General features: G+C 66.5%; 102 protein-coding genes (1 of these 102 running past the window's edge). 50 read left to right on the plus strand and 52 right to left on the minus strand.

The genetic code is table 11. From position 1 onward, the window contains the following. Together AC3WMU_RS09985 and AC3WMU_RS09990 are read left to right on the plus strand one after the other, a co-directional pair. Window positions 1-747, plus strand: partial view of a porin gene (locus AC3WMU_RS09985; protein WP_035212919.1) — the 3' portion only. 390 nt of this gene lie to the left of the window's left edge; 747 of the gene's 1137 nt are visible here — the last part of the coding sequence; the start codon falls outside the window, past its left edge; the stop codon is at window positions 745-747. Between the two features lie 513 nt (window positions 748-1260). Further along, on the plus strand, window positions 1261-1899 hold the full coding sequence (locus AC3WMU_RS09990) for a TetR/AcrR family transcriptional regulator (RefSeq protein WP_492282240.1): 639 nt from the start codon (window positions 1261-1263) through the stop codon (window positions 1897-1899). Window positions 1900-1911: 12 nt separating this feature from the next. Here the strand turns inward: AC3WMU_RS09990 and AC3WMU_RS09995 are convergent, their stop codons facing one another. Continuing rightward, a complete protein-coding gene (locus AC3WMU_RS09995) occupies window positions 1912-2970 on the minus strand; it encodes an Lnb N-terminal periplasmic domain-containing protein (RefSeq protein WP_492282241.1) in 1059 nt (352 codons plus the stop codon). Further along, complete coding sequence (locus AC3WMU_RS10000; protein WP_006224096.1) at window positions 2957-3640, minus strand: MarC family NAAT transporter; 684 nt, start codon at window positions 3638-3640, stop codon at window positions 2957-2959. The genes AC3WMU_RS09995 and AC3WMU_RS10000 overlap by 14 nt, the downstream gene beginning before the upstream one ends. Before the next feature lie 102 nt (window positions 3641-3742). On the opposite strand from AC3WMU_RS10000, the gene AC3WMU_RS10005 reads away from it, so the two are divergent. Continuing rightward, window positions 3743-5125, plus strand: coding sequence for a lysozyme inhibitor LprI family protein (locus tag AC3WMU_RS10005; protein WP_492282242.1), 1383 nt, complete (start codon window positions 3743-3745; stop codon window positions 5123-5125). Window positions 5126-5192: 67 nt separating this feature from the next. Here the strand turns inward: AC3WMU_RS10005 and ggt are convergent, their stop codons facing one another. The 3 genes from ggt to AC3WMU_RS10020 all read right to left on the minus strand — a co-directional run bounded on the left by ggt (window position 5193) and on the right by AC3WMU_RS10020 (window position 9831). Continuing rightward, entirely contained in the window at window positions 5193-6908 is a 1716-nt protein-coding gene (ggt, locus tag AC3WMU_RS10010; RefSeq protein ID WP_280029368.1) for a gamma-glutamyltransferase, read from the minus strand. A gap of 188 nt (window positions 6909-7096) precedes the next feature. Further along, complete coding sequence (locus AC3WMU_RS10015; protein ID WP_280029369.1) at window positions 7097-8485, minus strand: amidase; 1389 nt, start codon at window positions 8483-8485, stop codon at window positions 7097-7099. After that, window positions 8482-9831 carry an MFS transporter gene (locus AC3WMU_RS10020; protein ID WP_280029370.1) on the minus strand — a complete coding sequence of 450 codons (1350 nt, stop codon included), beginning with the start codon at window positions 9829-9831 and terminating at the stop codon, window positions 8482-8484. The genes AC3WMU_RS10015 and AC3WMU_RS10020 overlap by 4 nt, the downstream gene beginning before the upstream one ends. Window positions 9832-9972: 141 nt before the next feature. On the opposite strand from AC3WMU_RS10020, the gene AC3WMU_RS10025 reads away from it, so the two are divergent. Continuing rightward, a complete protein-coding gene (locus AC3WMU_RS10025) occupies window positions 9973-11016 on the plus strand; it encodes a LacI family DNA-binding transcriptional regulator (RefSeq protein WP_492282243.1) in 1044 nt (347 codons plus the stop codon). A gap of 15 nt (window positions 11017-11031) precedes the next feature. Here AC3WMU_RS10025 and AC3WMU_RS10030 read toward each other — a convergent pair whose 3' ends face one another. Beyond that, a complete protein-coding gene (locus AC3WMU_RS10030; RefSeq protein ID WP_492282244.1) occupies window positions 11032-11829 on the minus strand; it encodes a class I SAM-dependent methyltransferase in 798 nt (265 codons plus the stop codon). A gap of 186 nt (window positions 11830-12015) precedes the next feature. Then, the gene (locus AC3WMU_RS10035) at window positions 12016-13155 is read right to left on the minus strand and encodes an MFS transporter (protein WP_492282245.1); all 1140 of its coding nucleotides are present in this window, start codon (window positions 13153-13155) and stop codon (window positions 12016-12018) included. A gap of 201 nt (window positions 13156-13356) precedes the next feature. Here AC3WMU_RS10035 and AC3WMU_RS10040 point away from each other — a divergent pair, with 201 nt between their 5' ends. From AC3WMU_RS10040 to AC3WMU_RS10050, 3 genes are all read left to right on the plus strand, one after another. Further along, on the plus strand, window positions 13357-14310 hold the full coding sequence (locus AC3WMU_RS10040; protein ID WP_492282246.1) for a LysR family transcriptional regulator: 954 nt from the start codon (window positions 13357-13359) through the stop codon (window positions 14308-14310). A 142-nt stretch (window positions 14311-14452) separates the two neighbouring features. After that, window positions 14453-15256: an N-formylglutamate deformylase gene (gene hutG, locus AC3WMU_RS10045; protein ID WP_006224105.1), complete on the plus strand. Its 804-nt coding sequence runs from the start codon at window positions 14453-14455 to the stop codon at window positions 15254-15256. Between the two features lie 33 nt (window positions 15257-15289). After that, window positions 15290-16303: a LysR family transcriptional regulator gene (locus AC3WMU_RS10050; RefSeq protein WP_006224107.1), complete on the plus strand. Its 1014-nt coding sequence runs from the start codon at window positions 15290-15292 to the stop codon at window positions 16301-16303. A gap of 7 nt (window positions 16304-16310) precedes the next feature. On the opposite strand, the gene AC3WMU_RS10055 is transcribed toward AC3WMU_RS10050, so the two are convergent. The 4 genes from AC3WMU_RS10055 to AC3WMU_RS10070 form a co-directional block, all read right to left on the minus strand. Next, the gene (locus tag AC3WMU_RS10055) at window positions 16311-17240 is read right to left on the minus strand and encodes an electron transfer flavoprotein subunit alpha/FixB family protein (RefSeq protein ID WP_492282247.1); all 930 of its coding nucleotides are present in this window, start codon (window positions 17238-17240) and stop codon (window positions 16311-16313) included. After that, on the minus strand, window positions 17240-17989 hold the full coding sequence (locus tag AC3WMU_RS10060; protein ID WP_315135037.1) for an electron transfer flavoprotein subunit beta/FixA family protein: 750 nt from the start codon (window positions 17987-17989) through the stop codon (window positions 17240-17242). Before AC3WMU_RS10060 ends, AC3WMU_RS10055 begins: the two co-directional genes overlap by 1 nt. Window positions 17990-18051: 62 nt before the next feature. After that, window positions 18052-18564: a HutD/Ves family protein gene (locus AC3WMU_RS10065; protein WP_492282248.1), complete on the minus strand. Its 513-nt coding sequence runs from the start codon at window positions 18562-18564 to the stop codon at window positions 18052-18054. A gap of 4 nt (window positions 18565-18568) precedes the next feature. Then, window positions 18569-19756: an NAD(P)/FAD-dependent oxidoreductase gene (locus AC3WMU_RS10070; protein ID WP_492282249.1), complete on the minus strand. Its 1188-nt coding sequence runs from the start codon at window positions 19754-19756 to the stop codon at window positions 18569-18571. Window positions 19757-20022: 266 nt separating this feature from the next. Between AC3WMU_RS10070 and AC3WMU_RS10075 the strand changes: the two genes are divergently transcribed. From AC3WMU_RS10075 to AC3WMU_RS10125, 11 genes are all read left to right on the plus strand, one after another. Then, window positions 20023-21036, plus strand: a complete 1014-nt coding sequence (locus AC3WMU_RS10075) for an aliphatic sulfonate ABC transporter substrate-binding protein (protein WP_492282250.1) — start codon at window positions 20023-20025, stop codon at window positions 21034-21036. Between the two features lie 18 nt (window positions 21037-21054). Then, on the plus strand, window positions 21055-21825 hold the full coding sequence (locus AC3WMU_RS10080) for an ABC transporter permease (protein WP_035212924.1): 771 nt from the start codon (window positions 21055-21057) through the stop codon (window positions 21823-21825). After that, entirely contained in the window at window positions 21813-22601 is a 789-nt protein-coding gene (locus AC3WMU_RS10085) for an ABC transporter ATP-binding protein (protein ID WP_315845427.1), read from the plus strand. The genes AC3WMU_RS10080 and AC3WMU_RS10085 overlap by 13 nt, the downstream gene beginning before the upstream one ends. Before the next feature lie 200 nt (window positions 22602-22801). After that, complete coding sequence (locus AC3WMU_RS10090) at window positions 22802-23983, plus strand: ABC transporter substrate-binding protein (protein ID WP_280029385.1); 1182 nt, start codon at window positions 22802-22804, stop codon at window positions 23981-23983. 12 nt (window positions 23984-23995) lie between these two features. Beyond that, window positions 23996-24853: a branched-chain amino acid ABC transporter permease gene (locus AC3WMU_RS10095; RefSeq protein WP_088588452.1), complete on the plus strand. Its 858-nt coding sequence runs from the start codon at window positions 23996-23998 to the stop codon at window positions 24851-24853. After that, window positions 24850-25872 (plus strand): branched-chain amino acid ABC transporter permease, encoded by a 1023-nt coding sequence (locus AC3WMU_RS10100; protein WP_088588453.1) that lies wholly within the window; start codon window positions 24850-24852, stop codon window positions 25870-25872. Before AC3WMU_RS10095 ends, AC3WMU_RS10100 begins: the two co-directional genes overlap by 4 nt. Further along, entirely contained in the window at window positions 25869-26624 is a 756-nt protein-coding gene (locus AC3WMU_RS10105; RefSeq protein WP_492282251.1) for an ABC transporter ATP-binding protein, read from the plus strand. The genes AC3WMU_RS10100 and AC3WMU_RS10105 overlap by 4 nt, the downstream gene beginning before the upstream one ends. Next, window positions 26621-27328, plus strand: a complete 708-nt coding sequence (locus tag AC3WMU_RS10110) for an ABC transporter ATP-binding protein (RefSeq protein WP_492282252.1) — start codon at window positions 26621-26623, stop codon at window positions 27326-27328. The genes AC3WMU_RS10105 and AC3WMU_RS10110 overlap by 4 nt, the downstream gene beginning before the upstream one ends. After that, on the plus strand, window positions 27325-28563 hold the full coding sequence (locus AC3WMU_RS10115; protein WP_424625255.1) for a thiolase family protein: 1239 nt from the start codon (window positions 27325-27327) through the stop codon (window positions 28561-28563). The genes AC3WMU_RS10110 and AC3WMU_RS10115 overlap by 4 nt, the downstream gene beginning before the upstream one ends. 28 nt (window positions 28564-28591) lie before the next feature. Then, window positions 28592-30121 (plus strand): AMP-binding protein, encoded by a 1530-nt coding sequence (locus AC3WMU_RS10120; protein WP_492282253.1) that lies wholly within the window; start codon window positions 28592-28594, stop codon window positions 30119-30121. Continuing rightward, entirely contained in the window at window positions 30118-30846 is a 729-nt protein-coding gene (locus tag AC3WMU_RS10125) for a GntR family transcriptional regulator (RefSeq protein ID WP_088588458.1), read from the plus strand. The genes AC3WMU_RS10120 and AC3WMU_RS10125 overlap by 4 nt, the downstream gene beginning before the upstream one ends. Before the next feature lie 16 nt (window positions 30847-30862). Here AC3WMU_RS10125 and AC3WMU_RS10130 read toward each other — a convergent pair whose 3' ends face one another. Both AC3WMU_RS10130 and AC3WMU_RS10135 read right to left on the minus strand, forming a co-directional pair. Next, complete coding sequence (locus AC3WMU_RS10130) at window positions 30863-31378, minus strand: DUF4952 domain-containing protein (protein WP_424625256.1); 516 nt, start codon at window positions 31376-31378, stop codon at window positions 30863-30865. Next, window positions 31375-32364 carry a LysR substrate-binding domain-containing protein gene (locus AC3WMU_RS10135; RefSeq protein WP_492282254.1) on the minus strand — a complete coding sequence of 330 codons (990 nt, stop codon included), beginning with the start codon at window positions 32362-32364 and terminating at the stop codon, window positions 31375-31377. Before AC3WMU_RS10135 ends, AC3WMU_RS10130 begins: the two co-directional genes overlap by 4 nt. Window positions 32365-32457: 93 nt before the next feature. Here AC3WMU_RS10135 and cydC point away from each other — a divergent pair, with 93 nt between their 5' ends. Then, window positions 32458-36072, plus strand: coding sequence for a thiol reductant ABC exporter subunit CydC (cydC, locus tag AC3WMU_RS10140; RefSeq protein WP_492282255.1), 3615 nt, complete (start codon window positions 32458-32460; stop codon window positions 36070-36072). On the opposite strand, the gene AC3WMU_RS10145 is transcribed toward cydC, so the two are convergent. Continuing rightward, entirely contained in the window at window positions 36044-38623 is a 2580-nt protein-coding gene (locus tag AC3WMU_RS10145; RefSeq protein WP_492282256.1) for a penicillin G acylase, read from the minus strand. The two genes, cydC and AC3WMU_RS10145, sit on opposite strands and share 29 nt — an antisense overlap. Window positions 38624-38776: 153 nt before the next feature. Between AC3WMU_RS10145 and AC3WMU_RS10150 the strand changes: the two genes are divergently transcribed. Continuing rightward, complete coding sequence (locus AC3WMU_RS10150; protein WP_006224119.1) at window positions 38777-39754, plus strand: LysR family transcriptional regulator; 978 nt, start codon at window positions 38777-38779, stop codon at window positions 39752-39754. Here the strand turns inward: AC3WMU_RS10150 and AC3WMU_RS10155 are convergent. The 9 genes from AC3WMU_RS10155 to AC3WMU_RS10195 are packed head-to-tail and all read right to left on the minus strand — an operon-like array spanning window position 39684 to window position 48195. Continuing rightward, window positions 39684-40454: an SDR family NAD(P)-dependent oxidoreductase gene (locus tag AC3WMU_RS10155; protein ID WP_492282257.1), complete on the minus strand. Its 771-nt coding sequence runs from the start codon at window positions 40452-40454 to the stop codon at window positions 39684-39686. The two genes, AC3WMU_RS10150 and AC3WMU_RS10155, sit on opposite strands and share 71 nt — an antisense overlap. Before the next feature lies 1 nt (window position 40455). Then, complete coding sequence (locus AC3WMU_RS10160) at window positions 40456-41154, minus strand: ABC transporter ATP-binding protein (protein ID WP_492282258.1); 699 nt, start codon at window positions 41152-41154, stop codon at window positions 40456-40458. A gap of 10 nt (window positions 41155-41164) precedes the next feature. Then, window positions 41165-41938: an ABC transporter ATP-binding protein gene (locus tag AC3WMU_RS10165; RefSeq protein ID WP_006224123.1), complete on the minus strand. Its 774-nt coding sequence runs from the start codon at window positions 41936-41938 to the stop codon at window positions 41165-41167. Beyond that, window positions 41935-42936, minus strand: a complete 1002-nt coding sequence (locus AC3WMU_RS10170; protein WP_492282259.1) for a branched-chain amino acid ABC transporter permease — start codon at window positions 42934-42936, stop codon at window positions 41935-41937. Before AC3WMU_RS10170 ends, AC3WMU_RS10165 begins: the two co-directional genes overlap by 4 nt. A 31-nt stretch (window positions 42937-42967) precedes the next feature. Continuing rightward, the gene (locus tag AC3WMU_RS10175; RefSeq protein WP_427959376.1) at window positions 42968-43888 is read right to left on the minus strand and encodes a branched-chain amino acid ABC transporter permease; all 921 of its coding nucleotides are present in this window, start codon (window positions 43886-43888) and stop codon (window positions 42968-42970) included. A 28-nt stretch (window positions 43889-43916) separates the two neighbouring features. After that, on the minus strand, window positions 43917-45098 hold the full coding sequence (locus AC3WMU_RS10180) for an ABC transporter substrate-binding protein (RefSeq protein WP_427959378.1): 1182 nt from the start codon (window positions 45096-45098) through the stop codon (window positions 43917-43919). 60 nt (window positions 45099-45158) lie between these two features. Then, complete coding sequence (locus tag AC3WMU_RS10185) at window positions 45159-46613, minus strand: 2-hydroxymuconic semialdehyde dehydrogenase (RefSeq protein WP_088588470.1); 1455 nt, start codon at window positions 46611-46613, stop codon at window positions 45159-45161. Next, complete coding sequence (locus AC3WMU_RS10190) at window positions 46610-47335, minus strand: class II aldolase/adducin family protein (protein WP_315135053.1); 726 nt, start codon at window positions 47333-47335, stop codon at window positions 46610-46612. Before AC3WMU_RS10190 ends, AC3WMU_RS10185 begins: the two co-directional genes overlap by 4 nt. Beyond that, window positions 47332-48195: a VOC family protein gene (locus tag AC3WMU_RS10195; protein WP_492282260.1), complete on the minus strand. Its 864-nt coding sequence runs from the start codon at window positions 48193-48195 to the stop codon at window positions 47332-47334. Before AC3WMU_RS10195 ends, AC3WMU_RS10190 begins: the two co-directional genes overlap by 4 nt. Before the next feature lie 150 nt (window positions 48196-48345). Here AC3WMU_RS10195 and AC3WMU_RS10200 point away from each other — a divergent pair, with 150 nt between their 5' ends. Together AC3WMU_RS10200 and AC3WMU_RS10205 are read left to right on the plus strand one after the other, a co-directional pair. Further along, window positions 48346-49059 carry a GntR family transcriptional regulator gene (locus AC3WMU_RS10200; RefSeq protein ID WP_492282261.1) on the plus strand — a complete coding sequence of 238 codons (714 nt, stop codon included), beginning with the start codon at window positions 48346-48348 and terminating at the stop codon, window positions 49057-49059. 395 nt (window positions 49060-49454) lie between these two features. Next, window positions 49455-51341 carry an ABC transporter ATP-binding protein gene (locus AC3WMU_RS10205; RefSeq protein ID WP_280029408.1) on the plus strand — a complete coding sequence of 629 codons (1887 nt, stop codon included), beginning with the start codon at window positions 49455-49457 and terminating at the stop codon, window positions 51339-51341. Window positions 51342-51427: 86 nt separating this feature from the next. Here the strand turns inward: AC3WMU_RS10205 and AC3WMU_RS10210 are convergent, their stop codons facing one another. After that, entirely contained in the window at window positions 51428-52096 is a 669-nt protein-coding gene (locus tag AC3WMU_RS10210; protein WP_492282262.1) for a LysE family translocator, read from the minus strand. Between the two features lie 97 nt (window positions 52097-52193). Here AC3WMU_RS10210 and AC3WMU_RS10215 point away from each other — a divergent pair, with 97 nt between their 5' ends. After that, on the plus strand, window positions 52194-52676 hold the full coding sequence (locus AC3WMU_RS10215) for an Lrp/AsnC family transcriptional regulator (RefSeq protein WP_006224133.1): 483 nt from the start codon (window positions 52194-52196) through the stop codon (window positions 52674-52676). A 6-nt stretch (window positions 52677-52682) separates the two neighbouring features. Here AC3WMU_RS10215 and AC3WMU_RS10220 read toward each other — a convergent pair whose 3' ends face one another. Then, window positions 52683-53357, minus strand: a complete 675-nt coding sequence (locus AC3WMU_RS10220) for a DJ-1/PfpI family protein (protein ID WP_088588473.1) — start codon at window positions 53355-53357, stop codon at window positions 52683-52685. Between the two features lie 66 nt (window positions 53358-53423). Here AC3WMU_RS10220 and AC3WMU_RS10225 point away from each other — a divergent pair, with 66 nt between their 5' ends. Beyond that, window positions 53424-54341, plus strand: coding sequence for a GlxA family transcriptional regulator (locus AC3WMU_RS10225; protein ID WP_492282263.1), 918 nt, complete (start codon window positions 53424-53426; stop codon window positions 54339-54341). 1 nt (window position 54342) lies between these two features. Further along, complete coding sequence (locus tag AC3WMU_RS10230) at window positions 54343-54723, plus strand: zinc ribbon domain-containing protein (RefSeq protein WP_492282264.1); 381 nt, start codon at window positions 54343-54345, stop codon at window positions 54721-54723. Here AC3WMU_RS10230 and AC3WMU_RS10235 read toward each other — a convergent pair. Both AC3WMU_RS10235 and AC3WMU_RS10240 read right to left on the minus strand, forming a co-directional pair. Beyond that, the gene (locus tag AC3WMU_RS10235) at window positions 54720-55442 is read right to left on the minus strand and encodes an SDR family oxidoreductase (protein ID WP_492282265.1); all 723 of its coding nucleotides are present in this window, start codon (window positions 55440-55442) and stop codon (window positions 54720-54722) included. The genes AC3WMU_RS10230 and AC3WMU_RS10235 overlap by 4 nt on opposite strands. After that, window positions 55439-56434, minus strand: a complete 996-nt coding sequence (locus AC3WMU_RS10240) for a Bug family tripartite tricarboxylate transporter substrate binding protein (protein WP_424625269.1) — start codon at window positions 56432-56434, stop codon at window positions 55439-55441. The genes AC3WMU_RS10235 and AC3WMU_RS10240 overlap by 4 nt, the downstream gene beginning before the upstream one ends. A gap of 123 nt (window positions 56435-56557) precedes the next feature. Here AC3WMU_RS10240 and AC3WMU_RS10245 point away from each other — a divergent pair, with 123 nt between their 5' ends. The 4 genes from AC3WMU_RS10245 to AC3WMU_RS10260 all read left to right on the plus strand — a co-directional run bounded on the left by AC3WMU_RS10245 (window position 56558) and on the right by AC3WMU_RS10260 (window position 61369). Further along, on the plus strand, window positions 56558-57598 hold the full coding sequence (locus AC3WMU_RS10245) for a cyclase family protein (RefSeq protein ID WP_424625270.1): 1041 nt from the start codon (window positions 56558-56560) through the stop codon (window positions 57596-57598). A gap of 3 nt (window positions 57599-57601) precedes the next feature. Continuing rightward, window positions 57602-59218 (plus strand): AMP-binding protein, encoded by a 1617-nt coding sequence (locus AC3WMU_RS10250; RefSeq protein WP_492282266.1) that lies wholly within the window; start codon window positions 57602-57604, stop codon window positions 59216-59218. Window positions 59219-59220: 2 nt separating this feature from the next. Then, window positions 59221-59964: a GntR family transcriptional regulator gene (locus AC3WMU_RS10255; protein ID WP_492282267.1), complete on the plus strand. Its 744-nt coding sequence runs from the start codon at window positions 59221-59223 to the stop codon at window positions 59962-59964. A gap of 145 nt (window positions 59965-60109) precedes the next feature. Then, a complete protein-coding gene (locus AC3WMU_RS10260; RefSeq protein ID WP_492282268.1) occupies window positions 60110-61369 on the plus strand; it encodes an ABC transporter substrate-binding protein in 1260 nt (419 codons plus the stop codon). A 15-nt stretch (window positions 61370-61384) separates the two neighbouring features. Here AC3WMU_RS10260 and ertE read toward each other — a convergent pair whose 3' ends face one another. Further along, window positions 61385-62659: an N-carbamyl-l-glutamate amidohydrolase ErtE gene (ertE, locus tag AC3WMU_RS10265; RefSeq protein ID WP_492282269.1), complete on the minus strand. Its 1275-nt coding sequence runs from the start codon at window positions 62657-62659 to the stop codon at window positions 61385-61387. Window positions 62660-62667: 8 nt separating this feature from the next. After that, the gene (gene ertD, locus AC3WMU_RS10270) at window positions 62668-64023 is read right to left on the minus strand and encodes a hydantoin-5-propionate amidohydrolase (protein WP_280027758.1); all 1356 of its coding nucleotides are present in this window, start codon (window positions 64021-64023) and stop codon (window positions 62668-62670) included. A gap of 100 nt (window positions 64024-64123) precedes the next feature. Between ertD and AC3WMU_RS10275 the strand changes: the two genes are divergently transcribed. The 6 genes from AC3WMU_RS10275 (at window position 64124) to AC3WMU_RS10300 (ending at window position 72389) form a co-directional block, all read left to right on the plus strand. Further along, window positions 64124-65014 (plus strand): LysR family transcriptional regulator, encoded by an 891-nt coding sequence (locus AC3WMU_RS10275; RefSeq protein WP_006224145.1) that lies wholly within the window; start codon window positions 64124-64126, stop codon window positions 65012-65014. 222 nt (window positions 65015-65236) lie between these two features. Further along, window positions 65237-66328, plus strand: a complete 1092-nt coding sequence (ertC, locus tag AC3WMU_RS10280) for a thiohydantoin desulfurase (RefSeq protein ID WP_088588482.1) — start codon at window positions 65237-65239, stop codon at window positions 66326-66328. Window positions 66329-66338: 10 nt separating this feature from the next. Continuing rightward, the gene (gene ertB, locus AC3WMU_RS10285; RefSeq protein ID WP_492282270.1) at window positions 66339-68006 is read left to right on the plus strand and encodes a thiourocanate hydratase; all 1668 of its coding nucleotides are present in this window, start codon (window positions 66339-66341) and stop codon (window positions 68004-68006) included. A 91-nt stretch (window positions 68007-68097) separates the two neighbouring features. Continuing rightward, entirely contained in the window at window positions 68098-69438 is a 1341-nt protein-coding gene (locus AC3WMU_RS10290; RefSeq protein ID WP_088588484.1) for an MFS transporter, read from the plus strand. Further along, window positions 69431-70564, plus strand: a complete 1134-nt coding sequence (locus tag AC3WMU_RS10295) for an MBL fold metallo-hydrolase (RefSeq protein ID WP_492282271.1) — start codon at window positions 69431-69433, stop codon at window positions 70562-70564. Before AC3WMU_RS10290 ends, AC3WMU_RS10295 begins: the two co-directional genes overlap by 8 nt. A 46-nt stretch (window positions 70565-70610) precedes the next feature. Then, entirely contained in the window at window positions 70611-72389 is a 1779-nt protein-coding gene (locus AC3WMU_RS10300; RefSeq protein ID WP_492282272.1) for an HAL/PAL/TAL family ammonia-lyase, read from the plus strand. A gap of 51 nt (window positions 72390-72440) precedes the next feature. Here the strand turns inward: AC3WMU_RS10300 and AC3WMU_RS10305 are convergent, their stop codons facing one another. The 4 genes from AC3WMU_RS10305 to AC3WMU_RS10320 all read right to left on the minus strand — a co-directional run bounded on the left by AC3WMU_RS10305 (window position 72441) and on the right by AC3WMU_RS10320 (window position 76249). Further along, a complete protein-coding gene (locus AC3WMU_RS10305; RefSeq protein WP_492282273.1) occupies window positions 72441-73046 on the minus strand; it encodes a 2-hydroxychromene-2-carboxylate isomerase in 606 nt (201 codons plus the stop codon). Window positions 73047-73053: 7 nt separating this feature from the next. Then, window positions 73054-74382, minus strand: coding sequence for an MFS transporter (locus AC3WMU_RS10310; protein ID WP_280027751.1), 1329 nt, complete (start codon window positions 74380-74382; stop codon window positions 73054-73056). Window positions 74383-74424: 42 nt separating this feature from the next. Then, entirely contained in the window at window positions 74425-75210 is a 786-nt protein-coding gene (locus AC3WMU_RS10315) for an aldolase (RefSeq protein ID WP_492282274.1), read from the minus strand. Between the two features lie 163 nt (window positions 75211-75373). Further along, complete coding sequence (locus AC3WMU_RS10320; RefSeq protein WP_006224155.1) at window positions 75374-76249, minus strand: LysR family transcriptional regulator; 876 nt, start codon at window positions 76247-76249, stop codon at window positions 75374-75376. Between the two features lie 142 nt (window positions 76250-76391). On the opposite strand from AC3WMU_RS10320, the gene AC3WMU_RS10325 reads away from it, so the two are divergent. Next, complete coding sequence (locus AC3WMU_RS10325) at window positions 76392-76817, plus strand: NUDIX hydrolase (RefSeq protein ID WP_492282275.1); 426 nt, start codon at window positions 76392-76394, stop codon at window positions 76815-76817. Between the two features lie 24 nt (window positions 76818-76841). Here AC3WMU_RS10325 and AC3WMU_RS10330 read toward each other — a convergent pair whose 3' ends face one another. Continuing rightward, entirely contained in the window at window positions 76842-77576 is a 735-nt protein-coding gene (locus AC3WMU_RS10330) for a class I SAM-dependent methyltransferase (protein WP_492282276.1), read from the minus strand. A 99-nt stretch (window positions 77577-77675) separates the two neighbouring features. On the opposite strand from AC3WMU_RS10330, the gene AC3WMU_RS10335 reads away from it, so the two are divergent. Beyond that, on the plus strand, window positions 77676-78485 hold the full coding sequence (locus tag AC3WMU_RS10335; RefSeq protein ID WP_006224159.1) for an aminoglycoside phosphotransferase family protein: 810 nt from the start codon (window positions 77676-77678) through the stop codon (window positions 78483-78485). A gap of 82 nt (window positions 78486-78567) precedes the next feature. Then, entirely contained in the window at window positions 78568-79962 is a 1395-nt protein-coding gene (locus AC3WMU_RS10340; RefSeq protein WP_488703673.1) for a GntP family permease, read from the plus strand. Here AC3WMU_RS10340 and AC3WMU_RS10345 read toward each other — a convergent pair. Then, a complete protein-coding gene (locus tag AC3WMU_RS10345; RefSeq protein ID WP_006224161.1) occupies window positions 79941-80852 on the minus strand; it encodes a LysR family transcriptional regulator in 912 nt (303 codons plus the stop codon). The two genes, AC3WMU_RS10340 and AC3WMU_RS10345, sit on opposite strands and share 22 nt — an antisense overlap. 114 nt (window positions 80853-80966) lie before the next feature. On the opposite strand from AC3WMU_RS10345, the gene AC3WMU_RS10350 reads away from it, so the two are divergent. The 5 genes from AC3WMU_RS10350 (at window position 80967) to AC3WMU_RS10370 (ending at window position 85896) form a co-directional block, all read left to right on the plus strand. After that, window positions 80967-81722 (plus strand): SDR family oxidoreductase, encoded by a 756-nt coding sequence (locus AC3WMU_RS10350; protein WP_492282277.1) that lies wholly within the window; start codon window positions 80967-80969, stop codon window positions 81720-81722. Window positions 81723-81863: 141 nt separating this feature from the next. Next, the gene (locus AC3WMU_RS10355; RefSeq protein WP_492282278.1) at window positions 81864-82658 is read left to right on the plus strand and encodes an enoyl-CoA hydratase; all 795 of its coding nucleotides are present in this window, start codon (window positions 81864-81866) and stop codon (window positions 82656-82658) included. Then, window positions 82655-83806, plus strand: coding sequence for a CaiB/BaiF CoA transferase family protein (locus tag AC3WMU_RS10360; RefSeq protein ID WP_492282279.1), 1152 nt, complete (start codon window positions 82655-82657; stop codon window positions 83804-83806). The genes AC3WMU_RS10355 and AC3WMU_RS10360 overlap by 4 nt, the downstream gene beginning before the upstream one ends. Window positions 83807-83842: 36 nt before the next feature. Next, the gene (locus AC3WMU_RS10365) at window positions 83843-84799 is read left to right on the plus strand and encodes a LysR family transcriptional regulator (RefSeq protein ID WP_427961246.1); all 957 of its coding nucleotides are present in this window, start codon (window positions 83843-83845) and stop codon (window positions 84797-84799) included. A 110-nt stretch (window positions 84800-84909) separates the two neighbouring features. After that, window positions 84910-85896 carry a Bug family tripartite tricarboxylate transporter substrate binding protein gene (locus AC3WMU_RS10370; RefSeq protein WP_454676590.1) on the plus strand — a complete coding sequence of 329 codons (987 nt, stop codon included), beginning with the start codon at window positions 84910-84912 and terminating at the stop codon, window positions 85894-85896. A 41-nt stretch (window positions 85897-85937) separates the two neighbouring features. Here the strand turns inward: AC3WMU_RS10370 and AC3WMU_RS10375 are convergent, their stop codons facing one another. Continuing rightward, a complete protein-coding gene (locus AC3WMU_RS10375) occupies window positions 85938-88037 on the minus strand; it encodes a TonB-dependent receptor (protein WP_427938248.1) in 2100 nt (699 codons plus the stop codon). A gap of 381 nt (window positions 88038-88418) precedes the next feature. Here AC3WMU_RS10375 and AC3WMU_RS10380 point away from each other — a divergent pair, with 381 nt between their 5' ends. Beyond that, a complete protein-coding gene (locus AC3WMU_RS10380) occupies window positions 88419-89303 on the plus strand; it encodes a crotonase/enoyl-CoA hydratase family protein (protein ID WP_035212931.1) in 885 nt (294 codons plus the stop codon). A gap of 26 nt (window positions 89304-89329) precedes the next feature. Here AC3WMU_RS10380 and pdeR read toward each other — a convergent pair whose 3' ends face one another. Together pdeR and AC3WMU_RS10390 are read right to left on the minus strand one after the other, a co-directional pair. Next, window positions 89330-91327, minus strand: a complete 1998-nt coding sequence (gene pdeR / locus AC3WMU_RS10385) for a cyclic di-GMP phosphodiesterase (RefSeq protein WP_006224169.1) — start codon at window positions 91325-91327, stop codon at window positions 89330-89332. A 344-nt stretch (window positions 91328-91671) separates the two neighbouring features. Next, on the minus strand, window positions 91672-92667 hold the full coding sequence (locus tag AC3WMU_RS10390; protein ID WP_006224170.1) for a Bug family tripartite tricarboxylate transporter substrate binding protein: 996 nt from the start codon (window positions 92665-92667) through the stop codon (window positions 91672-91674). A gap of 221 nt (window positions 92668-92888) precedes the next feature. Here AC3WMU_RS10390 and AC3WMU_RS10395 point away from each other — a divergent pair, with 221 nt between their 5' ends. Next, window positions 92889-94664 (plus strand): IlvD/Edd family dehydratase, encoded by a 1776-nt coding sequence (locus AC3WMU_RS10395; RefSeq protein ID WP_167390043.1) that lies wholly within the window; start codon window positions 92889-92891, stop codon window positions 94662-94664. 9 nt (window positions 94665-94673) lie between these two features. After that, window positions 94674-95357: a GntR family transcriptional regulator gene (locus tag AC3WMU_RS10400; protein ID WP_454676588.1), complete on the plus strand. Its 684-nt coding sequence runs from the start codon at window positions 94674-94676 to the stop codon at window positions 95355-95357. Between the two features lie 24 nt (window positions 95358-95381). Here AC3WMU_RS10400 and AC3WMU_RS10405 read toward each other — a convergent pair whose 3' ends face one another. The 9 genes from AC3WMU_RS10405 to AC3WMU_RS10445 all read right to left on the minus strand — a co-directional run bounded on the left by AC3WMU_RS10405 (window position 95382) and on the right by AC3WMU_RS10445 (window position 106021). After that, entirely contained in the window at window positions 95382-97037 is a 1656-nt protein-coding gene (locus AC3WMU_RS10405; RefSeq protein WP_454676587.1) for a TRAP transporter large permease, read from the minus strand. 2 nt (window positions 97038-97039) lie between these two features. Next, window positions 97040-97666, minus strand: a complete 627-nt coding sequence (locus AC3WMU_RS10410) for a TRAP transporter small permease subunit (protein WP_006224174.1) — start codon at window positions 97664-97666, stop codon at window positions 97040-97042. Between the two features lie 82 nt (window positions 97667-97748). After that, entirely contained in the window at window positions 97749-98525 is a 777-nt protein-coding gene (locus tag AC3WMU_RS10415; RefSeq protein ID WP_006224175.1) for an ABC transporter permease, read from the minus strand. Beyond that, the gene (locus AC3WMU_RS10420; RefSeq protein ID WP_088588502.1) at window positions 98522-99331 is read right to left on the minus strand and encodes an ABC transporter ATP-binding protein; all 810 of its coding nucleotides are present in this window, start codon (window positions 99329-99331) and stop codon (window positions 98522-98524) included. The genes AC3WMU_RS10415 and AC3WMU_RS10420 overlap by 4 nt, the downstream gene beginning before the upstream one ends. Beyond that, window positions 99328-100353 (minus strand): ABC transporter substrate-binding protein, encoded by a 1026-nt coding sequence (locus AC3WMU_RS10425; RefSeq protein ID WP_492282280.1) that lies wholly within the window; start codon window positions 100351-100353, stop codon window positions 99328-99330. Before AC3WMU_RS10425 ends, AC3WMU_RS10420 begins: the two co-directional genes overlap by 4 nt. Before the next feature lie 64 nt (window positions 100354-100417). Further along, a complete protein-coding gene (locus AC3WMU_RS10430) occupies window positions 100418-101656 on the minus strand; it encodes a xanthine dehydrogenase family Fe-S subunit (RefSeq protein WP_492282281.1) in 1239 nt (412 codons plus the stop codon). Between the two features lie 11 nt (window positions 101657-101667). After that, complete coding sequence (locus AC3WMU_RS10435; RefSeq protein ID WP_492282282.1) at window positions 101668-102495, minus strand: FAD binding domain-containing protein; 828 nt, start codon at window positions 102493-102495, stop codon at window positions 101668-101670. Next, the gene (locus AC3WMU_RS10440; protein ID WP_492282283.1) at window positions 102492-104894 is read right to left on the minus strand and encodes a xanthine dehydrogenase family protein molybdopterin-binding subunit; all 2403 of its coding nucleotides are present in this window, start codon (window positions 104892-104894) and stop codon (window positions 102492-102494) included. The genes AC3WMU_RS10435 and AC3WMU_RS10440 overlap by 4 nt, the downstream gene beginning before the upstream one ends. A 23-nt stretch (window positions 104895-104917) precedes the next feature. Further along, window positions 104918-106021 carry a TRAP transporter substrate-binding protein gene (locus tag AC3WMU_RS10445; RefSeq protein WP_006224182.1) on the minus strand — a complete coding sequence of 368 codons (1104 nt, stop codon included), beginning with the start codon at window positions 106019-106021 and terminating at the stop codon, window positions 104918-104920. A gap of 397 nt (window positions 106022-106418) precedes the next feature. Between AC3WMU_RS10445 and AC3WMU_RS10450 the strand changes: the two genes are divergently transcribed. The 4 genes from AC3WMU_RS10450 to AC3WMU_RS10465 are packed head-to-tail and all read left to right on the plus strand — an operon-like array spanning window position 106419 to window position 109898. Beyond that, on the plus strand, window positions 106419-106733 hold the full coding sequence (locus AC3WMU_RS10450; RefSeq protein ID WP_424626520.1) for a non-heme iron oxygenase ferredoxin subunit: 315 nt from the start codon (window positions 106419-106421) through the stop codon (window positions 106731-106733). A gap of 2 nt (window positions 106734-106735) precedes the next feature. Further along, a complete protein-coding gene (locus AC3WMU_RS10455) occupies window positions 106736-108037 on the plus strand; it encodes an NAD(P)/FAD-dependent oxidoreductase (protein WP_492282284.1) in 1302 nt (433 codons plus the stop codon). 35 nt (window positions 108038-108072) lie between these two features. Then, window positions 108073-109362 carry an aromatic ring-hydroxylating dioxygenase subunit alpha gene (locus AC3WMU_RS10460; RefSeq protein ID WP_006224185.1) on the plus strand — a complete coding sequence of 430 codons (1290 nt, stop codon included), beginning with the start codon at window positions 108073-108075 and terminating at the stop codon, window positions 109360-109362. A 17-nt stretch (window positions 109363-109379) separates the two neighbouring features. Then, a complete protein-coding gene (locus tag AC3WMU_RS10465) occupies window positions 109380-109898 on the plus strand; it encodes an aromatic-ring-hydroxylating dioxygenase subunit beta (protein ID WP_315135079.1) in 519 nt (172 codons plus the stop codon). Window positions 109899-109974: 76 nt separating this feature from the next. Here the strand turns inward: AC3WMU_RS10465 and AC3WMU_RS10470 are convergent, their stop codons facing one another. The 5 genes from AC3WMU_RS10470 to AC3WMU_RS10490 are packed head-to-tail and all read right to left on the minus strand — an operon-like array spanning window position 109975 to window position 114291. Then, window positions 109975-110595, minus strand: a complete 621-nt coding sequence (locus AC3WMU_RS10470; protein WP_424626522.1) for an N-carbamoylsarcosine amidohydrolase — start codon at window positions 110593-110595, stop codon at window positions 109975-109977. 40 nt (window positions 110596-110635) lie between these two features. After that, window positions 110636-111685 carry a 2,5-dihydroxypyridine 5,6-dioxygenase NicX family protein gene (locus AC3WMU_RS10475; RefSeq protein ID WP_006224188.1) on the minus strand — a complete coding sequence of 350 codons (1050 nt, stop codon included), beginning with the start codon at window positions 111683-111685 and terminating at the stop codon, window positions 110636-110638. A 31-nt stretch (window positions 111686-111716) separates the two neighbouring features. Then, window positions 111717-112541, minus strand: coding sequence for an alpha/beta fold hydrolase (locus AC3WMU_RS10480; protein WP_006224189.1), 825 nt, complete (start codon window positions 112539-112541; stop codon window positions 111717-111719). A gap of 11 nt (window positions 112542-112552) precedes the next feature. Further along, the gene (locus AC3WMU_RS10485) at window positions 112553-113305 is read right to left on the minus strand and encodes a maleate cis-trans isomerase family protein (protein ID WP_006224190.1); all 753 of its coding nucleotides are present in this window, start codon (window positions 113303-113305) and stop codon (window positions 112553-112555) included. Window positions 113306-113328: 23 nt separating this feature from the next. Further along, window positions 113329-114291: an amidohydrolase family protein gene (locus AC3WMU_RS10490; protein ID WP_492282285.1), complete on the minus strand. Its 963-nt coding sequence runs from the start codon at window positions 114289-114291 to the stop codon at window positions 113329-113331. Window positions 114292-114319 lie beyond the last annotated feature (28 nt).

The raw sequence follows: 114319 nt of genomic DNA on the forward strand, positions 1-114319 counted from the left end.
ACCAACATCGCCTCCAAGTACTTCGGCGACATCGACCCGTTCTCGCTGGACTATCTGAACGCGAACATGGGTATGGCCTTCAGCGCGGCCAACACGGTTCGCTATGACAACATGGTCATGTACCAGACCCCGGTCTGGAGCGGTTTCCAGGGCGGCGTGGGCTATTCGTTCTCGACCGATGACGTCGAAGGCCCGACCGGCTTCAAGACCAAGGAAAACAACCGCGCCATCACGGCTGGCGTGCGCTACGACAACGGCCCCTTGAAGTTGGCCCTGTCGTACGACGTGCAATACCGCAAGCCGAACCAGCCGCAACCGCAGCAGTTCATCATCGGCGGCGCCTACGACTTCGAAGTGGTCAAGCTGTCGCTGGCCTATGGCCGTTCGGAAGACGGCGTGTTCGCCGGCCAAGACTTCTCGCTGATGGGCGGCCGCCAGCAAGCCGGTGGCTCCGCCATGGGCCAAGGCTTCACCAATGGCCGCTTCACGTGGGACGGCCTGCGCATCAATTCGTACATGGTCGGCGTGAGCGCGCCGATCGGCGGCGCCAGCAACGTCTTCGCGTCGTGGCAGCGTGCTGATCCGAACAAGAACCTGTACGCCATGGACATCTACAGCCTGGGCTACACGTACGATCTGTCCAAGCGGACCAACCTGTACGCCCTGGCGTCCTACGCCGATGGCGCCGCTTTCATCGACGGCAACAAGATGAGCACGGTTGGCGTCGGTATCCGCCATCGCTTCTAAGCAGGCGACGGGCCGCCCTAACTGAGCAGAGTCGGGGCGCCCTTTCTGACTTCAGGCCATCCCACATGGGATGGCCTTTTTTTCGTCTTTACGGGTAGTAGCCGGGGAGGCGTTGCCAGGGGAGTCGCTGGCAACGGATCAGCTGCCAGCGGCTATCCCGCCAGAGCGGCGGGTTCGGCGTGTTTGGCGGGGCGGGGCTGCGCTTGCGGTGCGGGCGTGGCAGGACGCGCGCGAGGGGCTGCTTGACGAGTGGCGATCCAGTCGTAGAGAACAACGCCAGGGTGGCGTAACAGGGTCGCACCGATGGCGACCGCAACAATCAGGGCAATACTCAGGGCCAACCAGAACATCTTGGCGCCCTCCTTCAAAATCGCCCGGTTCTGATACCAGGCCCAAAACCCACGTGAAAAATGCGCACGCGTGAAGCGCTTAAGAGTGTAATGTACTCTACATTACAAACCCGAAGTGGAGTAAATTGGTCCGATATCACGCTTCGGAAACGGGGAGAAACGGGTGAACTGTGATTCGACCGATTCGACGTCGCGCGCGCGGACCAGCAAGGGCGACGCCCGGCGCTTGCGGCTGCTGGAAGTGGCCAGCCAGTCGCTGCTGGAGCACGGTTACGCACAGACTTCCATCCAGCGCATCGTGCAGCAGGCCGGGGGGTCCGCCGCAACGGCTTATCAGCTATTCGGTAACAAAGAAGGCATGCTGGCCGCGGTGTTGCAGTACGAGTTGGACAATTTGCGGTCCGCGGTGTTCCTGGCGACACCTCCTCGCCAAGCTGTTGGGGCAGCCCTGCACGATCTGGCCGTGCGCCTGCTGGCCTATGCCGTCCAACCCAGGTCGGCCGCCCTGCACCGCTTGCTGGTGTCGGAATGCCACCGGATGCCTCAACTGGCCGCGGCTTTGCAGGAGGCGGTGGACCGCCAGGTCCACACACCGCTGGAACAGTGCCTGCGGCACGCCTGCGAACAGGGCGAACTCAAGATCGACGACCCGCGCCAAGCCGCGCTGACCCTGGGCAACCTGATCAACGGTATCGCGTTCCATGCCCGGTTGGTCGGCGGTTACGCCGAGGGCCCGCACGCCGATCACCTGGCCACCTGCCATTACGGCGTCGACGCCCTGCTGCGCGCCTATCAGGTGTAGCAGGCGTCGGCGCTATGGGGTTGCGCCCGCTGGCGCGGGCGCATCATGCCGGCGGATCTGGCGGGAAAACGCCACGGCGTCACCGCCCGGGGCGGCAAGCGGGCCGACTGCGGCCTGCCGGCGCAAGACCTCCAACGGCACGCTGGCATCCAGCCCACCCTGCTCGTACAGGTACTCAGGCAGATAGCCCGACAGCAGGATGCGGAAGTCCAGCGGCAAGCCCGGTACGATGGCGCGCACCATTTGATAGACCAGCGTCGTGCAGTTGGCGGTGACCGTGTGATAGAAGCGGGGCGTATCGACCAGCGCGTTGGCGGTGGTGACGTACGACAGGAACAATTCGCGCATGGCGGGCACGGGCATGCGCACCGGATACAGGTAGACGCTTTCGCCGCGTGGACCTGCGCGGACATACAGGATGTCGCGCTCTTCGGCGGCCACCACGCTTAGTTCAAACTGCTTGAAAAACCCGCCGATCTCCGAGAATTGCTCGCCGCGCTCTTTGCGGATCTCGACCGAGAACACCACGTGACGGCCGTCCGCGAAACCGAACGACACCAGCGTATGCGCGATCGCCGGGCCTGCCCAGTACGACAGCGCCATGTCCACCGACACCAGTTGGTCCAGGTCGTATTGACGGGTTTCCCAACGTACGGTGTAGTCGTTGTCCGAGCGCCAATCGAAATTGCGCACGTTCTCAAGCGTGACGATCGGCCCATGGACCGTGCCCCGAAGCATCTTCGCCACATCATCGGCCCAGATGCGGTCATTGGACGGCGCAAGCGTCTGCCACCATCCGCACAGCGCAACCAAGCCGGCCACGTAGGCCCATGCGGCGCGCCGGCGCCACGGGTCCGCCCGCCACAGGGCAATCAGCGCCCCGACGCACAGCACCGCCCAGAGCAGGATGGCCGCAGCCTTGCCCCATCGTCCGCCCGGCGCCTGATAAACCAGCGCCAAGACGCCCCACACGGCGGATGCCGCGACCAGCAGGCTGCCGATGAGGCGTCCTGCGATGGAGGCGCCACGGCGCAGCCAACCGCCGCGGGCCGACTGGCTAGCCGCCTGCATGCTGGCTCACGATTTCCAGGACGCCGTTGATCACGAATTGGACGCCCATGCAGACCAGCAGGAAGCCCATGACGCGCGAGATCGCTTCGACGCCGCTTTGGCCGATCACGGCCACGATGCGGCCTGCCGAACGCAGGCACACCCAGAAGAAGACACCGAGCAACGCGAACACGATGATGGGGGTCACCGCGATCACCCACGGCGCGTAGTCGGGCGTGATAGCGGTATCCACGGACGCGGCACCGCTGATGATCATGGCGATGGTGCCCGGCCCCGCCGTGCCGGGCAGCGCCAGCGGTACGAACGCGATGTTCGGTGTTTGCCGCTGCTGCGCGTCGGCCGCCGCCTCGGATTCCAGCGTGCGCGACTCGGCAGGCGGAAACAGCATGCTGAACCCGATACTGACCACGATCAGGCCGCCGGCGATGCGCAAGCCCGGGATCGAGATGCCGAAGGTGTGCATGATCCACGCGCCCGCGTAATAGGTCACCAGCATGATGCCGACGACATAGAAGGCGGCCTGGGTAACCTGGCGTTCACGCTCTTTGTAGGGGATCTGCTGGCCAAGGGACAACAGCAGCGTCATGGAAGTCAGCGGATTGGCCAGCGGCAGCATCAGCGCCAGACCAAGGCTGATCAGCTTGCCCAGTTGGATCAGGTCATCAATCATGGAACTCACAACAAAAATTGGCGCGCGCCGCAACGGGCGGCTTGCCTGGTTCAACGGTTCAATCGTGTAATGCACTCTACCTTACACACTTCTCGCCGAACTTTGACGCTGATCCCCAAACCCCTGCTTGGCGCGCTACTCGCGCTGGCGCCGCTTGCCCAGCCCGCGCTTGCCGCCGGCATGAATTGCGCGCAAGCCAAGACCCCAACCGAACTGACCATCTGCGCCGACGCGGACCTGCTGCACCAAGACAGCGAGCTGTCGGCGGCATACGGCAAACTGGGGGCTGCCCGCCCCGACGGACGCGAGGCCTTGCGCCAGGACCAGCGCGACTGGCTCCGCGCGCGCAACCGATGCGGCGCCCAGGCCAACTGCATCCGCGACCAATATCTGTTGCGCCTGAGCGCGTTGCAGGACATGTTGCGCAGCGCCACCGCCTACGTGCCGGACGAGACCGACCGACTGGCGCTGGAAGACTTGCGCCAGGCCATGGAAGCCGCCAGCCGGACGAACGCCGAGTTTCCCGTGGAAGACACGTTGGCGGCGCTATCCGTCAAGACCGGCGCGACGACCTTCGCCAATGTGCGCGAAAACGACGATGACGACTTGGCCAAATTCCCCATCAAGCGACCCGAGGGCGTCACGCCGGACGAATGGCAGGCCTTGCAGGCCTCCGGCATCGACGCCGGCGGCGAGAACGGCGTCGCGTCCTACACCTTGATGGATCTGGATGGCGATGGCCAGCGCGACCTGGTGGTGGATTCGTACACGGGTGGCACAGGCCTGTTCTCGGACGTCAGCGCGCTGCGCCGCAATGGTGGGCGCTATACCGAGGCTGTCGGCGCCAATGGCGAAGCCGCGTCCGGCCTGTACACACTGAACGGCCGCGGCTCGAACCAGGCCGGCGAGTGGATCCGCCTGCGCGGCCGCGTCTACGCGGCCTACCGCAACAGCACCTATGGCGTGGATCACATCCACCTGCTGCGCCCCTTCCACGCCGTGGGCGAGGTGCCCACGCTGACGGTGCAATACCGCTATCAACTGCAGGTGCCGAAGGAACAGAAGCGTTCCGACAAAGCCCAGGTTGTGGTGCTGGACGACGCCATGCATGCCGGCCTGACGCAGGCATTGGCCCGGATCGACCCCGAATCCGCGCGTGGCGAAGGCTCGACCAGCCAGCCCGGCGCGCCGGCCCGGCCGCTGTGCCCCATTCCCGCGGGCGTGAAAGAGGACGAGCGGGACCGCTACTACCAATACGGCCCGGGGCACTATTCCTACGAGACCGTGGCCGATGTCGCGGTGCACGTCGGCGCGCGCTGCTATGTCGGACGGCTGATCGATTGGTTCGGCAGCTACGACGCGAAATCCGGCCTGTCGGCCATGATGTGGGTGCGTTCTTCCGAAGCGGACGGCGCCGAAGAGGAATTCTCCGTGCAGGGCAGGCGCCGCGCCATCCGTTTCGGGACCTCGGTCGGACCGATCTAGAACGACGGCGGCCGATCGGCCGCCGTCTGCCCTGCCCGCCGTCGGGCACGGGCGCCTGCGTTGGCGCTTAGTAGCCCAACGCCGCGCCGGCAGGCGCCCGGTTGTCGTGGCCGCCGAAGATCAGGCCCCGATCGCGGTCCACCACGATCGCGTCGGCCACGCTCCAGTTTTCCTCGACTTTGAACGTGTGGCCCATTTTTTCAAGCAACGCCTGCGTGTCCGGCGACAGCGCGCCCGCTTCCAGATAGGCGGTATCCGGCAGCCATTGATGATGGATGCGCGGCGCGTCGACGGCGGCTTGCACATCCATGCCGTAATCGATGACGTTGAGGATGGTCTGCAAGGTCGTCGTAATGATGCGCGGGCCGCCGGGGCTGCCCGTCACCATGTAGACCTTGCCGTCCTTGAGCACCACCGTGGGCGTCATGGAGCTGAGCGAACGCTTGGCCGGGGCAATCGCGTTGGCCTTGCCCTGGATCAGGCCGAAGACATTGGGTGCGCCCACTTTGGCCGTGAAGCCTTCCATAGTGTCGTTCAGAAAGAAGCCTGCGTCGCCCGCCACCTTGCCCGTGCCGAAGCGCAGGCCCAGCGAATACGTGACGGACACCGCATTGCCCGCGTGGTCGACGATCGAGTAATGGGTGGTGTGGCTGCCTTCCTTGACCGGCGTGCCGCCCTTGATCGCCGACGAGGGCGTCGCGCGGCCCAGATCGATGCTGGCGCGCACCTGTTGCGCGTAGGATTTCGAGATGAGGTTGTCGACCGGGTTCTCGACGAAGCGCGGGTCGCCGAGCTCGACGTTGCGGTCCGCAAACGCGCGGCGTAGGGTTTCGATGTACAGGTGCGTGCTGGCGGCGGAACGCAGGCCCATGTCTTTGAGCGACACGTTTTCCAGCACGTTCAGGCTTTCGCACAGCGAAATACCGCCTGAGCTTGGTGGCGCCGCGGACACCAGTTCATAACCCCGGTAGCTGCAGTGGATGGGCTTGTAGGTCAGCGCCTTGTACTGTGCAAAGTCCTCGGGTGCGAAAATGCCGCCGCCCGCCTTGCTGGCGCGCACGGTTTCGTCCGCGATCCACCCTTGATAGAACGCCTTCGGGCCGTTGTCGGCGATGGTCTGCAAGGTCTTGGCCAACGCAGGCTGGCGGAACGTTTCACCGGCACGGTAGGGCCGGCCGCCGTTCAGAAAGTACTTGCCGACGTAGGCATCGGTCTTGGCGAAGGTGGTCAGCAGGTCGGCGTGGACCACCACGTCGTCCCATTGAGTCAACGCATAGCCGTCGCGGGCGAGCGCCACTGCCGGCATCACCAGCGGCTTGCTGGGCATGGTGCCATAGTGGTCGCGGGCGTACTCCAGTCCGGCCACGGTGCCCGGCACCGCGGCGCCCAGCCAGGACCGCGACACGGCTTCGCGGCGCACCTTACCCTCCGGGTCCAGGTACATGTCGGCGGTCGCGGCCAGGGGCGCCGCCTCGCGGAAATCGACCATGGTCTCGCGGCCATCGGCCATGCGGATCACCAGGAAGCCGCCCCCACCCAGATTGCCCGCTTGGGGCAAGGTCACGGCCAGCGCATAGCCCACGGCCACGGCCGCGTCTACGGCATTGCCGCCCTGCTTCAGTACGTCCACGCCGATCTGGCTGGCCAGCTTGTGCGCGCTGGCGACCATGCCGTTCTGCCCCTGGGCGGGCGGCGGCGATACCGCCTGGGCGGGCAAGGCAACAAACAGCGCCGATGCGCTCAAGACGGCGCCGAACAACGGATTGCGGGTAAAGCCCTGCATACAACGTCTCCTCATTATTTTTGGATGTCGACGCAGGCCAGCAAGCCCGCGCCGCCAAGCCATTCTGGGAGCCGCCCGGCAACGCCGCAAACGAAAAAAACTACCGCCGCCATTCCGCCCCGTCATGCCGCGGCGCAGCAAGCTGGACCTGCCCGCCCACGCGAAGTAGGACCGGCAGGCCTTTCCTGTCAGGCCGCCTGCGGCGCTTGCCAACGGCTGGCGGCCAGCGCCAGCAGGGCCTCGTCGGCGCCCGCCGCGGCCACCAGTTGCAAGCCCACCGGCATGCCGTTCACCCAGCCCGCAGGCAGGCTGATGGCGGGCAGGCCCAGCACGTTCCAGGGGTTGGTCAAGCCCAGCAAGGTCTCGCGCACACCGGCGCTGCCGGGGCCCGCCACGCTGCGTTGCTGCAAGGCGGGCGCGGTGATGGCGACGGCCGGCAACGCCAGCACATCCACCTGCTGGAACAGCCGCGCGAATTCGGCTTGGAGGCGTGCCCTTTCCTTCAAGGCCCGCACATACTCCCACCCCTGCACCGGGCGCGAGGCCCGCAGGCGTTCCAGCACTTCCGGATCGAACTTGCCGGGTTCGGATTCGACGCGCTCGGCGTGCACCTCATAGGCTTCAGCGCGCTGAATGGCGCCCAGCGCGCTTTGCAAGGCACGCGCGTGCGGCGTGACCTCGGGCGCCGCTTGCACGGCACCGCCCGCAAAGCGTTCCGCTGCCGCCCGCACGCAGGCGGTGACGGCCGCGTCATCGATGGCGAAGGGGACGTTGGCCACCCATCCCATCCGCAGGCTGGCCGTGGCGGCGATGGCGGGAGCGGGAGCAATCGCGCCGCCGCTCAAGGCCTGCATGAAAACCTGCGCGTCTTCCACGCAGTTGGCCAGCACGCCCGGGTCTTCCAGCGTAGGCGCCAACGGGAACACGCCCGCATCCGAGACGCGGCCATGCGTGGGCTTGAAGCCCACCAGGCCGCATAGCGCAGAGGGGACGCGCACGGAACCGCCGGTATCCGTGCCCAGCGCGACCGGCACCATGCCGGCGGCCACTGCGGCGGCACTCCCTGCGCTGGAACCGCCCGTCATCTGGGAGGTGCGCCACGGGTTGCGCGCCGCGCCTTGCACGCTGCGGTCGCCGGTGGGACCGTAGGCGAATTCATGCGTCAGCGTCTTGCCGACGACGATGGCGCCGGCTTCGCGCAGCAGCGCCACGCAGCGCGCGTCCGCCTGCGGCCGGTGGCCGAGGAAATGGGCGGCGCCCATCGTCGTGGGCATGTCGGCCGTATCGACGTTGTCTTTGATGGCGACGGGAATGCCGTGCAATGGCCCCCTCACCTTGCCGCTTGCGCGTTCGGCGTCGCGTTCGCGGGCGGTGGCCAGCGCGGCGGCGATGTCGACGTGGACGAAGGCGTTGAGCTGCGGGTTCAGCCGTTCAATGGCGGCGCCCGCATGGCGCACCAGATCCTCGGCGGTCAGGCTGCCGCTGGCCATGGCCTGTTGCAAGTCGGCGATGCGGCGCCCCCGGAAGAATCCGGGTTCGACGGCAAGCTGCGGGGAAGTCGGGTTGGATTGGGTCATTGGGAAGCTCCCGAAGGCTGGGCCGGACTGGCGGGCATGCGCGGGCCCGCGCCCGGGCGCACCTGAAGCATAGCGACCATGCCGACGGCTGTCGCCACCGATGCGGCGATGAACATCACCGAATAGCCATGGCGCGCCGTCAGGTAGCCCGTCAGGGTCGGCGCCAGGATGGAGGCGATGTTGGCGAAGAAGTGCATCAGGCCGCTGAAGGTGCCCACGCGGTTGGAGGGCGCCGTGTCGATCACGACGGCCCAGTAGACCGAGTTGGGCAAGGCGTTCAGCGCATTGGCCAGGGTCATCAGCGCAATGACGGCAAACACCGATTGCGCCTGCGAGACCAGCAGGAAGCACAGGGTAGTGGCCAGCAGGCAGGCGGCGGCGAACCAGCTGCGGGCGATCTTCAGGCTACCCGTGCGCTTGAAAAGCAGGTCCGAAATGCGGCCGCCCAGCAGCACGGTGATGCAGGCGCCGGTCCAGGGAATCATGCCCATGTACCAGAGGGACGACAGGCTGTAGCCGAAGTTGTCCTGCAGGTACTTGGGCGTCCAGGTCAACAGCAGGAAGTTCACGTACATGAAGGCGAAATAGCCCAGCGTGTTCAGCATTAACGTCTTGCTGCGGAAGAAACTCCACCACGGCAGCACGGGTGCATCGGCGCCTTGGGCGCCAGTGGCCGATTGGGCGCGCGAGGACTGGATTTCGGCCAGTTCCTGCGGGGACACGCGCGGGTTGGTCTCGGGGCGGTCAGTGAAGATGCGCATGAAGAACACCAGCACCAGCAACCCTGCGCCGCCCAGGATGAAGAACATGGCGCGCCAGCTGTCGGTCAGGGTCAGCAGGCCCACGGCCACCGGCGCCGTCAACAAGGCGCCCAGCGGCGTGCTGAGCAGGCCGAACCCGACCACAAAGCCGCGTTCGCGCGTAGTCGCCCAGTTGGCGATGGTCTTGTTGATGATGGAGTACGCCGGTCCTTCAGCCGCACCGAACAGGATGCGGATGGTGGCGAAGCCGGCCAGCGCCGAGCCGCCCAGGAACGCGAGGCCGAAATCCCCCGCCCAGGCGGTGGCGATTTCGAACACGGACCAGGCGACACCGGCCACGATCCAGACTTTGCGCGGGCCGTAGCGGTCGGCCAGCATGCCGCCAAACAGCGCGCCGACCATGTAGCCGTAGCCGAAGTAGCCCAGCACCGAGCCCCAGGCCCCGCGGTCCAGCCCGTACTCGCCGGTGATGTGCGCGGCTGCGTAGGACATGGCGCCGCGGTCGATGTAGTTGATCAGCGCCAGCAGCACGACCATGGTGAAGATCCGGTACCGGAACCGGGAATTCTGGCTTTCAGTTGTCATTGCGATTCGATCCAGTCGTTTTACCCAAACGTTTGGGTTGCGCAATGCTAAGGGGTCCAAACGCAAAAATCGATTCAGTGAAAACCCTAGGTTGCCGAGATATGCCCTGCTGCGCTATTTCCGCGTGTATCCTCCAGCCCCATGAATAAATCGCGCCCTGTCACGCTGCAAAGCCTGGCGCGGCAGCTCGGTTTGAACGTTTCCACCGTGTCGCGCGTCCTGAACGGATCCGCAGACGATGCGCGCGGCGCCGCGGCGCCGGACACGGTGAAACGCATCCGGGCGCTGGCCGCCGAGTTGCACTACCAAACCAATCCCCACGCGGCCAGCCTGAAGACGCGGCGCAGCCGCACGATCGGCGTGCTGGTGCCGCGCTTGTCGGACATGGTGCTGGCCACCATTTACGAAGGCATCGACGAGGCCGCGGCCGAACACGGCTACCTGACTTTCGTGTCCAACACGCAGGACGAACCGGACAAGCAGCGCAAACTGATCGACATGGCGCTGGCGCGCCGCGTGGACGGCCTGATCCTGGGTGACGCGCACAGCGCGCCCGCGAACGCGACGCCCAATCCGCTCCTGGCCGAGCTGGCGCGGCGCGACGTGCCCTTCGTGCTGGTCAGCCGCCATGCCGATCACCATTGCGCGGTCACCTGCGACGACCTGGAAGGCGGCCGGCTGGCCGCCAAGCACCTGTTGGGCATGGGCCACCGCCGCATCGCCGTGATGGTGGGCGAACCCTTCGCCAGCACCGGCCGCGACCGCTCCGAAGGTTTCTTCGCCTACTGCGCGCAGCACGGCGTGGAGGTGCCTGCGCACTGGCGCATTGAAAGCCCGTTCGACACGGACGCCGGCCGCGATATCGGCGCCAGGTTACTGTCGCCCGCCGATCGCCCCACCGCCATCTTCGCCGTCAACGACTTCCTGGCCGTGGGCGTCATGGGCGCTGCCCGCGACCAGGGCCTGGAAGCCGGCCGCGACGTCGCCATCGTGGGCTACAACGACACGCCGCTTGCGGGGGCTCTGCCCATCGGCCTGACCACGATCCATTCGCCCATGCACCAGATGGGCCGGCTGGGCCTGGAACTGCTGCTGCAGAAATTGGCGGGCGGCCAGCCGGACAGCCTGCGGCTGGCGCCCGAACTGGTCGTGCGCGACAGCAGCAACCGCAAGATCGCGGGCTGAGCCGCGCGTCGAAGCCTAGCCGGGCTTGACGGCGTAGGTGGCCAGAAAGGTCGGCACGTAGCGGTCGATCAGGAAACGGGGATTGGGCTGGTGGTCTTCGTGAAAGCCCGCAAGCAGGAATCCCGCTTCCAACTGCCCGCCGATCTGGTCGGCCAGGCTGTGCCCGAATACCACCGCCTCGCCGCGCGCCAGCTTGGCCGCCAGCGCTGCGGCATCCAGGTCGCGGGTGTCGGCATAGGGCAAGGCATAGGCCGGCCGGATCACACCCTGCTTCGCGTAGGCCGGGTCGCGGTCCCCCACGAACACGATCGGGTTGTAGAAGCTGGACAAGAGACGTCCGCCGCGGCGCAAGACGCGGTGGCACTCGCGCCACACGGGGCGCACGTCCGGCACGTACAGGTTCGAGATCGGGTGGAACACGACGTCGAACGACGCGTCGTCAAACACGGACAAGTCGCGCATGTCGCCCTGCACCGCGTCCAGCGCAAGTCCGTCGCGCGCGGCGACGCGGCGGTCCTGGTCCAATTGCTTTTCCGACGCGTCGAACACGGTCACCTGCGCGCCGGCCGCAGCCAGCACCGGCGCCTGCTGGCCGCCCGCCGAAGCCAGGCACAGGATGCGCAGGCCTTGAGGGTGATCGAGCCAACCTTGGGGCAACGGCCCCGGCGTCAGGTGCACCGACCACTTGCCCGCGCGCGCGGCGGCAATGGCCTCGGCCGTGACGGGGCGCGACCACTCGCAATCTTGCGCGGCTAGCTGGTCCCAGGCGGCCTGGTTGTGGGCAAGGAAATCGAAGGAAGAAGAGGCAGTCATGAAGGATCCTGTAAAGCAACTGGCGCGACGCCACACAGAGCGATAGGCACGCCTAAGAATGACGACCGGCTCCGTGGAGCAGGCCTGAGGCGACCGCGGCCCGCAGCGCAAAGGCCGGGCACGGCAGTCTGATTCTTGTCGGCTTTAGAGGATCACTTCGATGCGCTCCTTGAAGATGTGGGAATTCTACCGAAATACCGAACCGGCTTCACGCGCCCGCATTGTCTGTTGCCGCCACCAACACAGCGCGCCCGCCGGCAGCAGCATGCACGCGGCCGCCAGCCACAGGTTTGCCCGCAAGCCCAGCGCGTCCACGCTGGGTACGCCCAGCAAGGAGCCGGCAGCGATACCCAGGTTGAACATCGCCACGAACAGCGCCGTGGCCGCTTCGACGGCGTCCGGGGCCGCCCGCATCATCCAGGCCTGAAGCGATACCGACACGCCGCCGTAGGCCAGCCCCCACGCCACCAACAAGACACCGCTGGCAAATCGCAGATGCCCCAATGCGGCCAGCAACGCCAGCGTCAGCAGCAAGGCAAGCGTGATCGTCAGCAGGACGCGGCCAGGCTGGCGCGCAGCGGCCTCCCCCGCCACGAAATTGCCCGCTACCCCGGCCGCGCCATAGGCGCACAACAGCGGGCCGATCCACGGCTGGCCAAAGCCCTCATGCGACTGCAGCAACGGCCGCACGAAGGTGTAAGCCATGAAATGCCCCGCCACCAGGAACAGGGTGATCGCGAGGCCGAGGCGCACCGCCGGATTGGCCAATTGCGCAGCCAGTTGGCGCGCGGACAAGCTGCGCGGCGCAGGCAGCGGCGGCAAGGCCAGGGCGACCAGCAGCAGCACGGCCGCGCACCCTGCCGCCATCGCGCCGAACGCGGCACGCCAACCCGCCAGGTCGCCAATGAAGGCGCCTAGCGGCACGCCCAGCACCGAGGCCACGGCCACGCCGCCGAAGATGATGGCGGTTGCCGTTCCCACCGACTGGGGCGGGACGATCCTGCCCGCCAGGCCACCGGCGATGGCCCAGATGCCGCCGATGCAGATTCCCACCAGCATCCGCGCCCCCAGGAGCCAGGGCATGGACGGCGCCAGCGCGCTGGCCAGATTGGCGGCGGTCAGCATCGCCAGCAGACCGCAAAGCAGCCAGCGGCGGTCAGCGCCTTTGGCGCCGACAACGACCAGAGGTGCAAACAGCGCCGCCAGGATAGCGGGTACGAAAAGCATCAGCCCGCCCTCGCCCACCGACACGTGCAGGTCGCCGGTGATGGGCACCAGCAGGCCCACCGGCAGCATTTCGGTGGTGACGACGCTGAACGTGGCCAAGCCTACGGCAAGGACGCCTAGCCAGGCGCGCCGGGAGGTCTGGATGAGCGGGTCAGAACGGGAGTCAGAAGATGAAGGTGTGCTGCGGGACATAGGATGACGCTATCCGGAAAAGGCCTGTTGCCAGGCCGACCCCTACGCAGTCTACTGTTTCCATTCTGCTGATAAAGTAGGCGTATAGCGATACACAAGGGACGATTCGTGGACAATAAAGCCGCCCCTTCCAGTCGTCTGGATCACATCGGCGATCTGCTGGCGTTCGTGCGCGTGGCCGATGCGCAGAGCTTCACGGCAGCCGCCGAAAAGCTGGGCCTGTCGCGGTCGGCCATCGGCAAATGCATCGCGCGGCTTGAGCAAAACCTGGGCGCCCGGCTGATGCACCGAAGCACGCGCAGCGTCAGCCTGAGCGACGACGGCCGGATCTTCTACGACCATGCGCAGCGCATCCTGTCCGAAGTGGACAACGCCACCGATGCCATGGCCAGCCGCAAGCAGGCCCCGCGCGGCCGCCTGCGCATCGATCTGCCGGTTTCGCTGGGCAGGCTGCACCTGATGCCGCTGCTGCGCGGCTACCTGCGACGCTGGCCCGACGTGGAGGCGGACGTCAGCTTTTCCGACGACTACACCGATCTGGTGCGCGACGGTATCGACGTGGCGATCCGCATCGGCGGCGACGTGGACAGCCGGCTGGTAAGGCGGGTGCTGGCGCCGCACCGGCTGATCACCTGCGCCGCGCCGGGCTACCTGGCGCGCCACGGCGTGCCGGCCACGCCGGACGCCTTGAGCCAACATCAAACGCTGGCCTTCACGCATGCGGGGCAGTTGGTGCCATGGCGCTTTGCCGTCCAGGGGGAGGAACGCCACGTGCCCGTCGCCGGCCGCCTGCGGCTGGGTCATACCGAAGCCTTGCGCGACGCCGCGCTGGCAGGCGACGGGATCGCGCAACTGGGCGCGTTCCTGGTTGCCGACGACTTGCGCGCGGGCCGGCTTATGCCCGTGCTGGAAACCGTGGCCCCGACGGGCTCCCCGGTGTGCGCGGTGTATCCGCACCGGCGGCATCTGTCACCCAAGGTGCGCATGCTGATCGATGAGATCGCCGGCGTCTGGAACACGGCCCCGCCATGGGGGCCCTATGCGCAGCCGTCACGTCCATAGTTCTTTGCATCAGCCAGCCTGATCATCAATATCCATTAAACTGATGCAATTACCGCGACGGGCCATGCTGCCTAGCATACAAGCGCCCATCGCCTGCGGCAGCACCCCGCAGCGCACCGTCTTTGTTATCCGGAGTTTTCCCTTGAGCGACATCTATCATTTCAGCCGCGGCACCGCCCCGCTGCTGATCTCCATTCCCCATTTGGGCAGCCAGATCCCCGACACGCAGCGCGCGCAGATGACGCCGCTGGGCCTGGAGTCCGGCGATACCGACTGGCACCTGGACACGCTGTACCAATTCGCGCAAGCGCTGGGCGCGTCGGTGATCGGCGCGCGTTATTCGCGCTATGTGGTGGACCTGAACCGCCCGCCCAATGACGAGAGCCTGTACCCCGGCCAGACCAAGACCGGCCTGTGCCCGACCCAGACGTTCCGCGGCGACGCGCTCTACCAGAACGACGCCGTGCTGACGGACGCCGAGCGCGCGCACCGCCTGCAAACCTATTGGCAGCCCTATCACGCCAAGCTGCGCGAAGAGCTGGATCGCATCAAGGCCGAGCACGGTACGGTGCTGCTGTGGGAAGCGCATTCCATCGCCAGCGTGCTGCCGCGCCTGTTCGAGGGCAAGCTGCCCGACCTGAACATCGGGACCTCCGACGGCGCCGCCTGCGCACCGGACATCCTGGCGGCGGTCAAGGAACAGCTGGACGGCTGCCGCGACTACACCTGGGCCATCAACGGCCGCTTCAAGGGCGGCTACATCACGCGCCACTACGGCGCGCCGGCCGACAACATCCACGCCATCCAGCTGGAAATGTGCCAGTCCACCTATATGGACGAAACGCATCCCTACGGATGGCGGGCCGACTTGGCCGACAAGGTCATCCCGGTGGTCGAAGGCATGGTGCAGGCCGCCCTGCGGCAAACCACGGCGCGCCAGCGCTGATCCCTCGCACCTCCGTCCAGGACAGGCCAGGCAATGAACCGATTTTCCTTCACCACGACGGAAAACTATCCGGAATGGAGCCTGCTGCTGACCTGGGTGGCGGTGGTGGAAGCCGCGTCCGTTTCCGGCGCGGCGCGCCTGCTGGGCCTGTCGCAAGCGGCCGTGTCGCAGCGGATCAAGCAGTTGGAAGGCGCCATGTCGACCGAACTGCTGGACCGCAGCACGCGGCCGGCGCGGCCCACGCCCGCAGGCGAACTGTTGTTTGACCATGCCGCGCGCCTGCTGGCCCAGGCAGGCGACATGACGGAAAGCGTGCGCAACCTGAGCCGGGCCAAGCGCAACATCGTCCGCTTCGGCTGCGTGGATTCCTTCGCGGGCACCTTGGGGCCCACCCTGATCCACGGCCTGTCCGGCGCGTCGCGCCAGATCCGGCTGTGGTCGGGCATCACGCCCGTGCTGGACAAGCAGCTGGAGGACCGGCAACTGGACCTGGTGGTCACCACCAGCGCGTTGGCTGGCAAGCCCACCATCAAGAAGATCAGCCTGTTCAGCGAACCCTATGTGCTGATCGTGCCGCGCACGATGGACATGGACAAGATCGCCACGCTCAAGGAACTGGGCAAGCGCATGCAGTTCATCCGCTACAGCGCGCGTTCGTTCATCGGCGCCGAGATCGATCGCCTGATCGAATCGCACGACGTGATGATCGAGCGCACCTTTGAATTCGACAACACCGATCCCCTGCTGAGCCTGGTCACGGCGGGCATCGGCTTTGCGATCAGTACGCCGCTATGCATCTGGCAGTCGCGACATTTCGTGGACCAGTTGCGCGTGCTGCCGCTGGCGCCTTACCTGGGCGCCGCGCGCAGCGACGACGCGAGCCTGTCGCGCACGCTGTATCTGGCGGCGCGGCAACAGGAAGTGGGCAAGCTGCCCACCGAGGCGCGGGACGTGATCCTGATGGCGGTGGAACGCCTGATTCAGAAAGACATCGCCCCGGCCCTGGGGCTGCCGCCTGCCACGCTGTGGCGCAGCATGCGGCGTTGACGCGCCACTACAGCCCGGCGGTGAAGGCGGGAACCGCCTCGAACAGATCGCCGACCAGACCGTAGTCCGCCACGCCGAAGATCGGCGCGTCGCCGTCCTTGTTGATGGCGACGATGGTCTTGGAGTCCTTCATGCCGGCCAGGTGCTGGATGGCGCCCGAGATCCCGACCGCCACGTACAGCGCCGGCGCCACGATCTTGCCGGTCTGCCCCACCTGCCAATCATTGGGCGCATACCCCGCATCCACCGCAGCGCGCGAAGCCCCAAGGGCTGCGCCCAGCTTCTGCGCCAACGGGTCCAGCAGCTTGAAGTTTTCGGCGCTGCCCAGCCCGCGCCCTCCCGACACCACCACGCGCGCGCCACCCAGTTCCGGGCGTTCCGACACCGCGAGTTCGCGGCTGACGAAACGCGCCCGGCCCGCATCGGGTACAGCTGCCACCGTTTCGACCGGCGCGCCGCCGCCCTCGGCGGGTACGGCGTCGAAGGCCGTCGGCCGGATCGTCGCCACGACGACAGGGTAGCCGCTCTTGACCGTGGCGATCGCGTTGCCCGCATAGATGGGGCGCTTGAACGTGTCGGCCGACACCACCTCGATCACATCGGAGACCTGCGCCACGTCCAGCAAGGCAGCCACACGCGGGGCCACGCTCTTGCCTTGCGTGGTGGCGGCCATGAACAGATGCGTGTAGCCGCCTGCTGCCGCCACCGCCTGCGCGGCCAGGTTCTCGGCCAGGCCATCCCCCAGATGCGGCGCGTCGGCCAGCAGCACTTTCTGGACGCCCGCGATACGTGCGGCGGCGTCCGCCACGGCTTCTGCACCCGCGCCCGCCACCAGCACGTGGATCGGCATGCCCAGCTTGCCCGCGGCGGCGATGGCGTTGCGCGTGGCGCCGGCAAGCCCGCGGTTGTCGTGTTCGGCAATAACCAGGACCGTCATCAGATCACCTTCGCTTCGTTTTTCAGTTTGTCGATCAGCGCGGCCACATCCGCCACCTTGACGCCGGGTGCGCGCGCAGCGGGTTCTTCCACGCGCAACGTTTCCAGCCGCGACCCCGGATCCACGCCCAGCGCCTCCGGCGTCAGGACATCCACCGGCTTCTTCTTGGCCTTCATGATGTTGGGCAGCGTGACATAGCGCGGCTCGTTCAGCCGCAAATCGGCGGTGACGATGGCGGGCAGCGTCAGCGCCAGCACTTCCAGGCCGCCGTCCACCTCGCGCGTGACGCGTGCCACGGCGCCGTCCACCTCGATGGCGCTGGCGTTCGTGGCCTGCGGCCAGCCCAGCAGCGCCGCGAGCATCTGCCCGGTCTGGCACGCGTCGTCGTCAATCGCCTGCTTGCCCAGGATCACCAGCGCGGGCTGCTCCTGTTGCACCACGGCGCGCAGCAGCTTGGCCACGGCCAGTGGCTGCAGCGCGACGTCGGTCTGCACCAGCACGCCGCGATCGGCGCCGATCGCCAGCGCGGTGCGCAGCGTTTCCTGGGACGACGCCGTGCCGCAAGACACGGCGACCACGTCGGCCGCCGCGCCTTGCTCTTTCAAGCGCACGGCCGCTTCGACGGCGATTTCATCGAACGGGTTCATCGACATTTTGACGTTACCGATGTCCACGCCGCTCTGGTCGGCCTTGACGCGCACGTTGACGTTGTAGTCAACCACGCGCTTGACCGCGGCTAATACCTTCATGCGAACACTCCTGGATTAAGGAATCAATCAATGCCCCCGGCAGGAGGCGAAGAGAAGAACGGTCAGGCGGCAGGAATCGCCGCCACGCGCAAGTCCAGCAACACGGCGTCCAGCCCCGGCCCGACGTCCACCTCCACGCTCATGCTGAACGCCTGAACCAAAGCGGGGACGGCGGCAAGCGCGCCGACAATCAACGGGGCCGGTGCCGAGCCGGCACAGGACACCGTTGCCTGGGCCGCACCGCGCAGCACGAACAGGTTCAATACCCGAACGGGACCACCCAGCAGACGGGACTGCAGCGCGAGGTCGCCGGCAAACGCCGTCGGCACGCCGGGCAGCAGATCAAGCCCGCCGCCCTCTCCTTGCAGCGCCACGCCCTGGCCCGACAGCACGACCGAAACGCGGTCATAGCCCGGAAAGCGCGAATACGGGCCATCCCGCTCGATGTCCGCGATGCTGACGCGCCAGCGCGGCTCCGGCGCCTGCCCGTCCACCGCCAGCGTGCGCGTGACGCCGCCGCCGTTCTTCCATGGCTCGGGCGGCAAGGCCTGCCAGGCGGCGTGAGTCCAGCGCATACGATCAGGAGACGGCGCCAAGGCCGTACTTCCCGGTCAGCAACGCACCGCTTTCGAAGCGGCCGATGTCATAGGGCTTGAGCGACACGTCGGTCGGCAGGCCCAAGGCTTCCTGCGCCAGCACGCGCCCCACGGTCGGCGACAACTTGAAGCCGTGGCCCGAAAAACCGAAACCCACGATCAGGCCCTGCACGCCAGGCACGCGGCCCAGCACAGGGTTCCAGTCGGGCGTCACGTCGTACACGCCGGTCCAGGATGAGGCCAGCCCCGCGGTCTCGTAGGCGGGGAAGCGCGCTGCCACCTGCTCGCCCACTTCCGCCACGTAATCCAGCGGAATATCGCCCTGTTCGGCGTCGCTCTTTTGCAGGGCCTCGCCCACGATGCCCTCGCTGACCAGCATCTGGTTGCCGCCATAGCTGCGGCAATACAGCATGCCGGGGGACGCCAGGTCCTTATAGACCGGCATCGAATACGTGTAGGGCGCGGTGTCGCATTCCAGCGCCAGCACCGCGTGGCGCTCGGGCACGACGGGCATCGCAACGCCCGTCCACGCGGCCAATTCCGACGTCCAGATGTTTTGCGTGCTGATCACCAGCGGGCTGGCGTAGTCGCCTTCCGAGGTAGACACGCCGACCACGCGACCATGCTCGATGAGCAATTTGCGGACGTCGACGTTTTCGCGGATGGTCACGCCCCGCCGGCGCGCGCCGCGGGCAAAGCTGGTGGCCACCAGATACGCGTCGGCAAACCCGGCTTCGGGTTCAAAGCCGATCAGCGCGGCATCGTCGAACGAGGCGATGGGCAGCAATTCGCGCGCCTGGGCGGCATTCAGCAATTCCAGCGCAATGCCTTGTGCGCGCTGTTGCTCGAGTGCGCCGCGCAGCGGTTCCAGCTTGTCGTTGTCGGCCGCGCTGATCAGGTAGCCGCACTTGACCAGGCCGCAAGAGGCTTCCTCGTCGCCCACATAGCTGGCGAAATTGTTGAACACGTTCCACGAGCGCTGGGCCAGCTCTACGTTCTCGCGCACCGAATAGTGGGTGCGCAAAATGCCGGACGATTGAGAGGTCGTGCCGGCGCCGATCGTGGCCCGGTCAAGCACCAGCACATTCTTTGCGCCCAGCTCGGCCAGATGGAAGGCTACCGAACTGCCGATCACGCCGGCACCAATCACGATCACGTCAAAACTTTTCACGGACAAGGCTCCAAGGACAAGTGGCGCGAGTGTGAACCTGCCCTCTCCTGGCCGCCGCAATATAAGCAGCGCGAATACTTAATAAAAGCGGCCGATGAAACGGCGTCCGCAAAACCGGATTGCTTAAGCACGGCGAATTTTGACCATCGCCGCTCCTTATATTCACGTCGCGAAGCGGTGGCCGGGTGACAGTCTGGCCTGCCGCACCCCAGAGTGCCGGCGACATGACATCTATCGGTCAATCTACATTCCAGTAGGGGAAAAATATGAACATGACTCGCCGCGCCATGCTGGTGCGCACCGCAGCTTTGGCGGGCGCCAGCGCCCTGGGGTTTCCCATGGTCGGCCGCGCCGCCAACGCCTCATACACCTACGGCGGTTCGGCATGGCTGGGCCACTATTCGGCCTACATCGCGATGAAAACGGGCCTCTTCGCCAAGCAGGGCCTGGACATCAAATGGCAGAGCTTCGCCACGTCGTCCGACCGCATGAGCGCCGTGATGGCCGGCAACATCGACCTGGCCGGCACTGGCGTCGTGTCGTCGCTGGCCCTGATGGCGGCTGGAGCCCGCCAGTTCCAGGTGATCGCCACGCCCAACAACTTCGGCCGCGCCGAAGGCGTGCTGGTGCGCGACGACGTCAAGTCGGTGACGGACCTGAAGGGCAAGAAGATCGGCGTGACCTACGCGTCCAGCGCCCACGTACTGCTGCTGGACGTGCTGCGCCAGGCGGGTCTTGATCCCGACCGCGACGTCTCCATCATCAATCTGCCGGCCACCAACCTGCTGTCCGCCTACCAGGGCAAGCAGATCGACGCCGCGGTGGCGTGGACGCCGGCCTTCGACCGCATCAAGGCGGTGCCGGGCACGCACGTGCTGTTGGACGACACCGCGTTCTCGCTCTACAAGCAGTACGCCATCACCCCGGGGCCGGACGTGCTGCTGACGCATGCCAAGCTGGGGCGCGAAAACCCGGAAGCGGTGAAGAAATTCCTGCATGCCGTCTTTGAGGCCAACGCGATGCTAAGCCAGCAACCCGACGAGGCCGCCAGCGTGCTGCTGGAACTGACCGGCCTGTCCAGGGACGAGCAACTGGCCGTCATCAAGCAGACGCAGTGGTATTCCGCCGCGGATCAGAAGGGGCTGATGGTGGAACCGGGCAACTTCGTCACCGGCATGCAGCAACTGGCCGAGATGCTGGTGTCGCTCAAGCAGATCGACAAAGCGCCCCAGGTGAAAGACTGGGTCCAGGCTTCGTACCTCCCGGCCGCGACCCGGTAAGCACGGGACGCCTCGCCTATGTCCTCGCGTTCGTCTTCAAGGGAAACACGGCTGATCTGGGTCAGCGTGTTTTCGCTTCTTAGCTTCTTGTTGCTGTGGGAAGGCCTGTGCCGCGCCGGCGCGGTCGATCCCATTTTCCTGCCCGCGCCGTCCCAGGTCCTGGCGCGGGCCTGGTCCATGTCCGACCAGGGCACGCTGTTCTACAACGTGCTGGCCTCCACCCGCCGCGTGATGGTGGGCTTCCTGGCGGCGGTCATCGTGGCCATTCCGCTGGGCATCCTGCTGGGCACGTCGAAGGTGGCGCGCGCCGTGTTCGACCCCATCATCTCGTTCCTGCGCCCCCTGCCGTCCATGAGCTGGATCCCGCTGTCTCTGCTGTGGTTCGGCATCACCGAAACCCAGAAGTACAGCATCGTGTTCATGGGGTCGTTCGTGCCGGCGCTGCTTTACGTGATGGAAGCTTCGCGCAGCATCGACCCGGTGCTGGTGCGGGCGGCGCGCAACCTGGGCGCCAACCGCTGGCAGGTCATGCGCGAAGTGCTGTTCCCCGGGTGCCTGCCGCAGATCCTGTCGGGCATGAAGATCATCCTGGGCCTGTCCTGGACCTGTGTGATTTCGGCTGAACTGGTGGCGTCCAAGGAAGGCCTGGGGTTCATGATCATGAACGGCAAGGAATTCTTCCAGACCGACACGGTGGTGCTGGGCATGGTGCTGATCAGCTTCACCGTGCTGGTGACGGATCTGTGTTTGCGGCTTCTTGAGCGATGGGTGCTGGCATGGCAACGATGAACGACACGATGATCCAGCTGAAGGGCATCTCCAAATCCTATGGCGACGTGCCCGTGCTGGACCGCGTGGACCTTGAGGTCAAGCGCGGCGAATTCCTGGTGCTATTGGGCGCATCCGGTTGTGGCAAGTCCACCTTGCTGAACCTGATGGCGGGCTTCATCACGCCCAATACCGGCACCGTCACCATCAACGGCCGCGCCGTCACCGACGTGACCGCCGCCTGCGGCATGGTGTTCCAGCAATATGCGCTGTTTCCCTGGCGCACCGTGCAGGAGAACGTGGAGTTCGGCCTGAAGATGCGCGGCATGTCCAAGCAGGAACGCGCGCCGATTGCCCGCAAGTACATCGAAATGGTCGGGTTGAAGGCGGCGGCGGACAAGTATCCGCACGCGCTGTCGGGGGGCATGAAGCAGCGGGTGTCGATTGCGCGGGTGCTGGCCAACGACCCGGACGTGATGCTGTTCGACGAACCGTTCGCCGCGCTGGACGCCATGACGCGCCAGGTGCTGCAGGACCAGTTGTTGTCGATCTATGAGCAAAGCGGCAAGACAATCGTCTTCATCACACACTCCATCGACGAAGCGCTGACGCTGTCCACCCGCATGGCAGTGATGGGGTCCAAGCCCGGCCGCATCGTGCAGGACATCCACAACGACCTGCCCCATCCGCGCAGCGCCGACGTGCAGTTGTCGCCGCGCTTCGTGGAACTGAAGCGCTCCATCTGGGAACGCGTGCAGGAAGAGGTCACGCGCAGCATGGAGTTGGCAAGCGACTAAATCCAAAAGGGCTTGCCAGCCGCCCCTTCCCTCCGCTGAACGCTGAACCGCCCCAAATGCCTACTGGCTTTGGGGCGGTTTCTTTTCGTCCAGATGTAGCGGGTTTACCCCAATTATTCACATCACAGCGACCAACGTAGTATATCAATCAAGCTACGTAAAACATTACGATCAATAACGAAAAATACGAGGAGACGAAAATGAAGACATGGAGTCCCGCCGGCTGCGGCGCGCTGGCGTTATACGCCGCGCTCATGACGGGCGCGCAAGCGGCCGAACCTGACACGTTCAAAATTGGAGGCGTGGTGTCGCTGTCCGGCACCTATGGCATCTTCGGCGAAGACATGCGCAAGGGGGTCACCGTCGCGATCGAACAGCGCGGGGGCAAGGTGCTGGGCAAGCCCATCCAGGTCACATGGGAGGACGACGAGACCAAGCCACAGCCCGCGGTGCAGAAGACCACGCGTCTCATCTCCGACGGGTCGCAGATGATCTTCGGCGCGGTCAGTTCGGCCAGCACGCTGGCCATCATGAACATCGCCAAACAGCGCAAGATCCCGCACCTGGTCACCATGTCAGCGGACGACAAGATCACGGTGCCCGGCGGCTCCCGCTATACGTTCCGCACCTCCAATACGCTGGGCATGGAACAACGCATGGCGCTGGCTTACACCAAGGAACAAAAGCTCAAGCGCATTTATGGCGTGACAGCTGACTACCAAGCCACGCGCGACAGCTGGGACTGGTACCGCCGCGAAGCCGAGAAGGCCGGGATCGAGATCGTCGGGGCGGACTTCCCGCCGCTGGGCAACCGAGACTATTCATCCATCGCCGACAAGATTGCGCGTTCGAATGCGGACGGCGTGGCGCTCTTCATGACAGGCTCGGATGCCGTCACCATGGTCAAGCAGGCAGGACAGATCGACTTGGGCAAGACGCGCAAGATCTTCGGCCCTGTCATTGCCGACGAGACCATGGCAGCCGGCGTGGGACCCACCTCGATAGGCGTGCAATCCGGCGTGCGCTATCACTTCACCGTGGACAACGAACCCAATACGGCATTCGTCGAGGCGTTTCGCAAGAAGTACAACGAATATCCTTCCGCTGCGGCGGGCGAAGCCTATGACGGCATGAGTTGGTGGCTGGACGTGGTGGAAAAGACCGGCAGTTGGGATAAGGAGAAGTGGGTAGAGGCGTTTGCCGGCAGCGTCCGCGACAACTCCGTGGAAGGCAAGAAGATCATGCGCGCCTGCGACCACCAGGCGATGCAAAACGGGTTGTGGGGCGTCGTGAGCGCAGGCAAGGCTCCCCAGCCGGCCTATGTCATGGATATCGTCCGCGTCTTTCCGCCGGACCAAGTATTCGAACCCTGCGCAGGCTGACGGATAGCTGCCATGTCCACTGTGATCATCGGTCTGAGCTTGGGAATGCTGCTATTCCTGCTGGCGTCTGGCCTTACGCTAATCTTCGGCATGCTGGGCGTCATCAACTTCGCCCATGGCGCGCTGTACATGCTGGGCGCCTATCTTGCCTTCGACATCCATCTGCGCACCGGATCTTTCGTCGCCGGCCTAGTCGTAGCGACGGCTGGCGTGGGCCTGGTGGGCGTGGCAATGGAGCGCCTGGCCCTGCGGCCGCTTTACAACCGCCCCCATTTCTACCAGTTGATCCTCACGTTTGGCTTCATCCTCGTCATCAGCGAAGCCGTGAAGTTCGTCTGGGGCCTGGGCTATCAGGAAACGCCGATGCCGGCGTTGCTGGCGGGCACGGTGGATCTGGCGGGCAGCACCATTCCCGTCTACCGGCTGTTTGTCATCGTTTTCGGCCTGCTGGTCTCGGTGGCGCTCTTCTTCGTGCTTGAGAAAAGCACCTTCGGCATGCTCGTGCGAGCCGCCAGCAGCGACGGCGAAATGGTACGCATCCTGGGGTTGCCCGCTGCCACCATCCGCAGTGCCGTGTTCGGCGTGGGCGCCGCGCTAGCAGGCCTGGCTGGCGCCATCTCCGCCCCCCTGTTTCCGATCGAGCTGGGCATGGCCACCAATACCATCATCGACTGCTTCATCGTGGTCATCCTGGGCGGGCTGGGCAATATCCGCGGCGTGGTCGCCGCGTCCCTACTGATCGGCATGGTCCGCGCGGTGGGCTACACCTTCATGCCCAGTTGGGTCGATATCCTGACATTCGCCATGCTGATCGCCACGCTCCTCACCCGTCCGCAAGGGCTGTTTTCCCGCCAAGCGAGGTTGGCATGACGATCTTCCGCCAAGATGCCGCCATTGCCGTCGGCGTTGCCGCCGCAGTGCTGGCGGTGCCGTTTCTCACACAGAACGACTTTCTGCTCAACCTGACCATCCTGATCATGGTGTGGTCGATATTCGCCGTAGGCTTCGATCTGGTATTCGGCCTGCTGGGCATGGTGTCCTTCGGCCACGCCGCCTTCCTGGGCACCGGTGGCTACGCGTTGGCCCTGGCCACGCAACGCTACGGCTTGCCGTTCGAAGCAGGGCTCGCGCTTGCCATCCTGGCGGGCGCTGCATGCGCCTGGCTCTTCAGCGTGTTCGCGCTGCGGGTATCGGGCATCTTCTTCGCGCTGGTCACGCTGGCGCTATCGCAACTGATGTACATCCTGGCCGACAGCAAACTGCGCGAATGGACTGGCGGCGCGGACGGCCTGCCCGGCATCGGCCGACCGGAACTGGCCGGCATCGACTTCTTCGACACCGTGAACTTCTACTGGTACGTCGCCGCGGTCTTTGCCCTGGTGATGGCCTTCATGTCGATGCTGCGCGCATCGCCCTTCGGGCGGGCCGTCGCGGGAGTGCGCCAGAACGAGATCCGAGCCAGCCAACTGGGCTACAACGTACAGCGCCTCAAGCAGGTCACCTTCCTGGTTTCCGGCGCCGTGGGCGGGCTGGCGGGCGGGCTGCTGGCATCCGTCCTGATGTACATGAATCCGCAAATGCTGCACTGGACCACCTCGGGCGATGTCATCATCATGACGTTGCTGGGCGGCGCTGGCACGCTATGGGGACCGGTGGCCGGCGTGCTGCTGTTTGAGGTACTGAAGGAGTGGCTTAGCGGCTGGACCCCCTATTGGTACGGCATCCTGGGGCTGATTTTCATCTTGGCCACGCTGTACTTCCCGCAAGGAGTCCTGGGCGCCCTTCAAACCCGCTTGCGCCTGGCCCACCGCGCGGCTCCAACGTCCCAACCTGCCCCCAAGACAGCATCCGACGCCCCCCTGGCGCCTGGCGAAGGGAGTCCGTCATGAACCGCCTCGCCCTGCAGTGCGACAGAGTCAGCGTTACGTTCGGTGCGCTGCGCGCCATCGAGGATTTCAGCTATGCCTTCGAGACGGGCCGAGTCTATGGCCTGATCGGCCCCAACGGCGCAGGCAAGACAACCTTGCTCAACGTCCTGGCCGGACATCTTCCAGGCCATGGCGGACGCATCCTGTGCCACGGCGCGGACATTTCGCGTCTACGTGCCTATGAACGAGCCCGGCACGGTATCGGCCGAAGCTTCCAGATCACCAAGATCTTTCCCGAAATGACGGTATTGGAGAACATGCGCATCGCCGCGCAGATCAGCCATTCGCGCTTGCTGCCTTTCTGGCTGGCTCCACGCTACGACCGCCGGTTGGCCCCCACCATCGACGCCATGCTCGAACTGACAGATCTTGCGCCCTGGCGAAACACGATCGCCGGCACGCTGTCGTATGGGCTGCAGCGTGCGTTGGAACTGGGTCTGACTTTGTTGCCCAATCCGCGCATCCTGCTGCTGGACGAACCACTGGCCGGCGTGGGCCACCATGAGATCGCCGAGGCCACCCGCCTGATCCGTCATGCCGCTACCGGCCGCACAGTGCTGCTCATCGAACACAATATGGATGTGATCATGACGCTGTCCGAGCATATCGTCGTGCTGTCAAACGGTCGAAAAGTGGCCGAAGGACCGCCAGAGGCCATCCGTGACGACGCCACCGTGCGGGCGGTCTACCTGGGCGAAGAGGTGGCAGCATGATCGAACTGCTGCATGCCGAGGTGCATTACGGCCAGGCACTGGCGCTGAAAGACATCACGCTGCGCGCGGCTCAAGACGAGATCGTCGCCATCGTCGGACGCAACGGCGCCGGCAAGTCCACCCTTCTCAAGGCACTGATCGGACTGCTGCCGCTGTCATCGGGAAGCCGGCGCAATGGCGGCCAGGATGCCACACGGCGCGCGGTCGAGCAGATCAGCCGCGACGGCATCGCACTGGTACCTGATACCCGCCGCATTTTTCCCAACCTGACCGTGCGTGAGAACCTGCGCATGGGTGCGCTGGCGCACCGGCCCGGCTATTGGACCCTGGAACGCGTACTGCAGGTGTTCCCACGCCTTGGCGAGCGCATCGGCTTTGACGGCGACCAGTTGTCTGGCGGCGAGCAGCAGATGCTGTCGATCGCGCGCGCGCTGCTGGGCAACCCCCGCATCCTGCTGCTGGACGAACCGACCGAAGGCCTGGCGCCCCGTATCGTCACTGACCTGATAGACGTATTCACAGAGGTACACCGCCAGGGCACGGGCATCGTCCTGGTCGAACAGAACCTGAAAGTCCCCGCGCGGCTGGCGCATCGCCAGTACGTGCTGGACCATGGCGAAATCGCCTGGAGCGGATCGGCGGCCGACGTCCGAGCCGAACGGGACATCATCGAATCCATCCTCACAACCGGGGTCAGAGCATGAGCGACGGCAAGACCTTTATCGCGGGCGTAGGCATCACCCGCTTCGACAAGCAACCTGAAAAAAGCGTCAAGGACCTGGTTCGGGACGCCGTCACACAAGCATTGGCCGACGCCGGCTGCGACGCTGCCGACCTTCAAGCGGCCTACTTCGCGACGGCCGGCCAGGGGCCCATCGAAGGCCAATATATGGTCGCGGGCCAAGTGGCGCTGAAGGTGATGGGTATCGTCGGAATTCCAGTCACCAATATCGAGAACGCCTGCGCCAGTTCCAGTACCGCGCTGAACGCCGCGCACCTGTATGTGGAGTCCGGCGCGGGCGACATCTGCCTGGCCGTGGGCGTGGACAAGCTGTACGCCGAAGACAAGGCCAAGAGTTTCGCCGTGTTCGACGGTGCCTGGGACGTACATGACGCACCGGCACAGATGGCGCGGCTGATGGCCCTTGCTCCTGACGTCACGCCGCCGCCCGGCTTCGAAGAGCCTGGCAAGCGCAGCGTGTTCATGGACATCTACGCTAGCTTGGCGCGCCTGCACATGAAGACATTCGGCACCACGCAGCGACAGCTTGCCGCCGTGGCCGCCAAAAACCACATGCACTCCACGCGCAATCTGCTCGCCCAGTTCCAGTACCCGCTGACCATCGATGAGGCGCTCGCCGCCCGTCCCGTATCCTGGCCGCTGACGCTTCCAATGTGCGCCCCCATCAGTGACGGCGCGGCAGCCGCCATCGTCTGCAACGCGCAAGGCTTGAAGCGGCTTCGGGAGGCACGGGCGGTACGCTTGTACGCTAGTGTTCTACGCACCGCGACTGACCGCCCCGCGGACAGGTACGACCGCCACCTGTGCCACCTGGCCGCGCTCGAGGCTTACGAACGCGCCGGCGTCGGCCCGCAGGACGTGTCTCTGGCCGAGGTCCACGACGCCACCGCATTCGCCGAAATTCAACAGACCGAAGCCCTGGGATTCTGCGCGTTCGGCGAAGGCGGCCTCCTGGCGGAATCCGGCGCCACCAGCCTGGGCGGCCGCATCCCTATCAACGTGTCTGGCGGGCTGCTGTCGCGCGGTCACCCCATCGGCGCCACCGGCTTGGCCCAGGTTCACGAAATGGTGGTCCAGCTGCGCGGGGAAGCCGGCGCGCGGCAGGTCGACGGCGCGCGTTTCGCTATCGCGGAAAACGGCGGCGGCTTCAACGGCGTGGAAGAAGCGGTCACCTGCATCACGCTGCTTGGCCACTGATTGCGGCCTGTTCAACTTTTAGACAACCATGCATCTCAGCTCTCTTTTCCAGCGCAGCGCCACCACGTATGCCGACCAGCCCGCGCTGGCCGCCGGTCTGCGCACTCCCCTTACGTATGCCGGCCTCCAAGCCCGAGTGCAAGCGCTGGCCGGCTGGTTGCGCGGCCCGATGGGCCTGCAAGCCGGCCAACGGGTCATGCTGGCGCTGCGCAATCATCCCAGCTATATCGAATCCATGCTGGCCGTCTGGCATGCCGGCTTGTGTGCCGTACCCGTCAACGCCAAACTGCACGCCACCGAACTGGAATACATACTGCGCGATTGCGACGCCCGCCTATGCCTGTCGCAAGGGGAGATCCACGCCGCATTGGCGCCCGTCGCCCGTAGCCTGGACGCGATGCGCGTGGTGGACGTGGAGTCCGACGACTACGCGGCGGCGACACGCGGCCCCGCGCTGCCCCTGGAGCAGCGTTCCCCGCAGGAGCTCGCCTGGTTGTTCTACACCAGCGGCACGACCGGCAAGCCCAAAGGCGTCATGCTCAGCCACGCCAACCTGGTTGGCATGTGCCTGAATTTCTATGCCGACGTGCAGGCAGTGCAGCCTGGAGACGCCATGGTCCACGTAGCGCCCCTATCGCACGGCGGCGGTCTCTACAGTATCCCGTACTGGCTGCATGGCGCCTTGCAAATCGTTCCGGACAGCGGCGGCCTGGATGAGGTCGAACTGCATGGGTTGCTGACGCACTACCGCAACGTCAGCCTGTTCGCCTCGCCGACCATCGTGCAGCGCATGGTGCGCCATGCTCGACAGGCCGGCGGGCCGCCTCCCGGCCTGCGCGCCCTGATCGTTGGCGGCGCGCCGTTCTATATCGAAGACATCAAGGATGCCGTCGCCTGCTTCGGCGCACGTGTGGCGCAGATCTACGGTCAAGGAGAAAGCCCCATGTCGATATCCGCCCTGTCCGCCTCGCAGATTGCTGAAGCCGTGCGCACGAACGACGATGCGCTCTTGGGATCGGTGGGCTACGTCCAGACGTCGATGGACGTCGAACTGCGCGACGCCCGTGGCCAGGCCGTGGGGCAGGACGAACTGGGCGAGGTGGCCGTTAGCGGCCCTACCGTGATGCTGGGCTACTGGAACAATCCGCAAGCCACCGCCGACACGGTGGTCGACGGCTGGTTGCATACCGGGGATATCGGCCTCAGGGACGCGCGCGGACTGCTGCATCTGAAAGACCGCTCCAAGGACGTCATCATCAGCGGCGGCACCAATATCTATCCGCGCGAGGTGGAAGAGGCGCTGATGCGCCACGATGCCGTGCGGGAAGTCTCGGTAGTGGGCGCTCCCGACCCGGAATGGGGGGAAGCAGTATTGGCTTTCGTGGTACTTAAACCAGGCGCCCACGTACAGGAACGGGATCTGGATCAGCTGTGTCTCGCATCCATAGCGCGCTTCAAGCGTCCCAAGCGCTATGTCTTTCTGGACGAATTGCCGAAAAACAGCACCGGCAAAGTGTTAAAACGCGAACTTCAACAACACGCGCTTCCCACTCCATGAACCTGTCTTCCCCCCTCTTTGTCCGCACGGCAGTCAGCCAGACGGAAAAAGCCTACAGCGCGCTGGAGGAAATGATCGTTACAGGCGAGCTGCCTCCGGGCAGCCAATGGTCGGAAACGACGCTTAGCGAGCGCGTGGGCATCGGCCGCTCGCCGGTACGCGACGCCTTGCAGAAGCTGGCATTCCAGCGGCTGGTGGAAATCGCCCCGCGCCAGGGCATCTTCATCTCGGAGATCGACTACCAGGGGCAGCTGAAGATCATCCAGGCACGACGCGAGATCGAACGGCTGATAGTCGCCCAGGCGGCGCAATGGGCCGACGACTCGGAACGCGCCGAACTGGCCCGACTGGCGCGCGAGCTGGAAGAGTTGAAGGCGGTCAACGACATGCGCGTCTACATGCGCCTGCATTTTGCGCTGACTAGCCAGATCGGGGCCGCGTCACGCAACAGCTACGCGGCCGAGTTCCACGCCATGCTGCAGACGCTCGCGCGTCGCTTCCTGTATTTCCATCAGAAGCGTCATCCCGATCTGGTGCAAATCTGCGAACTGCACATTCAGCAAGTCAATGCCATCGTGGAAGGCTCGGTGGAACGCGCTATCGCCACCGCGGAAGCCCGCAACGACTACGCCGAGAATCTGGCCCGCAATATCCTGATGGAGCTGATCGTTACGTCGGCCGTGACCATCAGTACCCCACCCCGCGCCAAGGGCGGCGCGGACTGAGCCGGCCAACGCTCGGCTACGGGCTCTTCCTGATCACGCCCACCCGGACGCTGAAGCTGGGAATTTCCTGCCACTGGCTGCGCGGGATCCGCAACGTTTCGACACCCATGCTGATTTCATAGCTGACGCTGCCGGGCCCATCGCGCCAAAAGAACGGCCCGCGATTCGCCCAGCCGCAACAGACGTATTCCAGCGGCGGCATGCCGAAAGTCTGGCCTAGGTAGGCTTCCATCTCCGCCGCAAAGGCGCCGCTCACGCGATAACGGGCCTCCATGGGCTGGATGTAGGAATCGTCGTCCTGCTCGCATCCAAGGTATTCGACGTAGTCCGGCTTCTTTCCGAGGGTTTTGAGGAAGTCCTGGCAGGGCGTGTCGGGCCGCACCAGGCCCAGGGCACGGCCGTTGGCAACCCAGTCGGCCAGCGCGTCGCCCGGGGTCGACGTCTGCGCCGACGCTTTGCCTGCTGCCAGCGCCAACAGGCAAAGCGGCAATACCACCCAGGCCAGCCAGGCCGGGCGCAATATCACATTCATGGCAGCCTAGATATCGGGTCGACGGTCAGCGGCGTTACGTCCTGCCATGCCCCAGTGCTGCGCCCTTCTTCGGCCAGGAACTCCACCAGCGCGGGCAGCGACGCGTCCATCGGACGGTTGGCGTGGATGCGCATCACGTAACCCCAGGAACCCGGCATCCGCAACTGCGGCATCAGGGGCACGAGGCGGCCGCTGGCCAGGTCTTCATCGATCAGCGGCGCGCGGCCCAACGCGATGCCGACGCCGGCCGCCGCGGCGGCCACGACGGTGCTTAGGCCGCTCAGCACCATGGGCTCCTGCCAGTCCGCGTCGGCCAGGCCCAGCCGGCCGTTCCAGGTTCGCCAATCGGTCTCGGGGCTGTCGATATGCTTTTCCTCGAGCCACCGGTGACGCAGGAAAATGCGCGGGTCGTTGCGGTCGGCTTCGGCGATCAGCGCGGGGCTGCACACAGGCACGACGGTTTCGGACATGAGCGGAATGTCGCCCGGCGCGGCCAGATGTGGCCCCTGGGTGCGCACGTGCAGAAAGGCCAGGTCGATGTCCTGGGCCTTCCAGGCCGGGTCCTGGCTGGCGTGCAGGTAGACCTGGACCCCGATGTCGGGGTGCAATTCAATGAAACGGCCAATGCGCGGCGCCAGCCATAGCGCAGCCAGCGACGGGTTGGCCGACACGTTCAGCGTGTAACGCCGACGGCCGCGCGCGGTGGCCCGAGCATTGCGGCAGGCGGTGTCCAGTAGGGTCAAGGCCTGTTGTACGGAAGCCAGCAGATCGGCACCGGCTTCGGTCGTTTCGGCGCGGCGCACCGTGCCCCCGCGCCGCAAGAGCGGTACGCCCAGGTCGGTTTCCAGCGCGCGCAGCTGATGGCTGACGGCGCTCTTGGTGACGTGCAGTTCCGCGGCGGCGCGGCTCAAGCTGCCCAGGCGGGCAACGGCTTCGAAAGCGCGCAGAGCGGCCAGCGGTGGAGTATGGTTGGGAAGATCGGCCATGGGTTAAGTTTATCTCAACCCATGATTGAAAAACTATCGCTTTCGCACGCGCGTTGTATCAGTGACCATGCAAGCTCTGGATGGAGCATTGATATGTATTTCGACTCTCGATTGTGGCAACTGACGGCGGGCCTGCGCGCCGGCATGGCGGGCGGGATTTTCCTGGGCCTGCTGGCGCTGGCGGCCGGCATCGCGCGCTACGTTTTCCTGGGGCAGTTGCTGGCCCGCGTGTTCGATGGCGCGCCCTGGCAGGACTGGATCACCCCCGCGTTGTGCGTCGGCGCGATGGTGCTGTTGCGCGCCGTGTTCGATCACTGGCGCACCGTGCAGGCCAACCGCACCTCGGCATCGATCCAGCAGACGCTGCGCGGCAAACTGTACGACCGCATCGTCTCCCTGGGGCCGGCCTGGTTCGCCAACCAGCGCACCGGCGGCGTCATGCTGACGGTGGTGGACGGCGTCGAACAATTGCAGACCTTCTTCGGCCAGTACCTGCCGCAAGTCGCCATCGCGGCGGCGGCGCCCTTCGCCATTTTTGCCGTGATCGCATTCTGGGATGTGCCCACTGCGCTGGTCTTCCTGGCGGCGGCGCTCTTCGCGCTGTTCGGCCCGATGGCGGTCCATATGCTTGACCGCCGCGCCAGCCAGGCGCGCACCCGGGCGCTGAACGCGTTTGGCGAAGATTTCCTGGACGCGGTGCAGGGCCTGCCCACCCTGAAATCCTATGGGCAGGGCAAGGCCTGGGGCCAACGGCTGGCCGCCCGCGCACGCAGCCTGTCGGACAACACCTTCTGGGTGCTGTCGGTCAGCCTGCTGACGCGCGGCATCAGTGACCTGGGCGTGGCGCTGGGCGCCGCGCTGGCGCTGACGCTGGGCGCCTGGCGCGTGGCCGCCGGCGACATGAGCGTCGAAGCGCTGCTGATCGTGCTGATGGCCGGCACCGAGATCTTCCGCCCGCTGCGCGATCTGCGTTCGGTCTTGCACCGCGGCATGCTGGGCCAATCCGCCGCGGTCAGCATCCACGCGCTGATGGATGCGCAACCGCTGACGCCGGCACCGGATACGCGCGCGGCACGCGCCGCGCCTGCCCGCCTGGCGCCCACCATCGAGTTCGACGAGGTGGCGTTCTCGTACACGCCCGAACGCCGTGCGCATCAGGGCCTGGCGTTCAGCATCGCGGCCGGCGAACGGGTCGGCATCGTCGGCCCCAGCGGCGCAGGCAAGTCCACCATCGTGCGCCTGCTGCTGCGCGAATGCGTGCCCCAGTCGGGCAGCATCCGAGTGGGCGGCCATGACGTGAACACGCTGGATACGCAGACGCTGCTGTCGCACATCGCACTGGTCAGCCAGGACATCACGCTGTTCCACGGCACGATCGACGACAACCTGCGGCTGGGACGCCCCGACGCCACGCACGAACAGGTGCGCGCCGCCGCCCGCGCGGCCAACATTGACGACTTCATCATGGCGCTGCCGGACGGCTACGGCACCCGCATCGGTGAGCGCGGCCTGCAACTGTCGGGCGGCCAGCGCCAACGCGTGGCGATTGCCCGCGCGCTGCTGCGCGATGCGCCCATCCTGATCCTGGACGAAGCGCTGTCGTCGGTGGATACCGAAAACGAGGCGTTGATCCAGCAGGCGCTGGACCGCCTGATGGCGGGCCGCACGACGCTGATCCTGGCTCACCGGCTGGCCAGCGTGATCGGCGCCGATCGCAGCCTGGTGCTGGACCAGGGCCGTGTCGTGGAAGCCGGCCCGCATGCGGAGCTCATGGCGCAGCGCGGGCTGTACTACCGCCTGATGCATGAGCAGGCCGCCGCCCACCAGAACCCGTCGGCCGGATCGCCCGCGCCCGCCCCGGCCGCCTTGGTGCAGCCGCAAGAGACGCCCGCCGTTGCCTCCGACGACAAGCAAGGCCCCGCCCTGCGCTCGTTGGACCAGGACGCCGAGCAGGTCGGCTGGCGCGCCACCCTGGGCACGCTGCTGTCCGTCGTCCGGCCGTGGCGCGGCACCTTGACCGCCACCATCCTGCTGGGGGTGGCGCGCGTGGCCGCCTTCATCGGGGTGGGCATCTTCAGTGCCCTGATCGTGGCCGCCATCCGGGACGGCCGGGACGTTTCCGGGCTGATCGTCGGGCTGCTGATCGCCGCCCCGCTGGCCGCGCTGTTCCACTGGTTGGAGTCCTGGCTGGCGCACGCCATGGCCTACCAATTGTTGGCCGACATGCGAGTCAATCTCTACGACAAGCTGGAACGCCTGGCGCCGGCGTATCTGCTGCAGCGCCGCTCGGGCGACCTCGTGGCGCTGGCGACGCAGGACGTGGAAATGGTGGAGTATTTCTACGCGCACACCATCGCGCCCGCCATCGTGTCGGTGCTGGTGCCGCTGTCGGTGCTGGGCTTCCTGGGCGTCTATAGCTGGCCCGTCGCGCTGGCGCTGCTGCCCTTCCTGGCCTATGCGCTGGTGTCGCCGGTGCGCGGCCGCCGCCACGTCGATGCGCTGGGCGACAAGGCCCGCCAAGCCCTGGGCGAAATGAGCGCCCACACCACCGACACCATCCAGGGCCTGGCCGACCTGACCGCGTTCCAGGCCACGGGCCGCCGGCGCGAGCAGTTCCTGAAAGTCGCCGACCAGTACCGCATCCGCCGCCTGGACATCCTGCGCGACCTGTCCCGGCAGACCGCATGGTTTGAAGTGGCGATGGGCCTGGGCGGCCTGGCCGTGGCCGTCGTGGGCGCCTTGCAGGTGTCGGCCGGCGCGCTGTCGGCCAGCATGCTGCCGTTGCTGGTGCTGATTGCGCTGGCGACCTTCCTGCCTGTGTCCGAGATCTCGCAGGTCAGCCGGCAACTGGCCGACACCATCGCCGCCACACGCCGCCTGCATGTCGTTGCCAACGAGCCCGAGCCCGTCACCGACGGCCCGCTGGCGCCGCCCGTGGCCACGCACGGCCTGTCGCTGGCGTTCGAGCACGTCAGCTTTGCCTACCCCGGCAAAGACGAAGACACGTTGAAGGATCTGAGTTTCAAGGCGCCAGCCGGCGCCACGGTCGCGGTAGTGGGTGCGTCGGGCGCGGGCAAGAGCACAGTAGCCAGCCTGCTGCTGCGCTTCTGGGATCCGCGCACGGGCGTGGTGAAGCTGGACGGCGTGGACGTGCGGCAACTGCAATTGGACGGGCTGCGCGAGCGCGTGGCGCTGGTGACGCAGGACACCTATCTGTTCAACGACACGTTGGAAGGCAATATCCGGCTGGCTCGCCCCGAAGCCACGCCCGAAGAGCTGGCCCGCGCGCTGGACCAGGCGGCGCTGACCGACTTCGTACGGACCCTGCCCGATGGCCTGGCGACCCGCGTAGGCGAACGCGGCATGCAGTTGTCAGGCGGCCAGCGTCAGCGCATTTCGATCGCTCGCGCCTTCCTGAAGAACGCGCCGGTGCTGATCCTGGACGAAGCCACCTCGCATCTGGACACCTTGTCCGAGATGCAGGTGCGCGGGGCGCTGGACACCTTGATGCGCCACCGCACCACGCTCGTGATCGCGCACCGGCTGTCCACCATTCGTGACGCCGACCTGATCCTGGTGCTGGAGCGCGGCACCCTGGCGGAAGCCGGCACGCATGACCAGTTGCTGAGAAAGCAAGGGGCCTATGCGCGCCTGGCCAGCCACCAGGGCGGCTACGCGGTCAATAACGCAGCGTCTCTACCGACGTAGCGTTGGCGCGCACTTCCGCATCCGTGAACCAGACGCGCTTGTTGCCGAAGCGGTTGTACAAGTCGAACTGGTCCCGGGTGTGGACGGACGGGGTGCCGTCCGGGGCCACAAAGCCGCTCTGCCCCGGCGCCACCACATCCACGGCGCGCACGCCCTTGCCGTCGAACACCGTCATGTTGTTTTCGGTGCCGCGGTTCTGGGTAGCGGGATAGCTCAGCACCGCCTTGTCGTCCGCCTGCGGCACGCCCAGGAAGTTCTTGGGCGCAAACACCATCGGCGGCGCAGGGATGCGCCAGGCGGCGGGGTCTTGTCCATACGCTTTCTGCAAGGTGGCCAGCGCCTCGTCCAGCGCGGCCAGGCTCACGGCTTCCGGGCGCTGCCCGTTGAAGAAATCGACCTGCTGGGGCACCCCGGCGTCCGGCCCAGCCAACGCGTTGAACAGCACCTTGACGCCCACCGTCAAGTTGACCGATCCGGTCGCCGGCGCGGCTGGCGTGGGATAGCCCGTGGCGCTGTACCACTTGAAGAAGTCGGCTGGCATCTCGTCAGACAGCGTCGCCTTCAGCATGGCGCGCAGCCACGCGTCCATCACCGCCGGCCCGGCATTGTCATAGAAGCCCGGCTGCTTGTCGCTGGTACTCATCCCATCCCACGACTGCAGCCCCGCAACCAGTTTCACGCGAGCGTCGTCGGCCGGCAGCCCCGCCACCGCGCGTTGCAGGAACGGCAGGAAGTGGCGGCGGTTGACGTCGGCATAGCTGGTGGTGCGGATCAGGTTCCACATCTGCTGCGGGCTGACCTTGCCGCCGTTGGCGGTCATGGCCTTCAGGCGGGTCTCGATTTCGGCGTAGCGGTCGGCCTGGCCCCAGACGATGGCGAACAGGTCGGTGGACGGATAGCCGCGCATGGGCTGATTGTTCCAGTTGGCGATGAAGCCCTGGCGCGGGTTGTAGACCTGGGGATTGGTCGCGAACGGCAGCATGCCGTCCCAGTCCATCTCGCCGGTGCCCGGCACGGGCAGGCGCGGGTCATGGCCGGGCTTGCGCTTGGGGTAGAAGCCCGTATGCGCGTAGCCGATGTTGCCTCGGTCGTCGGCGTAATACCAGTTGATGGTCAACGCATGGCGCGCGGCCTGCTGCTTCCATTGGTCCCAGTTGCGCGATTGCGCCTTGTGCGTCCAGGCCATCAGCGATTGCAGTTCGTAGCCTTCCCAGGCGCGCGCCTTGGCATAGGCCACATGTTGTTTGTCGTCGAACTTGGTGACGATGCCGTGCACGGTCCGGTAGACATCCATGAGGACGGGCGCGCCGTCCTTGACGGCGATGAGCTCGGTGCGCTTTTCCATGGTCTTCCACTCGCCGTTGTGGAAGTACCGCGTACGGTCGGCGGGGTCGAGCTTTTCGGCGTAGATGTCCACATCGTCACCAAAGCCCGCCGTCGAGCCCCAGGTCACGTGCGCGTTGTGGCCGAACACGATGCTGGGATAGGCAAAGGGCGTGTTGCCTACGACATCGAAACCCGCCCCATGCAGGCCGATGCCGTAGGTGTAGGCGGGGTTCCACCAGCCGAACTGCGGGCCGTTCAAGAGGATGGCGCGCGCGTCCTTGGCGTGGTCGCGCCCCACGATCCACATGTTGCTGGTGGTCGGAAAGCCCGCGATCCCGGGCTGGCCGGAATCCGCGAACTGGGCCAGGAGGCGCGCGGGCACGGCCGCGGGCGCCTCGTCCAGCACCCCGCGCGTCTGCGGGTCGCGTGCCACGCGCTCCAGCATGGGCGGCGTGCCGTCGTAACGCGGCAGCGCGTAGGACAGCCTGGCCGGCGTCGTCGCCACTTCGGGCTGGTAGACGCCCTCTTCTTCGGGCACCGTCGTGGGCGCACGACTGTCGGTCATCCAGCGCAGCTGGTTGAAGATCTGCATGGCGCGCGTGTCGCCGTGCCGGTCCTTCAGCGCGGTCAGCAGCGCCAGGTTGTCGATCTCGCTGTTGGCGTCCGAAAACCGGTTAGCCATGGTGCCCACGAACACCATCGCCACATCGTAGGGTGTCCAGTCCGACGGTTGAAACTGCAAGTCGTTGAATTCCTTGGGCGTAAGACTGTCCGGCTTGGCGCGCACCTGTGCGATCCAGGCATTCATGCCTGCCGCGTAACCGTCCAGGATCTGGCGTTCAGAAGCCGGCAACGCCGCCAACTGGCGCTGGATGCGTTCGGGCGAAAAATTGCCGCGGATCGACTTGTCGAACGCCACCATTTTTTCGCCCAACACTTCGGCCACCTTGCCCTGGGTGCTGCGGCGCGCCATCTCCATCTGGAACAGGCGATCCTGGGCGACCGCGTAACCGTAGCCGTAGAAGATGCCGTACACGGTACTGGCATAGACGTGGGGCATGCCGTATTCGTCGCGGCGGATAGTCACCTGACCGCTGGCCGGGCGCGCTGCGCGGGCGTCGGCCACTGTGGCCGAGGCATTGCCGGCGGTGGAAGGTTGCGCGTGGGCCGCGCCCACGCCGGCGCAGGCCGCCAGGATGGCGGCCGACAACAAGTGCTGCTTCATGTGAATCTGTCTCCGTATTGATAGGCCGCGCCGCGGTGCGAGACCCGGACGCGGAGTGCGGCGCCTCTTGCGGGCACCGTCTACAAACCATGATACGAAGCGCCAAACTATAATTCCAATGCATTTATTTCATAGCTTTCATGCGCTTCCTACATGGACTTCCAGAAACTCAAGCATCTGCTGGCCGTCGTTGAATACGGCACGTTTTCACGCGCGGCGGAGAAGGTGAACCTGTCGCAGCCAGCCCTCAGCCGCAGCATCCAGGCGCTGGAAGCCGAGCTTGGCCTGCCGTTGCTGGACCGCGGCACGCGCCAGGTCCGCCTGACGCCGTACGGCGCCTGCGTGGCCGAACGGGCCCGCCGCATGCGCTTCGAAGAAACCGAGCTGCAGCGTGAACTGAAGACGCTGCACAGTGGCGAGTCCGGCACGCTGACCATCGGCCTGAGCCCCACGCCGGCCTCCCTGCTGCTCTCGCCCTTCCTGACCCACATGGCGGCCAACCATCCCCAGGTGCGCGTGGGCGTCGAGCTGGGCGCCACGGCGACCCTGCTGGACATGCTGCGCGGCGAGCGCATCGACGCGATGGTCTGCGACGCGCGCATGTTGTATGACGCGGCCGACATCGACGCCCGTCCGCTCGCGCCGTTGCGCGCCGGCATGGTGTGCCGCGCGGGCCATCCCATCCTGGCGCACAAACGCGTCGGCATCGAACAGATCCGGCAGTATCCGGTGGCATCCAGCACCCTCAGCCCCGAGGTGTCGCTACGGCTGGCCGAAACGCTGGGGCCCGGTGGTGCGCCCGAAGTCATGGTGACGACGCGCTGCGAAAACCTGGATCCGCTGGTGGATCTAGCCCTGCACACCGACACGCTGCTGTTGGGCGTGATCTGCGTCACCCGCCGCGAGCAAGCGGCCGGGCGACTGGTGGAAGTGCCGATCCCGCCAGACCGGCAGCGCCAGGGCCATTACGTGCTGGCGCGCCTGGCCGGACGCACGCCCTTGTCCGCGCAAGACGCGCTGTACACCTTCACGCAACAGTGCTGGGCGGACTTCGCGACGTTCACTCCGGCACGGCAACCGTATAGTTCAGCGCCAGCCGCCCCCCGTCGACGTACACCGTCTGCCCCGTGACATAGCTGGCGTCGTCTCCCGCCAGGAATACCGCCACCTTTGCCACTTCGTCCGTCTGGCCCAGGCGCTGCATCGGAATCCGGGACAGGACCGTGCGCCGGGCGGCGGGGTCGCTCGTGATGGTGGCCAGGATCTCGGTGTCAATGCTGCCCGGCCCGATCGCGTTCACCCGTATGCCATGCGGCGCCAGCGACAACGCCATCGACTTGGTCATCTGCCGCACCGCCCCCTTGCTGGCGCCGTAGGCCAGCTGGTCCGGCATCGCCAGTTCCGCCGTCATCGACGACAGCGTCACGATCGCGCCGTTCTGCCGGCCGCCCGCGACCATCGCCCGCGCCGCAGCCTGGGCCACCAGGAAGGTGCCGCGCACGTTCACATTCATGACGGCGTCCAGGTCTTCCAGCGTCAGGTCCAGGAAGTCCGCCGCGCGGATCACCCCGGCATTGCAGACGCAGATGTCCAGACCGCCCCAGCGCGCAACGCAATCGTCGGCCAGCGCCTTGGCTGCGGCCGGGTCGGTCACGTCGGCCACGAAGGCCGCCGCCCGCGCGCCCAGCCCGCGCACGGCCGCCGTCAGTTCGGCTTCCTTGCGGTCCACCAGCAGCACGTAGGCGCCCTCGTCCACGAAACGCCGCGCAATCGCCAGCCCGATACCACCCGCCGCGCCGGTGACCAGCGCTACCTTGTCCTGCAATCTCATTTCAGACTCCCACGTAGGCGGCCACCAGGTCGGGCCGCGCTGACAGTTCCGCTGAACTGCCGCGCCACACCGTCGCCCCCTTGTCCAGGATGACGTTGCGGTCGGACAGCCGCAGCAAGGCCGTGGTGTTCTTGTCCACCACGATCATCGACAAGCCTTCCGCTTTCAGTTGCGCCAGCACGCGCCAGATCTCGGCGCGCACGACCGGCGCCAGGCCTTCAGTGGCCTCGTCCAGCACCAGCAGGCTGGGGTTGGTCATCAGCGCGCGCCCCAGCGCCAACATCTGCTGCTCTCCGCCCGACAGTTGCGTGCCCAGGTTCGTGCGGCGTTCCTGCAGCCGGGGAAACAGCGCATAGACACGAGGCAGCGTCCAGCCCTGGGCGCGGCCCCGTTCGCTGGCCGTGGCCACCAGGTTTTCCTCGACGGTCAGCGTGGGAAAGATCTGGCGCCCTTCCGGCACCAGCGACAGACCCAGCCTGCCGATCCGGTATGGCGCCATGCCCCGCAACGAACGTTCGCCGTATTGGATGCTGCCCTGGCTGGCGGGCAGCAGGCCGAACAGGCACTTGATGACGGTGCTGCGGCCCATCCCGTTGCGGCCGATCAGTCCCACCACCTCCCCCTGCCCCACGTCCAGGTCCACACCGAACAGCGCCTGGCAATGGCCGTAGCCCGCCGTCAACCCGCGTATCGTCAACATGGCGGCTCCTTCATGCGTCGGCGTCGTCGCCCAGATAGGCGCGGCGCACGTCAGGGTGGTTGCGGATCGCGTCGGCGGTGCCGGTCGCGATGATCTTGCCGTAGACCAGCACGCTGATGCGGTCGGCCAGTGCAAAGACGGCGTTCATGTCGTGTTCCACCAGGACGATCGTGTAGCGGCCCTTCAGGCTTTGCAGCAAGGCGATGACGCCCGCGCTTTCCGCCGCGCTCATGCCCGCCATGGGTTCGTCCAGCAGCAGGACGGACGGTTGGCCCGCCAGCGCCATGGCAATTTCCAACTGGCGGCGCTGCCCGTAGGCCAGGCTTTCCACCGGCGCCTCGGCCACCGCGTCAAGCCGGCAGGCGCTGAGAGCCTCGCGGGCCGCCTCCACCACGTCGGCGCAATCGCGCAGCGCGGTCCAGGCCGACAGCCCGCGCCGGCGCTTGCGCAACGCCGCGAGGCAGGCGTTTTCCAGCACCGTGTAGCTGTCGAACACCGACGTCACCTGATAGGAGCGCAACATGCCCAGCGCCACGCGTTCCTGCACGGTGGCGCGCGAGACGTCCGCCGCCCCCAGCGTGACCGCGCCGCCGTCGGGCCGCAGTTCGCCCGACAACAGGTTGATCAGCGTGGTCTTGCCCGCGCCGTTCGGGCCGATCAGCGCGTGCAATTCGCCCGGCGCGACATCCAGCGACACCCCGTCGGTCGCGGCAAGCCCGCCGAAGCGGCGCACCAGATCGCGGGTAGCCAGCGCGGCGGGCGCGGCCATCGTAGCGGCCGTCATACCGACGCCTCCTTGACCTCGGCCTTGCTGGCCTGGGCCTTCTTGGCAGGCGCCTGCCCCGCCGGCCACAGCCACGCCAGCGAGCGGCCGTAGCCGCCCCGGGCCAGCATTGCGATCACCACGACCACGGGCCCCATCAGCAGCATCCAATGCTGCGTCACGCTCTTGAAGGCCTCTTCCATCAGCAGATAGGCCACCGCGCCGAAGATCGGACCCAGCACATTGCCCAGGCCGCCGATCACCACCATGACGATCAGCTCGCCGGACACCGGCCACGACATGTAGCTGGGCGAGGCGAAGGCCGTCAGGTTGGCCAGCAACAGCCCGGCGATGCCGGTCAGCACGCCCGAGGCCACATAGGCCGTCAGCCGCACGCCGAACACCGAATAGCCCAGCGCGTCCACGCGACGTGGATTGGCGTGCGTGGCGCGCAAGATCATGCCGAAGGGTGAACGCCGCAGCCGCAGCATGCCCAGGCTGGCCGCCAGCAGCAGCCCCCATGCCGCCCAATAGACCGGCTGGCTGCCGCCCAGGTCGAACAGGCCGAAGGCGCTGGCGTCGTAGATATTCAGCCCGTCGTCGCCGCCGTACTCGCGCAGGCTGACCGCCAGGAAATAGAACATCTGCGCAAAGGCCAGCGTGATCATGATGAAGCCGATGCCGGACGTGCGCAGGCATACCGTCCCGACCACCAGGGCCACCAGCGCGCACACCACGATGCACACGGCCAACTGCACCCAGCCGCTGCCGATGCCGTAGAAGCTGAGAATACCCACGGCGTAGCAACCCAGGCCCAGGAACATGGCGTGCCCAAAGCTGACCAGTCCCGCAAAGCCCAGCACCAGGTTCAGCGCCAGCGCCGCCAGCGCGTAGATCAGGATGCGTGCGCCCAACGTCACGTAAAAGGGTTCGCCCAGCCACTGCGCCACGAACGGGACGGCGGCCAGGACCAGGAACAACAGCGGCAGCACCCAGCGCCGGTACGAAGATTCTTGCATGATGGATTGCCCTTGTTCACTGGCGCGCGGATCAGCGGCGCGCCGAAAAGACCAGGCCTTGCGGGCGGAACGCCAGCACCACGGCCATCAAGACGTAGATCAGCATCGACGCCAGCGCCGGCCCCACGGCGTTGGCGACCGGCGCGTCGAACACGGCACGCAGCAGGTCCGGCAGGAAAGCGCGCCCCAACGTGTCGATCATGGCGATCAGCAGCGCGGCGATCAGCGTGCCCCGCACCGAGCCGATGCCGCCCACCACGATGACCACCAACGCCAGGATCAGTACCGGTTCGCCCATGCCCGACTGCACCGACAGGATCGGCCCCGCCAAGGCGCCGGCCACGCCGGCCAGCACGGAACCCAGCAGGAACAGCAGCGTCTTCAGCAGGTCGACATTGGCGCCCAGCACGCTGGCGATGGGCGCGTTGCTGGCGCCGGCGCGGATCAGCATGCCAAAGCGCGTGCGCTGGATCAAGAACCATGCGCCTACTGCCACCAGCGCGCCGACCCCGATGATCATCAGCCGGTAGACGGGATAGTCGTTGCCGAACAGGCTGACCGCCCCTTCCAGCGTCTGGGGCACTGCCGCGTAATACGGCCGGCTGCCCCAGATAACCGAGGCCAGCTCGTTGAAGAACATCATCAGCCCGAACGTGGCCAGCACCTGGTACAGGTGGTCGTGCCGGTACAGCGGACGTGCGATCAGCCGTTCCAGCACCACGCCCACGAATCCGCTGCCCGCCACCGCGGCCAGGATGGAGAACGTGAAAGAGCCGCTGGCGTTGTAGGCGGTGGCCCCCAGGAAGGCGCCGATCATGTAGAGCGAGCCATGCGCCAGGTTGATGAAGTTCATGATGCCGAAGATCAGGGTCAGCCCCGACGACATCAAGAACAGCAACGCACCCAGTTGCAGGCCATTGAGCAATTGCGACAGCAGCAGCGATCCATTCATCGGACGTCTCCCGAGGGCGGCCGCCCCGTCACTTCAGCGGGCAGTCCGCCACGTAGGCGTCCTGGTGGTCCTTCAGCACGGTGGCCAACTGCTTGACGCCCACGCCCTCGCCCTCTTTCACCACCTGGTAGGCATACAGGTTCTGCACGGGCATGTTGTTGGTGTTGAACCGGAACGTGCCGCGCACCGACGGAAAGGTGGCGCCCGCCGCTTTCACGGCCGTGGCCAGCGACTTGCTATCGCCCACTTTCCCGCCTTGCGCGCGCACGGCGGCGTCCAGCAGATAGGCCGCGTCGTAGCCGCCCACGGCGTACTCCGACGGCAGGCGGCCGTACTTGGCCTTGAAAGATTCGACGAACTTGCGGTTCTGCGGATTGTCCAGCGTGGTCGCCCACGGCGTGCCGTAGATCGCGCCCACGGCCTGCTCTTTCAGCGCGGTCAGCGTGTTGGAATCGATCAGGCTTTCCGAGAAGAACGGCAGCTTTTCCATCAGCCCGGCCTGGCGCAGCTGGCGCACGAAATTCACGCCCACGCCGCCCGTGTAGAAGGCGAACAGCGCATCGGGGCCGGCAGACTGCATGCGCGAAATCTCGGCCGAATAGTCCAGCTGCCCCAGCTGCGTATAGACCTCGTCGGACGGCGCCGCGCCATAGAAGCGCTTGAAGCCCGCCAGCTTGTCCTTGCCCGCCTGATAGTTGGCCGACATCAGGTAGGCGCGCTTGTAGCCCTGATCCTTGACGTACTTGCCCATGGCCTCCGACATGCTGTCGTTCTGCCACCCCAGCACGAAGAGATTCGACAGGCACATGCGGCCGGCGATGGGCGCGGGGCCGGCGTTGGTGGACAGCGCCACCACGCCGGATTCCTTGATGCGCCGCAGTTCGGCCATCAGCACATTCGAAAAACCCAGACCGACGATGACGTCGACCTTGTCCTTTTCGATGAATTTCTGCACGACCTGCGCGCCCACGTCAGGCTTGAGCTGATCGTCCTCGCGGATCACCACCGCCTTCTGCCCGCCCAGGCTGCCGCCCAACTGCTCGATGCCCAGCATCAGCCCGTCGTACTGGTCCTGGCCCAGCGCCGCCTGCGGTCCGGACAGCACGCCCGTAAAGCCTATGCGGATGTCGGCACGCGCCGATTGCGGCGCAGCCACGGCCAGGGTCGCCACCGCAGCCAGTGCGGCAAGGCCGCTTGGGATTGCTTGCATCTGATGTCTCCTTGGGGGTTGAGCGGCGGCGCCGTTCTACGCGGCGCCTGCCTTGATGCGTCAGAGCTTCACGCAGACATTGCGCAGCTCGGTATAGAACTCCAGCGAATGCACGCCGCCCTCGCGGCCGATGCCCGATTGCTTAGCGCCGCCGAACGCCGTGCGCAGGTCGCGCAGGAACCACGAATTGATCCAGCAGATGCCCACGTCCAGCGCCGCGCCCAGGCGATGGGCCGTGCCGACATTGCTGGTCCATACGGTCGCGGCCAGGCCGTAAGGCGTAGCGTTGGCCAGGGCAATGGCTTCCTCTTCCGTATCGAACGGCGCGATGTGGCAGCACGGCCCGAAAATTTCTTGTTGGATGACGGCGGACGATTCCGGCAGGCCTGTCCACACGGTGGGCTGGATCCAGGCGCCCGCGGCCAGCCCGTCAGGCATGTCCGGCACGCCGCCGCCCGCCACCACCGTCGCGCCCTCTTCGCGGGCGCGGGCGTAGTAGCTCAGCACCTTGTCGCGATGGCGCTGCGAAATCAGGGGGCCCAGGTTCACGCCGGGGTCCTTGGGCCGTCCCAGCTTGAAGCCCCGCGCCCGCTCGCCCAGCGCCGCGACGAAGCGCTCGAAGATGGGCCGCTGCACATAGACGCGCTCGGTGCCCAGGCAGACCTGCCCCGTGTTGTCGAACGCGGCACGGGCGATGCCCGCCACGGCGCGGTCGAAGTCGGCGTCCGCGAAGACGATGCCCGCGTTCTTGCCGCCCAGCTCGAACGACACGGGCCGCACGCCTACCGCCGCCGCCTGCATGATGGCTTGGCCGGTACGGGTTTCGCCCGTGAAGGTGATGCCGTCCACCAGCGGGTGGCGGCTGAGTTTTTCGCCAGCGGAATCGGGCCCGAAGCCGTGCACCACGTTGTAGACGCCGGCCGGCACGCCGACTTCGTTCATGACTTCGCCCAACAGCGTAGCGGTGCCCGGCGTGTCTTCGGACGGCTTGACCACGACCGTGTTGCCGCAGGCCAGCGCCGGCCCGACCTTCCAGGTCATCAGCAGCAGCGGCAGGTTCCACGGGCAGATCACGCCGATGACGCCGCGCGGCACGCGCACGCCGTAGTTCAAGGCGTGGCCGCCGTCCGGCGTTTCCAGGTCGAAGGTCTCGTTGGGAACGTTGCGAATCAGGTCGGCGAAGATCTTGAAGTTGGCCGCGCCGCGCGGGATGTCCAGATGGCTGGCCAGGTCGTAAGGCTTGCCGGTGTCGGCGATCTCGGCGTCGACGAAATCGTCGAAACGGCGGGTAATGCCGTCGGCCACCGCGTGCAGCAGTTCTACGCGCTGCTGCGTCTTCAGCGCGCCCCACGGGCCGCGCAGCGCCGCCTTGGCCGCCCGCACCGCGGCGTCCACTTCGGCGTCGCCGGCTTCATGCACCCGGCCGATCAGCCGGTTGTCGACCGGATCGCGGTTGTCAAAGGTTTTACCGGTCTCGACCCAGCGGCCGTCGATGAAATTGCGGAAATCGGTCATTGCGCCCTCGGTTGTGACAGGTCGGCCAGCGCGCCTTCGGGGTCGCCGGCGGTCAGGTATTCCCACATGCGTTCATAGATGCGGCCGGTGCCCACCGCGCGGGCGGCGGCCTCTGCCGGCGACAGCACCGGCGCGCCGTCGGCCAGCCCCGCCGCGCGCAATTGCCATTCGATGCGGGCGGCGTCTTCCAGATACCACGTCAGCACGGTGGCATGCAGCAGCGACTCGGCGGCCACCACGGCGCCGTTGCCGCGCATCGCGATCGCGCTGGCCGCCCCCAGGGTTTCGGCCACGCCACGCGCCTGCGCATCGCTGCGCACCAGTTGCGGGTCGTCCCACAACGGCACGGCGGGCGAAAAATAAGAGCCCATGCCGTGGCGCGCGGCCGGCGTGACGCGCGCCGAAGACAGGGTCATGACGGTGGGCGGCATGGAACGGATCACACCGCCCACGTCCGGCCGCAGCCGGTAAATGTGCTGGTGGATGCGCACTTCGCCCAGCACGCCTTCGGGCAGGTCGCCATGCACCGGCACCACCGTGCCCGCTTCGCCGGGTGCGATCAGGCCCATGGGCCGCGCCGCGCAAACCAGGAAATGGTCGGCATCCAGCCGGCTGCTGCAATGCCCGTAGGCGTGGACCAGATTGGCCCGGGCCAGCGCGCGCGCGGCGACGCGCACCAGCGCCTCCTGCCCGGCGCTGGCGTCCTTGCGCGATGCGCTCATGTCTTGAACTCCGGGATATCGGGCTTGGCGCCCCACATGCAGAACGACGACGGCACGGCGGGGAAACTGCGCGGCCGATGGGTCTTTTCCTCTTCGGCGCTGATCAGCCTGACGCCGGTGGAATACTCGTAGATCATCCCGTCCGGGCCGTCGAAATACAGGAACATCGCGCCCGAGGTCGGATGCCGGCCGGGGCCGAAACGGATCGGCACGTTCCATTCGCGCAGCTGATACCAGGCGCGCATGATGTCGTCAATGCTTTCGACCTGATGGTTGATGTGCTGCACACCCGGGTACGAGGACGGGAACAGCGCGATCTTGTGATGGACTTCATCGATGCGCAGCAACGGCGCCTCGCCGATGCGGTCGCTGACCCGGGCAGACAGCAGGCCCGTCCAGAAGGCCTCGTCGCGCCGCGGATCCAGCGTGCGCAGGCCGATATGCGAGAAGCCGGTGACGCCGGCATCACGGCCGGGAAAGTAGCGCCGTCCGCTGTGTTGCGGCGCCAGCACCAGTTCGATCCGGTTGCCGGAGGGGTCGGTGAATTGCAGGAAATCGCGCACGTAGCGCTGCTCGGCATCCTCGCGCCGCCCGGCGGCGACTTGGTAGCCGCTGCGCTCGAGCACGGCGCCGGCTTGCTCCAGTTCGTCGGGCGAATCCACTTCGAACGCGGCGGTGTGGTCGCGCGGATCGCCTTCGAAATAGCAGAGGGTGTGGTCGCGGGAGTCGGACTTGAAATACGCCGCCCCGTGTTCCTTGCGGGCAAGCTCCAGTCCCAGCACCGCGGTCGCGTAGCGCACCGCAGCGTCCAGATCACGGGTGCCCAGCCGGACGTACCGGATGTCATGTAGCCGTATCACTGCTTGTCTCCAGGTGCGCCTGCCGCCGGCATCGTGCCGGGGGAATTTTTCCGCTGGATTGGCGGCGCTTTTTTCTACGATAGGCAGCGTAAATCTCGAAGTCAACAATTTTTATCGAGATTTTTTTGGCGTAGTGCTACAGTGCTCTTCATGTCTGACGGAACCCCGCTCCCCTCGCTTGCCCACACCGCCTCGGCCAATACCCTGGTGGGCACGGCCTATGTCAACCTGCGGCGCGACATCATCCAGGGCAAGCATCCGCCCGGCTCGCGCCTGCGCGTCGAACACCTGAAAGACGATTACGGTGTGGGCGCCGGCACGCTGCGCGAAGCGCTGGCGCTGCTGGTGTCGGACGCGCTGGTGATCGCACAGGGGCAGCGCGGCTTTCACGTCACGCCCATTTCGCTGGAAGACTTCCGCGACATCACCGAAAACCGCGTGCTGCTGGAAACCGAAGCGTTGCGCCAGTCGATCGCGATGGGCGACGACACCTGGGAAAGCGCCGTTCTGGCCGCCTTCCACCGGTTGAGCAAGGCCGAGCAGCGCCTGGCCGCGGACCCGGAAGCCCGCTTCGAGGAATGGGAGCAGCGCAACCGCGAGTTCCACCGCGAACTGATCAGCGCTTGTCCATCGCGCTGGATGCATCATTTCCTGGGCATCCTGTATCAGCAGGCCGAGCGCTATCGCCGCCTGACCGTCACGCGCAAGCCCATCGCGCGCGACTTGCAGGATGAACACCAAGGCATCCTGGATGCCACGCTGGCGCGCGACGCCGACCGCGCCTGTGCGCTGCTTGCCGCGCACATCCGCCTGACTTACGACGCGGTCGCACAATTGCCCGCGGACTTGTTCACGTCGGCGTGATGGCCAGCAGGGCTTTGCCGCCGGCCAGCGCCCGAGTTGAAAAAAACCCACACTCGACGCGCCGCACGCCCTGCCCCCGTTGATTCGCCTACATCACTTCTATAGAATCAGCAATACGGGCCTTTGCCCATTTCCTTTTTTCGTCCACTCAAATCACCGACAGGGAGGCTGCATGATGACTCACCCCATGCCCAACGCCGTCCCGCGCGTGTCCCCGCGACGCCATTAAGTCGTCGCCCGCGCGGAACCATCGCTAGACCGTTACCTAGCGACCGGTCCTCCGTGCCCGCTCCAAACCCCTGAACGCAGTCGCCGGTGCCCTTGGCATCTGGCTTGTTATCCCCTCTTTCCTCACAAGGACATCCTGGCGTGTCTTGTGCCGCCAGGCCATTGTTATGGCTAGAAAAAAAATAGACTTTCGAGGACAGGCCTTTAAGGATGTCCTGGGCTTTACCTTCCGCCACTGGGGCCTGCAACCCTGGCGCACGCTCGTCATCGTGGTGCTGGCGTTGTTATCGGCCGTGGCCGATATCCTGACCCCGATGTACGCGGGCCGGCTGGTCGACGCCGTCGCGTCCGGTTCAACGGGCGACGATCTGGCCTGGAGCGCCGCCCTCACGGCCTTCTGGCTGCTGGTGGCACTGGGCGTGGGCGGCACCTTGCTGCGCCAGGCCGTGTTCCAGAACATCATCACCTTCACGTTGAAGATGATGAACGGCATCGTGTCCAACGCCTTTTACCGGGTGCAGCGCTTTTCCACCGACTGGCATGCCAACAGCTTCGCCGGCTCGACGGTGCGCAAGATCACGCGCGGCATGTGGGCCGTCGACATCCTGAACGACACGCTGCTGGTCGCGCTGCTGCCATCCGTCGTGATGCTGGTGGGCGCCACGGCCTTGCTGGGCGCGCACTGGCCGCTGATGGGGCTGGTGGTGGGCCTGGGTTCCGTGCTGTACATCGCCGTCACCGCGGCGCTGTCGCTGGGCTTCGTGGCGCCGGCCGCGCGTCTGGGCAATGCCTGGGACACGCGCATGGGCGGCGCGTTGGCGGACGCCGTCAGCTGCAACGCGGTCGTCAAGGCCTTCGGCGCGGAGACCCGCGAAGAAGTCCGGCTGGACCGCGTGGTCAACAAGTGGCGCAACCGCACCCGCCGTACCTGGGTGCGCGCCACGCTGAACGGCGGCATCCAGGGCGCGATGCTGGTGGTGATGCAGGCCGCCATCCTTGGCGCGTCGCTGCTGCTGTGGTCGCGCAACCAGGCGACGGTGGGCGACATCACCTTCACGCTGACGATGTTCTTCGTGCTGCAAGGCTATCTGCGCGACGTGGGCATGCACATCCGCAACCTGCAACGTTCGGTCAACGACATGGAGGAACTGGTGGCAATGGAACGCCAGCCTCTGGGCGTGACCGACCGCGCCGGCGCGGGTGCGATCAAGATCACCGAAGGCGAAATCCGCTTCGAGGACGTGACGTTCCGCTATGGCTCGCACAACACCGCGCTGTACGACAAATTCTCCGCGCGCATCGCGCCCGGGGAACGCGTCGGCCTGGTGGGGCATTCGGGCTCGGGCAAGACCACGTTCATCAAGCTGATCCAGCGTTTGTATGACGTGAACGACGGCCGCATCACCATCGACGGGCAGGACATCGCCCAGGTGAAGCAGGCGTCGCTGCGCAGCCAGATCGCCATCGTGCAGCAGGACCCGGTGCTGTTTCACCGCACCCTGGCGGAGAACATCGCCTACGCCAGGCCCGGCGCCACCCAGGCCGATATTGAGCAGGCCGCCCGGCTGGCCAGCGCGCATGATTTCATCATGTCGCTGCCCAAGGGCTACGACACGCTGGTGGGCGAACGCGGCGTGAAGCTCTCGGGCGGTGAGCGCCAGCGCGTGGCGATCGCGCGGGCGTTCCTGGCGGACTCGCCCATTCTGATCCTGGACGAGGCCACCTCCAGCCTGGACAGCGAAAGCGAAGTGCTGATCCAGCAGGCGATGGACCGGCTGATGGAAGGCCGCACCACGCTGGTGGTCGCGCACCGCCTGTCGACCGTGCGCGCCCTGGACCGCCTGCTGGTGATGGACCATGGCCGCATCATCGAAGAAGGCAGCCACGATGCGCTGATCCGTTTGAAGGGCGGCCTGTACCGGCGCCTGTTCGAGCGCCAGGCCCTGGAACTGACCAAGGGCATGACGGCGGCGGAACTGTTGCAGGACGGCGCCACGGCGCCTGCCGCCAAAGAGGAAGACGTGGACGAAGACGCCTACGCCTTCGGCAAGTAAGCGGCGCTGCCGTGAAAGAAAAAGGGCCTGGCGCAGCAATGCGTCAGGCCCTTTTTCTTTCTTGCCCCGCCTTGTCGCGATGCGCTTCAGGCCGGGCGTTGCGCGAACGTCAGCCGCAGGCCGAAACCGATCAGCGCGGTACCGAAGATCACGCTCTGCACCTTCTGCGCGCGCGGACTGGACGACATCCAGCGCCCCACCGCCCCGCCCGCCAGCGCGCACACCACGTCGAACGCCAAGCCGAGACTGACCAGGATGACGCCCAGCAGCGCGAATTGCGGACCGATCGGCCCATGGTCCGGCGACACGAACTGCGGCAGCAGCACCGAGCAGAACAGCAGGGCCTTGGGATTGAGCACATTCGTCAGCACGCCGGCAATCAACGCGCCGCCCAGGCCCGAGCCTCGCGGCGGCGTCTGGCCGGCAGCGTCCAGCACCACGGGCCCGGCCCGCAGCAGCCGCGCGCCCAGCCACATCAGATAGATGCCGCCCACGGTGCGCGCGGCATCGAACGCCCACGGGTGGGTCTTGAACAGGGCTGCCAGGCCCAATGCCGCCAATGTCACGTGGGCGGCGCGCGCAATGGCCAGACCGACGGCGACCGCCAACGCCTGTCCCCGGCCCCGCAATACTCCCGTTTCCAACAACAGGATCATGTCGGGCCCAGGCACCACGTACACAATCAACAAGGCCCCAAGAAACATCGCCATATCGGCCATCACCGCGCTCTCCCACGCATTCTTCAAGGCGATCATTCTAGGAAAATCGGGCTGGCATGTGCTTGCGATTCATGCCAATCCGATTACCATGGCTGGCATATTCATCTTCTTCATTAATCCATTTCTTAAATCTATGCCAAAACGCGACCTGGATGCTTACGACCGGCGCATTCTCGAGGCCCTGCAGCAGAACGGCCGCCTGACCAATGTGGAGCTTGCCGAGCAGATCGGCCTGTCGCCCTCGCCCTGCCTGCGCCGCGTGCGCATGCTGGAAGAAGCGGGTGTGATCCAGGGCTACGAGGCCCGGCTGGCGCCGGACGAGGTCGGCCTGGGCCTGACCGTGTTCGTCGGCGTCAAGGTGGAGCGGCACCACGAACGCGATGCCGAACAGTTCCGCAAGGAAGTCAGTGCGCTGCCGGAAGTCATCGCCGCGCACCTGGTGTCCGGCGAATCCGACTTCCTGCTGCAGGTCGTAGTGCCCGACCTGCGCGGTTACGAGCGCTTCCTGCTGGGCACACTGCTGAAGCTGCCGGGCGTCAAGGACATCCGCAGCAACTTCGCCATCCAGACGGTCAAACCGCAAAGCCCGCTGCCGCTGGACCATCTGGGCAAGTAACCCGCCCTAGGGCATGGCCGCCGCCGCCCGGTCCACCGCGGCGCGCCGCCGATCGAACCGCGCCTGCGACATCTCCAGGTAACGCTGGACCACCGCCGGCTCGGACGTCTTGGGCGTGCCGCCGGGAAACGGCGGCTTGGGGTCGTATTCGATCTGCAACTGAATGAGCTTGGCGACGTCGTCGCCGCAAAGCGCCGCGACGACCTTCAGGCCCATGTCGATGCCCGAGGTCACGCCGCCTGCGGTGTAGGTGTTGCCGTCCACGCACAGGCGCTCGTCAGTAGGGATGGCGCCAAAGCGCGACAACAGTTCGCGCGCCCGCCAATGGCTGGACGCCCGCTTGCCGCGCAACAGCCCGGCCGCACCCAGCAGCAGCGACCCCGTGCAAATACCAAACAGATATTGCGCGTCTTGCCCCTGCTTGCGCGTGAATGCCACCCAATCGGGGTCAACAATGGCATCATCCGTGCCCGGCCCGCCGGGCACGACCAGCAGATCGCAGGGCGGCGCGGACGCCAGCGTCTGGGTGGGCACGAATTGCAATCCGCGATCGCACCGTACCGGATCCCGCGTTTTTGCGACAAAATCCACGGTGAAGCCCGGCGCGTTCGCCAGGACCTCATAGGGGCCGGTCATATCCAGCTGGGTCAGCCCTTCGAATAAGAGAATATTCACATGCATGACGATGCTCCTTCAAGAACGCCAACGCCCAGCATAGGCGGACGCGCCCAGCCCGTTGCGCCACAAATGGCGGAAAACGCGCCACAACGCGTGCTGTTCGTCCTGTTCGACGGCTTTCAGCCGCTGGACCTGGCAGGCCCTTGGCAGGCATTCAGTTCGGCAAACGAAGAGGCGGGAAAGGCGCTGTACCAGTTGAATACGATCGCCGCTGAACGCGTCGTCAGCACCTGGGAGCAAGGGCTGCGCATGCAGGTGGACGGCACCTTCGAAGAAGACGGTGACGCACCGGTGGATATGCTGCTGGTGCCAGGCGGCCCCGGCGTCGACCGCGCCAGCTCGCACGCGGAAACTCGCGCCTGGCTGCGACGCCGCGACGCCGGCGCCGCACGCACGTGCAGCGTCTGTACCGGTGCGTTCGTCCTGGCCGCGGCGGACCTGCTCAACGGCCTGGCCGTCACCACGCACTGGCGCTCGGCGGACCGGCTGCGCCAGATGTACCCCGCGCTGCGCGTGCAGGACGACCGCATCTTCATCGAAAGCGGCAAGTACTGGACCTCTGCCGGCGTCACCGCAGGCATCGATCTGGCGCTGGCCCTGATCGAACGCGACCATGGCGCGGCACTGTCGCAGCAGGTGGCGCGCCGGCTGGTCGTCTTCATGCGGCGCGACGGCGACCAGCGCCAGTACAGCCAGAGCCTGCGCCTGCAAGACCGCGTCGCCGTACCGTTCCGCGATCTGGTCGAAAAGATTGAAGCGCACTTGTCGGCGCGCTGGTCGGTGGACGACATGGCGGACGCCTGCCATATGTCGCGGCGCACCTTCCAGCGCAAATTCGCGGCGCACTTCGGCGTGGCGCCCACCGAAGTGCTGCGGCGCCTGCGCGAAGAACGGGCCAGCGCGCTGCAAAGCACCGGCAAAATGCCGCGCAAGACCGTCGAGCAGCATGTGGGACCATTGCATAAAAGGCCGGAACGGCTTTCCTGACATGCCGATCACCGACAGCCCCTGCCCCGAATGCGGCCATCCCCAAGCCACGCGCACGCAGGGCATGAGCCTGATTGCGGAATGCGCGCATTGCGGCTGGATGGTGGCCACGACCAATCCCAACCACCCCTTCCATGACCGAACGCCCTACACAGTGCGCGCGCGTGCGCAAGGCATCGCGCGCGGCACCGCCATCGCCCGCCTGTCGGCAACCTTGGGCACCGGCGTCCCCGCCGCGCGCGCCATCCTCGACCAGGGCCTGCCCTTGGCGGAAAACGTTTATGCGTACGAGGTGATCCGGCTGCACAAGCTGCTCTGGCCGCAAGGCCTGTCGCTGCAGGTCACGCCGGAATTCACCTGGGAACTGGACGACAGCCTTTAGCCCGCCAGCCCCACGGACATGCCGCCGCACACGTACAGCAGTTGCCCCGTGATGAAGCCCGCGCGCCGGTCCAGGAACAGGGCGACGCTGTGCGCCACCTCTTCCGGCTGCCCGACCCGGCCCACGGGGATGGAGGCTTCCAGCGCCAGCGTCTTCGGCTGGCCGGGCGGGTTCGACTGGTTGAACAATTCGGTCGCGATCGGGCCTGGCGCAACGGTGTTCACGGTGATGCCGTCGGCGGCCAGCTCCAGCGCCCAGGTGCGCGTCATGCCGGCCAACCCCGCTTTGGACGCGCCGTACACCGTTCGCCCGGCCTTGCCCAGCGCGGCGCGGCTGCCGATGTTGACCACGCGTCCGTAGCCCGCCTGGCGCATGCCCGGCAACAACGCCTGCAACAGCAGCACGGGCGCCGTGACATTCAAGGCCATCGTGCGCAGCAGGTCTTCCTCGGAAACGTCCTCGATGTTGGCGACCTGGATCATCCCCGCGTTGTTGACCAGGTGCAGCACCGGCCGCTCGGCCGCCAGCTCGCGCGCCGCCTCGCGAGTGGCCGCCGCATCGCCCAGGTCGACCGAGCGGAAGGTCTCGCCGGGGAGCAGTTGGTCGGGCGCGCGGCGGCTGAAATTGACGACCTGATAGCCGTCCTGCACCAGCCGCGCCACGATGGCGCGGCCGATGCCCCGGCTGCCGCCGGTGACAAGTGCGATGGGGGTGTTCATTGCGCGGTGATTCCTTTGTCTTTGATGAGTCCGCCCCATTTCTTGCGCTCGTCGCGCTCGAAGGCCGCCAGGTCGTCGCCGAAAAGCGTACCGGGTTTGGCGCCCATGGTGGCGAAGTTGGTGGCGATGGCCTGGCTTTGCAGGCCGCTGCGCGCGGCATCGATCAATTGCTTGACCACGGGCGCCGGCGTGTTGCGCGGCGCGTACAAGGCGAACCACGCCGTGACGTCGAACCCGGGCAGACCCGACTCCGCAACGGTGGGCAGGTTCGGCACCGACGGATCGCGCTCGCCGGATGTGACGGCCACCCCGCGCACCAGATTGCCGTCCTTGATCTGCGCCAATGCGCCCGGCAGGTTGTCGAACAGCAGGTCCACCTGGCCGCCCGCCACGGCCGGCAAGGATGCGGACGTGCCCTTGAACGGCACGTGCAGCATCGCCACCCCCGCCATCGATTCGAAATACGCGCCCGTCAGATGGACCGACGATCCGATCCCGGGCGAGGCATAGGTCAGCTTCTTGTCGGGCGATTGCTTGGCCGCCTTGATGACGTCGGCCACGGTCTTGTACGGCGATTTGGCGCTGACGGCGATCACGTTTGGGGTCGTGGAGACCAGCGCGATCGGTACCAGATCCCGTTCGGGATCGAACGTCATGTTGCTGTAGAGAAACTGGTTGATGGTCTGCGTGCCGATGGTGCCCAGGCCCAGCGTGTAGCCGTCCGCCTTCGCGCGGGCCACGTACGCCATGCCGATGTTGCCGCCCGCGCCCGGCTTGTTTTCCACCAGCACGGTCTGCTTCAAACCCGGTTGCAGCGCATTGGCGATGGCGCGGCCGAAGATGTCCGCGCCGCCGCCCGGCGGATACGGCACGACGACGGTGACGGGGTGTTCGGGATAGCCGGCGGCCTGGGCCGCGGGTAGCGCCACAGCCGCCAGGGCGGCGGCGGCAAGCCAGCGCCGCGCGGCGCGCGGATGCACGAATTGCGTCATGAATTTTGTCTCCTATCGAACTCGCTTATTGCGGGTTTCTTCTTAAGGCTTTCGCGGATACTCAAAGTACGTAAATACGTACTATAGTTATAAAAACATAGAAAACGGATAGGAGACAAGCAAATGAAACGCTGGACGCAACGCCCGGAAGGGTCCACCTGGGGCGACTTCGGGCTGGACGACGAACTGGGCCGGCTGAACCTGCTGACGGAAGAAAAGGTGTTGCAGGGGGTGCGCGAAGTGCGCGCGGGCAAGGTGTTCTGCCTGTCGCTGCCGCTGGACCTGCCCGGCGGCAACGTGCTGAATCCGCGCCGCCATGCACCCACGCTCAAGCCCACGTTCCGCGAAGGCACGCCCTACCTGAATTTCGCGATGTCGCAGGTACAGCCCGAGGCGGTCGACGTGCTGTCGGATGACCAGGTCACGCTGTCCATGCAGTACTCCACGCAGTGGGACGGCCTGTGCCACGTAGGCGCCCTCTTCGACATCCAGGGCGACGGCCAGGCCCGCCGCGTCTATTACAACGGCTACGCCGCCGGCGTCGACGTGTTCGGCGGCGCCGATCCCGACACGTCGGGAGACGCCTGCTGCCCGCCAGGCGGCTCGTATGCCCGCAAGCTGAGCATCAGCCGCTACGCCGAAAAAGGCATGCAGGGGCGCGGCGTGCTGGTGGACCTGGCACGCGCGTTCGGCCCCGGCCGCACACTGGTGGGCCACGAACAACTGCAGCGCGCCATGCGCGACCAGAACGTCGTCGTCGAGCCGGGCGACATGCTGGTGCTGCGCACGGGTTTCGCCGAACGCTTGGTGGACATGAACGGCCAGCCCGATCCGCACGTGCTGGAACAGACCGGCGCCGTGCTGGACGGCGCCGACGCGGCGCTGCTGGACTGGATCACCGCCAGCGGGGTCGCCGCCCTCTGCGCGGACAACTACGCCGTGGAGTCCTATCCCGCGCGCACATCCGGCCCCGGCCATTCGATCCTGCCGCTGCATCACCATTGCCTGTTCAAGCTGGGCGTGCCGCTGGCGGAACTCTGGTACCTGAAAGACCTGGCCGATTGGCTGCACGCGCAGGGCCGCAACCGCTTCCTGCTGACCGCTCCGCCCTTGCGCATGCCGGGCGCGGTGGGCTCCCCCGTGACGCCGATCGCCACGGTGTAAGCCATGTTCGTACCGACTTCGACGTTTTCCGGCCACCTCGACGCGCTGGCCGCGCGCCGCCCCGAGGCAAGCCTGCTGATCGACCAGGACCAGCGGATCAGCGCCGCGCAGTTGCGCGCGCAAAGCCGGGCACTGGCCGCGGGGCTCGCCCGCATCGGCGTGCGGCCTGGCCACCGCGTGGCCGTCTGGCTGCCCAACTGCGCGGCCTGGGTGGAATCTTTCCTGGCCTGCGCGCACCTGGGCGCCGTGGTGCTGGCCGTCAACACGCGCTTTCGCGCGCTGGAAGTAGCCGACATCCTGGGCCGCGGGCAAGCGGACTGGCTGGTGTTCTGGCCGGGCTTCAAGGGCATCGATTTCCAGGGCATTCTTGACGGCGTCGACCCCGCTCAATTGACGCGCCTGCAAGGCGTGGTGGCGCTGACCGGGGCGGACGACGCCGCCCCGGCCGCCGTCCCCGGCATACCGGTGCACCGCTATGCGGACCTGCTGGCCGCCGACACCCCGCCGCCCGCCCCGCACGGCAACGCCGGCGTGCTGTGCTTCACCACATCGGGCACCACGTCCAAACCCAAGTTCGTCCTGCATGACCAGCAGACCTTATTGCGCCACGGCGCGGCGGTCGCGCAGGCCTTCGGCTACGACGACGACAGCTGCGTGCTGGCCAGCGCGCCGTTTTGCGGCGCATTCGGCTTTGCGACGCTGGTGGGCGGCCTGGCGCAAGGCGTGCCTGTGGTCTGCGCGCCGGTGTTCAACGCCGCGGAATCGGCCCAGGCCGTCGCCCGCCATGCCGTCACCCATACGTACGCCAACAACGAGGCGCTGGTCGGCATGATGCAGGCCGCCCCGCCTGGCGCCTTCGCCTCGGCGCGCCTGTTCGGCTTCGCCAGTTTCACGCCCGCGCTGGACAACATGCTGGACCTGGCCCGCGAGGCCGGCGTGCCACTGACCGGCCTGTACGGGTCCAGCGAACTGATCGCGCTGGTGGCGGGCCAGCCGCGCGATCCGGCAGACGGCGATGTCTCGGCGCGCCATCAGCCCGGGGGCACGCTGATCTATCCCGACGCCCGCGTACGCGCCCGCGACCCCGAATCCGGGCAGGTGCTGCCGCACGGCCAATCCGGTGAAATCGAAATCCTGTCGCCCAGCCTGATGCAAGGCTATCTCGACAACCCCGAAGCCACGCGCCACGCCGTCACGGACGACGGTTATTTCAAGACGGGCGACCTGGGCTACACGCTGACGCCACGCCAGTTCGTGTTCCAGACGCGCATGGGCGATTCCCTGCGGCTGTCGGGCTTTCTAGTGAACCCGGTTGAAATCGAGCAAGTGGTCGAGACCCTGCCCGGCGTGCGCGCCTGCCAGGTCGTAGGCGCCACGCGCCAGGGCAAGATCGTGCCTTACGCCTTCGTGCTGCTGCACGAGGGCGCCACGGCCGATCCCGACGGCTGGACGGCCGCCTGCAAAGCTGCGATGGCGGGCTTCAAGGCGCCCGCGGGCTTCACGGTGCTGGACGCCTTCCCATCGGTCGAGAGCGCCAACTCGGTCAAGATCCAGAAGCACCGGTTGCGCGACATGGCAGACGCTATGCTCTCGGATCCTTCACCGCCGCCCGCCCCCTGACCATGTCCGCCCGCAAGCTCTTTTCGCACAGCCCCCAGCCGCTTTACCTGCAAGCGGCGGCGCTGTTCCGCAGCCATATCCAGAACCGCACCTGGCGGCCGGGCCAGCAGATCCCGCCGCTGGAATCGCTGATGGAAACCTATGGCATTTCGCGGGCGACCATCCGCCAGGCGTTCGGCCTGCTGGAGCAGGACGGGCTGATCCGGCGCTCGCGCGGGACGGGCACGTTCGTCAACGCCGAACTGCCGGAAACGCCTACGCTGCTGATCCCCAAGACCTGGGCCGAAACCGTGGAACTGAGCAATCAGCTGGGCACGGTGTCGCTGGTGGAATCCAGCGCCGACTCGCCGCTGCCCGACACGCTGGGCATGCCCTGCGAGGCCGACCGCAGCGGCAGCTTCCAATATCTGCGCCGCGTGCACACCACGGAGGCGGGCCCCTTCTGCTATAGCGAGGTCTTCCTGGAAAGCGGCCTGTTCCGCAAGCATCGCGCCCGCATCCAGAAAAGCACCGTCGCGCCGGTGCTGGACCAGTTCTACGGCGCCCGCATCACCGAGGCCCGCCAGGTGCTGAACGTGATCGAGGCCGGCCAGGAGTCCGCTGAATCCTTGCAGATTCCAGTGTCGTCGCCCGTGGCCGAGTTGCGGCGCTATGCCTGCATCGATGGCCGCGTGGTGTATTTCGCGCGGCTGGAATTCCCGTTCCGCAAAGTGCGAATGGAATTCGACCTGCTGACCCAGCGTTGATCCCCCCGACCCCGACCGCCCAAGGAGCCTACCCCGCCACCACGCCCCCGTTTCGCGGCCCGACCCAGACCCACATAGAGCGCGGCATCACGCCAATCAAGCGCCAGCAGGTTCCAGACAGATCCGGCACAAGAGGAGACAAACCATGGCTAACGCCAACACGCCCCGGATTTCATCGCATTGCCGCAGCACGCTTACCCGTTTGTTCACCACCACCGCCATCGCCGCCGCCCTGGCCGCCCCTGCGCACGCGCAATCTGCCGCCGTCTCTGACGACATCGTCCGGCTGGGCCTGATCCTGGACATGAGCGGCGTCTACGCCGACGTGACGGGCAAAGGCAGCGCCACCGCCGCCGAAATGGCGATCGCCGACTTCGGCGGCACGGTGCTGGGCAAGAAGATCGACCTGATGGTGGTGGACCACCAGAACAAGGCAGACATCGCCGCCGCCAAGGCGCGCGAATGGTACGACACCCAGAAGGTGGACGCGATCATGGACGTGGCGGGCTCGGCGCCCGCGCTGGCCGTGCTGGAAGTGGCCCGCGAAAAGAAAAAGATCGTCGTCTTCAGCGGCCCCGGCACCGAACGCATCACGAACGACCTGTGCTCGCCCTATTCCGTTCACTACACCTACGACACCTGGTCGCTGGCCAACACCACCGCACGCGCCACCGTGGAGAAAGGCGGCAAGACCTGGTACTTCCTGACGGCGGACTACGCCTTCGGCCACACGCTGCAGGCCTCCGCCACCGAAGTCGTCAAGGCCAATGGCGGCACCGTGCTGGGCGCCTCGCGCCATCCGCTGGGATCCAGCGATTTCGCATCCTACCTGCTGCAGGCCCAGGCCAGCAAAGCCCAGGTCGTCGGGCTGGCGAACGCGGGCGGCGACACCGTGAACGCCATCAAGGCCGCCAGCGAATTCGGCCTGACCAAGGGCGGCCAGAAAATGGCCGGCTTGCTCTTGTACATCAACGACATCCACGCCATCGGCCTGGAAGCCGCCGCCGGCCTGACCCTGACCGAGGCCTTCTACTGGGACATGAACGACCAGACCCGCGCCTGGTCGCAGCGCTACTACGACAAGCTCAAGAAGATGCCCAACATGAGTCAGGCGGGCACGTATTCGTCGGTGATGCACTACCTGAAGGCCGTGCAGGCAGCCGGCACCGACGAACCCGTGGCCGTCATGAAGCAGATGAAGGCCCTGCCCATCAACGACTTCTTCGCCACCAACGGCCGCATCCGCGAAGACGGCCGCATGGTGCACGATATGTACCTGTTCGAAGTCAAGCAGCCGTCTGAATCCAAACGGCCGTGGGACTACTACAAGCTGGTGGCGACGCTACCCGGCGATCAGGCGTTCATGCCCTTGTCAAAGTCGACCTGCCCGCTGGTGAAGAAGTAGGCGGCAGCACCCCGCTTACGCGCGCAGCACCCGGTCCAGCTCCAGCACCGACTGGTACAGGACCCGGGTGCCGTCCAGCAACTGCGCGGGTTCGATCCATTCTTCCGGGCAGTGGCTGCGGCCATTCAGGCACGGGATGAAGACCATGCCGATGGGGCCCGTGGGCGCCATGTACACGGCGTCATGGCCCGCGCCGCTGGGCAGGCGCATCGACGCGTAACCCAGCTGGTCGGCCGCGGCCTTGACCGCGTCCATCACCAGCGGCGAACAGTCCGTGGGCTGCGCGCGGCTCAGTTGCGTGAAGCCTGCCGTCAGGCGCAGCGCCTTCAGGTCGTCGGCCACGCCCGCCATCAGCGTTTCCGGGAACGCGTCCAGCACGGCGTTGCTGTCGCTGCGCATTTCCAGCGTCAGCTCCACCCGGCCGGGCACGGCGTTGGCGGCGTTCGGCGTCATCGACAACCGGCCCACCGTGGCCACCACGTAATGCGGATTGCCGCTGGCGGCGCTGGCCTGGCGGCTGGCGGCATCGATGATGCGGGCCGCGCCCACCAGCGCGTCGCGGCGGATATCCATGGGGGTGGTGCCGGCATGATCGGGCTGGCCTTCCACCACGATCAGCACGCGGCGGATGCCCACGATGTTGGTGACCACGCCGATCGGCAGGCCGCGGCTTTCCAGGACGGGGCCCTGTTCGATATGCAGTTCGACAAACGCCGCGGTGTCACCCGCGCCGCGCAAGGGGGCATGAAGCGCCGCCGGGTCGCCGCCGACGCGGGCAATGCCTTGGGCCAGCGTCTCGCCGTCGGGGTTGCGAGCGGCCAGCATGTCGGCCGTCAGTTGGCCGGAGAGCGCGCGGCTGCCCACGCACGAGATGCCGTAGTCGCTGGGTTCTTCGGACAGGAAGTCGATGACTTCGAACGGATGCGCCAGTTCGATGCCGTGTTCCTGCATCGTGTGCGCGACTTCGATGCCGGCCAGGACGCCGATGATGCCGTCGAAACGGCCGCCGGCCATGACGGTGTCGCAATGCGAGCCGGTGGCAATCGGCTTGCGGGCCGGGTCGCGCCCGGCGCGGGTGCCGATCAGGTTGCCGCCCGCGTCCAGGCGGGTGGCCAGGCCGGCGGCTTCGAATTCGCTGCGCAGCCAGGCGCGAGCCTCGTCGAACAAGGGCGAAAAGGCGCGGCGCGTCCATGGGACGTCGGGCAGGGTGAAGCGGGACAAGGCTTCAACGCGCGACCACAGGCGGTCGGCATTGAGCGGCGGAAAGGAAGGAAGTTCGGCGAGAGTCATCGTCGTCCTCATGCCTGGCGCGGGCGCAGGAAGCGGCCATCGCCCTTCTGGTTGACGATGCGCTGGCCGTCGTAGACCTGCTGGCCCCGGCACCAGGTGCCCGCGACGCGCACGGTGAACTCGCGCCCTTCGAACGAACTCCATTGCACCGCCGACAGGCTGCCCGCCGGATCGAAAGCGTAGCGTTCGGGCTTCAGGATCACGATGTCTGCGTCCTTGCCAACCTCAAGCGTGCCCTTGCGGTCATCCAGCAGGAAATGCCGGGCCGGGTTGCTGCTGAGTTGCCGCACGACCATCGACGGCGAAATGCCGTGCTCTTCGCAGCCAGTCCAGAATGCCGGCAGCAGCGTTTCCAGGCCGGGACCGCCCGACGAATTCTTGAAGACGTTCGGGTTCTGCTTGCGTTCCAGGCCCCAGCTGACATGGTCCGACGACACGAACGTGCATTCGTCGTTGGCGATGTGCGTCCACAGCAGGTCCACTTCGGCCTTGGGCCGGATTGGCGGATAGTGCTTGGTCTTGGCGCCGAAGCGGCGGGTATGTTCCTCGTGATTCAGCATCAGGTACTGCACGCAGGTCTCGATGCTGGCGTGATGGCCTTTCTGCCGGTACATGTTGCAGATCTGGAAGCCGCGAGAGGTCGACACGTGCACCGCGTGGGCGCGCGCGCCCGTTTCCGCCCCGATCTCGTAGATCAGCGCGGTGGCCAGGTTTTCGATCAGCGGCGTATGCGCCCGCATGAACGCGTCCCAGCCCGTGTCGCCGGCGTCAACCAGGCGCGCAATGTTCTTGCGCGTCATCTCCTGCATCTGGTTGTGCACGCCGCAAGCCAGCCCGGAAGGCGCAATCAGGCGGAAGGCGTCGTAGAGGTCGTCTTCCTCGATGCGGGGAAAGCGGCCCGGCGTGGCTTCGAACGTCGAGAACTTGAAGGCGCAGACGCCACCTTCGATCAGCCCGGCGGCCGCCTGCAGCCCATGCTGCGGGTTCAGCGTGCCGAACAACGCAACGTCCACATGGCAGTCGCGCTCGACTTCGGCAATCTTGGCGTCCAGCTGCGGGCGCGAGGCGACGGGTTCCGGATCGTCGTAGGGCATGTCGACCATGACGGTGACGCCGCCTGCCGCCGCCGCGCGGGAGGCCCAGCCCAGGCCTTCCTGGTTCAGCTGGCTGCCCGAATGCACCTGGCCATCCACCACGCCGGGCATGATCCACATGCCGCGCGCGTCCACGCTGTCACGGCCAGCGGGCGCCACGCCCGTGCCCCGCTGCGCGATACGGCCGTCACGCACCGCCAGCCAACCGTCCATCGCCACCCCGTCCGGGTCCACGATATTGCCGCGCACCACCAAATCGAATTCGCTCATGACCGCTTCCATCCTGTGTTGAGTGTTGGAAGTGTAGTAACGGCCCAAGCAAAACGTCTTATGCTTATATGTGCGTAGGAATTAACATCAGGTTAAGCATATGAAACTCAATCTGCGGCAGATCGAGGTCTTCCGGGCCATCATGCTCAGCGGATCCATCAGCGGCGCGTCCAAGCTGCTGTTCGTCTCCCAACCCGCGGTCAGCCGGCTGATCGCCTATACCGAACAACGCCTGGGACTGATGCTGTTCCAGCGCATCAAGGGCCGGCTGTATCCCACGCCGGAGGCGCGCCGCCTGTTCGTCGAGGTGACGGCGCTGTACCAGAACGTGCAGCGGGTCAACGAAGTGGCGGACAACCTGGCCGAGAACCGCGAGGGCCAGTTGCGCCTGTCGTGCAGCCCCAGCCTGGGCCAATCCCTGCTGCCGCGCGCCATCGCGCAGTTCCGACGGCAGTTCCCTGAGGTGCGCATCGTGCTGCAGACGCTGATTCCTTCAGTGATGCTGCAGTCGCTGTTGACGCAGCAGGTGGAGTTGGGCGTGGCGTACATGCCGGTGGACCATCCCAGCCTGGCCTGGCAACCCCTCTATGAAAACCGCATCGTCGCCGTGCTGCCCAAGGGCCACGCGCTGGCGGGACGCAAGCAGGTGACCGTGAAAGACCTGGTCGACGAACCGCTGATCGGCTACAGCGCCGACATCCCGTTCGGCATGCTGATCAACAAGCTGTTCGGCGGCGGCGATGCGCAGCCCGAACCACGTATCGAAGTGCAGCAGGCCCACGTGGCCTGCGCCCTGGTCCAGGCGGGCGCCGGCGTGGCCCTGGTGGACGAGATCACCGTGGCCGGCCCGATCTGGTCGGATGTGGTGACCGTGCCCATCGTCGGAACCGTCAACGCGCCCGTCAACGTGTTCCACCTGCAGCTTCAGCCCTTGTCACGGCTGGCGCAGGCGTTCATCGACGTGCTTCATACGATGGACCAGCGCCCCTAGGGCACGGCCCGCGGCTGCGGCGCAGTCCCTGGGGATATCCCTTAGGGCGCCAGACCAAGGCGCAGCAGCTGCGCTATGAGCCGCCGCGATCCATTAACACGATGTTATGCAGCAGGCATAAAAGGTAATACGACATTATCAAAATTGGTTCCTATGATGCCCCCGTCTGTTCCGCAAAACGTGCGGGAAGCTATTGAAACGGCAATCGGGGAGAAGGCCATCATGGGTAGGATTTTGACAATGCGCGATGTCGAGGCGGCCGTGCGGGGTGGCTCGGTGTTCGCCTGTGGCGGCGGCGGCTGGGCCGAACATGGGCGCGAACTGGGTTCGCTGGCGGTCACCATCGGCCGGCCTGAGCTGGTGTCGATGGACGAGGTGCCCGACGATGCGTGGATCGCCACTGCGGCCGCCATCGGCGCGCCGGGCGGGCTGACCGACTGGCAGATGCTGGGCATCGACTACGTCCGCGCGGCACAGCGCTTGCAGGATGCCCTGGGCGAACGCGTCTACGGCCTCATCATCGGCCAGAACGGCATGTCCAGCACGCTCAACGGCTGGCTGCCTTCGGCCGTGCTGGGCACCAAGGTCGTGGATGCCGTGGGCGATATCCGCGCCCACCCCACCGGGGACATGGGGTCGCTGGGCCTGGCCGGTAGCCCCGAACCCATGATCCAGTGCGCCGTCGGCGGCAACCGCGCCAACAACGCCTATATGGAACTGACCATCCATGGCGCCACCGGGCGCGTCTCGCCCGTGCTGCGCAAGGCGGCCGACATGGCCGGCGGCTTCATCGCCAGTTGCCGCAACCCGATCCGCGCCTCGTATGTGCGCCGCCACGCCGCGCTGGGCGGCATCAGCCGCGCGCTGGCGCTGGGCGAAGCCATCCTGGCGGCGCAACCCCGCGGCGGCAGCGCGGTGATCGACGCGATCTGCAAGGCCACCGAGGGCGAGATCATTGGCTCGGGCAAGGTCGTGCGCAATACCCTCAAATACACCGAAGAGGCCTTCGACATCGGCACGGTCGAGATCGGCGAAGGCGCCGCCAAGCGCGTGATCCACGTGATGAACGAACACATGGCGGTCACCGATGGGCAAGGCGGACGCGTCGCCTGCTATCCGGACGTGATCACCACGCTGGACGCCGACGGCAACCCCGTCAGCGCCGGCCAGCTGCGCGAGGGCCTGCAAGTCAGCATCCTGCACGTGAGCAAGCAGCACCTCCCCCTGTCCTCCAGCGTGACGGACCCGTCCGTCTACCCCATCGTGGAAAAGGCGCTGGGCATGAACTTCACCGACTACGCGTTGGCTTCCTGAGGACATCGGCGTGAAACGAGCATTCAACATCCCCGGCGGCAACGTGCTGCGCTGCAAAGGCTGGCGCCAGGAAGCGCTGCTGCGCCTGCTGGAAAATGTGCTGGCGGTGGGCGAAGACCCCGACAACCTGGTGGTCTATGCGGCGTTGGGCCGCGCCGCGCGCGACTGGCCATCGCACGACGCGATCGTCCGCGCGTTGCAGGAACTGGAAGAGGATCAGACCCTGATCGTCCAGTCCGGCAAGCCGATCGGCGTGCTTCGCACGCATCCGATGGCGCCCATCGTCATCATGGCCAACTGCAACATGGTCGGCCAATGGGCCCACGCCGAAAACTTCTACCAGCTGGAACGCGACAATCTGATCTGCTGGGGCGGATTGACGGCGGGCGACTGGCAGTACATCGGCTCGCAAGGCGTGATCCAGGGCACGTACGAGATTTTTTCACGCATCGCCGAACGCCACTTCGGCAATGACCTGCGGGGCCGATTCATCCTGACCGCGGGCATGGGTGGCATGGGCGGCGCGCAGCCGCTGGCCGGCCGCATGGCGGGCGCCGCCATCCTGACGGTGGAAATCAACCCCGAACGCATCGACAAGCGCATCAAGGCCGGCTTCCTGGAACGCCGCGCGGATACGCTGGACGAGGCCCTTGCGCTGATCCGCCAGGCCCAGGAACGACGCGAACCGCTGTCGGTGGGCCTGCTGGGCAATGCCGCCGACATCTATCCCGAAATCCTGGCGCGCGGCATCGTGCCCGACATCGTCACCGACCAGACGTCGGCGCATGACCTGGTCTACGGCTACATCCCTGCCGGCCATACGCTTGAAGCCGTGGCGGAACTGCGTCGCACCAATATCCCCGGGCTGATGGACGCCAGCCGCGCTTCGATCGTGCGCCACGTCACCGCCATGCTGGGCTTCAAGGACCAGGGCGCAGTGGTCTTCGACAACGGCAACCTGATCCGCACCCATGCCAGCCAGGGCGGCGTGCAACGCGCGTTCGAGATCCCCGTCTTCACCGAAGCGTTCCTGCGGCCGCTGTTCGCGCGCGCCATCGGCCCGTTCCGCTGGATCGCGCTGTCCAACGACCCCGACGACATCCGCAAGATCGACGATTTCCTGCTCGCGCGCTTTCCCGACAACGCCATCGTCTCCAACTGGATCCGGCTGGCGCGCAAGGAAGTGCCGTTCGAAGGCCTGCCCGCGCGCATCGCATGGCTGGGCCACGGCGAGCGCACCGAGCTGGCGCTGGAGGTCAACCGCATGGTGCGCGAGGGCATCCTGAGCGCACCGGTCGCGTTCACCCGCGACCATCTGGACGCCGGTGCGATGGCGCACCCGAACATCATGACCGAAAACATGCGCGACGGCTCGGACGCCATTGCCGACTGGCCGTTGCTGAACGCGATGATCAACTGTTCATCCAGCGCCGACCTGGTCGCGATCCACTCGGGCGGCGGCGGGTACAGCGGCTACATGACCAGCGCGGGCGTGACGGTGGTGGCGGACGGCACCGAGGGGGCCGAAACGCGCCTGCGGCTGTCCATGACCAACGACACCGCCAGCGGCGTATTGCGTTACGCGGACGCAGGCTACGAGGAAGCACTGGATGAAGTGCGCAAAAAAGGCATCGCTCGCATCGATACCTCCGCCACTGGCCGTGCAGGCGGCCAATAACGCGGCGGGCAATGCGATTCAGTCAATGGACAGACGGACAGCAGTAATAGATAGCGCGGATCAAGCGCAAACGATCTCAATGGGGAATGCAATGAAAGACGTGATCATCAATCCGGGAATCGGGGCCTTGCCGGGCCACCCCGCTTCCCAGGCCACCGCGCAAGAGCGCAGCGGCCGCAAGGCCGTCATCGCGGCATCGGCAGGCAACGCGCTGGAGTGGTATGACTTCACCGTCTACGCCCTGTTTGCGGTGTACATCGGTCAGAACTTCTTTCACAACGAAGACCCGACCGTGCAGTTGATGGCCTCGTTCCTGGCGTTCGGGCTGGGCTTCGTGGTTCGGCCACTGGGAGCGCTGGTGCTGGGCTCTTATGGCGACCGCGCCGGCCGCAAGGCCGCGCTGACCCTGACCATCATGCTGATGGCCGTCGGCACGCTGCTGATCGCGGCTGCCCCGCCCTACGCCGCCATTGGCGTGGGCGCCCCGCTGCTCATCGTCTGCGGCCGCGTGCTGCAGGGCTTTTCGGCCGGCGGCGAAGTCGGCGGCGCCACCGCCTTCCTCGTCGAGCACGCCCCGGAGGGCAAGCGCGGTCAATACGCGTCTTGGCTGCAGGCCAGCATGGGCATTTCGAATCTGCTGGGTGCGCTGGTGGCCACGTTGGTCACTACCTTCCTGACCGAGCAGCAGATCGGGGAATGGGGGTGGCGTGTGCCGTTCATCATCGGCCTGGCGATCGCGCCGGTGGGGCTGTGGATGCGCCGCGCGCTGGACGAAACGCCGCACTTCCGCGAAGAGCAGGCACGCCAGGCACGCCAGAACGACCGCGTCAAGACGCCGCTGCTTGCCGTGGTGCGCGACTATCCGAAGGAACTGCTGACGGGCCTGTGCATGTCGGTGCTGTGGGCGGTCGGTCCGTACGCGCTGATCATCTTCATGCCCATCTACGTGCAGAAATCCCTGGGCTTCTCCAGCTCTCAGGCTTTCGTGGCGGCCTTGGTCGGCAACCTGTTCCTGATCGGCGGCTGCGTGTTCTCCGGCACGCTGTCCGACCGCTACGGCCGGCGCACCGTGCTGCGCGCCGCCGCGTTGCTCCTGCTGATCGCCGTGTATCCGCTGATGATGTGGCTGAAGGTGTCGCACACGCAGACCACGCTGATCGTGGTGCAGTCGATGTTTTGCCTGATGGTGGCCATGTATGTGGGCGTGGCGCCGGCAGCGCTGTCCGAAGTCTTTCCCACGGCGGTGCGGTCCTCGGGCATGTCCCTGTCGTACAACACGGCGGTGACGATACTGGGCGGATTTGCGCCCGCCATCCTGACGTGGATCACCTACACCACCGGCGTGGCCTTCGCCCCCGCGCTGTACGTCATGGGCGCATGCGTCGTTGCGCTGGTGGCCTTGACCATCTTGCCGCAGGGCCGTCATGGATAAGCCCCGCAAGGCAGGAGCCTGCCGTCCGGGCGATTGGCGCCGGCTGGGCGCCGCAGCGGCCGCGCTGACGCTTACGGCCTTCTGGTCGGCGGCCCCCCGGGCGGCCGCCGCCACCGAACCGCCGCCCGCCGAACTGGTCCTGCTGGGCGTGGCGGGTGGCCCCACCTGGTACGGTGAAGATTCTCCCCACGGGATTTCGTCCGCACTGGTGGTCGATGGACAGGCTTACATCGTCGACGTGGGCTCGGGCGCCTACCGCCAGCTTCGCCGTGCCGGCGTCAAGCCCGGCACCGAACAAGCGGTGTTCCTTACGCATCTGCACACCGACCACATCATCGACCTGGCCAACCTGCTGGCCTACGACCCCAGCGCGCGCCGCCGCGCCAGGGCGTCCATGCAGATCATCGGGCCCGGCCCGCGCGGCGTGCTGCCCCCGCTGGCGCCGGGCATGAAGGACGATGTGGTCATTCATGCCGAGAATCCGTCGCCGGGTACGCATGACCTGGTGGCGTCCATCGTCGCCGGCATGGCGGCGGACCTGAACATCCGCGTGCGCAGCGAAGGCGTGCCGGACATTCGGCAATTCTTCCAGGCGCACGACATCGTGGTGCCGGCCGGCGTCGTCAAGGATCCGAACACCGATCCGGCGCCGCCCATGGAGCCGTTCGCCGTCTGGCAGGATACCCGCGTCAAGGTCAGCGCCATCCTGGTGCCGCACGGGCTGGTGTACCCCAACTTTGCCTACCGCTTCGACACGGCGGCCGGCTCGGTCGTGTTTTCGGGCGATACGGCGGTCAGCGACAACCTGGTCAAGCTGGCGCGCGGCGCGGACATCCTGGTGCACGAAGCGATCGACCCGGCCTGGGTGGACCATATCGTCGGCGCCAAGCCCTGGGATGCCCGGCAGCAGGCGCTGGCCACACAGTTGCTGCACGCGCACGCCACGCCGCTCGAAGTCGGCGACGTGGCCACCCGCGCGGGCGTGAAAACGCTGGTGCTGTCGCATCTCGTGCCGGGCGACGCCCCCGCCGAACACTGGCTGCAGGCGCGCCAGACCTTCAAGGGTCCGGTCGTGCTGGGGCAAGACCTGATGCGCCTGCCCCTGGGCGCGCCCCCGCCGCGCTAGCCTTCTCGTCCCTTCGAAGCCCCACCATCGCCTGTCTGGAGCCGCCATGCTCATGCATCCCGCGCCGCACGCCCCTGCCCGCCCGCTTCGCCGCCGCAGCATCGCCCGCTTGCGCGGTCGCCTCGCCTCCCTCTCCTCTGCCCTGCGGCGGGGCGCCGCCATGGCGCCCCTGCTGCTGGCGCTATGGCACCCAACGAGCGCATCCGCAGCCTGCAAGCCGGTCACGCTGGACGGCCGCTCGCTCACCCTGGAGCAGGTGGGCGCCGTCGCGCGACTGGGCTGCGGCGTCGTGCTGGCTGACGACGCTACCGCACGTGCCCAGCGCTCCTTCGAACTGCTGCTGGCCTACGCCAAGCTGGACCGCCCCGTATACGGATTGAACCGCGGCGTGGGTCTGAACAAGGATCAAACCCTCTTCAAGGGCGGCGACATCTCGCCCGACGTGCGCAAGGTCTCTGAACAGTTCAACCGGAACCTGCTGCATTCGCACAGCGCCGGGTATGGCGCCGAAGCCCCCCAGGACGTGACTCGGGCAGCCATGCTCATCCGGTTGAATTCGGCGCTGTTCGGCGGCTCCGGCCTGCAGGTGGAGATATTGCGCCAGTACGCCGAGTTCTTGAATCGCGGCATTACACCCGTGATGTTCGGTGAAGGCTCCGTCGGACAGGCCGACATCACCATCCTGGCGCAGATCGGGCTGGCGATGATGGGCGAAGGCGAATCCTATTACCAAGGCCGCCGCATGCCTTCGGCAGAAGCGCTGGAACTGGCCGGCCTGAAACCCGTACGCCCGTTCGGCAAAGACGCCCTGGCCATCGTCAGCGCCAATGCCTACGGCGCCGCCGTCGCCTCGCTGGCGGCGCTGGACGCGGCCCGCCTGCTGGACCAGGCTGATGCGGTGGCTGCCTTGTCGCTTGAAGGATTGGATGGAAACCTGGCGCCCCTGCTGGCCGCGACGCAGGCGCAACGGCCTTATGACGGACAGCGGCGGACGGCTGGGCACATGCTGACGCTGCTGCATGGCAGCGCCCTGTGGCAACCCGACCCCAAGCGCGCGCTGCAAGACCCGTTGAGCTTTCGCACCGTCAGCCAGGTGCATGGCGCGGCGCGAGACATGCTGGGCCTGCTGGAGCGCCAGCTTCAGATCCAGATCAACAGTTCCGACGACAATCCCACCGTGGCGCTGGACGCGCAACCGGCCGCAGGCACGCAAGCCTACGCGGCCCAGTTCTACGTCACGGACGGACCCGTGCGCGGCGCCGTCCTGCCATCCGCCGGATTCGACCCCAGCGCCTGGGTACTGCCGCTCCAAAGCCTCGGCGTCGCCTTGTCCCAAACGGCGCAATTGTCGGCCCAACGCACCTTACGGCTCACCGACCCGGCGTTCACCGCGCTGCCACGCTTTCTCAGTCCCGGCAATGGCGCGATCGGCTATGGACCGATCCAGAAAACGGTGTCGTCGCTTGCCGCGGATGTGCGGACCCTGTCGCTGCCCATCGTGACCGACGTGCAGGCGCAGGCCGGCAACATCGAAGATGTGGGCACCAATGCGCCCGCTACCGGCCGCAGGGTCTCCGCACAGATCGACCGGCTGACGACGCTGCTGGCGGTTGAACTGATGCACGCCGCCCAGGCGGTGGACCTGCGGCGCGCCCAGCGTCCCGACTACGAGCTGGGCACGGGAACGGCGGCGCTGTGGCGTGATTTTCGCAAGCACGTGCCCTATATGGATGCCGACCGCCGCAACGACGTGGACATCGTCCGTGCCAACGACTTCTTGGCACGAGGCCAGGCAGGCCCGGACAAGCTGGCGTCTTTGCCTTGAAGAGCCTGGCGGGCGGCGGCGCGTGAAGCGCGCCACCACCCTACCCGCCGCCTACTCGTCCGAAGACGCCGCAATGGCTTCCTCCAGCATTTCCAGCCGGTCCTGGCCCCAGAACACTTCGCCCCGATACACGTAGGACGGCGAGCCGAACACGCCGGCCTGGACCGCTTCATCCGTGTTGCGGCGATACGTGGCCTCGATGTCCGGTGCGTCGGCTGCCGCCAGCAGGCTGGCGGCAGCCAGTCCCAGTTTCTCCATGACCCCGAGCAGGACGAGGGGGTCGGAGATGTCCTGATCGTCCACCCATTCCGCCTTCAGGATCGCCTTGTACAGCGCCAGCACCGGCATGCCGGCACGATCGGCCGCGATGACGATGCGCGAGGCCAGCGACGCATCCGGGCACATGTGCGCCGGTTGCGGGTTGACGTGGATGCCGAGCTTGGCGCACCAGCGCGCCAGCTCCGCCACGCGATAGGCCTGGCGCTCGAGCGAGCGCTGCCCAAGCAGCACGCCGCCGGTACGCGCATAGACGTCGGGCAAGTCCACGGGCAGGTAGCGGATCGCCGCTTGCTGGCGGGCCGCCAGCTCTTCAAGCCGGTCCGCGCCCAAATAGGCCCAGTCGGAGTTCATCCAGAAGTAATAGTCGATCGTCTTCATGGGAGCCTCAGGTTCTTGCCGCCGCGGGCACGCGCAGGGCGGCAGGCGTGGCGGCCTCGCCCTGCATGCGCCAGGCGCTGAAGAAAGCAACCACGCCCAGCGCGCTCAGGTACCAGACCACGTACTTCGGGTCGCCCCCGCCCTTGGCCAGCAGCCAGGTCGCCACGATCGGCGCCAGCCCGCCGCCGATGGCGCCCGACACCTGCACCGCCAGCGAAATGCCGGTGTACCGCACATGCGCGGGAAACTGGCTGGAGAACAAGGTGCCTTCGGGTCCGTACAGGCAAGCGTATACCAGCCCCACCGCCAGGCAAACCGCCACGATGATCCAGGCCTTATCGCCCGAGCCCAGCAGGTTGAAGAAGACCGGCGCGCAGATCAGGATGCCCACCGTGCCCGCCATGAACACCCACTTGTGGCCGATCTTGTCGCCCAGCACTCCGAACAGCGGCATCGTGAACAGGGCTAGCGCCGCCCCCCAGATCGTGGCGTCCAGCATGACGGAGCGCGGGATACCCAGCGTGCCCGTGGCGTAGGCCAGCGAAAACGTCACGACCGTGTAGAACCACGTCACCTCGGCCAGCCGCGCGCCGACCACCACCAGCAACGCACGCCGGTGGTGCTTGAGCACTTCGGCCACCGGCACCTCAACCTTGGCGCCTTTTTCCCGCATCTGCTCGAAGTCGGGCGACTCGGCCACCTTGACGCGGATGAACCAACCCACCAGCAACAGCACCACGCTGGCCAGGAACGGCAGGCGCCAGCCCCAGGACAGCATGTCCTCTTCGGGCAGCGCGGCCACGGCGCCCATCGCCAGCGACGACAGGATCAGCCCGGGCGCCACGCCCGCCTGCGGCAGGCTGCCGAAAAAGCCCTTTTTGCCTTCGGGCGCATGCTCCACCGCCATCAGCACTGCGCCGCCCCATTCGCCGCCCACTGCAATGCCTTGCAGAAAGCGCATGAGCACCAGCAGCACGGCGGCCCAATAACCGATCTGCTCATACGAAGGGATCAGCCCGATGAGGATGGTGGGCACGCCCATCAGCAGCAAGGTGATCAGCAGCATGGACTTGCGGCCGATCTTGTCTCCATAGTGGCCGAAAATCACGCCGCCCAATGGCCGCGCGAAGAACCCCACGGAATACGTGGCAAACGCCGCCAGCGTGCCTGTGAGCGGGTCGAAGGCGGGAAAGAAGATCTTGTTGAAGATCAGTGCGGCAGCCGTGCCGTACAGGAAAAAGTCGTACCACTCGATCGTGGTGCCCATCATGCTGGCAAGGCCAGCCGTCACATAATCGCGGCGCGAGCGCGCAGCAGCAGGCTTGGTCGTCATCATCGTGACTCCCCTTGAAAAGGTCGTGATCGGATGCGAGCGAAATCAGGCTTGGAGCAGAGGCAACGGCGCGATGCCGTGCGTTTGCCGGGCCCAGTAGTCGAAGGTCGCGCGCACGATCGACGGCTTCAGCAGGTAGTCGTGCGCCTCGCGCGCCAGGGCGTCGTCTACCGGCGTCAACGGCCCGAACGCCTGGGCGCGGATCTGCATGCGCGCCGCACGCTCCAGATACACCGACAGATACGTCGCTTCCTCGCAGGAGCCACCCGCCGTCAGATAACCGTGGTGGGCCAGGATGATGGCCCGCTTGCGTCCCAGCGCCTCGGAAATGATCACGCCCTCCTGGTCCGCGATCGGCACCCCCGGCCATTCACCCAGGAAGGCACAGTCGTCGTGCAGGGGCGTCATGTCCATCTGTGAAATGACCAGCGGCTGGCGCGCGGCGGCCAGCGCCGAGGCCCACGGCGAATGCGTGTGGATGATGGATTGCACATCCGGGCGCGCCTCGTACACCCACAGATGGAAGCGCGTGGCCGGGTTGGGCATGCCGTCGCCCGTCAGGGTGTGCAGGTCGCGGTCGACTTCAATGAAGTCCGCCGGCGTCGCCTCGTCAAAGCCCAGGCCGAAGCGCAGGGTCCAGTACGCGCCCGGGCGCGCCGAGCGCACGCTGATCTGTCCCGCCAGGCCGGCTTCCTGCTCGGTCATCGCCAGGATGCGGCAGGCGTAGGCCATGGTTTCCTGGATGCTGCGCGGCACGGCCTGCAGATGGCGCGCCATTTCCTGCGTGGCGCGGGTGTCGAAATACGATTTCTCTCGCAATGCGGTATTCATGGTTTCCCCTTGATGTCCTTGGCTTGCGGCGTCGACGGACGCCGTGCAAGGTCAGGACAGTATGGAAACCACCGCGCAAACTAGCCATGCAGCCAGGCTCATAGCAGCTATTCGGAAGGCGGAACGGGGCCGCCGGGGGTGCTGGGGTTGCTGGGGTTGGGCGTTACGCCGCCGCGATGCGGTGCGCGCACGCCAACAGCTCGGCCACCAGCGGCAAGGGCTGGCGCTGGGCCGGCGTGATCGCCACCACGCGGCGGCGCAGCACCGGGCTGCGGATGCCGACCTTGCGCAAGCCGTAGTCGGTCAGCAGCTTTTCGGGGATACGCGACGGCAGGATACAGGCGCCCACCCCCGAGGACACCAGCTTGAGCATGGCGTCGATGGTCTCGGCCTCGGCCATGAACTCGGGCTGCAGCCCTGCGCTGTGGATCATCTTGCGCAAGGCGTAATGCGGCGGAAAGCCCACCAGCCGCAACGGCATGCCGCCCAGATCCACGGCATCCGCCAGCGGCACGTCCCGGCGCACGATCAGGCACATCTCGTCATCGAACAACGGGGTGGACGTCAGATTGTCCGAGGCCACCGCCGCGTCGTAGACAAAACCTACGTCGGCCTTGCCGCTTTCCACCAGGGCCACCACGTCGGGCGAACTGCGCCCCATCACGGACAGGTTCACGTGTTCGTGGCTGCTGACGAAGCTGGCCACGACGTCGGCCATGAAGTAGTAGCTGAGCGTGTGCACGGTGGCAAGGCGCACCGTGCCGTGGGTCACGCCTTCCTGCTGGCGCACGGCGTCAAGGACGCGGTCGATGTTCTGGTAGGCGGGCTGAATGCCTTCCAGCAGGCGGCTGCCTGCTACGGTCAGTTCCACGCCCCGGCCGGTACGCGTGAACAAGGGTTTGCCGACGTGGGCTTCCAGCGCCGCCAGTTGCCGGCTCAGGCCGGATTGCGTCTGGTCCAGGTCCTCGGCGGCGCGTGATAAGGACTTCAGCTCCGCGATCCGCAAGAAATAACGCAACTGCCGGTCCGGCGTGTCCATGGTGCTGCCCCTTGATTCTGGTCTGACGCGCTCGATTCGGCGCGGCTACAGTGTGCCCAAGGATGCCGTCCGGCACCACGGGGATTTGCGCTAAGGGCCTGAAAGCGTACCCTTGCAGCTTGCCCCTACGCCGGAAATCCGCATGTCCACCCCCATTGCCCGCCCCATTCCCGCTACCATCGCCGCCGTCGTCCGCGACGGCCACGTGCTGCTGGTGCGCCGCGCCAACCCACCCGACGAGAACTGCTGGGCCTTTCCCGGCGGCAAGATCGACGCGGGCGAACGCATCGAGGCCGCCACGGCGCGCGAACTGCTGGAAGAAACCGGCGTGGTCGCCGAGCCGCTGCACGTATTCGATGCGGTAGACGTCTTCGACCGCGACGAAGCCGGCGCCCTGCGCCGCCACTTCATCCTGATCGCCGTGCTGTGCCGCTGGCAATCCGGCGAACCGGTCGCGGGCGACGATGCGCGCGACGCCCGCTGGATTGCCCTGGCGGATCTGGAAGGGCACGAACTGGCGACCAGCTTCGGCGTCGCCAGGCTGGCGCGCAAGGCGGCGGCGATTTAAGCGGGTCGGGCAACCCGCGACCGTCTACACCCCACCCGCCATGGGCTTGGCCTTGATCCACAAAAACATCGGCAGCCGGGTCCATTGCTGCAGTTGCGCCGTCGGGGCGGCGTCCGGCTGCGGTTCGCGCAGCGACACGATTGCCAGCCCCGCCGCTTCCAGCGCCGCCATGTAATCCTGCAAGGGCAGCGACCAGCCCGCGAAATGCATGCTCAAGCCGTCGCGCGTTTCCTTGCCGTCGAAATGTTCCCGCCCGTAATACGTGCCGTCGATCACGAACGGCGCGTCCGCTTGCGGTCCGGTGAACCGGCCGCGGTCACGGAAGGGATGCACGATGGAAATGAACAGCGTGCCGTCCGGCTTGAGCACCCGGCGCGCCTCGCGCAGCGCGGCCGGCACGTCGTCCACGTCCATCAGCACGTTGTAGGCAATCACCAGATCGAACTCGCCGTCCGCATAAGGCAAGGACTGCGCGGGAGCGACGTCGTACCGGTCGGCGGAATCCGCGGCGCGCGCCGCCTCGACCATGGCGGCCACGGCATCGCTTGCGGTGACGTGATAGCCCAACGCCCGTGCCTCGCGGCTGATGCGGCCTTCGCCGCAGCCCACTTCCAGCGCGCGCCCGCGGCCCGCGCCCAAGTAGGCCGAAAAGCCCTCACGGTATGCCCAGAAGGCATCATGGCCCGGGGTGCTGGCCCACGAGATCCATTGATCGGCCACGGCGCGCCAATGCGCCTGGTCCGGTTGCGGATCGCTCATGCGTGATTCTCCAAGATGCCCGACGATTGCGGGCCTAAGGGTTAAGGCCTAAGGACAGGCCCTACTATATACAGCCCGGCAACCACCTCCCCCTGCCCCATGTTCGACGCCTACCTATCCCGCTGGAACCTCGTGCCCGACGGCGCCCCCATCGTGACTCATGCCGCGCAACTGCTGCCCGTCACGCGCGACGGCGCGCCGGCCATGCTAAAGGTCTCGGTCGAAGAAGACGAACGCCAGGGCGGCGTGCTGATGACGTGGTGGGACGGCCAAGGCGCAGCCCGCGTGCTGGCGCACGACGACTACGCCATCCTGCTGGAACGCGCCACCGGCACGCGCTCGCTGGCGGCCTACGCCCGCACGGGCCGCGACGACGAGGCCACGCGCATCCTTTGCCGCGTGCTCAAGGCGCTGCACGCCCCGCGCGTCAAACCGCTGCCGCCGCTGCGCAGCCTGGAAGAATGGTTCGTGGAACTGTGGCCCATGGCCCAGGCGCAAGGCGGCATCCTGGCGCACAGCGCCCGCCACGCCCGCGCGCTGCTGGACGATCCGCGCGACCTCGCGGTGCTGCATGGAGACTTCCACCACGACAACGTGTTGGACTTCGGCGAACGCGGCTGGCTGGTCATCGACCCCAAGCGGCTCTACGGCGAACGCGCGTTCGACTATGCCAACATCTTCTGCAACCCCGACCTGTCGGACCCCGTGCCGCCTGTGGCTATCGTGCCCGGCTGCTTCGAGCGGCGCCTGGACCTCATCGTGGCCGAGTCCGGCCTGGACCGCCGCCGCCTGCTGCAATGGATCGTGGCGTGGTGCGGGCTGTCGGCCGTCTGGTACCTGGGCGACGGCGACGATGCTGCGATCGACCTGAACATCGCGCGCCAGGCGCAAGGGCTGCTGGACGCGTGAGCCGCCAGCGTCACGAGGAGCCGGTTTGATGAGGTAAGGTGTAGCCCCTTCACCCCTTATCTCTTCATTCCTGGAGTATCGAATGACCGGATTGTTCATCGTGGTGGCGGCGCTGGCATTTCTGATGCTGGCGGCGTATCGGGGCTACAGCGTGATCCTGTGCGCGCCCATCGCAGCCATGGGCGCGGTATTGCTGACGGATCCTTCCGCGCTGGCCCCCGTGTTTTCAGGCATTTTCATGGAGCGCATGGCCGGTTTCGCCAAGCTCTACTTCCCCGTGTTCCTGCTGGGTGCCGTGTTCGGCAAGCTGATCGAACTGTCGGGTTTTTCCCGCGCGATCGTGCAGGCGGTACTGCGCATGATCGGCGCGGAACGCGCCATTGTCGCCATCGTGCTGGTGTGCGCCGTGTTGACCTACGGCGGCGTATCGCTCTTCGTGGTGGTATTCGCCGTATATCCGTTCGCCGCCGAAATGTTCCGCCAGGGCGGCATTCCGAAGCGGCTGATGCCGGGCGCCATCGCGCTCGGTGCGTTCACGTTCACGATGACGGCGCTGCCCGGCACGCCGCAGATCCAGAACATCATCCCCACCACCTTCTTCGAAACGACCACGTGGGCCGCGCCCTGGCTGGGCCTGATCGGCGCGGCGTTCACGCTGACGGCGGGTATCGCCTACCTGGAGTGGCGGCGCAAGCGCGCGGCGGCGGCCGGCGAGACCTACGGGACCGAGCTGCGCAATGAACCGACGACGCCGCCCAGCGAACGCGACCACCACCCGCTCGTCGCCTTGCTGCCGCTGGTGGTGGTGGGCGTTGCCAACTTCCTGCTGACGCGCTGGATCCCTGGCTGGTATCCCGCAGGCGCCGAGGTGAACCTGCCCGGCCTGCCCAAGCCGATGCCCGTGAACGCCGCCGATCAGGTCGCGCTGTGGGCCGTGATGGGCGCGTTGATCGCCGGCATCTTCACCATCCTGCTGTTCTCGTTTCGCAGCATCAAGGCGCACTTCGCCGAAGGCAGCAAAAGCGCCGTGTCAGGCGCGCTGCTGGCCTCCATGAATACCGCGGCCGAATACGGTTTCGGCGGCGTCATCGCGGCGCTGCCGGGCTTTCTGTTGGTGGCCGAGGCGCTGAAATCCATTCCCGACCCGCTGGTGGGCGAAGCCATCGCCGTGACCTCGCTGGCGGGCATCACGGGATCCGCCTCGGGCGGCATGAGCATCGCGTTGGCCGCCATGGCGCAGACCTTCATCGACGGCGCCGTTGCCGCAGGCATCCCGATGGATGTGCTGCACCGGATCGCCGCCATGGCCAGCGGCGGCATGGACACGCTGCCGCACAACGGCGCGGTGATCACGCTGCTGGCCGTCACCGGCCTAACGCACCGCCAGTCCTACGGCGACATCTTCGCCATCACGTTGATATCGACCCTGTCGGTGTTCGTCGTGATCGCGGTGTACTACCTGACCGGCATCGTCTGATCGAAGGCCGTGGCGAACACGTCGGCCAGCCACTGCGTGAAGACGCGCACGCGGGCCGACACCTGCCGGTTCTGCGGGTACAGCACCGACACCGGCATGGGCGCGGGCGGCGTCTTGGGCAGCACGATCCGCAGGTGCCCCGCCGCCAGCTCGCGTTCCACCCGGTAGCGCGGCACCTGGGCCAGCCCCAGCCCCGCCAGCGCCGCGCCGGTGTAAAGCTCGGCCCCCGTCACGCTGATGACCGAGCCGGGACGCACCAGCACGTTGCGCCCGTCGACCATGAAGTCCAGCGCAATGCTGCGGCCGGTGGCGCTGGACAAGTAATCCACGGCGCGGTGGCCCGTCAGATCGTCCACGCTGGCGGGCGTGCCGAAACGCGCCAGGTAGGCGGGGCTGGCCACCGTGACCTGCGGCATCAGGGCAATCTGCCGGCCCACCAGCGACGAATCCTGCAAGGCGCCCGCCCGCAACACGCAATCCACGCCCTCGCGCACCATATCCACCAGGCGGTCGTCTTCGCCCAGGTGCAGGACGATGTCGGGATAGCGCTCGAGGAAACCCGGCAGCCCCGGCATTACGAAATACTTGGCCAGCGTGCCCTGGGCGTTCACGCGCAGCAGCCCCTTGGGCGCGGTGTTCAGGAACGCGCCGTCGGCCTCTTCCAGGTCGGCCAACAGGCGCACGCAGCGCTGGTAATAGGCCTCGCCATCGTGCGTCAGCCGCACCTGGCGCGTCGTACGTTCCAGCAACCGCGCCCCCAGGCGCTTTTCCATGCGTTTGATCAGGTTGGTGACCGTGGCGCGGGGAATTTGCAAGTCTTCAGCCGCCTGGGAAAAACTGCCCCGCTCCGCGATGCGGACAAACACCTGCATTTCCTGAAAACGATCCATGCCGATCTGCCAATTATTAATGTAAATGGAATTATGTTAGCGAATATAGGGTAATTATCTTCGGTTTGGAATAGTCCATTATGCGTCTCACCCCTTCCCTATCGGAGAACGCGCATGAACACCCCAGCCTCACAATCGACCCTGCAACGCGTCGCCCTGGTCACGGGCGGATCCCGCGGCATCGGCGCCGCCATCGTGCGCCGCCTGGCCCGCGACGGCTTTGCGGTCGGCATCAACTACGCATCCAGCTCGGCGGAAGCCGACGCGCTGGCCAACGAAATCCGGCAGGCCGGTGGCCGCGCCGTCGCGGTGCAAGCCGACGTGTCCAAGGCGGCCGATGTGCGCGCCCTGTTCGACAAGGTGGAATCCGAACTGGGTCGCATCAGCGCGCTGGTCAACAGCGCTGGCGTCCTGAAGGTGCAGCCGCTGGCCGACACCTCCGACGAAGACTACGCGCAGACCTTCGACATCAATACGCGCGGCACCTTCAACACCCTGCGCGAAGCCGCCACCCGGCTGGCCGATGGCGGCAGCATCGTCAACGTGTCCAGCACGACGATTGCGCTGAACCTGCCGGGCTATGCGGTCTACATCGCCAGCAAGGCCGCCGTCGAGAGCTTCACGCACGTGTTTTCCAAGGAATTGCGCGGCCGCCGGATCACCGTGAACGCCGTGGCCCCCGGCCCCGTCGCCACCGAGCTGTTCTTGAAGGGCAAGAGCCCCGAACTGATCGAGCACTTCGCCAAGATGCCGCCGCTGGAACGGCTGGGGCAGCCCGACGACATCGCGGGCGTCGTGTCGTTCCTGACGGGACCGGACAGCGGCTGGGTCAATGGCCAGATCCTGCGCGCCAACGGCGGCGTTGCCTGAACGGCCACGGCCCCCGGGGGGTTGGACGTCCCGCCGATTTATTCCCAACTGGACTTATTCCATGAAAAAACCTTGTTTGTCGGGATGAACCGAACCCTCTAGGATGGCTTGCAACCCTGCCATTACGGAGACAAGCCCCCCATGCACGCCCCGATCCCCGACTTTCCCCATAGCCGCATCGAACGCGACGAGCGCGGCGTCTACACCCTGCGTATCCACGACGCCAAAAGCCTGAACATCCTGGCCACGCCCGTGACGTTGGGCCTGACGCAAGCGGTGCAGTGGATCGCCGCGCAGGCCGATGCGCGGGCGCTCGTCATTCGCGGCACCGGCGACCGCGCCTTTATCGGCGGCGCCAACATCTATGAAATGGCCGAACTGGATCCCGCCGGCGGCCGCGCATTCATCACCCGCTTGCGCGAGCTGTGCGAAGCCGTGCGCAACGTGCCGGTTCCCACCATTGCCCGCATCCCCGGCTTCTGCCTAGGCGCCGGCATGGAGCTGGCTGCCGCCTGCGACATCCGCCTGGGTTCGCGCGATGGCGTGTTCGGCATGCCCGAGGTGCGCGTCGGCATTCCGTCGGTGATCCATGCCGTGCTACTACCCACGCTGATCGGCCCCGGCGCGACCAATTGGCTGTTGCTGACCGGTGAAAATGTTGACGCCGAGCAAGCCCTGCGCTGGGGCTTCCTGCAGTTCCTGTGCGACGCCGGTGAACTGGACGCGCTGGTGGAGCGCACGGTTGGCCCCATCGCCGCCAGCGGCCCGCGCGCCGTGGCCTCGCAGAAGGCGCTGCTGCGCTACTGGGAAACGTCGACGGTCGAAGCCGGCCTGGACCGCAGCGTCGACGCCTTCGGCGCCGCTTTCACCACCGACGAACCCCGCCAATACATGGCGCCGTTCCTGGCCCGCAAGCACAAGCGGGATGGCCAATGAGTCCGGCGCAAGCAAGCGGTCCGCTGGCCGGCGTGCGGGTCATCGACATGACCTCGGTCGGCATGGGGCCCTACGCCACGCAGATCCTGGGCGACATGGGCGCGGACATCATCAAGGTGGAAGCGCCCGAAGGGGACGTCTTTCGCGCATCCGCGCCTGCCGCGTCGCCCGGCATGGGCGCGGTCTACCTGAACCTGAACCGCAACAAGCGCAGCGTCACCCTGAACGCCAAAGACCCGGCCGACCTGCAGCGGCTGCTGGCGCTGGCGGATGGCGCCGACGTGTTCATCTCGAACGTGCGGCCCCGCGCGCTGGCGCGTGCCGGTCTTGACGCCGCGACCCTGTGCGCCCGCAACCCCCGCCTGATCTATTGTTCGGCGGTGGGCTTCGGCCAAGACGGCCCTTACGCCGCCAAGCCCGCCTTCGACGACATCATCCAGGCCATGAGCGGCCTGGCCGACCTGCAGGGCCGCAACACTGGCGCCCCCGCCTACATCAACACCATCCTGGCCGACAAGGTGGCAGGCCTGACGCTAGCCTACGCCATCCCCATGGCCCTGTACGAACGCGAAAAGTCCGGCCGCGGCCAGGCGATCGAAGTGCCGATGTTCGAGACGATGGTGTCCTTCACGCTGATCGAGCACATGGGCGGGCGCACCTTCGACCCGGCGCGCGGCGAGATGGGCTACAGCCGGGTGTTGTCGCCCGAACGCAGGCCCTACCGCACGCTGGACGGCTACATCGCGCTGCTGCCCTATACCGATGCGCAATGGCAGCGCTTCTTCAGCCTGTCGGGACGCGGCGATCTGGCGGCCGACGCGCGCTATCTCAGCCCGCAAACGCGCGGCCGCAACTTCGATACGCTGTATCAGCACCTGGCCGGCATCGTCGCGCTGCGCAGCACCGCCGACTGGCTGGCGCTGCTGGCCGACGCCGACATCCCGCATTCCCCTGTGAACACGCCTGAAGCCCTGTTCGACGACCCCCATCTGGCGGCCACCGGCTTCTTCCAGCGCGTGGAGCATCCGACGGAAGGAACGCTGACCGCCACCTCGATCCCGGTGCGGTTTTCGCGCACGCCGGGCGCCTTGCGCCGGCCGGCGCCACGGCAGGACGCGGATCGGGATATGCTCGACGCTGGCGGCTAAGCCCACCCCGGGCGGCCGCGCCCTGCCCGCCCGAACATGAACATCACTCTCAAGCAGCTGCGCGTGTTCTGCGCGCTTTATGAACTGCGCAGCTTCACCGCTGCGGCGCGCGCCGCCTTCGTCACCCAGTCCGCCGTCAGCAAGCTGTGCGCCGAGCTCGAGGCCGAAGTGGGCCAGCCGCTTTTCGAACGGTCTACCCGCAACGTGACGCCCTGCGAAGGCGCCGCCGACTTCTACGCCTACGCCCAGGAGATCCTGGGCACGGTGCGCGCGGCGGAACGCAGCATGTCCGGGCTGCGCACGCTGGAGCGCGGAGTGGTGGGCGTGGCCAGTTCGCCGATGATGATGGTGGGCCTGCTGGGCGACGTGATCACGCGCTACCACCGCCTGCACGCCGGCGTGAAGCTCGAACTCTACGAGCTGAATACGGACGACACGCTGGAACACGTCCGCCATGGCCGTGCCGATTTCGGCATCGTGTCGACGCAGGCGCACGGCGAAGGGCTGGAGGCGCGCGTCATCTACCGCGATTCCATGTACGCCGTATGCGCCCCGTCCCACCCGCTGGCGCGGCGCGCCCGCGTGCGCTGGGCCGACCTGGCGGCGCATGACCACATCACGCTGCGCAATGTCTACAGCGTGCGCCGCGCCGTCGACCACATCAGCGGCGAACTCGACTTGGAATTCCATTCCGGCATCGAAGCCGGCATGCTGACTTCCGTGCTGAACCTGGTGCGCGCCGGGCTGGGCATCACCATCGTGCCGGGCTACGTGTGCGCATTCGCTCGGCTGCTCGGCCTGCATGCAGCGGCCATCCAGGACGGCCCCCAGCGCCGCCATGAGCTGTCGCTGATCCAGCGCCGCAGCACCCGGCTGTCGCTGGCCGCCAAGACCTTCCTCGACGAACTGGAAGCCACGCTCCACGCCCGCGAAGCTTCGCCCGACCCCACCGCTTTCCTGGACGACAGGCCGATTCATCCGGATACGGAATAGGTCTATGAAAATTAGTCCCTTGTTGAGATAAGCCGGCCAGACGCATCATGCCGCATGGCCCAGACGCCGCGTGCCGTGGCGGTTGGGCAAGAACAAGACAGGAGACTTCAATGACCCGAATTCCGCACCCGGTGCGCCGGCGCTTGCTGGCAGCCGCCTGCGCAGGCTTCACTCTGGCGGCAAGCGGCACGGCCGTCCACGCCGCCGATGCCTATCCCAACAAGCCCATCACGATCGTGGTGCCGTTTTCGCCCGGCAGCGCCACCGACACCAGCGCCCGCATCCTGTCGGAAAAGCTGGGTCCGCGCCTGGGCGTGCCCATCGTCATCGAAAACAAGCCCGGCGCCTCCGGCACGATCGGTTCCGTCACGGCCGCCCGCGCGCCCGCAGACGGCTACACGCTGGTGCTGACCAGCAGTTCGACACATTCGGCCACGCCCGCGCTGTTCCGCAAGCTGCCCTATGACCCGACCGGGGATTTCATCCACGTGATCCGGATCGCGACGATTCCGATGATGCTGGTGGTGCGCGCGGATTCCCCCTACACCTCGGTCACCAAGCTGGTCCAGGCAACCCAGGGACGCCCGCTGAACTACGCCTACGGGTCGCCCACCAGCCAGATCGCGGGCGCCACTTTCAACACCGTGGCTGGCGCTGCCGCCAATGGCGTGCCCTACAAGAGCCAGCCGCCCGCCGTGACGGACCTGCTGGGCGGGCATGTGGACTATCTGTTTGCCGACCAGTCCGTCGTGACGGCCTTCATGCACAGCGGCAAGCTGACGGGCATTGCCTTCACCGGCCAAAGCCGCGCCAAGGACTTCCCGAACGTGCCGACGCTGGCCGAAGCGGGCTACAAGAATTTCGACCTGGTGGTGTGGGTCGGCGTGGCCGCGCCCGCGGGTACCCCGGCCCCGGTGGTCGAACGGTTGAACGGCGAAATCGCCCGCATCCTGAGCGAGCCCGACACCGTGGCGAAATTCGACGCGCTGGGCATGCAGGTCGCGCCCAATTCCGTGGCCGAGCACAAGGCGTTCGCTGAATCGCAACGCCAGATCTGGACGCAACGCGCCATCGACGCCAAGATCGAACCGCAGTAAGCCTTGCGCGGGCGCCCCTCCCCGGGCGCCCCCCTGTCAGGTCAGAATCGGTATTGCGCCGTGGCCACCACGGTGCGCGGTTCACCCACCTGGATCTGGCCGGCGCTGGTGGCCGACCCGTAATAGGTCTTGTCGGTGATGTTGCGCACGGCCAGGCGCCAATCCCAATGGCCCGTGCGGTAGCCCAGCATCGCGTCCCAGCGGGCGTAGCCCGGCAGCGTCGTCAGGTTCGTGTTGTCGGCGTAGCGCTCGCCCACGAAGGTCAGGCCGGTTTCGCCGTACAGCCCTTCAGCCGGCTTGTAGGTCAGGAAGACGCTGCCGTTGCGCCGCGCCACGTTGCTGACCCGGTTGCCGGCCAGACCGTTGTTGTCTTCCACGATGGACGCGTTCTGCAAGCCCACGCCGCCGCGCAGATACCAATTGCCCGTCAGGCGGCCTGCCGCCGTCAGCTCGATCCCGCGCGAACGTTGTTTGCCCGTCAGCAGCACGATGGTCGGATCGTTGGGATCCGTCGTGCGGCGGTTGTAGAGCTCCAGCTGATACAGCGCCAGGGTGGTGCTGAGCTGCCCGTCCAGCCAATCGCTCTTGACCCCCACTTCCGTCTGGCGCGTGTGCTCCGGGTCCAGGTCGTTGGTGTTGCCGCGCGCATTCGGCGTGATGCCGATCGTGCCGCCGCCGGTGGGCGAAAACGTCTTGCTGTACGACGCATACAGGGAATGGTCGCGCACGGGCGTCCACACCACCCCCACCCGCGGGCTGACGCCGCTGCTGTCATGCGAGGCAGACGCGTCCAGCAGGCGATTGGTGGAGTCGATGCTGAAGCGGTCCATCCGCACGCCCATCAACACTTGCCAGGCGTCGTTCAGCTTGATCTGGTCCTGCACGTAGTAGCCCTGGCTCTTCACCTTGTGGCGCGCATCGCTGTTGATCGCCATCCGTCCGTTGTGCTGCTGGGACAGGTCGGGGTCGTACAGGTCCAGCGACGGCACGGGCTGCGCCCCCGGACCGCTGGTGGCGGCCGAATACAAGGTGGGCGACCGGTCCTGATGCGCAAGTTCAATGCCGAACAACACCCGGTGTTCGATGCCGCCCGTGCGGAACAGGCCCTCCGTTTCCAGGTTATTGGTGATGTTGCGCGTCGTCAGGTCCTGCTGCCAGCGCGTGCGCACGACCTTGCCGGTTGCGGCGTTGTAACCCGTCAGGTAGGTGTTGTCGAAGTCGCTATCCAGCTTGAAGACGCCCAGCGTGTAGCGCAACTGCCAGTCGGGCGCCAGCGTATACGCCAGGCGCGAGCGGAAGGACTGCGCGCGGTCGTCGATGTAGTCGCGGTCCGGGTCGCCGTAGACGGTGCTGCGGCCCACGTCTGCGGGCCGGCCGTTCACGCTGGGAATGCCGCGGTCGGGCGTGCGGTCATAGCGGCTGTATTCGTACTGCACCAGCCAGTCCAGGTTCGGCGTGATGCGCCAGTTGATGGCGGGCGCCACCAGTTGGCGGGTGCCGCCGATCTTGTGGCGAAAGCTGTTGGTGTCTTCCTGCCCCACGTTCAGGCGCACGCTGACGTTGTCCGACGGGTCGGCGCTCAGGTCACCGTAGACGCTGCGCAAGTCCCAGCTTCCCGTTTGTGCCTCGATGGAGGATTCGCGGCCGGGCTGCGGCGCCTTGCTGACGCGGTTGACGATGCCGCCCTGGCTGCCCCGCCCGTACAGCACGGCGGCGGGGCCCTTCAACACTTCGATGCGTTCGATGTTGTGCAGATCGCGCACGTACTGGCTGTCGTCGCGGATGCCATCCAGATAGAAGTCGTTGCTGGCGTCGAAGCCGCGGATGCGCACCGAGTCGAAACGCGTGTCTTGCGCGCTGGATACGTTGGGCATGCCGGACAGCGCGTCGCTGATGGTCGTGACGCCGTAGGTCTGCACGTTCTCGACCTTGACCGTGTCGATGGTCTGGGGCACGTAGCGGGCCGGCGTCTGGGTGCGCGTGGCAGTGGTCACCTCCGGTACCCGGGGGTCATCGGCGCTGACGCCTTCAACACTGATCGCGGGCAGTTGGGCGGTCTGGGCCATCGCCTGCGGGAATGCGGACGACAGGGCTAGCGCGACGCCCAGGGACAGGGAGCGCGGGACAAACGGGGACAACATCGCAACGCCTTATTCAGATAAATGAAAGGCGCGATGCTATCGAGAACCAATCCTATTTACAAATGAGAATTGTTATACGTTGCCAGCAAGCAACACCGTCATCCGAATGTATGAGCGCGGGCCGCCCCCTCGCCGTTTCGCGCATCGCCCCGATCCTCGCGAATTTGCGTGGGTCCTCATCCGTTGCGCCGATGCGCCCCTCGCCCGAGCGGCCGATCCGGCGCCTTAGTCTGCAAGACTTTTGCATTGTTCGCTCGCGCTTTTGACTTACGGACAAGTCTGGCCACTCGAACGAGGTTTGCATGAGACGACAGCCGGAAGCTCTGTATTAGGCTGACCCGGCAGTACTCCGACTCACCTTGATCGATTGGACGAAAGCACATGAATCAACTCATTCATCCAGACTGCCACCCCTTTACCGCAGCGGGCAACATGAAGCAGATTTCAGCGTTTTACGAGGAGGGACGTCGTGTCATGTGGATGATGCTCCGGGCGCAGCCCCGGCCCTGCTTTAACCACGAACTCATCGACGAAATCATGACCCTGGCGCGGGCCGCCAAGGATTCGGGCCTGCCCATCGACTTCTGGGTGACGGGCTCGCTCGTGCCCCAGATCTACAACGTGGGCGGCGACCTCAACTTCTTCGCCGAGGCGATCCGGACCGGCAAGCGCGAAGCCTTGCGGGCCTACGCGCGGGCATGCGTGGATTGCGTGCATGCGGCCTCGCGCGGGTTCGATACGGGCGCCATCTCGCTGGCCATGATCGAGGGCACGGCGTTGGGCGGCGGCTTCGAGGCCGCCTTGGCCCACCACTTTGTGCTGGCGCAGAACAACGCCCGCATGGGTTTCCCGGAAATGGCGTTCAACCTGTTCCCGGGCATGGGCGGCTATTCGCTGGTGGCGCGCCGCTCCGGCATGAAGCTGGCCGAAGACCTGATCAGCACGGGCGAATCGCATACCGCCGAATGGTTCCACGGCAAGGGGCTGGTCGACGCGCTGTTCGAGCCGGGCGACGCCTACCGCGCCACGCGCACCTTCATCGACGTGATGCGCCCCAAGCTCAACGGCATGCGGGCCATGCTGCGCGCGCGCCAGCGCGTGCTGAACCTGTCGCGCTCTGAACTGATGGACATCACAGAGGACTGGGTCGAAGCCGCGTTCGCGATCGATCCGAAGGACCGCGCCTACATGGAACGCCTGGTCATGGCGCAGAACCGGCGCACGGCCTCCAGCGCCGACGCGACGCAGGAAGCCACCATGCACTGATCCGCCACGGGCGGACGCCGGCTGTATCAGGCGATCAGATGCAGTCGGCGGCGCTGGGCCAGCCAGGTCGAAAACTCGCTCGCGGGCATGGGCTTGGCATACAGGTAGCCTTGCTTGGCATCCACGCCCAGCGTATCCAGGAACGCGGTTTCTTCCGACGTTTCCACCCCTTCGGCGATCACCTTCAGTTCCAGCGTACGCGCCACGGCCACGATAGCCCGCGCCAGCGCCTGCGACACCGGGTTCTCGTTCACGCCGCGCACGAAGCTGGCGTCCAGCTTGATGGCATCCAGCGGAATGCGGGCCAGCTGCGACAGCGACGAATACCCGGTGCCGAAATCGTCCAGGTGCACGCGTGCGCCCAATTGGCGGAACTGCTTGATCAGGTCGATCGCGGCGACTTCGTCTTCGATCAGGCAGCTTTCCGTCAGCTCGATGTCCAGCAGGCACGGGTCCAGTTCCGCGTCGCCAATGGCGCTCATGAAGTCGCTGACCACGCCCTTGTCGTCCAGCTGCCGCGCCGACATATTGATGGCGATCCGGATGTTCAGGCCTTCGCGCTTCCAGGCGGCCGCCTGGCGGGCGGCCTCGCGCATCACCCACACGCCCAGCGGCGAGATCAGGCCGGATTCCTCGGCGTACGGGATGAAGACGCTGGGGCAGACCATGCCGCGCTCTGGAGAACGCCAGCGCAGCAGAGCTTCCACGCCGTCGACCTCACCGGTCCGCCCGACGAGCTTGGGCTGGTAGTACAGCATCAGGTGGTTCTCGGCCAGCGCCTTGCGCAGGTTCGTGTCCAACCACACGTAGTCCGCATTGCGGCGGTCCATGTCGGGCTGGAAAACGCGGTAGGTATGGCGCCCCGCTTCCTTGGCCACGTACATGGCGATGTCGGCGCTGCGCACCACGCTGTCCAGGTCGGCGCCGTGGTCCGGGTACATTGCGATGCCGATCGAGCAGCTGGTGTAGACCTCGATCAGCCCCTGGCGGAAAGGTTCGCGCAGGCGTTCGATGATGCGCTCGGCGGTGGCTTCCAGCTCCCAGGCCTGCGCCTGTTCCTGCAGCACGATGAACTCGTCGCCGCCCAGCCGGGCCAGCGTCTGGCCTTCGGACAGGCAGGTCGAGATCGCCACCGACACGGCCTTGAGCAGGCGGTCGCCGAAGCCGTGGCCGTAGTGGTCGTTGATGCGCTTGAAATTGTCCAGGTCCAGGAACAGGACGCCGCCCCGCCCTTCCTTGCCGGCCGCCAGCGCCGCCTTCAGGCGCGACGTGATGGCGTGGCGGTTGGGCAGGTTGGTCAGCATGTCGGTATTGGCCAGCACGCGCAGGCGCTCCTGCGCCTGGCGTTCTTCGGTGATGTCGGTGCCCGAGCAGATCAGGTACACGCGCTTTTCGCCGCTGCCGCTGGTGACGAACTTATTGCGGAACAGGAACAGCCGGGGGCCCTTGACTGTATTGATCAGCCGTTCGGCCTCGTAGGACTGCCCGCGTTTGTAGAATTCCGCGATATTGCGGCGCGACGCCATGGCTTCTTCGCGCGTCATGAACATCTCGAACACGCTGCGGCCGACGATATCCTGTTCGCGCTTGCCGGTGTATTCCTCGCTCAACTTGTTAAAGCGTTGCACGCGGCCGTTCTGGTCCACGATGACGATCACCGAGTTGGCTTCGGACACTACGGTTTCGGCAAACGACAGGCCTTCGACCAGGTCCTTGGCGACGGATTCAGTGTCGGAATGCGCCGATGCGGTGCCGGCCCATTCGTTGGGGTTGATCTTGCGGCCTACCAGATGCAGCCGCAGCAGATCCCCGTATAGCGAGATATCGATGCGCAGGCTGGACGTAATGCCCGTCAGCGAACGGACGGCGTCAGCCTGTTCCGGACGCAGCGCCATCGCGATATTGGTCGCTCCCTTGACGGCGGAAAGCTCAAAGGCATCGCTATCGGCGGCCAACCGCCAATATGGGCTGTGCGTACCGAAATGCGTATACAGGATCGACTTTTCGTCCTGATTCTCTGTCATCGTGGTATCCCCCCACTGTCCTAAGGCCTGCCACACTAAAAGTAGGCGCCTTTAGTATGACCAGTCGTAGCTGGACCGAAAAGTACATTACGGCCAAGCCTGGGCGGGGTCAACACCTATGTGCGGCGCGTCAAACGCTGTATTGCGGATTGTTTCACCGACTATCACGGGCGTGTGGGAAACCGGCTCCCTTACAACATCTTTAATGCGCCGCCACCTCCCGGCGCGCACGCCTTGTTGCGCCGGATGGCACCGCAACGCACAAACAAAATCGCCGAAGATTCCATGAAGAAATCTTCGGCGTGTCGCGTAAAAGGCGCAACCCGGCGGATCAACCCGACGGATCAGTCCCCCTTCACCCCGGCTTCATCGATCACCTTGGTCCAGCGGGCCAGTTCGGCCGACACGCGGGCGCTGGCGTCGGCAGGCGTAGTCCAGGTGGCGATGGCGCCCTGGTTGAGCAGCGACGCCTTCACTTCCGGCTTGGCCAGGATCTTCTTGAGTTCACCGTTCAGGCGGTCGATGACCGGCGCCGGCGTATTGGCGGGCGCCACGATGCCGAACATCGAGCTGACCTCGAAGTCCTTCAGGCCCGCTTCGGCGGCGGTCGGCACGTCCGGCAGCGCGTCCACGCGCACCGGCGAGGTCACCGCCAGCGCGCGCAGCTTGCCCGCCTTGATATTGCCCTGCGCGGCCGGCACCGTTTCGATCATGCTGAGCACCTGGCCGCCCATCAGATCGGTCATGGCGGGGCCGCTGCCCTTGTAAGGCACGTGCAGGATGTCGACGCCCGCCGTGCGCTTGAACATTTCGCCAGCCAGATGCTGGGGCGAGCCGTTGCCGGCCGAGGCCATGGTCATGTAGCCCGGCTTGGACTTGGCCAGCGCGATGAATTCCGACAGCGTCTTGGCCTGCACCGACGGGTTGACGACGAACACCAGCGGCACCGTGCCCACGATGGACACCGGCGCGAAGCTCTTTTCCACGTCATAGGTGACGCGGCCGCGGTACAGGGCGGCGTTGATGGAATGGCTGGTCAGCGCGCCCATCAACAAGGTGTAGCCGTCGGGCTGCGCCTTGGCGACCTGGTCCGCGCCGATGTTGCCGGCGGCGCCCGCACGGTTCTCGACGATCACCGACTGGCCCAGCGCGCCCGTCAATTCCTGCGCCAGCACGCGGCCGATCACGTCGGTCGCGCCCCCGGGCGGATACGGGACGATCAGGCGGATGGGCTTGTCCGGATACGCGTCGGCCGACAGCGCCGGGGCGGAAACGCCAGCACAGAGGGCCAGCAGGGAAAGCAGAACGGCACGGCGCGGCCGCAGACGCAGGTCTGACATTGAGGTCTCTCCAGCCGGGATGAGTATAGGAATGGACGGACGCCCGGCTCGTCAACGGCGCCAGTGTAGGAGGCTGAACTTGATAGAAGAATCAGAATTTTTCTATCGACTGATCTTATAAACAGATCAATATATCGGCACGCAGAAACCGCTTGCGAGGCCTCTCGAAGGGTGGATATGATCTTGGCCCTGGATTATCAATAATATTATCGGGACTGAAAATGACGGACGAGACGAAAGGCGGCAAGCCCGCAGCGGGGCCTTTTGACAGCGACAGCGCCACCGCGCAGGGCGTGGCCCGCGGGCTGACAAACTACGGCGACAAGGGTTTCTCGCTGTTCCTGCGCAAGGCCTTCATCAAGGGCGCCGGCTTGTCCGACGACGCGCTGGCCCGTCCGATCATCGGCATCGTCAACACGGGCAGCAGCTACAACCCGTGTCACGGCAATGCGCCCCAGCTGATCGAAGCCGTCAAGCGCGGCGTGATGCTGGCCGGCGGCTTGCCGATGGACTTCCCGACCATTTCGGTGCACGAAAGCTTCTCGCAGCCGACCAGCATGTACCTGCGCAACCTCATGTCCATGGACACCGAGGAGATGATCCGCGCGCAGCCCATGGACGCCGTGGTGCTGATCGGCGGCTGCGACAAGACCGTGCCGGCCCAGTTGATGGGCGCCGCCTCGGCCGGCGTGCCCGCCATCCAGCTGGTCACGGGCTCGATGCTGACCGGGTCGCACCGCGGCGAACGCGTCGGCGCCTGCACCGACTGCCGCCGTTACTGGGGCCGTTACCGCGCCGACGAAATCGACGCGCCCGAAATCGCCGACGTGAACAACCAGCTGGTCGCCAGCGTGGGCACCTGTTCCGTGATGGGCACGGCCAGCACCATGGCCTGCATCACCGAAGCGCTGGGCATGATGGTGGCGGGCGGCGCATCCGCTCCGGCCGTCACGGCCGACCGCGTACGCGTGGCCGAACGGACCGGCGCCACCGCGGTCGCCATGGCCGCGTCCCGGCTGACGCCCGACCAGATCATCAACGGCAAGTCCATCGAAAACGCCTTGCGCGTGCTGCTGTCGATCGGCGGCTCCACGAACGGCATCGTCCACCTGACCGCCATCGCCGGCCGCCTGGGCATCGATATCGACCTGGCGGGCCTGGACCGCATCAGCCGCGAAACTCCGGTGCTGGTCGACCTGAAGCCGTCGGGCCAGCACTATATGGAAGATTTCCACGACGCCGGCGGCATGCTCGCGCTGCTGCGCGAACTGCGGCCCTACCTGCACCTGGACGTCATGACCGTGTCCGGCCGCACGCTGGGCCAGGAACTGGACGACGCTCCCGCGCCCTTCACGCAGGACGTGATCCGCACCGCCGCGTCGCCCATCTACCCCGTGGGCGGCCTGGCCGTGCTGCGCGGGAACCTGGCCCCGGGCGGCGCCATCATCAAGCAGTCCGCCGCCAACCCCAAGCTGATGGAGCACGAGGGCCGCGCGGTGGTGTTCGAAGACGCCGAAGACATGGCGCGGCGCATCGATGACGACGCGCTGGACGTGACCGCCGACGACATCCTGGTGCTTAAGCGCATCGGCCCGACCGGGGCGCCCGGCATGCCGGAAGCCGGCTACATGCCGATTCCGAAAAAGCTGGCGCGTGCGGGCGTCAAGGACATGGTGCGCATTTCGGACGGCCGCATGAGCGGCACGGCGGCGGGCACCATCGTGCTGCACGTCACGCCCGAGGCCGCCATTGGCGGGCCGCTGGCTTACGTGCAAAATGGCGACCGCATCCGCTTGTCGGTAGCGCAGCGTGAAATCGCGCTGCTGGTGGACGACGCCGAACTGGCGCGCCGCGCTGCGGCCCAGCCCATCACCCGGCCCACCGCCGAACGCGGCTACCGCAAGCTGTTCCTGCAAACCGTGACGCAGGCCGACCAGGGCGTCGATTTCGACTTCCTGCGCGCCGGCGTCACCCATGACACCGTGCCGAAGAAGTAACGCTGCCCCATGAACGCCATCACGCCCGACGCCCTGCAAGCAGAGGCCCCTGACGCCACGCAGACCGCGGTGGCCGCCCTGGAAGAAGACATCGTCTTCGGCCGGCTGCACCCGCGCGAACGCCTGACCGAGGACGAGCTGATGGCGCGCTTCGCCATGAAGCGCCATGCCGTGCGGCAGGTGCTGGCGGAGCTGGAACTCTTGGGCGTGGTCGAGAAAAAGCGCAATATCGGCGCCGTCGTGCGGGCGTTTTCCACCCGCGAAGTGATGGAGCTGTATGCGCTGCGCGAGGTGCTGGAGGTGCATGCCGCCAGCCAGATGCCGCTGCCCGTGCCCGAAGCGCGGCTGGCGGCGCTGGTGGCGGTGCAACGCGAGCACGACGCGGCGGTGGCCGATGGCGACGCGCGCCGCGTGTTCCGCAGCAACCAGCGGTTCCACCGCGAGTTCTTCGGGCTGCTCGACAACGCCGTGCTGGGCCAGGCCATCGAGGAATACGCCCGGCGCACCCACCCCATCCGCTTCGGCACGTTGGTGGCGGCCGGCTACCGCGAACGCGCCCGCCAGGAACACTGGGCCATGATCCAGGCGCTGCGCGACGGCGACCGGGCGGCCCTGATGACGGTGTGCCGCGACCACCTGCTGCCATCGCGCGACGCCTATCTGGCCTCGGAACAGGTGCGGCCGGGGCGCTAAGCCGGCACGCTGCCCCTGCCCGTTTTATTTGAACGGATTGGAATCCGCCCCGTAGGCGCCGGCGCCCGCGGCCCCGCCCACTTCCAGCGACACCGAACTGGGGTCGACTGTCGCCGCGTCGCTCTTGTAGTGCATCACCATGCCCGGGAACGCCATGACCGCGGCGACCATCAGCAACTGGATCACGATGAACGGCACCGAGCCCCAATAGATCTGCCCCGTGGTGACGGGCTCGATCATCTTGCCCGTGACTCGGTCCTTGTAGCGGTCCCGCGGCGCCACGGACCGCAGGTAGAACAGCGCGAAGCCGAATGGCGGATGCATGAACGAAGTCTGCATGTTGACCGCCAGGATCACGCCGAACCAGATCAGGTCGATGCCCAGCTTGTCGGCCACCGGCCCAAGCAAGGGCACGATGATAAACGCCAGTTCAAAGAAGTCCAGGAAGAAGGCCAGCACGAAGGTCAGGACGCTGACGACGATCAAGAAGCCCCACTGCCCGCCGGGCAAGCCCGTCAACAGATGCTCGACCCAGAGATCGCCGTTGACCGCGCGGAAGGTCAGGCCGAACACGGTGGACCCCACCAGGATGAACACCACGAAGCAGGACAGCTTGGTCGTCGTGTCCATCGCCTGCTTGAGCAGGTCCAGCGACAGGCGGCGGCGTATCAACGCCATCAGGATGGCCCCCACCGCCCCCATGGCGCCGCCTTCGGTCGGCGTGGCCACGCCGATGAAGATCGTACCCAGCACCAGGAAGATTAGCGCCAGCGGCGGAATCATCACGAACGTCACCCGCTCGGCCAGCGCCGACAGCAGGCCCAGCCCCAACGCCTTGTTGATCAGCGCAATGACGAAGGCCGTGACGCCCCAGAACAGCAGCGCCACCACGATGCGTTCGTCGATCGGCGCGGTGTTGTTCTCGACCCAGAGGCCCAGGAAGTAGGCCGACACGGCTGAAATCGTCATCAGCACCAGAAGCGACCGACCGCCGCGCGTGCCGTTCGGCTCCTGGAAGCGGCGCGCCTCTTCGGGCAGCGCCGGCGCCGACGCCGGCTTCAGCAGGCTCATGATGACGATGTAGGCGATGTACAGCCCGGCCAGCACGAAGCCCGGCACCATCGCCGCCCGGTAGATGTCGCCGATGGAACGGCCCAGCTGGTCGGCCAGGATGATCAGCACCAGCGACGGCGGGATGATCTGCGACAGCGTGCCCGACGCGGCGATCACGCCGCTGGCCAGCTTGCGGTCATAGCCGTTGCGCAGCATGATCGGCAGCGATATCAGCCCCATCGAAATGACCGAGGCCGACACCACACCCGTGGTCGCGGCCAGCATCGCGCCCACGAACACCACCGCGATGGCCAGCCCGCCGCGCACCGCGCCGAACAGCTGGCCGATCGTCTCAAGCAGGTCCTCGGCCATGCCCGAGCGCTCCAGCACCAGCCCCATCAGCGTAAAGAACGGCACCGCCAGCAGCGTGTCGTTGGAAATGATGCCGAACACCCGTTGCGGCAGCGCCTGGAACAGCGAGGAATTGAGCAGGCCCAGTTCCATGCCCACCAGACCGAACAGGATACCGTTGGCCGCCAGGGCGAACGCCACGGGAAAGCCCAGCAACAGGAAGATGATCAGCGTCGCGAACATGATCGGCGCCAGATTGGCAATGAAGAACTCCATGATCAGCGACCCTTGTTATCCAGTTCACGCACAGCGGCCGCTTCGCGCGCTTGCGCTTCACGGGCGATTTCTTCGGCCAGTTCCTCTTCGGCGCTCTTGGCGCCCTCGCGTTCGCGCGGGTCGCGGCAGCGCCCCATCAGGAAGCCGATGCATTTGATCAGGTGCGACACGCCGGCCAGCACCAGCAGCGCGAAACCCACGGGGATCAACAGCTTGACCGGCCAGCGGATCAGGCCGCCGGAGTTGGACGAATGCTCGTTGCTCAGGTACGAATCCATGAACACCGGCCAGGACAGGTACATGATCAAGAGGCAGGCCGGCAGCAAAAAGAACAGCACGCCGAAGATCTCGATCCCCACCTGGGCGCGGCGCGACAGCCGCGACGCGATGATGTCCACGCGCACGTGGTCGTTCTTCAAGAGCGTGTAGCCCGCCGTCAGCAGGAACATCGCGCCGAACATGTACCACTGCATTTCCAGCCAGGCGTTGGAGCTGAAGTGGAAGAACTTGCGCACGATGGCGTTGCCGGCGCTGACCAGGACGACCAGCAGCGTCACCCAGGACACGATCCGGCCCATCCGCAGGTTGATCGCGTCTATGCCGCGCGACAAGGCGAGTAGTGCTTGCATCTGTTTTCCCCAGAATTGTTTCTAATCACACGTTTGCCCAACCCCGACGCCGCGGTCTGCCGCCGCGGACACGGAAACCTTCTCAACCGTCTTCCCGGTGGTGCCGCAGCCACGGTGTCGAGCGGCGTTCCAGCCACACCAGCAGCGCGAACAGCACCATGCCCATCAGCGCCAGCACGAAGATCGCGGCAAACACCCGCACCGTGTCGAACGTGCCCTGGGCGCTCATGATCACGTAACCCAGGCCGCGCTGCGACGACACGAATTCACCGACGATGGCGCCTACCAGCGCCAGCGATATCGACACTTTCATGCCCGCCAGGATCGAGGGCAGCGCGCTGGGCAGCCGCACCTTGAAGAAGAAGTCGCAGCGCGAGCCCTTCAGCACCCGCCCGAGGTCCAGCACGTCCTGCGGAACCGATCGCAGGCCATGGACGGTGTCGACGATGATCGCGAACACGGCGATCAGGAAGGCGATGGCGATCTTGGGTTCGGCGCCCGTGCCCATCCAGATCACGAACAAAGGTGCGATGGCGACCTTCGGCACGCTGTTCAAGGCCACGATCAGGGGATAGATGAATCGCTCGAACCAGCGCGACCCCACCAGCATGATGGCGATCGCCACGCCGCCGGCCACCGCCAGCGCAAAGCCGGCGAGCGTGGTCATCAGGGTGTAGGCGGCGTGGCCGGCGTACCAGCTCCATTCGGACGCCAGTTCCAGCACCACCTGCCCCGGCAGCGGCAACATGATGGCGCGTACGTGGAAGACCCGGGCGGCAACTTCCCAGAGCAGCAGGAACACCACCACCGACACCAGGCCCGCCATCCGGCGGGCGGCACTGCGCAATAGCCGGATCATCGGGCGCTCTCCACGGGTGACGCCGCGCGGGCGCCCTCGTCTATCAAACCCATCTGCTGGAACATGCCCCGGATATGCCGCACGTATTCGCCAAAAGCGGGGGTTTCGCGCAGCGCCAGCGGCCGGGGCCGCGGCAGGTCGATGTGGATCGTTTCCAGGATGCGGCCGGGGCGCGGCGAAAACACCATCACCACATCGCCCAGGAATACCGCTTCGGCAATGCCGTGGGTCACGAACAGCACCGTGTTGCGGGTTTCCATCCAGATCCGCTGCAACTCCACGTTCATCTGGTCGCGGGTCAGCGCATCCAGGGCGCCGAACGGCTCATCCATCAGCAGCAGTTGCGGGTCGTCGACCAGGGCGCGGCAGATCGCGGCGCGTTGTCGCATCCCGCCGGACAGCTCGCGCGGATAGCTCTCGGAAAACTTCGTCAGGCCGCTCAAGGCCAGCAGCTCGCGTACCTTGCCCTCATACGCCGCCACGGGCTTGCCCGCGAATTCGATCGGCAGCAGGATATTGCGCCGGACGTTGCGCCATTCCAGCAGCGCATCGCGCTGGAACACCATGCCCATGCCTTGCGGCGGCCCATCCACCGGCACGCCTGCCACCTGCAACTCGCCGCTGGAGAGGGTCTCCAGGCCCGCCACGCAGCGCAGGAACGTGCTCTTGCCGCACCCGCTCGGCCCCAGGATGCTGACGAAGCGGCCTTGCGGCACGTCGACCGACACCGAGGCCAGCGCCTCCACGCCGGCCGCCCCCGGGTAGCGTTTACGCACGTCCCGCGCCGACACCGCCCACGGCGTCATGGCTGCACCAGGCTGTCGTAGCGTTCGGGGTGCACCAAGCCGGTCACATAGAACGAAGAGGCCTCGGCGCCAGCGCCGATCAGCCCGACGGAAGACAGTGTCTTGACCGCCTGGGTCCAGTCCTGCGGCACGATCGCGCCCAGGCGTTCGCCTGCCGCCGGCTGGCCGAAGTACGGCTGCAAGGCGTCGATCTGGCCGCGCAGCACGGTCTTGTCCAGGCGGGCCTGCGGCCGCTGCTGCAGGATGGCGGACACCGCCTCGTCCTGATGCCCGGCGTAGATGTATTCCCAGGCCCGCGCGGTGATGCTGGCAAAGCGCGCGATGGCCTCGCCCCGCGCGGCCAGTTTGGATTCATTGGCGAACAGGCCGAAGCTGGGCATGTTCAGGCCGAAGTCGGCAAAGCGCACCGCGCTGGAAGGCCGGTTCTGCGATACCACCGGCAGGAAGAACGGGATCGTGGAGAACGCCGCGTCCGCCCGGCCCATCGCATAGGTCGACGCCTTGCCGGCGGAGTCCACGTTAATCAGTTCCAGGTCGCTCTTCTTGAGCTTGCCCGCCGCCAGGAAGGCATCGATGAACGGCGCCTCCAACGAACCGGCCGTATAGGCCACCTTCTTGCCCTTGAGCTGGGCGGGCCCGGTGATGCCGGCCTCCGCCGGCACCAGCAGCCCGATATCGCTTTGGCGCGCAAACACCGCCACCGCCTTGACGGGCATGCCCTTCTCACGGGCGATCATCACCGAAGCCAAGGCCGCATGCCCGACGTCGAAACTATCGCCGGCCCCCACGATCTGCACCGTGGTCACCGAACCGTTGCCGTCTTCCAGCGAGACGTCCAGGCCGGCCTGCTGGTACCAGCCCTTCTGCTGCGCCAGGTGGAACGCGCCGTGCACCCCCCACGGCGTCCAGTCCAGCCGCACCCGCAGCGGTTCTGGATTCTGGGCCCAGGCCGACGCGCTGAGCGCGACCGCGGCCAGGCCCCACATGGCGTGGCGCCAACCTCTTGCGAAACCCGCATGCATGCTCTTCCCCGTTATCCGACGACACTATGCGGCCGCTGTTGCGGCGGCCTGACCTCGTCCGCGATCAGTCGCCGCGGCCGAACCAACGCTTGATACGCGCCCACAGCACGCTGAAGAACATGGCCGTGGGATTGAAACTGGCCTGGACCAGGGGTTCGCCCTGCCCTGCGGGCTGACGCAAGCGGGCCGTCACGTTGTTGCCGAAGTCGGCGATCATGCGGCGCACGAAATCCTGCACCAGCCCCGACCGCGAGAACTGCGCCAACGGCCCTTGCAGCGAATACAGCAGATTGACGTTGACCCGCGTCTCGGTGGGCGACAGCGCCTCAAGCTGATACGTGATGTCGCCATTGGCGCGCGACTGGCTCAGCGTGTCCTGCCCGGCGCCGCGGAACACTGCCCGCATGGCGGCGTCGTCGCGTTCCAGGCGGGCCGCGCCGTTGAAGGCTGCGGCCATGGGCCCGAACTTGATGGCGACCTTGCCCTTGACGCGATCGCCCTCGTGCGATTCGATCGAGGCGCCCGGCAGGCAACTCGCCAGGGCCGGCAAGTCCACCATGAAGGCCCAGACTTCCGCCGCCGGGAACGGCACCTGGAAGCCGCCGTCGATCTGGCTGCCGCGCCCCGCTTTCTTGTCCGCCGGCGCCGCCGCCGTGGGGGTTGGAGCTACGCTATCCGCACTGCCCGCGGTAGCCGCGGTGGCCGAGGCCGTCGCTTCAGCCGGGCTGGCCATCGTTGGGGTAAAACCGGCGAACGCCACCGGCTTCTCGGCCACGGGCGCTGCGCCGCGGCCTTGCGCCTGGGCGGCGCGCAACGCCTGCACCGCCGCATCAGGCTGCGCCTTCAAGTCGGCCAGCACCGACATCACCGCGGCGACGATGCCCATATAACCGGTGCAACGGCACAGGTTGCCGGACAGCTCCACCCGGACCCGGCTTTCATCCGCATCGGGCAGGCGCAGCACGATATCGCGCGAGGTCGCCAGCATGCCCGGCGTGCAATAGCCGCATTGCAGGGCGTGATGCCGGGTGAAGGCGGCGCGCAGCCGCTGCATCACCGGATCGGCGTCGTACCCTTCGATGGTGGTCACTTGCCGCCCTTCGCACGCCACCGCGAACGAAATACAGGACCGCACCGGCGCTCCGTCGACCAGCACCGTGCAGGCACCGCAGACGCCATGTTCGCAACCGAGGTGGGTGCCGGTCAGGCGCGCCTGATCCCGCAGGAAATCCCCCAGATGCATGCGCGCGGGCGCCTCGTGCGATACGCGCTTGCCGTTTACTTCCAATGTCACCTGAACCATGGTTTTTCCTGTCAGCCCAACGCCTGCGCCAGGCAGCGCGTCACCGCGGTCCCGTGCAGCTTGCGGTGGTGTTCATCCTTGTCCTGCATGACACCGGCCAGTTCATTGGCCAGCAGCGTCTCGTCCATGCCGGCCAGCCCCTGCTGCGCGATGCGCGCGGCCAACCGGGGCAGCAGCCTGGGCGCGCCGTCCAGGGCGCCCACCGCGATGCGCGCCGTGCCCGCCACGGGATCGAACCAGGCGGCGCAGCTGGCTTCGGCGAACTCGCCCGTCTTGCGGCAGAACTTGTAATAGCCCCAGCGCGCCTGCGGGCTGGGAACCGGCACGAGCACGGCGGCGATCAGTTCGTCTTCCCGCAACGCCGTGGTGTAGGCGCCCTGCATGTAGCCGTCGGCCGGCACCCTGCGCACGCCGTCCGGGCCGGCGATCTCCAGCGTCGCGCCCAGCCCCACCACCGTCAGCACCCAATCCGCCGCCGGGTCGGCATGCGCCAGGCTGCCGCCCAGCGTCCCGCGGTTGCGGATGGCGCGGTAGGCGATGCCCGGGGCCACCTGCTGCAAGGGCGTGCCGCGCAGCAGCTCGTGCACGCCGTCCTCGATTTCGGCGTGCGTCACGGCCGCGCCCACGCGCAGCATGCCGTCCTGCCGGGTGACGGTACGCAATTCCGCCAAGCCGGAAATGTCGATGACGACCGGCGGACGCGCCAGCCGCAGGTTCAGCATCGGCCCAAGCGACTGGCCGCCGGCCATCAGCTTGGCGCGGCCGTCGTGTTCGCGCAGCGCCCGCAGGGCTTCCTGCAGCGAGCCGGGACGCGTGTACTCGAATGCGGCGGCCTTCATGCCATCACCTCGGCGGCGGCGGGCTGAACCGTCTGTTTTCCTTGCGCGATGGCGGCCAGGACGCGCGTCGGAGACAAGGGCGTGCGCAGCAATTCCGCCGCGCCCAAGGGACGCAGCGCATCGTTGACGGCGTTGAACAGCACGGCTGGCGGCGCGATGGCCCCTCCCTCGCCCATGCCCTTGGCGCCGAATTCGGTGTGCGGCGATGGCGTCTCGAAGTGATGCAGGCGCATGTTGGGGACTTCGGTGGCGCCGGGCAGCATGTAGTCCGCCAGCGTCGAGGCCAGGGGCTGGCCGTTCTCGTCGTAGGGCGTCTCTTCATAGAAGGCGGTGCCGATGCCCTGGGCCACGCCGCCGATGGTCTGACCTTCGACGACCATGGGATTGATCATCGTCCCGCAATCTTCCACCACCACGTAATCCAGGATTTCCACGCCGCCCGTGCCCGGATCCACCGCCACCACCGCCGCATGGGTGGCGTAGGTGAAGCAGCCCGTGTCGACTTTGGGCTTATAGCCCACGGTGACCTCCAGGCCGCTGGGATCCACGTCGGGCGGCAGCAGTTGCGGCCGCAGGTACCAGGCGTCGGCCACGTCCTTGACCGACACCGACTTGCCGCCCGCCTCCAGGCGATCCTGGTTCCACGCCACACTGGCCGGATCGGCCTGCAGCAGGTGCGCGCCGATATGCGTCAGCCGGGGCAGCAGGCGCTTACAGGCTTGCGACACGGCGCCGCCCGACATCACCAGCGACCGCGACGCGTAGGTACCAGTGGAAAACGGCGTCTGCCCGGTGTCGCCGTGCAGCAGCTTGATGCTGCCCACGTCGACACCCAGGATTTCATTGGCGATCTGCGCAAAGGTGGTTTCCATGCCCTGTCCGTGCGAATGCACGCCCACCCGCAGTTCCAGCCCGCCGTCGGGCGTGACCCGGGCGGTGGCCTGGTCGAACCCCGGAATGACGGGGGTTCCCCAGGCGGCGAACACGGACGTGCCGTGCGCGGCCTGCTCGGTATAGGTCGCCAGGCCCACGCCGATCAGACGCCCATCGGCTTCGCCCTGGCGCTGGCGCTCGCGCACCGCGGCCACGCCGATCATGTCCATGGCCTGTTGCAGGCTGGCCGGATAGTCGCCGCTGTCCAGGTGCTTGCCCGTCACGTTGACGAACGGCATCTGATCGCCCTGCACCAGGTTCTCCTGGCGCACTTCCCACGGTTCGCGCCCGACCTCGCGTGCGATCGCGTCCATCGTCAGTTCCATCGCGAAGCACACGCCGGTGCGCGCCACGCCGCGATACGGCACGAATCCGGGCTTGTTGGTGGCTACCGCCCGCGTGACGCAGCGGTAACCTTTGAAAGCGTACGGCCCGGGCAGGTTGCCGATGGCCTGCCCCGGCTCCAGGCCGATGGTGAACGGCCATACCGAATACGCGCCGCCGTCGATGGTGATCTTGGCGTCCAACGCCAGGAGCTTGCCGCGACGGTCGGCGTAGGCCACCATTTCATAGTGGTGCTCGCGCGAGTTGGCGCCCGCGGTCAGGTGTTCGCGGCGGTCTTCGATGAAGCGAAACGGCCGCTTGAAGGTCTTGGCCAGCCAGGCCACGCACAACTCTTCCTGCTGCAGCACGCACTTGTAGCCAAAGGCGCCGCCCACATCCGGCGACACCACCCGCACACGGCCCTGCTCCAGGTCCAGGCACTGGGCCAGCACGCTGCGGATCATGTGCGGCACCTGGGTGGCGCTGACCACTACCAGCTGGTCGGCCTGATGGTCCCAATACGCCAGCACCGCCTTGCCTTCCATCGGCACCATGCATTGCCGCGCCAGGTCGATCTTGCGGCGCACCACCACCTCGGCCTGCGCCGCGTACTCGTCGAACTGCTTGTCGGCATTGAGCGTGACGAAGACGTTGTCGCGCCACTGCTCGTGCAGCAAGTCGCCCTGTGCGGCCTGCGCGCTGTCAACGTCGGCATACACCGGCAGGTCGTCGTAGTCGACCTCGATCAGTTCGGCGTAGTCCTCGGCTTCGGCGCGCGTGGGCGCAAACACCATGGCCACCGGTTCCCCCACGAAACGCACCTTGCCCGAGGCCAGCGGCGGCTGGGCCGACGCCTGATAGGTGGGCAGCGTGGAATCGGCCACGATGTCGCGCGCATCGGGCATGGCCTGACGCAGGAACACATTGCCCGCGATCTGGTCGGCCACGCGCACCGCCGTGATGCGCGCATGCGCCAGCGGACTGCGCAGGAACGCGACTTCGCTCAAGCCCGGCATGGCCATGTCGGCCACGAAATTGCCTTTGCCGTGCAGATGGCGCGCGTCCTCCTTGCGCGGCACCCGCGCGCCCACTCCTTGCGGCTTACCTGGCCGGCCGTGCGTACTGGCGTGTTCTGTCGTCATGACTACCCTCTGTCTCCTGCGTCTTATTTGGCCTGGGCCTTCGCCACGGCGGCGAAGGTGTAGTTGTCCAGCGGGCTTTCGGCCACCCGGAACCAGCCCACCTGCTCGGCCTGGAATTTCTTCCAGTCGGGATAGATCGCGGCAAAGTCAGGATTCTTGGCCGACAGTTCCACCCACAGTTCCTGCGACGCGTTGTAGGCCGCGTCCATCACTTCCTTGGGGAAGAAGCTGACCTTGGCGCCGCCCGCAATCAGCTTGCGCAGCGCCAGCGGATTACGCGCGTCGTAGTTGGCCAGCATGCGCATGGTCTGTTCGCCCGCGGCGGCTTCGAATGCCGCCTGGTAGGCCGGAGGCAATGCCTCCCAGGCCTTGTCGTGCACCATGCTGGTAATGGATGCGCTGCCTTCGAACCAGCCGGGCGAATAGTAGAAAGGCGCCACCTTGTTGAAGCCCAGCTTCTCGTCGTCGTAGGGCCCGATCCATTCGGCGGCGTCGATGGTGCCCTTTTCCAGCGCCGGATAAATATCACCTGGCGGAATCTGCTGCGGCACCGCGCCCAGCTTGGACAGCACCATGCCGCCAATGCCGCCGATCCGCATGTTCAGGCCTTTCAGATCGGCAAGCGATTTGATTTCCTTGCGGTACCAGCCCCCCATCTGCACGCCGACGTTGCCACAGACGTGGTTCACGATGTTGTATTTCTTATAGAGCGCCCGCAGCATCTTCAGGCCGCCGCCGGAATGGACCCAGGCGTTGTGCTGGCGCGCGCTCAAGCCGAACGACAGGCCGGTGTCGAACGTCAGCGCGGTGTTCTTGCCGATGTAGGCCGTGCTCAGCACGTGATTGCATTCGACCGTGCCGTTGCTGACCGCATCCATGTTCTGCGCCGCCGGCACCAGCTCGCCGCCAGGGAACGCGCGGATCTCGAACTTGCCGTCCGTCAATTGCGCCACGCGCTTGCACAGCTCTTCTGCCGAACCGTAGATGGTGTCCAGGCTTTTGGGCCAACTGGTCGACATGCGCCAGCGCACCGCCGGCGCGGATTGCGCGATGGCGGGCATGCCCACGGTGGCAAGGCCGGCGCCGGCTGCGCCAGCGGCTTGTGCGAGGAAACGGCGTCGTTGCATGTATTGCTCCCGATCTATTCGATTGAGTCCCCTTGGACCCGCCTCAACCCATGCCAACGCCGCTTCCGTACACCCGAAAAAACGTTAGCACACTGAATTGTTGATCAGCATACTGACAGTAATTTTGAGTGTCAACAAGGTTAATCCCGACTGCGAAAGCCGCTTAAACCCTGCGTTTGCGACCCGTTCGGCGCGCATGGCAGGACGGCGCCGACGGCGTTTACGGGTAGTCCTTCCATATAGAGGAAGTGGCGCGCCCGCGCGTTTGCGTGGCGGGCATAATAGGCGCGCGCAGCAGACCGCCTGCGATCGTCACGTCGGGGAAATCCCTAGCTCCAGACTTGTTTTTTTGAGCAGTACACTGACCACATTACTCAGCATACTGATTAGAGACAATATGAACTGGATCCGCATCGCCTCCACCGACCAGCTGACCGACGACGATGAAGTCATCCCCGTCGCGGCCGGCGAAAAGCAGCTTGCGCTGTATCGCAGCGAAGGCGAGTTCTTTGCGTCGGACAATGTCTGTACGCACGCCTATGCGCTGCTGTCCGACGGTTTTCTGGAAGACGGCTGCATCGAATGCCCGCTGCATCAGGCCAGGTTCGACATCCGCACTGGCCAGGCCATGTGCGCGCCGGCCACTAGCGGCATCCGCGTGTACCCCGTCAAGGTCGAAGGCCAGGACATCTACGCGGACGTGCAGGGTTGATCATGGCTGACGCCGACTCGATCCTCATCATCGGCGCCGGCCAGTCCGGCGCGGTGGCCGCCGCCGCCCTGCGCGACCAGGGCCATGAAGGCCCGATCACGCTGATCGGCCGCGAAGCGCATGCCCCCTACGAGCGCCCGCCCCTGTCCAAGGCCGTGCTGCAATCGGCCGAGGCGCATGCGCAGACGGCGGTCCATCCCGGCGACTTCTATGAACAGCGGCGCATCACGCTGCTGACGGGCGCCGAAGTGGTCCGTCTGGATCCCGCGGACCACCAGGTCCACCTGGCCGATGGGCGCGCCTTGCGCTATAGCCGCTGCCTGCTTGCCACCGGCGGCCGGGCGCGCGAACTGCCCGCCTTTCCGCGCGGCACCGCCGGCGTGCATTACATCAGGACGCTGGATGATGCGGCCGCGCTGCGCGCCGGCCTGACGCCGCAAGCGCGTGTCGTGGTGATCGGCGGCGGTTTCCTGGGCCTGGAAGTGGCCTCCACCGCACGCGCCTTGGGCGCGGCGGTGACCGTGCTGGAAAGCGCGCCCCGCCTGCTGGAGCGTGTGCTGCCGCCTGCGCTGTCCGACTGGTTGGCCGAACGCGCCCGCCATGCCGGCGTGGCGCTGCGCCTGGACGCGCGCATTGCGCGCAGCAGCGCGCACCCCCACGCGGACGCGACGATGAAGCATCAAGCGCGCTTCACCCTTGAACTGCAGGACGCCACCGTGATCGACGCCGACGTGGTGGTGGTGGCCATCGGCCTTGCGCCCGAGGTGTCGTTGGCCAAGCAGGCGGGACTGGCGCTGGACGCCGCCAACGGCGGCATCGTCGTCGACGCCCACTGCCGCAGCAGCGATCCCGACGTCTACGCCGCGGGCGATTGCGCCAGCCAGCACCGGCGCCACCTGAACCTGGCACTGCGCCTGGAGTCATGGCAGAACGCCAATGAGCAAGCGCGCGCCGCCGCCGCCGGCATGCTGGGCCAGCCCGCCCCGGGCGAGCCCTACCCCTGGTTCTGGACGGACCAGTTCGGCTGCAACGTGCAGATGCTGGGCCTGCCGCAAGCCGGCCTGGCCTATGCCTGCCGCGGCGTGCCCGACAGCCAGGGCGACGCGCCCAAATTCATCTGGCTGGGCCACCGCGATGGCGTCCCCGTGCACGCCATCGCCGTCAACGCCGGCGGCGACCTGCGCCAGTTGCGTGTGCTGTTCGAACAAGGCCTGCGCATCGATCCGCAGCGCTACGCCGACGAAACCGTGGCGCTCAAGCCGCTGGTGAAAGCCAGCCAGCAGAGCGCAGCCGCCACGTCCTGAATTCCATTGTTGCCCCGCCTCGACAGGAGCTTTTCATGTATCAATCACAAACCGTCATCGGCCGTACGGTAGCCGCCAAGGATGCAGCGCTAGCCGACTGTGTCTGGCCGGAAGACGCGCTGCACTACATCCCTGACTGGGTCTACACCAGCAGCGCCGTCTACGACCAGGAAGTCGAGAAGATCTTCCACGGCAAGACCTGGAACTACGTGGCGCTGGAGGCCGAACTGCCCAATCCGGGCGACTACAAGCGCTCTTACGTCGGGCCGACGCCCGTGGTGGTCTCGCGCGCCGAAGACGGGTCGGTCAACGTGTTCGAGAACCGCTGCGCCCACCGGGGCGCCGAGTTCTGCCGCAACAGCCAGGGCAACGCCAAAGAGTTCGTCTGCCCCTATCACCAGTGGTCGTACGACCTGAAGGGCAATCTGCAAGGCATCCCCTTCAAGCGCGGCGTGAACCGCGAAGGCGGCATGCCCAAGGACTTCAAGAACGACGAACACGGCCTGCGCAAGCTCTACGTGACCACGCGCAACGGCGTGATCTTCGCCTCGTACAGCGCCGAGGTCGAACCCATCGACCAGTACCTGACGCCCGAGATCCTGACCGATTTCGACACCGTCTTTCCAGGCAAGAAGCTCAAGATCCACGGCTACTACCGCAACGAGCTGCCGTGCAACTGGAAGATGTATCACGAAAACCTGAAGGACCCCTACCACGCGACCCTGCTGCATTCCTTCCTGGTCGTGTTCGGGCTGCTGGTCGCCGGCAACAAGTCGGCGATGCTGGTCGATTCCGTTCATGGCCGCCACGGCACCATGGCCTCGGCCAAGAGCGAAGACAAGTACGCCTCCGTCAGCGAAGAGAACAAGAAAGAGATGCGCTCTTTCCACGACGGCCTGCACCTGCAGGACGACCGCTTCCTGGAGTTCGTCAAAGAATTCGACTCGCCCTGGTCGGTCACCATGCAGACGGTGTGGCCCAACCTGATCGTGCAGCGCGAAATGAATACGCTGGGCGTGCGCCAGATCGTGCCCAACGGGCCCGACAGCATGATCATGCAGTGGACCATGTTCGGCTATGAAGACGATACGCCCGAGATGGAACGCCATCGCCTGCGCCAGGGCAACCTGATGGGGCCGGCCGGCTTTTTGGGCCTGGAAGACAACGAGGCCATGAAGTTCGTGCAGGAAGGCGTGCGGCGCGCCAGCACCGACGTCAACGTGCTGAAACTGGAATCCGGCAAGCAAGGCACGTCCAACACGTTGATCTCGGAGGCCGCGATCCGCTCGATGTACAGCTACTACCGCGGCGTGATGGGCTTCTAAGGCAGGAACCGAGACAGATGAGAACCCGATTCGAATTTTCCCCCCGCAAGATCGACCCGGCGCGCGCCATCGCGTTGCGCCAGGAAATCGAGGAATTCCACGCCGACTATTGCGCGACGCTGGACGCCGGCCAGGTCGAGGCCTGGCCCGCCTTCTTCACCGAGGACGGCCTGTACCGCGTGACTGCGCGCGAGAACGCCGAGCTGGGCCTGCCGGTGGGGCTCGTCTACTCTGAGGGCCGCGCCATGATGCACGACCGCGCCGTGGCCATTTCGCGCACCCAGATGTTCGCGCCGCGCTACATGCTGCACCTGGTCAGCAATACCCGCGTGATCAGCGAATCGCCTGACGGCGACATCGAGGCCCAGGCCGCGTTCATGCTGATGCAGACCCTGGTGGAAGGCCCCACGACGCTGCACCTTGCCGGCACCTACTACGACCGCTTCACGAAGCAGGACGGCGTGCTCAAGCTGAAAGAGCGGCAAGTGGTGTATGACACCACCATCCTGGCCAACGACCTGGTGTATCCCGTGTAGTCCATCGGGGCGCCAAAGAAAAAGGGGTTGCGCCGGACGGCGCAACCCCTTTTCCCTTGGACGATGACCGGGCCGTTCAGACCCGGGTGGCGCGCATCGCTTCGTCGCAGGTCAGCACGGTAGCGTACTTCTGGCGCATGTCGAACAGGTTGGCCTCGTGCGGGCCGATGGCGCGGTCGCCCACGCAGTCCGACACCACCAGCGGCCGAAAGCCGTACTGCATCGCGTCCACCACGCTTGCCCGCACGCAGCCGCTGGTGACCGCGCCCGCCACCAGCAGCGTCTGGACACCGCGCTGCGACAGCCAGGCGGCCAGGGAGGTGCCAAAAAACGCCGAAGGCACCGTCTTGCGCACCACCAGTTCCCCGGCGGCGGGCGCCAGCTGGGGAACGATCGCGCTATTGGGGTGGGTTTCCTTCAGCGTCAGCATGCCCGGGACCTTCAACGTGAAGATGTTGTGGTCGGCGTCGTCGTCCGCGAACACGATGCGGCTGTGGGCCACCGGCCAGCCTTGGCTGCGCGCGTGGGCCAGCAGATGCGTCGTCTGCGCGATGGCCGGCGCGATGTTGCCCCCACCGAACACCGCAGGGTCGGCGAAGCCGTTGACCAGGTCCACGATCAGCAGGCCGTAGGGCGGCTTGGGAGCCATGGCGGCGCCGAAGCCCTGGCGCGCGTAGGCGGAAATATCGTCATTCATGAAGCAGGTTCCTTGATCGATGGTTGTAGGGCACCATGGCCTATTCCTGCCGGGCAGCGCCGTCCAGCACCTTGCCCTGGCGAACCACGTCCTCGCCGTCCAGCCGCACAGTGCACGCACGCAGCGGGATGTCGATATGGCAGGTGGTGCTGCGGCTGCCGCCCGCCTCGTTGTTCGGACCCAGCGAGAACAGGAAATTGCCCTCGTACGCCCGCGCGTCCATGCCGATCGTGGCCTCGCGGTCGTACAGCCCCAGCGTGGTCCAGTGCGCGCGCGGTTGCAGGCCCCAGCCGATATGCGAAATCGCGTAGGCCTCGGGGTCCCGGAACGACGCCACGTATTCGCGCAGCAGTTCCGCGTCGACGCCGCCTTCGATCCGCGTGGCAAAGCCGTTTTCCACCGTCAGTTCGATGGGTGAGCGCACGTAGAGCTTTTGCGGCAGCAGGATGTCGCCCACGTCGATCACGATCTTGCCGTTGGCGCCGCGCTCGTTCGGCCAGGTCAGGACAAAGCCGCTGGGCCAATGGTCCCAGCGCCCCGGTTCATCCACAAAGCCGTATTCGCTGATCGCGGGGAATTCACCCAGCGGGCAGCGCAGGTCGGTGCCCGCCGCCGACACCACGCTCATCTCGCGCGCGGCGCCGATGCGCGCGGCCGCCGCCTTCACCCGCGCGCGGTCCGCCTCGGTGGGCACCAGCCGCGCCAGCACCTCGGGAGGCTCCACCGCCAGCAGGATCTTGGTGCCCGTCGCCAGGATTTCGTGCTGTTCCGGCGAGAACAGCAGCGTCATCAGGTCCAGCACCAGGTCGCTTTCCTTTAACGCTGCGATCGCGGGCTTGTTGCCCGTCAGCGGCGTGGTGCCCAGATAGGCCAGCGAATCGCGGCTTAACGCCTTCTCGCCGTTGACGGGCGGCAAATCCAGCCGGTTCACTACCGCCCCCATGGATTGCGCCGCGATCAACGCCGTCGACAGCGTCTGCGGGTGGGTCGCCGCGCTGGTCAGCACCGTCACGGTCTGGCCCGCTTGCAGTTGGGACAAGGTCAGCACCTGCTGCCAGGCCTTCACCAGTTCATAGTCGCTTACAGGCATGGTTGCCTCCTTCTCTTGAAAGTCCGGCGGCTCAGGCCCGCGCCAGCGGCGCGCCCAGGAAATCGCCGAAGGCCGCGTAGAAACCTTCCTCGTTGTCCCACGGGATCATGTGGCCGGCCGCGGGCACCCGGTGATGCTGCGTACCGGGCGCCAACTGCGCGATTTCCGCCACGTCCGCGTCCAGCACCACATCGCCTTTTTCCGCGGTCACCAGCAGGACGGGTACGTTCAGCTGGGGCAGGTCGGCATGGATGTCGTCGGTCTGAAACGCCTCGAAGCTCTGGACGATGGCGCGTTCGTCGCAGGTATGCAGCCATTCGGCGCGCAGCTGGCGCTGTTGATCGGTCCAGGTCGGGCAAAACGCGCGCATGGCGTCCGCATCCATGCCGTGGCGGGCCTGCGCCATGGAATCCACATACCACGGCAGCTTGGCCGGGTACGGCCGGCGGCCGGGACCGGACACCGGCGGGTCGACCAGAACCAGCCTGCGCAGGCCGGCGGGCTGGGTCCGGCCCGCGCGCACGCCGATGCGCCCGCCCATGGAATGCCCGACCAGGCTGTAACGCTCCAGGCCCAACGCTTGCGCGAACGCCAGTACGTCCGCGGCCTGCGCGTCCAGGCTGTAGTCCAGCGCGGTGCCGGCCTCCGACAGGCCGCGGCCCCGCACGTCCAGGATGTAGGTATCGAACGTCTTGCCGAAACGTTCGCCGACGAAGCCCCATGTGATCGCCGGGCTGGTGATGCCCGGCACGATCACGACGGCGTCCCGACCCGCGGTGTGCGCACCGCCGTAGCGCAGGTAGTGCTGGCGGATGCCGTTGGCCTGGACATTCGCCCCGTAGAGATAAGTGCTCATGGCCGTCGTCCTCAGTAAGCGCCCGACAGCAGCGCGCCCGCGCCCGGCACCACGGGTTCCAGGTTCAGCGACTTCAGGATGGCGTAGGTCGTGGCCACCGCAGCGGTGATCACCGGCTTGCCGGTCTGGGCCTCGACCTTGGCGATGGCCGGCAAGGACGGCATCTGCACGCAGGCCGACAGCACGATGGCGTCCACGTTGCGGGTATCCATCTGCGCGACGATTTCGGGCAGGCGCGCCGGGTCATGGCGCCCCACTTCCAGATTGTCCGGAATCTCCAGCGCCCGATAGTCGACTACGTCAAAGCCTTCGTTGCGGATGTAGTCCACGACCAGCTCGGTCAAGGGCTTCATGTAGGGCGCCACCACTACGATACGGCGGGCGCCGATCACCTTCAGCGCGTCCACCAGCGCGCCCGCGCTGGTGATGACCGGCGCGTCCGCGCCGTTGGCAGCCGTGTGCGCCTGCAGGCGTTTTTCCGACACCCGGTGATAGCCATGGCCCATGGCCATGATTGCCACCAGGCAGGCGTAGCCCAGCACGTCCACCCGCGCGTCGCTCAGTTCCACCGCGCAGCGGTCGGATTCCCCGTCCATCGCCGCAAGCTCCTCCTTGACCACCTTCTTCATGCGCATGCGGCTGGAATGGAACGTGAAGCGCTCCGGCCGGATCTGCTGGCGCGCCAGCAGCATGGCCGGGATTTCGGTTTCCATCGTGGTATTCGAACTCGGCACGATCTGGCCGATGCGGAAGGGTTTCTGCATGGTTGCTCCTTTTTCCGGTGAAGTCAGAGTTTGAACAGGCGTTGCGCGTTGCCGTGGCAGATCAGGTCGCGGGTCGCGTCGTCCATCGGCGTCTGCTCGATGAATTCGGCGGCCAGCGCGGTCGATTCGTAGGGGTAGTCCACCGAGAACATCACCGCCTCGCGGCCCATTTCGGCAATGGCGGCCACCAGGGTGGGAGGCGAACAGACGCCGGACGTGGTGATCACGATGTTGCTGCCCAGGTATTCCGACGGCGCGCGCGCCAGCTTGATGCCGTGCGAGTAGACGGCGAAACGGCTGTCAAAGCGCCAGCGCTGGAACGGCAGGCCCTCGCCCATGTGGCCCAGGATCAGCTTGACCCCGGGGTAGCGGTCGAACACGCCGCCGAACAGCAGCCGCAGCGCGTGAGTGGCGGTTTCGACGCCCCAGCCCCAGGACGCGCCCACCAGCTCCGGGTGGCCCGAGTAGGCCTGCGGCACCACATAGGGATCGGTGGGGTGCAGATAGATCGGCACATCCAGTTCCTGCACACGTTCCCAGAAGGGGTCATAGGCGCGGTCGTCGTAGTAGACGCCGTTGGTGTGGCCGTTGATCAGCGCGCCCTTGAAGCCCAGTTGCCTGACGCAACGCTCGAGTTCCGCCGCGGCAACCTTCGGGTCGTGCATCGGCAAGGTGGCAAAGCCGCCGTAGCGGGTCGGATGCCGGGCAGTCTGGTTGACCAGGAAATCGTTGTTTTCCTTGGCGCGGTTGACCGCCACCGCCGCGTCGGCTTCGGCCTGTACGCCGGGCCCCGTCTGCGACAGGATGACGTAGTCGATGCCGGCGCGATCCATTTCGCCCAATCGGACTTCATCGAAGTCGGTCAGGCGCGCCGCCAGATCGGCCAGCACCGCTGGATCGATATGCTGCGCAAAACTCTTTGAATAGTCTTTGAATCCGACCGCGGTGTAGTGCTCCTCGAACGCGATCTTGCGCACTTTGCTCATTCCCCTGCTCCCAGTGTGATGGCGCGAC

This window comes from Achromobacter sp. FW305-C-13 (assembly GCF_058783475.1).

Coding starts and splice junctions, on each gene's coding strand:
- AC3WMU_RS10015 (WP_280029369.1), bottom strand. CDS start 8,485: ATGACCCAATCCAACCCGACTTCCCCGCAGCTTGCCGTCGAACCCGGA.
- AC3WMU_RS10465 (WP_315135079.1), top strand. CDS start 109,380: ATGAGAACCCGATTCGAATTTTCCCCCCGCAAGATCGACCCGGCGCGC.
- AC3WMU_RS10220 (WP_088588473.1), bottom strand. CDS start 53,357: ATGCATGTGAATATTCTCTTATTCGAAGGGCTGACCCAGCTGGATATG.
- AC3WMU_RS10390 (WP_006224170.1), bottom strand. CDS start 92,667: ATGTCAGACCTGCGTCTGCGGCCGCGCCGTGCCGTTCTGCTTTCCCTG.
- AC3WMU_RS10255 (WP_492282267.1), top strand. CDS start 59,221: ATGTCCGCCCGCAAGCTCTTTTCGCACAGCCCCCAGCCGCTTTACCTG.
- AC3WMU_RS10075 (WP_492282250.1), top strand. CDS start 20,023: ATGAACATGACTCGCCGCGCCATGCTGGTGCGCACCGCAGCTTTGGCG.
- AC3WMU_RS10315 (WP_492282274.1), bottom strand. CDS start 75,210: ATGAATACCGCATTGCGAGAGAAATCGTATTTCGACACCCGCGCCACG.
- AC3WMU_RS10180 (WP_427959378.1), bottom strand. CDS start 45,098: ATGCAAGCAATCCCAAGCGGCCTTGCCGCACTGGCTGCGGTGGCGACC.
- AC3WMU_RS10055 (WP_492282247.1), bottom strand. CDS start 17,240: ATGACGGTCCTGGTTATTGCCGAACACGACAACCGCGGGCTTGCCGGC.
- AC3WMU_RS10355 (WP_492282278.1), top strand. CDS start 81,864: ATGCACGCCCCGATCCCCGACTTTCCCCATAGCCGCATCGAACGCGAC.
- AC3WMU_RS10450 (WP_424626520.1), top strand. CDS start 106,419: ATGAACTGGATCCGCATCGCCTCCACCGACCAGCTGACCGACGACGAT.
- AC3WMU_RS10295 (WP_492282271.1), top strand. CDS start 69,431: ATGGATAAGCCCCGCAAGGCAGGAGCCTGCCGTCCGGGCGATTGGCGC.
- AC3WMU_RS10165 (WP_006224123.1), bottom strand. CDS start 41,938: ATGACGGCCGCTACGATGGCCGCGCCCGCCGCGCTGGCTACCCGCGAT.
- AC3WMU_RS10215 (WP_006224133.1), top strand. CDS start 52,194: ATGCCAAAACGCGACCTGGATGCTTACGACCGGCGCATTCTCGAGGCC.
- ertE (WP_492282269.1), bottom strand. CDS start 62,659: ATGACTCTCGCCGAACTTCCTTCCTTTCCGCCGCTCAATGCCGACCGC.
- AC3WMU_RS10095 (WP_088588452.1), top strand. CDS start 23,996: ATGTCCACTGTGATCATCGGTCTGAGCTTGGGAATGCTGCTATTCCTG.
- AC3WMU_RS10340 (WP_488703673.1), top strand. CDS start 78,568: ATGACCGGATTGTTCATCGTGGTGGCGGCGCTGGCATTTCTGATGCTG.
- AC3WMU_RS10200 (WP_492282261.1), top strand. CDS start 48,346: ATGTCTGACGGAACCCCGCTCCCCTCGCTTGCCCACACCGCCTCGGCC.
- AC3WMU_RS10175 (WP_427959376.1), bottom strand. CDS start 43,888: ATGAATGGATCGCTGCTGCTGTCGCAATTGCTCAATGGCCTGCAACTG.
- AC3WMU_RS10440 (WP_492282283.1), bottom strand. CDS start 104,894: ATGACGACAGAACACGCCAGTACGCACGGCCGGCCAGGTAAGCCGCAA.
- AC3WMU_RS10345 (WP_006224161.1), bottom strand. CDS start 80,852: ATGGATCGTTTTCAGGAAATGCAGGTGTTTGTCCGCATCGCGGAGCGG.
- AC3WMU_RS10240 (WP_424625269.1), bottom strand. CDS start 56,434: ATGACGCAATTCGTGCATCCGCGCGCCGCGCGGCGCTGGCTTGCCGCC.
- AC3WMU_RS10225 (WP_492282263.1), top strand. CDS start 53,424: ATGGCGGAAAACGCGCCACAACGCGTGCTGTTCGTCCTGTTCGACGGC.
- AC3WMU_RS10370 (WP_454676590.1), top strand. CDS start 84,910: ATGACCCGAATTCCGCACCCGGTGCGCCGGCGCTTGCTGGCAGCCGCC.
- AC3WMU_RS10310 (WP_280027751.1), bottom strand. CDS start 74,382: ATGATGACGACCAAGCCTGCTGCTGCGCGCTCGCGCCGCGATTATGTG.
- AC3WMU_RS10460 (WP_006224185.1), top strand. CDS start 108,073: ATGTATCAATCACAAACCGTCATCGGCCGTACGGTAGCCGCCAAGGAT.
- AC3WMU_RS10245 (WP_424625270.1), top strand. CDS start 56,558: ATGAAACGCTGGACGCAACGCCCGGAAGGGTCCACCTGGGGCGACTTC.
- AC3WMU_RS10320 (WP_006224155.1), bottom strand. CDS start 76,249: ATGGACACGCCGGACCGGCAGTTGCGTTATTTCTTGCGGATCGCGGAG.
- AC3WMU_RS10290 (WP_088588484.1), top strand. CDS start 68,098: ATGAAAGACGTGATCATCAATCCGGGAATCGGGGCCTTGCCGGGCCAC.
- AC3WMU_RS10410 (WP_006224174.1), bottom strand. CDS start 97,666: ATGCAAGCACTACTCGCCTTGTCGCGCGGCATAGACGCGATCAACCTG.
- AC3WMU_RS10330 (WP_492282276.1), bottom strand. CDS start 77,576: ATGAGCGATCCGCAACCGGACCAGGCGCATTGGCGCGCCGTGGCCGAT.
- AC3WMU_RS10065 (WP_492282248.1), bottom strand. CDS start 18,564: ATGCGCTGGACTCACGCCGCCTGGCAGGCCTTGCCGCCCGAGCCATGG.
- AC3WMU_RS10090 (WP_280029385.1), top strand. CDS start 22,802: ATGAAGACATGGAGTCCCGCCGGCTGCGGCGCGCTGGCGTTATACGCC.
- AC3WMU_RS10325 (WP_492282275.1), top strand. CDS start 76,392: ATGTCCACCCCCATTGCCCGCCCCATTCCCGCTACCATCGCCGCCGTC.
- AC3WMU_RS10420 (WP_088588502.1), bottom strand. CDS start 99,331: ATGACGCCGTGGGCGGTGTCGGCGCGGGACGTGCGTAAACGCTACCCG.
- AC3WMU_RS10380 (WP_035212931.1), top strand. CDS start 88,419: ATGAATCAACTCATTCATCCAGACTGCCACCCCTTTACCGCAGCGGGC.
- AC3WMU_RS10405 (WP_454676587.1), bottom strand. CDS start 97,037: ATGGAGTTCTTCATTGCCAATCTGGCGCCGATCATGTTCGCGACGCTG.
- AC3WMU_RS10205 (WP_280029408.1), top strand. CDS start 49,455: ATGGCTAGAAAAAAAATAGACTTTCGAGGACAGGCCTTTAAGGATGTC.
- ertD (WP_280027758.1), bottom strand. CDS start 64,023: ATGAGCGAATTCGATTTGGTGGTGCGCGGCAATATCGTGGACCCGGAC.
- AC3WMU_RS10490 (WP_492282285.1), bottom strand. CDS start 114,291: ATGAGCAAAGTGCGCAAGATCGCGTTCGAGGAGCACTACACCGCGGTC.
- AC3WMU_RS10050 (WP_006224107.1), top strand. CDS start 15,290: ATGAACCGATTTTCCTTCACCACGACGGAAAACTATCCGGAATGGAGC.
- AC3WMU_RS10360 (WP_492282279.1), top strand. CDS start 82,655: ATGAGTCCGGCGCAAGCAAGCGGTCCGCTGGCCGGCGTGCGGGTCATC.
- AC3WMU_RS10350 (WP_492282277.1), top strand. CDS start 80,967: ATGAACACCCCAGCCTCACAATCGACCCTGCAACGCGTCGCCCTGGTC.
- AC3WMU_RS10105 (WP_492282251.1), top strand. CDS start 25,869: ATGAACCGCCTCGCCCTGCAGTGCGACAGAGTCAGCGTTACGTTCGGT.
- AC3WMU_RS10470 (WP_424626522.1), bottom strand. CDS start 110,595: ATGAATGACGATATTTCCGCCTACGCGCGCCAGGGCTTCGGCGCCGCC.
- cydC (WP_492282255.1), top strand. CDS start 32,458: ATGTATTTCGACTCTCGATTGTGGCAACTGACGGCGGGCCTGCGCGCC.
- AC3WMU_RS10030 (WP_492282244.1), bottom strand. CDS start 11,829: ATGACTGCCTCTTCTTCCTTCGATTTCCTTGCCCACAACCAGGCCGCC.
- AC3WMU_RS10115 (WP_424625255.1), top strand. CDS start 27,325: ATGAGCGACGGCAAGACCTTTATCGCGGGCGTAGGCATCACCCGCTTC.
- AC3WMU_RS10000 (WP_006224096.1), bottom strand. CDS start 3,640: ATGATTGATGACCTGATCCAACTGGGCAAGCTGATCAGCCTTGGTCTG.
- AC3WMU_RS10230 (WP_492282264.1), top strand. CDS start 54,343: ATGCCGATCACCGACAGCCCCTGCCCCGAATGCGGCCATCCCCAAGCC.
- AC3WMU_RS10130 (WP_424625256.1), bottom strand. CDS start 31,378: ATGAATGTGATATTGCGCCCGGCCTGGCTGGCCTGGGTGGTATTGCCG.
- AC3WMU_RS10415 (WP_006224175.1), bottom strand. CDS start 98,525: ATGATCCGGCTATTGCGCAGTGCCGCCCGCCGGATGGCGGGCCTGGTG.
- AC3WMU_RS10375 (WP_427938248.1), bottom strand. CDS start 88,037: ATGTTGTCCCCGTTTGTCCCGCGCTCCCTGTCCCTGGGCGTCGCGCTA.
- AC3WMU_RS10125 (WP_088588458.1), top strand. CDS start 30,118: ATGAACCTGTCTTCCCCCCTCTTTGTCCGCACGGCAGTCAGCCAGACG.
- AC3WMU_RS10455 (WP_492282284.1), top strand. CDS start 106,736: ATGGCTGACGCCGACTCGATCCTCATCATCGGCGCCGGCCAGTCCGGC.
- AC3WMU_RS10400 (WP_454676588.1), top strand. CDS start 94,674: ATGAACGCCATCACGCCCGACGCCCTGCAAGCAGAGGCCCCTGACGCC.
- AC3WMU_RS10430 (WP_492282281.1), bottom strand. CDS start 101,656: ATGGTTCAGGTGACATTGGAAGTAAACGGCAAGCGCGTATCGCACGAG.
- AC3WMU_RS10080 (WP_035212924.1), top strand. CDS start 21,055: ATGTCCTCGCGTTCGTCTTCAAGGGAAACACGGCTGATCTGGGTCAGC.
- AC3WMU_RS10445 (WP_006224182.1), bottom strand. CDS start 106,021: ATGCAACGACGCCGTTTCCTCGCACAAGCCGCTGGCGCAGCCGGCGCC.
- AC3WMU_RS10085 (WP_315845427.1), top strand. CDS start 21,813: ATGGCAACGATGAACGACACGATGATCCAGCTGAAGGGCATCTCCAAA.
- AC3WMU_RS10395 (WP_167390043.1), top strand. CDS start 92,889: ATGACGGACGAGACGAAAGGCGGCAAGCCCGCAGCGGGGCCTTTTGAC.
- AC3WMU_RS10060 (WP_315135037.1), bottom strand. CDS start 17,989: ATGAAGGTATTAGCCGCGGTCAAGCGCGTGGTTGACTACAACGTCAAC.
- AC3WMU_RS10190 (WP_315135053.1), bottom strand. CDS start 47,335: ATGAGCGCATCGCGCAAGGACGCCAGCGCCGGGCAGGAGGCGCTGGTG.
- AC3WMU_RS09995 (WP_492282241.1), bottom strand. CDS start 2,970: ATGCAGGCGGCTAGCCAGTCGGCCCGCGGCGGTTGGCTGCGCCGTGGC.
- AC3WMU_RS10485 (WP_006224190.1), bottom strand. CDS start 113,305: ATGCAGAAACCCTTCCGCATCGGCCAGATCGTGCCGAGTTCGAATACC.
- AC3WMU_RS10435 (WP_492282282.1), bottom strand. CDS start 102,495: ATGAAGGCCGCCGCATTCGAGTACACGCGTCCCGGCTCGCTGCAGGAA.
- AC3WMU_RS10120 (WP_492282253.1), top strand. CDS start 28,592: ATGCATCTCAGCTCTCTTTTCCAGCGCAGCGCCACCACGTATGCCGAC.
- AC3WMU_RS10135 (WP_492282254.1), bottom strand. CDS start 32,364: ATGGCCGATCTTCCCAACCATACTCCACCGCTGGCCGCTCTGCGCGCT.
- AC3WMU_RS10185 (WP_088588470.1), bottom strand. CDS start 46,613: ATGACCGATTTCCGCAATTTCATCGACGGCCGCTGGGTCGAGACCGGT.
- AC3WMU_RS10025 (WP_492282243.1), top strand. CDS start 9,973: ATGAATAAATCGCGCCCTGTCACGCTGCAAAGCCTGGCGCGGCAGCTC.
- AC3WMU_RS10160 (WP_492282258.1), bottom strand. CDS start 41,154: ATGTTGACGATACGCGGGTTGACGGCGGGCTACGGCCATTGCCAGGCG.
- AC3WMU_RS10145 (WP_492282256.1), bottom strand. CDS start 38,623: ATGAAGCAGCACTTGTTGTCGGCCGCCATCCTGGCGGCCTGCGCCGGC.
- AC3WMU_RS10170 (WP_492282259.1), bottom strand. CDS start 42,936: ATGCAAGAATCTTCGTACCGGCGCTGGGTGCTGCCGCTGTTGTTCCTG.
- AC3WMU_RS10425 (WP_492282280.1), bottom strand. CDS start 100,353: ATGCATGCGGGTTTCGCAAGAGGTTGGCGCCACGCCATGTGGGGCCTG.
- AC3WMU_RS10300 (WP_492282272.1), top strand. CDS start 70,611: ATGCTCATGCATCCCGCGCCGCACGCCCCTGCCCGCCCGCTTCGCCGC.
- AC3WMU_RS10235 (WP_492282265.1), bottom strand. CDS start 55,442: ATGAACACCCCCATCGCACTTGTCACCGGCGGCAGCCGGGGCATCGGC.
- ertC (WP_088588482.1), top strand. CDS start 65,237: ATGGGTAGGATTTTGACAATGCGCGATGTCGAGGCGGCCGTGCGGGGT.
- AC3WMU_RS10110 (WP_492282252.1), top strand. CDS start 26,621: ATGATCGAACTGCTGCATGCCGAGGTGCATTACGGCCAGGCACTGGCG.
- AC3WMU_RS10250 (WP_492282266.1), top strand. CDS start 57,602: ATGTTCGTACCGACTTCGACGTTTTCCGGCCACCTCGACGCGCTGGCC.
- AC3WMU_RS10210 (WP_492282262.1), bottom strand. CDS start 52,096: ATGATCGCCTTGAAGAATGCGTGGGAGAGCGCGGTGATGGCCGATATG.
- AC3WMU_RS10475 (WP_006224188.1), bottom strand. CDS start 111,685: ATGCCTGTAAGCGACTATGAACTGGTGAAGGCCTGGCAGCAGGTGCTG.
- AC3WMU_RS10480 (WP_006224189.1), bottom strand. CDS start 112,541: ATGAGCACTTATCTCTACGGGGCGAATGTCCAGGCCAACGGCATCCGC.
- AC3WMU_RS10260 (WP_492282268.1), top strand. CDS start 60,110: ATGGCTAACGCCAACACGCCCCGGATTTCATCGCATTGCCGCAGCACG.
- pdeR (WP_006224169.1), bottom strand. CDS start 91,327: ATGACAGAGAATCAGGACGAAAAGTCGATCCTGTATACGCATTTCGGT.
- AC3WMU_RS10365 (WP_427961246.1), top strand. CDS start 83,843: ATGAACATCACTCTCAAGCAGCTGCGCGTGTTCTGCGCGCTTTATGAA.
- AC3WMU_RS10155 (WP_492282257.1), bottom strand. CDS start 40,454: ATGAGATTGCAGGACAAGGTAGCGCTGGTCACCGGCGCGGCGGGTGGT.
- AC3WMU_RS10150 (WP_006224119.1), top strand. CDS start 38,777: ATGGACTTCCAGAAACTCAAGCATCTGCTGGCCGTCGTTGAATACGGC.
- AC3WMU_RS10335 (WP_006224159.1), top strand. CDS start 77,676: ATGTTCGACGCCTACCTATCCCGCTGGAACCTCGTGCCCGACGGCGCC.
- AC3WMU_RS10020 (WP_280029370.1), bottom strand. CDS start 9,831: ATGACAACTGAAAGCCAGAATTCCCGGTTCCGGTACCGGATCTTCACC.
- AC3WMU_RS10100 (WP_088588453.1), top strand. CDS start 24,850: ATGACGATCTTCCGCCAAGATGCCGCCATTGCCGTCGGCGTTGCCGCC.
- ggt (WP_280029368.1), bottom strand. CDS start 6,908: ATGCAGGGCTTTACCCGCAATCCGTTGTTCGGCGCCGTCTTGAGCGCA.
- AC3WMU_RS10305 (WP_492282273.1), bottom strand. CDS start 73,046: ATGAAGACGATCGACTATTACTTCTGGATGAACTCCGACTGGGCCTAT.
- AC3WMU_RS10275 (WP_006224145.1), top strand. CDS start 64,124: ATGAAACTCAATCTGCGGCAGATCGAGGTCTTCCGGGCCATCATGCTC.